Below are 104034 nucleotides of genomic sequence, written 5' to 3'. Positions count from 1 at the left end.
GCTCGCCAGCCCAGTCTCCCTGCACCCGCAACAGTCTGGCCCCACGCGAAAGCACGTGGGGCCAGAACCTGAAAGATCTTCAGCGATCTCCTAGGCCCGGCCCAGGACGGTCGCGGTTCGGCCGTCCGGGTGCAGTCGGCGGGCGGTCCGCCGTGTCGGCCCGGGCCCGGGCGCCCGGACGGCGTTCCATGGCCGCCATGCGCGTCCGCCAGCTCACCTCCGCAGCCGTCGCGCTGCTGCTCGCCGCCGGCCTCGGCGGTTGCTCCGACGGCCCGGATCCGGCCCGTACCCCCGACCCCGCGCCGGCCTCGGCCGACCGCACCTCCGGCACCGGGGACGTCCGGGTCGCCGACCGCACCGCGGTGCGGGGCGGCGGCAGGCTGCGCTGGGCCGTGGACGGCGTCCCGGCCACGCTCAACGTCTACCAGGGCGACGCGACCGCCGACTCGGCGCTGCTCGCGCACGCCCTCTACCCCTCGCTGTTCCGGCCCGACGGGCACGGCCGGCTCGTCCCCGACCCGGACTACCTGGCCGGCGCCGAGTCCACCCCGCCCGGACAGCAGCCGCAGGTCGTCACCTACCGGCTCAACCCGCGCGCGGTCTGGAGCGACGGCACCCCGATCACGGCCGCCGACCTGACCGCCCAGCGGGCCGCCCTCTCCGGCCTCGACCCGGCCTACCAGGGCGGCCACCCGGCCGGGTACGACGCCATCGACGCGATCGCCCAGGGCGCCGACCCGCACGAAGTCCGGGTGACCTTCCGGCGCCCGTACGCCGAATGGCGCTCGCTGTTCGGCCCGCTCTACCCGGCGGCCGAGACGGCCACCCCGGCCGCGTTCAACCGGCCGCTGACCGGCGGAGAGCACCTGAGCGCCGGGCCGTACACCGTCTCCGGGTACGACGCCGCGGGCGGGCAGGTCGTCCTCGCCCGCAACCCGCGGTGGTGGGGGGACCAGCCGAAGACCGACCGGATCGAGTTCATCGCCGCGCCGCCGGAGGGCCGGATGGACGCGCTCGACCAGAACCGGCTGGACATCGCCCCGCTCACCGCGGCGGTGGACCAGGCGGTGCCCGCGCCCGCTCCGGCCGCCTCCGCCACGCCGACCTCCTCCCCGGGCACCTCGGATACGCCGACCGCCGAGGCGGCGCCCCCGCCCGCCGCGCCCGAGGCCGCGGCGTTGGCCCTGCGGCGGGCCGAGGGACTGCACGGCGTCATCGTGCACCGGGCCGTCGGCGCCTCGCTCACCCAGCTCACCCTCAACTCCGCCCACGGCCCGCTCGCCGACCCGGCCCTGCGGCTCGCCCTGACCCGCGCCGTCGACCGGCGGCGGATCGCCGACGCCGCGCTCACCCCGCTCGGCCTGCCCGGCGCCCCGCTGGGCAGCCACCTGCTCGCCGGCGACCAGGACGGCTACCGCGACAACAGTGCGGCCGCCGGCCCGGCCGACGCCGCCCGGCTGTTCGACGAGGCGGGCTGGAAGCGGCCCGACACCGGCGGCACCCGCACCAAGGACGACAAGGAGCTCACCCTCACCCTGCTCGTCCCGGCCGGTTCCGCGACCGCCAAGCGCACCGCCGACGCGCTCACCGCCGACCTCGGCGAGTCCGGGGTCGAGGTGAAGGCCGTGACCGCGTCCGCCGACGCCTTCGTCCAGGAGCAGCTGGCCGCCGGGGAGTACGACCTCGCCCTGTTCTCCTGGCCCGCCGGCACCAGCCCGGCGAGCGAGCAGCGGCCCGTCTACGCCAAGCCCCGGCCCGACGCCGACGGCACCCTCGACGCCGGCAGCAACTACGCCCGCAGCGGAACCGAGGAGATCGACCGGCTCTTCGACCGCGCCACCGCCGAGCTCGACCCGGCCGCCCGGCTCGGCCTGCTCCAGGAGGCGGACGTGCGGATCTGGCAGCTCGGCCACTCGGTGCCGCTCTACCAGCGGCCCGAGCTGGTCGGCGTCCGGGCGGGCGTCGCGGGCGCCGGGGTCTGGGGGTACGGCTGGCCGCGCTTCCAGGACGTGGGCTGGAGCGTGTGAGCCCGTTCCCCGGGCCCGCCGGAACCGGTCGGGAAGCGAACACCGGGTGACGAACGGGTGGCCTGGCTGTGATCTTGATCCCGCCCGACCTGCCCGTTTCTGCTCACCTGGGCGCTTCCCCGTACGATAGGAGGAAGCCGAGGCATGTCCGTTGCCACGGCGGGTGGACCGGTAGTAGCAGGCGGAACGGGCGGCGGCGATCCAGAGGGATCGCTGGTCGGCGTCTCGCGGCCGGGCGCCGTAACCCACGATTCCAGGAGAATCCGCTAGGCATGCCCACGCGCAACGACATCCGCAACGTCGCTATCGTCGCCCACGTCGACCACGGCAAGACCACTCTGGTCGACGCCATGCTGAAGCAGGCCGGCGCCTTCGCCGCCCACCAGCACCTGGACGACCGGATGATGGACTCCAACGACCTGGAGCGCGAGAAGGGCATCACCATTCTCGCGAAGAACACCGCCGTCAAGTACCACCCGAAGGATGGTGGCGCGCCCATCACCATCAACATCATCGACACCCCGGGCCACGCCGACTTCGGTGGCGAGGTCGAGCGCGGTCTGTCGATGGTGGACGCGGTCGTCCTGCTGGTCGACGCCTCCGAGGGTCCGCTGCCGCAGACGCGCTTCGTGCTCCGCAAGGCGCTCACCGCCCGGCTGCCCGTCATCCTCTGCATCAACAAGACGGACCGCCCGGACTCCCGGATCGACGAGGTCATCAACGAGACCTACGACCTGTTCCTGGACCTGGACGCGGACGAGGACCAGATCGAGTTCCCGATCGTCTACGCCTGTGCCCGTGACGGCGTCGCCTCGCTGACCAAGCCGGAGAACGGCACCGTCCCGGCCGACAGCACCAGCCTGGAGCCGTTCTTCTCCACCCTGCTGGAGCACGTCCCGGCCCCGACGTACGAGGCCGACGCGCCGCTCCAGGCCCACGTCACCAACCTCGACGCCGACAACTTCCTCGGCCGCATCGCGCTGCTGCGCGTCGAGCAGGGCGAGCTGCGCAAGGGCCAGACCGTGGCCTGGATCAAGCGCGACGGCACCATCTCCAGCGTCCGCATCTCCGAGCTGCTGATGACCGAGGCGCTCACCCGCAAGCCGGCCGAGGTGGCGGGCCCGGGTGACATCTGCGCCGTCGCCGGCATCTCCGAGATCATGATCGGCGAGACCCTTGCCGACCCGGAGAACCCGATCGCGCTGCCGCTGATCACGGTGGACGAGCCGGCCATCTCGATGACCATCGGCACCAACACCTCGCCGCTGGTCGGCCGTGGCGGCAGCGGCAAGGGCGCGGACGCGAAGTCCAGCGGCAAGGTGGACCGCAAGGTCACCGCCCGCCAGGTGAAGGACCGCCTGGACCGCGAGCTGATCGGTAACGTCTCGCTGCGCGTGCTGGAGACCGAGCGCCCGGACGCCTGGGAGGTGCAGGGCCGCGGTGAGCTGGCGCTGGCCATCCTGATCGAGACCATGCGCCGCGAGGGCTTCGAGCTGACCGTCGGCAAGCCGCAGGTCGTCACCAAGGAGGTCAACGGCAAGACCCACGAGCCGGTCGAGCGCCTCACGGTGGACGTGCCGGAGGAGCACATGGGCGCGGTCACGCAGCTCATGGGCGTCCGCAAGGGCCGGATGGACAACATGTCCAACCACGGCTCGGGCTGGGTCCGGATGGAGTTCGTCGTCCCGTCCCGCGGTCTGATCGGCTTCCGGACCGAGTTCCTCACCAGCACCCGCGGCACCGGCATCGCGCACTCGATCCACGAGGGCCACGAGCCGTGGTTCGGCACCCTGACGACCCGCAACAACGGTTCGCTGGTCGCCGACCGGTCCGGCGTGGTCACCGCCTTCGCGATGACCAACCTCCAGGAGCGCGGCGTGCTCTTCTGCGAGCCGGGCACCGAGGTGTACGAGGGCATGATCGTCGGCGAGAACTCGCGCGCCGACGACATGGACGTCAACATCACCAAGGAGAAGAAGCTCACCAACATGCGTTCCTCGAACGCAGACGTGGCCGAGTCGATCGTCCCGCCGCGCAAGCTCTCGCTGGAGCAGTCGCTGGAGTTCTGCCGCGAGGACGAGTGCATCGAGGTGACCCCGGAGACGGTTCGCATCCGTAAGGTCGTCCTCGACGCGAAGGACCGCGGCCGCACCGCCTCGCGCGCCAAGAAGGCGTGATCCGGACGGCTTGACCGGCCTTTGGCCGGAATGCTTCGCCCCCCTTTCCGATGGAGAGGGGGGCGAACTTTTTCAACTACTCCAAGTTGTCGACGAGCGTATTAACGGAATAGCGCTCATCACTCCCAGGTGTCCGCTGAGCGAACGTGACAGTTCGTCATTCATGACGACTGTCCGTTTGGTGCCTGTCTGGCTATGTCTCTTATGTCCGGTTTTCGAAACTTACCGACTGTTCATGTGACCTAATTGAGATCGTCACTGGTCACTTTCGTGTCCGTGCGTGACGGATAGTGGGTGCAGTCAGGCTCGGGTCAAGGGTGACGCGCAGGGGTGCGCGCCGAAACCACGAGCGCGGACGGCACAGCGGGCCAGGTAACACCCGTCCGCAGTGCCCTCCTCGTTGCAACGTCGAATTCAGGAGGCACACCGATGCGTGGTGGGAGCCAGGCCAAGTGGGTTGTCGCAGCTGTTGCGGTCGCCCTCGCCGCGACTGCTTGTAGCAGTGGCGGTTCCACCGGTGGGAGCAGCTCCGATGGCGCTGCGGTCAACGCCCAGGGCGTGTTCAGCTACCAGAGCGGCGAGCCGCAGCGTCCGCTGCAGCCGGCCAACGCCATGGAGAACCAGGGCGGCCGCATCGTCAAGCAGCTCTTCCAGGGCCTCGTCGACTACGACCCCGCCACCGGCGCCCTGCGTAACCAGGTGGCCGACAAGATCGATACCACTGACGCCAAGAACTACACCGTCACGCTGAAGTCCGGTTGGACCTTCCACGACGGCACCCCGGTGACGGCCAAGTCCTTCGTGGACTCCTGGAACTGGTCGGCGAACACCAAGAACAACCAGATCAACTCGGACTGGTTCTCCGACATCGTCGGCTACGAGGCCGTTCACCCCGAGAAGGGTGACCCGACCGCCGACACCATGTCCGGTCTGAAGGTCGTCGACGACACGCACTTCACCATCGAGCTGACCAGCCCGGTCTCGTACTTCACGTACAAGCTCGGCTACTCGGCCTTCTACCCGCTGCCGACCGGGTTCTTCTCCGACCCGGCGGGCTACGGCCAGAAGCCGGTCGGCAACGGCCCGTACAAGTTCGTGTCGTGGGAGCACAACAAGGCCATCACCCTGGCCGCCTTCGACAAGTACGCGGGCACGAACAAGGCCAAGAACGGCGGCATCGTCTTCCGGAACTACACCGCCGGTGAGGCCGCGTACAAGGACCTGATGTCGGACACCCTCGACGTCCTGGACCAGGTCGACTCGACCGACCTGCCCAAGTACAAGGACGACCTGGGCAAGCGCGCGGTCGACCAGCCGCAGGGCGCCATCCAGAACATCTCCTTCGCGCTGTACAACGCCGACTGGAGCGCTCCGGAGAAGGCCAAGGTCCGCCAGGGCCTGTCGATGGCCATCGACCGTGACACCATCACCAAGACCGTGCTGAACGGCACGCGTCAGCCCGCCGACGCGTTCGTGGCGCCCGGCGTCATGGGCTTCAAGGCCGGCAGCTGCGGCGACGCCTGCAAGTACGACCCGGCGAAGGCCAAGCAGCTGATCGCCGAGGGCAACGGTGTCCCCGGTAACAAGATCACCATCCTGTACAACTCCGATGGCGGTCACAAGGAGTGGGTCGACGCGGTCTGCAACTCGATCCGCCAGGCCACCGGCGTCGAGTGCCTCGGTGACCCGAAGCCGGACTTCAAGACCTCGCGCGACCTGGTGACCAAGCGTCAGGTGTCGAGCATGATGCGTACCGGCTGGGTGCAGGACTACCCGCTGAACGCCAACTTCCTGCGCGACGTCTACGGCACCGGTGCGGCGGCGAACGACGCCGGCTACTCCAGCCCGGAGTTCGACAAGCTCTCGAAGGAGGCCGACGCGGCCACCACGGTGGAGAAGACCACCGAGCTCTACCAGCAGGCCGAGGCCGTCCTGGCCAAGGACATGCCGGCCATCCCGCTCTGGTACTACAAGACCAGCTCCGGCTGGTCCAACAACGTCCAGAACGTGAAGTTCGACTCCTTCGGCAACCCGGTCTACACCGACGTCGAGGTCAAGAAGAAGTAATCGGTCGGCACCGCCTGACCCGGTGACAACGGCCGGTGCCCGTCCCATCCCCACAAGGGCGAGGACTGGCACCGGCCGTTGGCACGCCGACTTATCTCTGGCCGGGATGACGGGCCCGGCAGAGTCATACATGGAGGCACGATGGGGCGCTTTGTCGCAAGGCGACTGCTCCAGATGATCCCGGTCTTCCTCGGAACGACCGCGCTCATCTTTTTCATGGTGCACGCGCTGCCGGGTGACCCGGTGGCCGCGATGTGGGGCGACAAGGCGCCGGACCCGGCCCAGCTCGCCGCTCTGAGGCACCAGATGGGCTTCGACAAGCCGCTGGTCCAGCAGTACCTCGACTACATGGGGAAGCTGCTCACCGGTGACTTCGGAACCACCCTGGACCAGCGGCCGGTGCTCGACGTGATCACCGATGCGCTGCCGGTCACCACCCGGCTGGCGCTGTTCGCGTTCGCCATCGAGATCGTGCTCGGCGTCACCATCGGCCTCTTCGCCGGTCTGCGCCGCGGCAAGGCGTTCGACAAGAGCACCCTGGTCCTGACCCTGCTGCTGATCTCGATCCCGGTTCCGGTGCTGGGCTTCATCTTCCAGACGATCTTCGGGCAGAACCTGAAGTGGGTCACGCCGACCGTCCAGGACAGCAACGACATCACCCAGCTGGTGTTGCCGGCGTTCGTGCTCGGCTCGCTGTCGCTGGCGTACGTGGCGCGTCTCACCCGTACCTCCATAGCCGAGAACATCAAGGCCGACTACGTCCGCACCGCGGTGGCCAAGGGCCTGCCCCGGCGCAAGGTGATCGGCACCCACCTGCTCCGCAACTCGATGATCCCGGTGGTCACCTTCCTCGGCACCGACCTGGGCGCCCTGATGGGTGGCGCGATCGTGACCGAGGGCATCTTCAACGTCAAGGGCATCGGCAACGCGCTCTACGCGGCGATCAACCACAAGGAGGGCCCGACGGTCGCCGGCTTCGTGGCCTTCCTGGTGCTCGTATACCTGGCCGCCGGCCTGATCGTCGACCTGCTTTACGCGGTCCTGGACCCGAGGATCCGTTATGCCTGACCTGACCGAGAAGAAGACGGCCGAGGAGATCCCGGCCCAGCGTGGCGCCGACACCCCGGCGGCCAAGCCCGAGAAGGCCCGCAGCCTCGGCTCCGACGCCTGGCACGACCTGCGCCGCAAGCCGATCTTCGTGATCTCCGCGCTGCTGATCCTGCTGCTGATCGTCATCGCGATCGCCCCCGGGCTGTTCACCTCGGCGGACCCGCGCGCTGGCGACCTGCGTCTGCACTACCTGACCAAGCCGAACTACAGCCACTTCTTCCAGGCGGACTGGTTCGGCTACGACCTCCAGGGCCGCAGTATCTACGCCCGGGTGATCTACGGCGCCCGCGCCTCGGTCGTCGTCGGCATCTGCGTCACGGCGGGTGTGACCATCCTCGGTGGCATCACCGGCATGCTGGCCGGCTACTTCGGTGGCTGGGTCGACACGATCATCTCCCGGGTCACCGACATCTTCTTCGGCATCCCGCTGCTGCTCGGCGCCCTGGTCATCCTCAACGCCTTCACCTCGCGCACCATCTGGAGCGTGGTCTTCGCGCTGGTCTCCCTGGGCTGGACCCAGATGACCCGTGTCATGCGCGGTTCGGTCATCACGGTCAAGCAGGCCGACTTCGTGACGGCCGCCAAGGCGCTCGGCGCCGGCACCAGTCGGATCCTGTGGAAGCACATCCTGCCGAACGCGGTCGCCCCGGTGATCGTCGTCGCCACCATCGCGCTCGGCGGCTACATCGCCACCGAGGCGACGCTGAGCTTCCTCGGCATCGGTCTGCAGGACCCGACCATCTCCTGGGGCATCGACATCAACACCGCCCAGAAGGTGATCCGGACCGCCCCGTTCGCCCTGTTCTTCCCCGCCGGAATGCTGAGCCTCACGGTTCTGGCCTTCATCATGCTCGGCGACGCGGTGCGCGACGCCCTCGACCCGAAGCTCCGCTGAGAGAAGAGGTGACGACCCGATGACCACCGTGATCGAGAACAACAACCAGAAGAGCGACCGACTCGAAGTTGGCACCCCGCTGCTGGAGGTCAAGAACCTCCACGTGGAGTTCCACACCCGGGACGGCATCGCGAAGGCCGTGAACGGCGTCAACTACTCCGTCGCGGCCGGCGAGACGCTCGCCGTGCTCGGAGAGTCCGGCTCCGGCAAGTCCGTGACCGCCCAGACCATCATGGGCATCCTGGACATGCCGCCCGGCAAGGTGACGCAGGGCGAGATCCTGTACCGCGGCCAGGACATGCTCACGATGGGCAACGAGGAGCGGCGCAGGATCCGCGGCCAGAAGATCGCGATGATCTTCCAGGACGCGCTGTCCTCGCTCAACCCCGTGCTCAGCGTGGGCTACCAGCTCGGCGAGATGTTCCGGGTGCACCAGGGCGCCTCCAAGAAGGACGCCAAGGAGAAGGCCATCGAGCTGATGGACCGGGTGCGCATCCCGGCCGCCAGGCAGCGCGTCGGCGACTACCCGCACCAGTTCTCCGGCGGCATGCGCCAGCGCATCATGATCGCCATGGCGCTCTCGATGCAGCCCGACCTGATCATCGCGGACGAGCCCACCACCGCCCTGGACGTCACCGTCCAGGCCCAGGTGATGGACCTGCTCGCGGAGCTCCAGGCCGAGTACAACATGGGCCTGATCCTGATCACCCACGACCTCGGCGTCGTCGCCGACGTCGCGGACAAGATCGCCGTGATGTACGCCGGCCGGATCGTCGAGACCGCCCCGGTGCACGACCTGTACGCCAACCCGGCGCACCCGTACACCAAGGGCCTGCTCCGCTCGATCCCGCGCCTGGACCAGAAGGGTCAGGAGCTCTACGCGATCCAGGGCCTGCCCCCGAACCTGCTGAAGGTCCCGGCCGGCTGCGCGTTCAACCCCCGCTGTGACGTCGCCACCGACCTGTGCCGCACGGAGATCCCGGCGCTGCACCAGGTGACCGACAAGGACGGCAAGGAGCTCACCGGCCGCCGCAGCGCGTGCCACCTCTGGAAGGAGACCCTCCATGGCTGAGCCCATCCTGGAGGTCAAGGACCTGGTCAAGCACTACCCGCTGAGCCAGGGCATCCTCTTCAAGAAGCAGGTCGGCGCGGTCAAGGCGGTCGACGGCATCTCCTTCGAGCTGGCGAAGGGCGAGACGCTCGGCATCGTCGGCGAGTCCGGCTGTGGCAAGTCCACGCTGGCCAAGGTGCTGATGAACCTGGAGCGGGCCACCTCCGGCCAGGTGCTGTTCAAGGGCGAGGACATCTCCAAGCTGTCCGGCCAGGCCCTCAAGGCCGTCCGCCGCAACATCCAGATGGTGTTCCAGGACCCGTACACCTCGCTGAACCCGCGCATGACGGTCGGCGACATCATCGGGGAGCCGTTCGAGATCCACCCCGAGGTGGCGCCGAAGGGCGACCGCCGCAAGGCCGTCCAGGACCTGCTGGACGTCGTGGGTCTGAACCCGGAGTACATCAACCGGTACCCGCACCAGTTCTCCGGCGGTCAGCGCCAGCGCATCGGCATCGCCCGCGGTCTCGCGCTCAAGCCCGAGATCATGATCTGCGACGAGCCGGTCTCCGCCCTGGACGTGTCCGTCCAGGCGCAGGTGATCAACCTGCTGGAGAAGCTGCAGGGCGACTTCGGCCTGTCGTACATGTTCATCGCGCACGACCTCTCCATCGTCCGGCACATCTCCGACCGCGTCGGCGTGATGTACCTCGGCAAGATGGTCGAGATCGGCACCGACGAGCAGATCTACGACAACGCCACCCACCCGTACACCCAGGCGCTGCTCTCCGCGGTGCCGGTGCCGGACCCGACGGCGCGCGAGAACCGCGACCGGATCATCCTGACCGGTGACATCCCCTCGCCGGCCAACCCGCCGTCCGGCTGCCGCTTCCGCACCCGCTGCTGGAAGGCGGAGGACCGCTGCGCCGAGGAGATCCCGCTGCTCGCGGTGCCCTCGGTGCTGAAGGGTCCGGCCGCGCACGAGTCGGCCTGTCACTTCGCCGAGGTCCGGGAGCCGGCCGCCGCCTGACTCCCCGTGGCATCCCCGGAAGGGCCCGTGGCTTCGTGCCGCGGGCCCTTCCGTCGTTCCGTCAACTCACGGGGCGGTCGGTGCACCCGTCCGGGTGCACCTGACTCGCGCCGTCAGCCGGGCGCGCTTCTCATGGGGTGTGATGCGACACACACCACGAGGAGGGACCACCATGCCCGTAGCCGCCCGTGCTCGCTGGGTCCTCGCCGCTGCGACATCCGTGGCCCTGGTGGCCACCGGGTGCAGCGGCGGCGGCGCAAGCAGCAACAGCTCGCCGGACAGCAGCAAGAGCTTCAGCTACCAGAGCAGTGAGCCGCAGAACCCGCTGCAGCCCGCCAACGCGAACGAGGTCGGCGGTGGTCGCATCATCCAGAACCTCTTCAAGGGGCTGGTCGACTACGACCCCGCCACCGCCAAGATCCGGATGCAGGTCGCCGACAAGATCGACACCAGTGACTCCCAGACCTTCGACGTCACGCTGAAGGACGGCTGGAAGTTCCACGACGGCACGCCGGTGCACGCCAAGAACTTCGTGGACTCCTGGAACTGGAGCGCGACCACCAGCAACAACCAGATCAACAGCTCCTGGTTCTCCGACATCGAGGGCTACCAGGACGTCCACCCCGCCGGCGGCCAGCCGACCGCGACCAAGATGTCCGGCCTGACCGTGGTCGACGACCTGCACTTCACCGTCAAGCTCAGCAACAAGGTCTCGTACTTCGAGTACAAGCTCGGCTACATCGCCTTCTCCCCGCTGCCGGACGCCTTCTTCAACGACCCGACCGGGTACGGGCAGAAGCCGGTGGGCAACGGCCCCTACCAGTTCGTCAGCTGGAACCACAACACCGAGGTCGTCACCAAGGCCTTCCCGGACTACCAGGGCGTCGACAAGCCGAAGAACGGCGGCATCGTCTTCAAGATGTACACCACGTCCGAGGCCGCCTACGCCGACCTGCAGTCCAGCAACCTGGACGTGATGGACCAGGTGCCGCCGTCCGCGCTGGCGACGTACAAGAGCGACCTCGGCGACCGGGCGATCGACGCCCCGCAGGGTGCCATCCAGAACATCGGCTTCACCCTCTACCAAGCCGACTGGGCCGCGCCCGACAAGGCCAAGGTGCGCCAGGGCCTGTCGATGGCGATCGACCGCGACACCATCACCAAGACGGTGCTGCAGAACTCCCGCAAGCCGGCCACCGCCTGGGTGGCCGAGGGCGTCGAGGGCTACAAGGACGGCGCCTGCGGCGACTTCTGCAAGTTCGACCCCGCCAAGGCCAAGCAGCTGATCAGCGACGGCGGCGGAGTCCCCGGCAACAAGCTGCTGATCACCTACAACTCCGACGGCGGCCACAAGGAGTGGGTCGACGCGGTCTGCAACTCGATCCGGCAGAGCACCGGCGTCGAGTGCCTCGGCGACCCGAAGCCCGACTTCAAGACCGCCCGCGCCGCGATCACCTCCCACCAGCTCAACGGCGCCTTCCGCACCGGCTGGGTGCAGGACTACCCGCTGAACGCCAACTTCCTGTCCGACGTGTACCGCACCGGCGCCGCGTCCAACGACTTCGGCTACAGCAACCCGCAGTTCGACCAGGCGGCCACCAAGGCCGACGAGGCCGCCAGCGTCGCCGACACGGTGACCGGCTACCAGCAGGCCGAGGCGGTGCTGCCGAGCGGGATGCCGGCGATCCCGCTCTGGTACTACCGCACCAACTCGGGTTACTCGACCAAGGTGCAGAACGTGAAGTTCGACTCCTTCGGCAACCCGGCCTGGACCCAGGTCGAGGTCAAGGGCTGATCCCCCGACCCCTCGCGCCGGCCCCGCCCTTCCCGCACGGAGGGCGGGGCCCGGCCCTCCCGGCCGACCGTCCCCGGCCGGCCGTGCACCCAGGGCACGTCTAGGAAGGAGGCTCGGATGGGCAGTTACGTGTTGCGGCGGGTGCTGCAGATGATCCCGGTGTTCTTCGGCACCACGCTGCTGATCTTCCTGATGGTCTACACGCTGCCGGGCGACCCGGTGTCGGCGCTGTTCGGCGAGAAGGCCGCCGACCCGGCCATCGTGGCCAGCATCAAGCACAAGTACTTCCTGGACCAGCCGGTCTGGAAGCAGTACCTGCACTACATGGGGAACCTCTTCCAGGGGGACTTCGGGACGAGCTTCACCGGCCGCCCCGTCTCCGAGATCATGGCGACCGCCTTCCCGGTCACCATCCGGCTCGCGCTGATGGCCTTCGTCTTCGAAGTGGTCCTCGGCCTCGCCCTGGGCATGGCCTCCGGCCTCCGGCGCGGCAGCATCCAGGACACCCTGGTGCTGATCCTCACCCTGGTGGTGATCTCGATCCCGGTCTTCGTGCTGGCCTACATCGCGCAGACGATCTTCGCCACCAACCTCGGCTGGGTCACCCCGACGGTGCAGGACTCCACCGACCTCTCCCAGCTGATCCTGCCCGCGATCGTGCTGGGCTCGCTCTCGCTCGCGTACGTCGCCCGGCTCACCCGGACGTCCATCGGCGAGAACCTGCGGGCCGACTACATCCGCACGGCGGTCGCCAAGGGGCTGCCCCGGCGGACCGTCATCTCCCGCCACCTGCTGCGCAACTCGCTGATCCCGGTGGTCACCTTCCTCGGCACCGACCTCGGCGCCCTGATGGGCGGGGCCATCGTCACCGAGGGCATCTTCAACGTGCAGGGCGTCGGCAACGTCCTGTACCGGGCGATCAACCAGAAGGAAGGCCCCACCGTGGTCGGCATCGTGACCGTCCTGGTGATCGTCTACCTGGTCGCCAGCCTGCTCGTCGACCTGCTCTACGCGGTCCTGGACCCGAGGATCCGCTATGCCTGACGTCCACGACGAGAACTCGTACGAGCCGCGCCCCAAGCCCGGGGTCTCGCGCCTCGACTACGCCGGGGAGCAGGGAATGGCGGTCGAGCAGGAGACCCTGGTCGAGCCCGACCCGGCCAAGCGGGAGGAGGCCCGCAGCCTCTGGGGCGACGCCTGGCGGGACCTGCGCCGGCGGCCGATCTTCCTGATCTCCGCCGTGCTGATCCTGCTGCTGGTCGTCATGGCGATCTTCCCCTGGGCGTTCACCGACGCCGACCCGCGCAAGGCCGACCTGATCCACGACTACCTCAGGCGGCCGAACTGGACGGACTTCTTCGGCGCCGGCTGGTTCGGCTACGACGGGCAGGGCCGGTCGATCTACGCCCGGGTGGTGTACGGCGCCCGCGCCTCGATCACCGTCGGAATCTGCGTGACCCTGTCGGTCACCGTGCTCGGCGGGCTGGCCGGCATGGTCGCCGGCTACTTCGGCGGCGCCGTCGACGCGGTGATCTCCCGGATCACCGACATCTTCTTCGGCCTTCCGCTGCTGCTCGGCGCCCTGGTGCTGCTGAACGCCTTCACCACCCGCACGGTGTGGAGCGTGGTCATCGCGCTGGCCTTCCTCGGTTGGACCCAGATCGCCCGCGTCATGCGCGGCGCCGTGCTGACCGTCAAACAGTCCGACTACGTGGTGGCCGGCCGGGCGCTCGGCGCCGGGACGGGGCGGCTGATGTTCCGGCACATCCTGCCGAACGCGATCGCCCCCGTGATCGTCGTCGCCACCATCGCGCTCGGCGGCTACATCGCCACCGAGGCGACGCTGAGCTTCCTCGGCATCGGACTGCAGGACCCGACCATCTCCTGGGGCATCGACATCTCCTCCGCCCAGAAGGTGATCCGGACGGCGCCGTACGTGCTGTTCTTCCCGGCCGTGGCGCTCTCCGTCACCGTGCTGGCCTTCATCATGCTGGGCGACGCGGTGCGCGACGCCCTCGACCCGAAGCTTCGCTGAGCGAGGGGAGCGCAACGTGAGTACAGCTGTGGACGCCGGCAGGTCCGAGCGGGCCGCCTCGTACGAGGGGCCGCTGCTCGACGTCCGCGACCTGCACGTCGAGTTCGTCACCCGGGACGGCGTGGCCAAGGCGGTCAACGGGGTCGACTACAGCGTCCGGGCGGGGGAGACGCTCGCGGTGCTCGGCGAGTCCGGTTCGGGCAAGTCGGTGACCGCGCAGGCGATCATGGGCATCCTGGACATGCCGCCGGCCCGGATCCCGCGCGGGGAGATCCGCTTCCGCGGCCGGGACATGCTGAAGATGGGCAACGAGGAGCGGCGCAGGATCCGCGGCCAGAAGATCGCGATGATCTTCCAGGACGCGCTGTCCTCGCTCAATCCGGTGCTCAGCGTGGGCTTCCAGCTCGGCGAGATGTTCCGCGCCCACCGGGGGGCGTCCCGCAAGGAGGCCAAGGACAGGGCCGTCGAACTGATGGACCGGGTGCGGATCCCGGCGGCCAAGCAGCGGGTGAACGACTACCCGCACCAGTTCTCCGGCGGCATGCGCCAGCGCATCATGATCGCCATGGCGCTGGCCCTGGAACCGGACCTGATCATCGCGGACGAGCCCACCACCGCACTGGACGTCACCGTCCAGGCGCAGGTGATGGACCTGCTCGCGGAGCTCCAGGCCGAGTACAACATGGGCCTGATCCTGATCACCCACGACCTCGGCGTGGTCGCCGACGTCGCCGACAAGATCGCCGTGATGTACGCCGGCCGGATCGTCGAGACCGCCCCGGTGCACGACCTGTACGCGCGCCCCGCCCACCCGTACACCCGCGGCCTGCTGGACTCCATCCCGCGGCTGGACCAGAAGGGCCAGGAGCTCTACGCCATCAAGGGCCTGCCGCCCAACCTGCTGCGGATCCCCCAGGGCTGCGCCTTCAACCCGCGCTGCCCGCGGGCGCAGGACCGCTGCCGGGCCGAGGTGCCGGAGCTGTACCCGGTCGCCGAGGACGACGGCGCCCCGCTGGCCGGGCGGGGCAGCGCCTGCTTCTTCTGGAAGGAGACCCTCCATGGCCGGTAACGGGTCCAGCGCACTGGGCGCCGCGGTGCCGGAGGAGGTCGCCTTCGCCCAGGAGGTGCCGCGCGGCGAGCCGATCCTCGAAGTCCGGGACCTGGTCAAGCACTTCCCGCTGACCAGGGGCGTGCTGTTCAGGAAGCAGGTCGGCGCCGTGAAGGCCGTCGACGGGGTCTCCTTCGACCTGAGGCAGGGCGAGACGCTGGGCGTCGTCGGCGAGTCCGGCTGCGGGAAGTCCACGCTGGCCAAGGTGCTGATGAACCTGGAGCCGGCCACCGGGGGATCGGTCCGCTACAAGGGCGAGGAGATCTCCAGGCTGTCCGGGTCGGCGCTGAAGGCCGTCCGCCGCAACATCCAGATGGTGTTCCAGGACCCGTACACCTCGCTGAACCCGCGCATGACGGTCGGCGACATCATCGGGGAGCCCTTCGAGATCCACCCCGAGGTGGCGCCCAAGGGGGACCGCCGCAAGGCCGTCCAGGACCTTCTGGACGTGGTCGGGCTCAACCCCGAGTACATCAACCGCTATCCGCACCAGTTCTCCGGCGGGCAGCGCCAACGCATCGGCATCGCAAGGGGATTGGCGCTCAGGCCGGAGATCATCATCTGCGACGAGCCGGTCTCCGCGCTGGACGTGTCGGTGCAGGCGCAGGTGATCAACCTGCTGGACAAGCTGCAGGGGGAGTTCAACCTCTCGTACATGTTCATCGCGCACGACCTCTCCATCGTCCGGCACATCTCCGACCGCGTCGGCGTGATGTACCTCGGCAAGATGGTCGAGATCGGCAGCGACGCCGAGATCTACGACCACGCCACCCACCCGTACACCCAGGCGCTGCTCTCCGCCGTCCCCGTGCCGGACCCGACGGCCCGGGAGTCGCGGGACCGGATCGTGCTCACCGGGGACGTGCCCTCGCCGGCCAACCCGCCGTCCGGCTGCCGCTTCCGCACCCGCTGCTGGAAGGCGGAGGACCGCTGCGCGGCCGAGATCCCGCTGCTCGCCTCGCCGTCCTGGCTGAGCGGGGCGGCTCGGCACGAGTCGGCGTGTCACTTCGCTGCGGAGCGCGAGGTCGGACGGAGTGCTGCGGAGCGCGAGGTCGGACGGAGTACTGCGGAGCGCGAGGTCGGGCAGGGCGGCACCGAGCCCGGCTAGCGGCTCGCGGGACCCAGGGCGCGCCCCCGCACCGGGGGTGCGCCCTTTCTCGTGATGGAAAAGAGACGTGCCGCGCGATTCCGCAAGTGGGGTCGGGTCGTTGATAGTTGCTCTGCGCGTACAGGTGCTCGTGGCTGTGCTGGGGGAGGGCTGCTCGGATGGACATGGTGGAGGTGATCGGCGGCGGTCGGGAGAACCTGGTGCCCGGAACCCCGCTGCTGGAGGTCGACGACCTGCACGTCGAGTTCCGTACCCGGGACGGCGTGGCCAGGGCCGTCAACGGGGTGAGCTACTCGGTGTCGGCCGGGGAGACGCTGGCGGTGCTGGGCGAGTCCGGTTCGGGCAAGTCGGTGACCGCGCAGGCGATCATGGGCATCCTGGACACGCCGCCCGGGCGGATCACCGGCGGGCGGATCCTCTACCGCGGCGAGGACCTGCTGGCCATGGGCTCCAGGGCCCGGCGGTTCGTCCGGGGCCAGAAGATCGCGATGATCTTCCAGGACGCCCTGTCCTCGCTCAACCCGGTGCTCAGCGTGGGCTACCAGCTCGGCGAGATGTTCCAGGTGCACCGCGGCGCCAGCCGCAAGGAGGCCAGGGAGCGGGCCATCGAGCTGATGGACCGGGTGCGCATCCCGGCGGCCAGGCAGCGCGTCGGCGACTACCCGCACCAGTTCTCCGGCGGCATGCGCCAGCGCATCATGATCGCCATGGCGCTCTCCATGGAGCCGGACCTGATCATCGCGGACGAGCCCACCACCGCGCTGGACGTCACCGTCCAGGCCCAGGTGATGGACCTGCTGGCCGAGTTGCAGCACGAGTTCCACATGGGGCTGATCCTGATCACCCACGACCTCGGCGTGGTCGCCGACGTCGCGGACACGATCGCGGTGATGTACGCGGGCCGGATCGTCGAGACGGCCCCGGTGCGCGACCTGTACGCGCGCCCCGCCCACCCGTACACCCGGGGCCTGCTGGACTCGATCCCCCGGTTGGACCAGAAGGGGCAGAACCTCCACGCCATCAGGGGCCTGCCGCCCAGCCTCCTGAAGATCCCGCAGGGCTGCGCCTTCAACCCGCGCTGCGACCGGGTGCAGGACCGCTGCCTGACCGAACTCCCGCCGCTGGTGCCGATGGTGGACGCCGAGGGGGCCGAGCTGCCCGGCCGTCGCAGCGCCTGCCACTTCTGGCGGGAGACCCTGCACGGCTGAGGGCGTCGGGGCGCAGCCGTCGCCTACCGCTCGAAGCCGACGTTCTCCCAGACGATGTCGGACAGCCCCTGGGCGCCGATGTTGGCGAGGTCGGCGCGGGCGCCGTACAGCTGCGGGCGCTGGTAGAGCGGCAGCACGCCGGCCACCTTCCACAGCTCGCCGTCGGCCTGGTTGATCGCCTCGGAGGCGGTGGCCGCGTCGGGTGCGGCGGCGGCCCGGTCGAGGGCGGCGTCCACGGCCGGGCTGCCCGCGCCGACGTGGTTGGTGCCGCCGTTCTGGACGAAGTCGGCGCGGTTGCCGCTGGCCGGGAAGGGCGTGCCGAGCAGCGAGTAGGCGGTGATGTCGAAGTCGCCGCGGTTGACGTACTTGTCGAAGAACTCGTTGGCGGCGGCGGTGACCGTGGTGACCTTGACGCCGATGTCCTTGAGCGTCCTGGTGGCGCTGTCGGCCTCGCTCTGCGCCTGGGTGACGCCGGCCGGGATGACCATCCGCAGGTTCAGCTCGCGGCCGTTGCGCTTGCGGACGTCGCCGTCGAGCCGCCAGCCGGCCGCGTCCAGCTTGCGGGCGGCCTCGGCGGGGTCGTAGCGGCTGAGCCCGAGGGAGTTGTCCCGGTAGGCGTTCTGGTTGGCGACCAGCAGGTGGTTGTTGAGCGGGGCGGCGGGCCAGTCCAGGCCGTTCAGGTCGGAGCGGATGACGGCGTCCCGGTTGATGGCCTGGAAGACGGCCTGGCGGACGGTCGCGTCGCTGAGCGCCGGGGTGCGGGCGTTGAGGGTGAGCTGGCGGAAGTCGGGCCCGCCGGCCCGGCGGACGGCCGCGCCCTTGGTGCTCTTGATGATCTGGTAGCCGGCGACGTCCGGGCCGTTGTTGAAGAGGTCGATCTCGCCCCTGGCGAAGGCGGGGGCCATGGCGTTGGGCAGCATGGCGTGGAAGACGATCCGGTCCAGCAGCGGCTTGTCGCCCCACCAGGCGGGGTCGGCGACCAGGGTGATGGTCTGGGCGGCGCGGTCCAGCCGTTCGACCTTGAACGGGCCGGCGGTGACCGGGATCGCGTCCAGGTAGGCGGAGTTGAACAGCTCCGGGGTGGCGAGCCGGCTCGCGGGCAGCAGCGGGGCGTTGGCGGCGCCGTTGAACATCGACTGCCACTCGGAGAACGGCCGGTCGAAGGTCATCACCGCCTGGAAGTCGTCCTTGCCCCGCTCGACCGAGGAGACCTGTTCGAAGCCGGTGTTGCTGGCGGGCCGGTAGGCCGGGTCCTTCCCGTTCAGGGCGCGCCAGTTGGCTTCGAGGTCGCGCCAGGTGATCGGGGTGCCGTCGGACCAGTGGGCCTTCGGGTTGAGCGTCCAGACGACGACCTGCCGGCCGTCCCGCAGCTCCGCGTGGGCGTCCTGCAGGTAGGCCGGGTTGACGGTCTGGGTGCCGGCCGCGTCGGAGCGGAAGAAGGTCGGCAGCAGCGGCTTGCTGACGCTGATCGTCGAGGACTCGCTGCCGTCGGTCTGGATCGGCGACCACTGGCGGGAGAACTGGGCGATCGCCAGGTGCAGGGTGCCGCCCTGGCGCAGCTGGGAGCGCTCGCGCGGGTTGACGTCGATCGAGGTGAGCTTGGGGGCCCCGGTGGCGGACGGCCCGTCCGCGGCGGCGCCGCCTTGGCCGGAGGCGCACGAACAGAGCGTCAGCGAGAGCGACAGGGCGGTGAGACCGGCGAGCAGGGCCGTCCGGTACTGGAGGCGGCGGCTCATCGGCGTGCTCCCCGAGGTGGCTGTGGCGGAAGGTGTGGCGTCACATCTTGCTGACCGGGAGGGGGAGTTGTCGAGGGGCGGGCCGGATGCCGGCCCGCCCCCGATCGGTGCGGTCGTTGCTCAGGCGACGGTGAACTTGAAGGTGCGGTCCTTCTCGCCGGTCTTGTCGAGCAGCGAGGTGACGGCGTCCGCGACGTCCTGCGGGGTGATCGCGGCGGTCTGGCCGTTCTTCTTGACCTTCACCTTGTCGAACACGCTGCCCAGCTGGCCGTTCAGCGCGTCGAGGTCCCACTTGGGCACGATCTTGCCGGAGGCGTCCGGGACGAGGGTGAGCGTCTTGGCGGCGACCTGCTTGCCGAAGATCCACTTCTTGGCGCCGGCCACGACGTACACGTTGCCGTTGAGCGCGGACTTGCCGAGGCTGTCCGCGGCGGCCTGCAGGGCCTGCGGGGAGACCTTGGGCTGGGCGGCCGTGACGGCGAGCGCGATCGGCTGCTCGGGCTTTCCGGCGGCGCGGTCGCGGTAGGCCTGCTCGACCACGTCGAGGGCGCTCGCCGAGTCGATGGCCTGGCCGGCCCGGCCGGGCACCACGAGCGGGTCGCCGTTGTCGGCGAACTTGACGTAGCCCTCCTGGAGGCCCTGGCCCGAGCCGGAGGCCAGGGTGTCCAGGGCTGCCTTGAGCTTGGCCCGGTCCACCTTGACGTCCGGTGCGACCGCCTTGGTGCCGCCCTTCAGCGACTTGATGACGTCGACCGGGCTGTAGCTGTGCTGGGCGAGGCCGTCCACGGTGCCCGTGGTGTCGAAGCTCAGCCCGGCGACGGTCGGGTCGAGGTTCAGCGCCTGGTCGCCGACCTTCAGCTTGAGCGGCTGCTGGCCGGTCTTGCCGACGGTCTCGTCCAGCTGGTGGATCGCCTGGTCACGGCTGTTGCCGCCGATGTCGGTGCCGAGCACCACGGTGCCCTTGGGGATGTCGGACTGGTTGAGCATCAGGCCGGTGCCGTACGCGGCGGCGCCGAGGAACAGCACGAAGCCGACGCCGTACACGCCCAGCTTGACCAGCTTCTTGCCGGCGCTGGCCTTCGGCTTGGCCTTGCCCTTGCCCTTGCCCTTGCCCTTGGCGGGCGCGGGCGCGGACTCGGTCCTGGCCGGCTGCGGTGCGGGCCGGGGGCCGGGGGCGGGCGTCGGCAGCGGGGTGAGCTCGGTGGCCTCCGGGTCCGGTCCGGGCTGCTGCGGGTGCCCGGGGGCGGTACCGGGGGCGCCGGGGAAGAGCCCGCCGGGGGCCGGGTGGGTGAAGGCGTCCTGGCCCGGCGCGGCGGGGCGCTGGGCGGCGAACGGGTCGGCACCGGCCGGGGCCGAGGCGAACAGGCCGGGCTGCGGGCGGGCTTCGCCGTTGTGCGCGGCGCCGTTCTGCGGCAGGCCCGGTATGGCGGCGGGCGGCAGGGTGCCCTCGCGGATCGGCTCGAAGCCGTCGACCGAGGTGTCCTCCGGATCCGTCGCACCGGCCGCCGGGCCCTGCGGGCGGGCACCCGGGTGCGGGCCCTGCTGCGGCCGTCCGTCGGACTGCCGGCCGTTGCGCCGGCCGCCGTTCCGCTGGGCGTCCTGCTGCGGGCGGTCGTCGCGCCGGCCGCGGGCTCCGGCGGTGGGCGCCATCGGGGCGAACGGGTCGGCGGTGGGCGGCGCGAAGGGGGAGGCGGCCTCGTACACGCCGGGCTCCTCCGCCGGGGTCTGCGCACCGGGGCCGGCGGGGAACGGCGCACCGTTCGGGTTCGAGGCCGGGTTCGGGGCCTGGGCCTGGGCGGGCACCGGTCGGCCGTTCGGACCGGCCGCGCCCTGGGCGGGGCGGGCACCGTTCGGGTGGGCGCCGGGGGCCGGGGCGGCCGTCGGCCGGGGCTCGGCGGCGGCGGGCGCGGCCGGGGCCTCCGGCGCGCTCGGGGCGCCGGCCGGTACGGCGGTCGGCGCCGGCTCGGCCTTCTTCTGCCGGGGCCTGAACCAGGCGCCGGTGGACTCGGCCTCGGACGTCGCCGGCGGGATCGGCGGGACCTGCCACTCCGGCGGCAGCTCCGGCGGGGTGGCCGTGCGGGCGCCGCCCTCCATCACCCCGAGGACGGGGGAGGAGGGCGCGGACCGGTGCCGCGGGCCGCCCGGCTCGGGGGAGGCCGCCGGGGCCTCCTCGCCCGGGCCGTCCTCGTTCTTGACGGTGCTGCGGACCACGACCGGCGGGATCGGACGCGACCCGGGGATGTTGATCCGGACCCGGGTCGTCAGGGTGGTCTCGGTCTTCGGGCCGTCGTCCTCGCCGCCCGACGCGGCGCCCTGGGCGGCACCGGCCCGGTCGCCGCCCGGGAGCCCCGGTGTGCCGTAGGGCGGGGTGCCCGACGGGTAGGCGTCCGGACCCGTACGCCGGGGCGTCGGGTGGGCGTTGTCAGATTCGCGGCTGCTCAATGCTGCTCTGCTCCGGGTTCGCGGGCGGGCCGTGCGGCGCGACCGCGGTTCGTGGTCGCCGGGCCTGGGCGGGCGGCGGTCGGGTACGGCGTTCTGCGGGACCACCATACTGGGAAGAACAGAGCGGCGAACGGCTTCGGACAGATCCTGATACGTCCGGTTCCTCCGGTATGAGAGTACGGCCGCGCGCTCCTGACTGCGCGTCGTGCGCGGTGCCGTACGTGCCCCGCGGGCGGGTTCAGCGCGGCGGGCCGGGCACGCCCGGGAACCAGCTGCCGCGGGTCGGCAGGGTGGCGCAGATCACGCCCAGGACCGAGCCGCCGAACAGCCAGCCGAGCGAGGTGGCGTTGGACCACAGCACGTTGTCGCCCTCCGGCCGGGGCACGATCACCAGCAGCATCGCCATGAACCAGCCGGCCGCGGGCAGTGCCGCGCCCAGCCGGGTGCCGGTGACCCGCAGTCCGCCGTAGAAGGTGGCGCCGGTCGCGGCGAGCGCCAGCAGGACCCCCACGGGCGGCCACAAGGCCTGCACAAAGGATCCGCAGACCGACACCGCGACACCCAGCAGGAAGAACAGTGCGTAGGCCGCGATCCGGGCGGCGCGCGGGGGCTGAGGCTCGGCCAGCCGCTCCTCCCGGGTGCCGAGGACGGCCGCCGGGAACGAGCGGCGCGGCGGCCGGGCGGCGGCGGGCTCGGTCATCGGACGCTCTCCTCGGCGGTGGCGGTGGTGGCGGTGGTGGCGGTGGTGGCGGTGGTGGCAGCGGTGGCGGCAGCGGTGGTGGGCAGCGGGTCGGCGGCGGGCGACAGGCCCGCGAACAGGTCGTCCTCGGGCCGCTCCGGCCCGGCCTGGCCGCGTACCAGCTGGTAGTACTCGGTGGCGACCAGCGGCTGGCCGAGGTCGTTGGAGAGCGCGAAGAAGACGCCGTCCACGGTGATCTGAGTGGCGTGCGCGGCCATCGCGGCGGCCTTGCGCCCGGCGTACGCGGAGCCGTCCAGCACGGTGGTGACCACCTCGTCGGCCACCACCCCGGGAACGTCGGCCGGCCGGGCCGTCCCGGGGAAGGGCGCCCGGGCGGCGGTCTCGGCGAGCCCGGCCTCGATCACCGAGCGGGGCATCCGGTTCCAGTACACCTTGGCGATCCGCCAGGCCGGGCCCAGCTCCGGGCGGTGCGCCGGATCGGCCGCCAGCTCGTACGCGCGCATCGCGACCCGGTGCGCCTGGATGTGGTCCGGGTGCCCGTAGCCGCCGTTCTCGTCGTAGGTGACCAGGACCTGCGGCCGGACCTCGCGGACCACCGCGACCAGGTGGCCGGCCGCCTCGTCGACGTCGGCCCGCCAGAAGCAGCCGGGCACGTCGTTGTCGGGCAGGCCCATCATCCCGGAGTCGCGGTAGCGGCCCGGGCCGCCGAGGAAGCGGAGGTCGGTGACGCCGAGCGCGCGCATCGCCGCGGTCAGCTCGCCGATCCGGTACGCGCCGAGGGTGCCGTCCCGATCGGCCGTCAGATGGGCCAGCCCGGGCGGGATCACCTCGCCGCCCTCGCCGAGGGTGCAGGTCACCAGGGTGACCTGGGCGCCCTCGGCGGCGTACCGGGCCATGGTGGCGCCGTTGCCGATCGACTCGTCGTCGGGGTGGGCGTGCACCAGGAGCAGGCGGCGGCCGGTAGTCGCGGTCATGGGAGGAAGCCTAACGACCGCCGTGTCGGGGTCAGAGCTTCAGGCCGTTGATCATCCCGGCGAGGTTGCTGGTGACCTGGCTGATCGACGGCGCGATCGAGCTGGACGCCAGGTAGAAGCCGAGCAGCGCGCAGATGATCGCGTGCGCGAGCTTCAGCCCGGAGCGGCGGATCAGCACCACCACGATGACCAGCATCAGCATGGCTGCGGAGACGGACAAAGCCATGTCGGCTCACACCCCTTCTCGGGTGCGCCACCCCCTGGGGAGGGCGACGGTGGGACCGTACGGGACTTGCGGTCGGGCGACCGGGGCCGGGACGGGCCCGACGATCACTCGCCCGACCAGTCATACCCGATGGGTAAGGGGAGCATTACATTCGGTGAGTCTCCACGCGCCGGGGTACGGAGGCAGTCGTGGGGCGCATGGGCCGGTCGGAGGGGGTATGGGCGCCTTTGGGGCGTACTCGGGAACGATGCTCCGAACGAGTGATCACCAGGCGCCCGGCAGCGGGAGTACGGCGTCGTAGGGTCTGGTGCCATGACCTCCCACACCCCTGCGGACACCTTCCCCCGGCAGTACGCGCGGACCCTGCGCTACACCGTCGGCGCGCCCCGCTCCTTCTCCGTCGCACCGGACGGCTCGCGGGTCGTCTTCCTGCGCTCCCGGTCGGGCGGCGACCGGGCCAACCTGCTCTGGACCCTCGACACCGCCACCGGCGAGGAGCGGATCGCCGCCGACCCGGCCGTGCTGCTCGGCGGCGGCGAGGAGGACCTCTCGCCCGCCGAGAAGGCCCGCCGCGAGCGCAGCCGCGAAGGCTCGGCCGGCATCGTCGGCTACGCCCTGGACGCGGCCGGCCGGCTGGCCGCCTTCGCCCTCTCCGGCCGGCTGTTCACCGCCGACCTGGCCACCGGCGCCACCACCGAACTGCCCGCCCAGGGACCGCTGCTGGACCCGCGGGTCTCCCCGGACGGCAGCCACGTCGCCTACGCCAACACCGCCGGCGAACTGCGCCTCACCCGCACCGACGGCACCGCCGACCGGGTGCTCGCCGAGCCCGACGGCCCGAACGTCACCTGGGGGCAGGCCGAGTTCATCGCCCAGGAGGAGATGAGCCGCGACCGGGGCTTCTGGTGGTCCCCCGACGGCGACCGGCTGCTGGTCGAGCGCGCCGACGACACCCCGGTGCGCCGCTGGTGGATCGCCGACCCGGCCAACCCGCAGCGCGAGCCCGCCGAGGTCGCCTACCCGGCCGCCGGCACCGCCGACGCCGAGGTCGGCCTCTGGGTGCTCGACCTGGACGGCGGCCGCACCGAGGTGGTCTGGGACCGTACGGCCCACCCGTACCTCGCCCGGGTGCACTGGTCCGCGGGCGGTGTGCCGCTGCTGCTCGTCCAGGCCCGCGACCAGCGCAGCCAGCTGATCCTCGGCCTCGACGTGGCCACCGGCGCCACCGAGGTGCTGTTCGAGGAGCGCGACGACGTCTGGCTGGAGCTGTTCCAGGGCGTCCCGGCCTGGACCCCGGACGGCAAGCTGGTCCGGATCTCCGACGAGGACGGCGTGCGGGCGCTGGTGATCGGCGACCAGGCCGTCACCGGCGCCGACCTGCACCTGCGCTCGGTGGTCGCCGTCACCGACGCCGAGGTGCTGTTCACCGCCTCCGGCGGCGCCGCGGAGACCGACCCCGAGCCCGGCTGGATCGCCGTCGGCCGGATCAGCCACGACGGCAAGCGGCTCGGCTGGGAGTCCGCCAACGGCCGTCCGTTCACCTCCGTCACCAGCGCCGTGCACGCGGGCGGGATCACCGTGCGCGCCACCGCCGAGCCCGACCTGCCCGGCACCCTCGTCCAGGTCGCCCGCGACCTGCCCGAAGGCGTGGTCGTCGACGACGTCGCCACCATCGCCTCCTACGCCGAGACCCCGGTCATCACCGCCCACCCGGTGTTCCGCTTCGCCGGCGAGCGCCGCATCCCGGCCGCCGTCTTCCTGCCCACCGGCTACGACCGCGAGCGGGACGGCCTGCTGCCCGTCCTGATGGACCCGTACGGCGGCCCGCACGGCCAGCGCGTCGTCCAGGCGCACAACCCGCACCTCAACTCGCAGTGGTTCGCCGACCAGGGCTTCGCCGTGGTCGTCGCCGACGGGCGCGGCACCCCCGGGCGCAACCCGGCCTGGGAGAAGTCCATCGCCTTCGACTTCGCCGGGGCCACCCTCGACGACCAGGCCGACGCGTTGCGGGCGCTCGCCGAGGAGTTCCCGCTGGACCTCGGCCGGGTCGCCATCCGCGGCTGGTCGTACGGCGGCTACCTCTCCGCGCTCGCCGTGCTGCGCCGCCCCGACGTCTTCCACGCGGCCGTCGCCGGCGCCCCGGTGACCGACTGGGAGCTGTACGACACCCACTACACCGAGCGCTACCTCGGCCACCCGGCCGAGCGGCCCGAGGTGTACGCGGCCAACTCGCTGACCGGCTACGCCGCCGGGCTGGAGCGGCCGCTGATGATCATCCACGGCCTGGCGGACGACAACGTGGTCGCCGCGCACACCCTGCGACTGTCCTCCGCGCTGCTCGCGGCCGGCCGCCCGCACACCGTGCTGCCGCTGTCCGGCGTCACGCACATGACGCCGCAGGAGGAGGTCGCGGAGAACCTGCTGCTGCTCCAGGTCGACTTCGTGAAGCGCGCGCTGGGCCTCTGACACCCAGCCTGACCTGCGGTTGCGCGGCCGGTACCCCTGACCCGGGTACCGGCCGCAGCCATGACATCCGTCATACCGAAGGCACGACGGCGGACACTGCCGCCGCACCCCGCCCGCACGGGACTCTGAGGTGGTGCGAACGAAACCGATCGCGACCGCGGGCGCGATACCACCAAAGGAGAAGAGCAGCACGATGAGCACCGAAGTGGCCGCCTTCCGCGGCGTCGGCAAGAGCTACGGACGGGTGCGCGCCGTGGACGACCTCAACCTCGTGCTGCGCCCGGGCGAGACCGTCGCCCTGCTCGGTCCGAACGGCGCCGGCAAGTCCAGCAGCCTCGACCTGTTGCTCGGCCTGCGCCAGCCCGACCAGGGCAGCGTCACGCTGTTCGGCGGCACGCCGCGGGAGGCGATCGTGGCGGGCCGGGTCGGCGCGATGCTGCAGAGCGGCGGGCTGATGGCCGACGCCAAGGTCCGCGAGCTGGTCGAGCTCGCCCGCGACGTGCACCCGCGCGGCCGGCCGGTCCAGGAGGTGCTGGCCGACGCCGGGATCACCGAACTGGCCGAGCGCCGGGCCGACAAGCTGTCCGGCGGCCAGGAGCAGCGGGTCCGCTTCGCGCTCGCGATAGCGGGCGACAGCGACCTGATCGTGCTGGACGAGCCCACCACCGGCATGGACGTCACCGTCCGGCAGGCGTTCTGGGCGAGCATGCGGGCGCAGGCCGACGCCGGGCGCACGGTGCTGTTCGCCACCCACTACCTGGAGGAGGCGGACTCGATCGCCGACCGCGTCCTCGTCCTGCACCGGGGCCGGCTGATCGCCGACGGCAGCTCCGCCGAGATCAAGGCGCGCGCCGGAGCCCGTCGGGTCGCCTTCGAACTCCACGACGTGGACGGGGAGTTCGACGAAGGCGTGCTGCGCCTGCTGCCGGGCGTGCAGTCCCTGGACGTCACCGCCCGGGTGCCGGGCGTGCGGACCGTCCGGATCCGCACCGCGGACGCCGACGCCAGCGTCGCCGGGCTCTACCGGGCGGGCCTGTACCCGCGCGGGCTGGAAGTCACCGGCCTCGGCCTGGAACAGGCCTTCCTGACCATCACCGGCGCGCAGGACCAGCACGAGGACGCGCAGGACCAGCACGAGGACGCGAAGGAGACCGTGCGATGACCACCCTGATCCGGCTGGAGATCCTGCGGACCTTCCGCAACCGGCGCTACCTGGTCTTCACCATCGCCTTCCCGGCGCTGATGTACTTCTTCTTCACCCACGCCTACGGCTCCTCCCCACTGGCCGGCGGCCTGTCGGTGAAGACCTACTTCATGGTCTCGATGGCCACCTTCGGCGCGGTCGGCGCGGTGCTCACCGGCAGCGCGCAGCGGATCTCGCTGGAGCGCAAGAGCGGCTGGGTGCGCCAGCTGCGGCTCACCGCGCTGCCCGGCCGGGCGTACACCCTCGGCAAGATCGCGGCGAGCTCGGTGACCACGCTGCCGGCGATCCTGGTGGTCTTCGCGCTCGGCGCGGTCCAGGGCGTGTCGCTCGGTGCCGCGCAGTGGGCCGGTCTGGCGGCGGCGCTGTGGCTGGGCAGCTTCGTGTTCGCGGCGCTCGGGGTCGCGCTCGGGTACGCGGCGGCGCCGGACTCGGTGCAGACCATCGTGATGATCACGTACATGGTGATGGCGCTGTTCGGCGGGACGTGGTTCCCGGTGAGCGGCTCGCTGGAGAAGTTCGCCCGGTTCAACCCGGTGTACCTGTACAACCAGCTGGCCGCGTTCACCCAGCCCGGGCACTCCCTGGACACCGGCGCGGTCGCCGGGCTGGCCGCCTTCCTCGCGGTGTTCGTCGTCGCCGCGGCGGCGCTGTACCGCCGCGACACCCGCCAGGCATGATGACCGACATGACCGAGCCGCGCCAGACCCGCCGATCCGACGAGCAGCCGGAGGCGGGTCCGGCGCGCAGGTCGTTCGTGATCATCCCGGGCTCGCCGATCGAGACCAGGCGGCAGCTGCTGGTCAAGGTCAGCTGGATGCTGCTGTGGATGATCTACCTGGCCTACCCGGTGGGGAACCTGCTGCACGGCGGACACACGGTGGCCGCCCGGGTGTTCGGCTGGTCCTGCCTGGCGGTCTTCATCGGCGGCTACATCCTGCTGGTGATCTTCCGCTCGACGGTCGGGATGCGGGCCCGGGCCTGTCGGCTGATCGTCGTGATGATGGTCGTGCTCGCGACCGCCTCCGCCTTCGTCCTCGGCGAGGCCTTCCTGACCCTCTTCACCTACGCCTCGGTGTGTGCCGCCGTGGTCCTGCCGGTGCGCTACGCGCTGCCCGGCGTCGCCGGCATGGCCGCGGTCACCGCCACCGTCGGCGTGCTGAGCCACGCCGGCGGCGACACCGTCCTCACCCTGACCCTCACCTCCTTCCTCGCCGGCGCCGCGATGACCGGCATGCAGCGGTTGATCACCACCATGAAGGAACTGCGCGAGGCCCGCGCCGCCGTCGCCCACCTGGCCGCGTCCGAGGAACGGCTGCGCCTCTCCCGCGACCTGCACGACCTGCTCGGGCACTCGCTGTCGCTGATCACGCTGAAGAGCGAACTGGCCGGGCGGTTCATGGACGCCGGCAAGGGCGAGGCGGCTCGGGCGCAGGTCGCCGACATCGAGCAGGTCGCCCGGCAGTCGCTGATCGATGTCCGGGAGGCGGTGACCGGCTTCCGCCGCCCCACCCTGCCGGTCGAACTCGCCGCCGCCCGTACCGCGCTGGCCGCCGCACAGGTCCGGCTGGAGGCCGCGCCGGAACTGGCCGACACCTGGCCGGGGCTCGCGGACGAGGAGGCGGGCGCGCTGGCCTGGGCGCTGCGCGAGGCCGTCACCAACATCGTCCGGCACGCCGAGGGCGCCACCGTCTGCACCGTCACGGCCGACGAGAGCTGGGAGGGCGGCGGCGAGCGCTACGCCGTCCTGGAGATCGCCGACAACGGGCACGGACCGGGCAAGGCCCAGCCGGGCAACGGGCTTTCGGGCCTGGAGGAGCGGCTGGCCCTGGTCGGCGGGCGGCTGGAGGCCGGGCCGGGCGGGCGGGGCCGGGGCTTCCGGCTCCGGGCCCTCGTCCCGCTGCGGACGGTCACCGCGTCGGCCGGCGCGGAACCCGGTCGGTCGGGTTGACCGTCCTGTCCGGCATGGCTACCGCACTCGTCCTCGGCTTCGACCCGCACACCGTCCCCGGCATGGACGGCGACGGCCTGCGGGCCGCCATCGCCTTCGACACCAGTGGCTCCACCAGCGTCGAGGCCGCCCAGCGCTGGCTCTGACCCGCGCCGGTCTCCTACGCCGACGGCCGGCCGCCGGTGAGGGCGCGGCCGAACCGGAGCGCGGGGCGGTCGTCGAGGGTGAGTTCGGCGACGACCGCGAAGCCGTTGCGGGTGAGGACGGTCTGCGAGGCGAGGTTGTCGAGGGTGGTGACGGCGGTCAGCGACGTGAGGGCGTAGTCCGCGGCGGCCAGTCGGCAGAGGTGGGCGACGGCGGTGGTGGCGACGCCCCGGCCGGTCGCGTGCTCGCCGACGCGGTAGCCGAGTTCGGCGGTGCCGTCGGCGATGTCGACGAGGTTGACGCGGCCGAGGATGGCGCCGGACGCGTCGAGGACGAGGTGGAACCGGCAGGCGCCGGCGTCCTGTTCGGCGAGCAGGGCGGCGTGGCGGGCCGGGAACTCGGAGAAGTAGGCGTCGCCGCGGTCCGAAATGGTCCGCGCGAACCAGGCGCGGTTGGCGAGCTCGAAGGCCAGCAGGGCGTCGGCGTGGTCCGGGCGGAGGCGTTCCAGGTTCAGCATGCCGCCAGTCTGGCCCGCAGGACTTCGACGAGTCAGGCGAATTCCTTCCGCGGCCTCGCCCGCGCCCTAAGGTCGTGGCCATGAGTGACATTCAGAGCGGGGCCCCGATCCGCGTCCTCCTCGCCGAGGACCAGGGGATGGTCCGGGAGGCGCTGGCGGCGCTGCTCGGGCTGGAGGGGGACATCGACGTCGTCGCGCAGGTGGGGCGCGGGGACGAGGTGGTGGCGGCGGTGCTGGCGCACGAGGTGCAGGTGGCCGTGCTGGACATCGAGATGCCGGGGATGACGGGCATCGAGGCGGCCGCCGAGCTGCGCCGGAACGCGCCGGGGACGAGGGTGGTGATCGCGACGACCTTCGGCCGGCCGGGGTACCTGCGGCGGGCGATGGAGTCGGGGGCGGACGCGTTCCTGGTGAAGGACGCGCCGGCCTCGGAGCTGGCGGAGGCGATCCGCCGGGTGCTGCGCGGGGAACGGGTGATCGATCCGGTGCTGGCGGCGGCCGCGCTGGCGGAGGGGGCGAACCCGCTGACGGCGCGCGAGCGGGACGTGCTGGGCGCGGCGGCGGGCGGGGCGGTGAACGCGGACATCGCGCGGCGGCTGCACCTGTCGGAGGGGACGGTCCGCAACTACCTGTCGATGGCGATCCAGAAGACCGAGGCCCGCAACCGCACCGAGGCGGTGCGGATCGCCCGGGAGAAGGGCTGGCTCTGAGCGCGTTCCCGGCCGGCTCCGGGCGCGCCCCTGGCCGGCTCCGAGCGCACCCCCGACCAGCTCCGGGCGCGCTCCCGGACGGTCGTCAGTTGAGCCGGTGCCGGGCGGCCCGGGCCTCCTGGCGGACCTTGGCGGCGGTGTCGGGGTCGAAGGTGTCGAGGATCTGCGCGAAGGCGTCCATCTCGGCCGAGCCGCCGAGGAAGTCGCCGGTGCGGACGAGGAGTTCGGCGCGTTCGAGGCGGAGCTGGGCGGGGTGGCGGGGCAGCAGGAGGGCGAGTTCGGTGGCCCAGAGCTGGGTGCGGGCGTGTTCGGGGCGGTCGGCGGCCCAGGCGCGGATGTTGCCGAGCACGCGCAGCACGAGGTCGAGCGGCTGGGCGGGGGTGAGCAGGTCGGGGCTGAACTCCTGCCCGGCGCCGCGGACCAGGCGTTCGGCGTCGTCCGGGTCGAGCAGCCGCCCGCCGTGGAAGGGGTCGGCGAGCACGTACTCGTCGCCTCCGCCCGGCCCGCCGACGGCGACGATGACGTGGCCGGGCAGCGCGATGCCGTGGACGGCGAGCCCGGCCCGCCGCCCGACCGCCATCCACACCAGGGACAGCATGATCGGCAGTCCGCGCCGCCGCCGCAGCACGTCGGGCAGCAGCGAGGATTCGAGCCGCCGGTAGTCGGACTGCCGTCCGTGGAAGCGTTCCCGCCCGCCGAGGACGGCGGCGAGCAGGGCGGCGGTCTCCTCCGGGCCGGCGGGGGCGCGTTCGGCGACGGCGAGCCGGACGGCGCTCGCGTGCCGGTCGAGGGCGGCCTCGCAGGCGGCGAGCAGGGCGTCCACGCTGGGCGGTTCCCCGGGGTCGTCCGGGTCGAGGACCGGGCCGTGTTCGGCGGCGGCGAGCAGGCAGAGCAGCACCGGGTCGGGATGCTCGGCGCGGGCGGCGGTCCGGAAGCGGTCTCTGCTCTGCTCGGTCACGGTGACGGCGACGGCTTTCGTACGGCGGGCGGGTGAACGGCGGGCGAGGAGTGGCGGGCGAGGAGCGGCGGGCGGGGCGGCGGCGGTGCGGGCGGGCGGTGCTACCCCTGGGGGAGAAGGGCGTAGTGGTAAGTGTGACTGGTCGTGAAGCCGAGTCCGTCATAGAGCGCGATCGCCCCGGTGTTGTCCGCCTCGACCTGGAGGTATCCGCCGGTCGCGCCCTCCTCGGCGGCCCGGGCGGCGAGCACCGCCATGACGGCCGTGGCCAGCCCGGCCCGCCGGGCGTACGGCGCGACCTCGATCGCGCCGAAGCAGGCCCAGGGCCCGTCGATGACGCAGCGTCCGATCGCCAAGGGCGGCTGTCCGGGGGCGCCCGGCACGGTCGCGAACCAGACCGACGGCCCGCCGTGCAGCACCTGTCGGGCGGCCTGCTCCAGCGCCTCGTCCTCGCCGACCCGGCGGTAGAGCGAGAGCCAGGCCGGGTCGGCGGTCCGGGCGAGCCGGACCCGCTCGGGCCCGGAGCCGGCCCGGGCGAGCCCGGCCAGCGGGGCGGTGCGCACCAGGGTGGGCGCGTAAGGGGCGCCCAGCCGGTCGAGCTCGGTCCGCAGCTCGTCCGGTGAGCCCGGGGTGATCACCTCGACGTACGCGGGAAGGCCGCGCGCCGCGTACCAGCGGCGGACGGCGGCGAGCGCGTCGGGCAGCGGCAGTTCGGGGTCGCCGAGCGCCTGGGCGGAGTTGGCGCGCCGGGTGAACCCGGCCGAGGCGCGCAGCGTCCACGCGCCGAGCGGCTCCTGTTCGACGGCGGGCCAGCCGCGGGCCGCGATCCGCTGGAGTTCGACGGGCGTGGCGGTGGGCAGCGGTGCGCGCCGGGCCGGGAAGAGCGGCACGACCTTGCCCGCGACCAGCAGCTTCTCGGGGAAGGAGACGGGGTCGCCGGTCCGCGGGGCGACCGTCAGTCCATGATCGTCCCACGATGTGAGCACGCCGATCGAATCCCGGAACACCGGCCGGTCGTCCACGAACCCCGAGAGGCGCCGGACGGACACGCGTCGTCCCACGTCAGAGCGATCTATCCGGACCTCCGGACGGTCCTGGGCCGGGCCGCCTGCCGTCATCTGGGCACCTCCTGTGCATTTGCGGTCTCCGACCCGCGATACTAGGGGCGGGCATCGACGACGCCGCGCTCACCGCGCACGCGAGCAGAACAGAACGGGCCGCCACGGCCCTTCCGAGGAGGAACGACAGCGTGACCTACGTCATCGCGCAGCCTTGTGTCGACGTGAAGGACAAGGCGTGCATCGAAGAGTGCCCGGTTGACTGCATCTACGAGGGCGAGCGATCGCTCTACATCCACCCGGATGAGTGTGTCGACTGCGGCGCTTGCGAGCCGGTCTGCCCGGTCGAGGCGATCTTCTACGAGGACGACACCCCGGAGGAGTGGAAGGACTACTACAAGGCGAACGTCGAGTTCTTCGACGACCTGGGTTCGCCCGGTGGCGCCTCGAAGCTGGGCCTGATCGAGCGCGACCACCCCTTCATCGCCGCTCTGCCGCCGCAGAACGCCGACCACTGACGATCGGTGGCATCTGAGCTGTGAACACCAACAGCACGCGCGCGCCGTTCCCGGGTCACCCGGGGGCGGCGCGCCGCCCATCTGGCCGAGGAAGGCTGTCCGACCTCCTGCCGGTCTTCCCCTGGGACAAGCTGGAGCCGTACAAGGCGACCGCGCTGGCCCACCCGGGCGGTCTCTGCGACTTCTCGGTGGGCACCCCGGTGGACCCGGTCCCCGAGGTGATCCAGAAGGCGCTGGCCGCCGCCACCGACACGCCGGGCTACCCGACGGTGTGGGGCCCGGTGGAGCTGCGCGAGGCGATCGCCGGCTGGCTGCACCGCCGCTGCGGCGCCGAGATCGGCCCGCAGGCCGTGCTGCCGACCGTCGGCTCCAAGGAGCTGGTGGCCTGGCTGCCGACCCAGCTCGGCCTCGGCCCGGGCGACCAGGTCGCCTACCCGCGGCTGGCCTACCCGACGTACGAGGTGGGCGCGCGGTTGTGCGGCGCGGAGCCGGTCGAGTACGACTCGGTGGACGAGCTGGACGGTTCGCGGGTCCGCCTGCTCTGGGTGAACTCGCCGTCCAACCCGACCGGCCGGGTGCTCGGCGGGGACGAGCTGCGCCGGGCGGTCGCCTGGGCCCGGGAGCACGGGGCGCTGCTGGTCAGCGACGAGTGCTACCTGGAGCTGGGCTGGTCCGCCGAGCCGGTCTCGGTCCTGCACCCGGACGTCTGCGGCGCGGACCACGAGGGCCTGCTGGCCGTCCACTCGCTCTCCAAGCGCTCCAACCTGGCCGGCTACCGCGCCTCCTTCGTGGCGGGCGACCCGGTGGTGGTCAGGGAGCTGCTGGAGGTGCGCAAGCACGGCGGCATGATCGTGCCGGCGCCGGTCCAGGCGGCGACGATCGCGGCACTGTCGGACGACGCGCACGTGGCGGAGCAGCGGGAGCGGTACGCGGCCCGGCGCTCGGCGCTGCGGGCGGCGCTGGAGGCGTACGGCTTCCGGGTCGAGCACTCGGAGGCGAGCCTCTACCTGTGGGTGACGCAGGACCGCCCGTGCTGGGAGACCGTGGCCGAACTGGCCGCACTGGGCATCCTGGTGGCGCCCGGTGACTTCTACGGGCCGGCCGGCGAGCGCTTCGTCCGGGTCGCGTTCACCGCGACCGACGAGCGGGTGGCCGCGGCCGTGGAGCGGCTGAACGCGGCCCGCTGACCGACGCCGAAGGGGCCGGTGTTCCGAGAGCGGAACACCGGCCCCTTCGCCGTACCCGGGGCGGGTTACAGCGGCAGGCCGCTGATGCTGCCGCCGTTCACGCCGCCCAGCAGGCCGCCGATCGGGCCGAGCGCGCCGGTGAGGCCGGACAGCGGGTTGTTCGGGCCGAGGTCGGCGCCGCCGAGGCGGTTGGCCGAGCCGTGCTCGGCCAGGCCCAGGACGTCGGTGCCGGGCAGGGCTGGCAGCGCGCGCGCGACGGAGCCGAGCGGCAGCGCGTCGGTGACGGCGTTGGTGCCGGGGACGGCGCCGGCGAGCTTGTCGGCGCCGGGCAGGCCCTTGGCGATGGCACCGCTCTGGGCGAGCCCGCCGACCGGGCTGGCCGCGGCGCTGCGGGTGCCGGCGCCCTTGCCGGTGACGGCCTCGCCGAGCTTGCCGGCCAGTGCGGAGGCGACCTTCGGGGTGACGGCGGAGAGCTGGCCGGTGGTGGCGGCGGTCTGGTCGACCGGGGCGGTCAGCGAGCTGGCCTTCTCGTTCGCCTCGGGGAGCTGGTGGGCGACGATGTTGCCGGCGGCGTCGGCGGAGGCCGGTACGCCCGCGGCGACGGTGGCGGCGCCGGTGCTGCCGGCGGCCTGGCCCAGCTGGTGGGTGGTGTGCTGGAGGGTGGAACCGGTGTCGGTGTTGGTCAGCTGGCCCAGCGGCGCGGCCAGGTCGCTCTTGGGCAGCAGGGCGTCGCCGCCCAGGGCGGACGCGGAGCCGGCCGCGACCAGCGGGGTCGCGCCGGCCGCCACGAGCAGCGCGGCGCTGGCGATCCGTCGCGTGAGGGGGTGAGACATGGGGCTCCTCGGAGGGTCTGGGTCCGTCACGTCCGCCGGGCGGACTGACGGTGTTACCGCTTGAGAAGCCAGATGGTTTCGGCCTGGACCAGGAAAGTGTCTGACCGACCATCGGATCGTAGGACCGCCGTGACGGCGCCTGACGGGGTCCGTACGGCCCCGTGGGCCCGGCACGGGGCAAGGGGAGTGACGGTTCTCCGGCGGGGCCGCCACGGCGGGCTCCCGGTCCACCGGAGTTGACCGGATTCACCCGTCCGGCGGCCACCCGAACGTCAGTGCGTCAGCCCTTGTCGGACGTGGCGAGGGTGACCTGAACGAGCTTGGTCGACGTCCCGGAGGTCTGCGGCTGCCAGCCGTCCTCCGACTTGGTCTTGCGCCAGATCTTCCCGTCGTAGGCGACCGTCGCGATGCCCAGCTGCTGGGCCTGGGCGACCGCCCAGTGGGCGACCTCCCAGCCGCTCGCCCGCTCGGCGGTGATCCCGCCGTCGGTTCCGTCGGCCGAGGAGGTCAGTGCGGCGGCGGACGGGTCCGGGGTGAGCGAGACCGCGTTCTCGGCGCCCTTGATGGTCGAGGTGTACCCGGTGGCCGGGGTCACGGTGCGGCCGAACTCGCGGCGCACCCGGTCGGACAGCACCTGGGCCCGGTCCGCGGCGGTGGGCTGGACGGCGGCCGGGGAGACGGTGGAGCCCGCCGTCGGGGAGGGCGAGTCGACCGGATCCGGCTTGGCGTAGTCGTGCACCACGCAGGAGAACGAACCGGGCTCCCGGCCGGCCAGCGCCGAGGTGAGCAGCGTCGCCTTGGTCTCGTGCTTGGCGTACGCCTGCGGGTAGCCGCTCTTCTGCACGGCCTGGGCCGCGTCGGTCAGCGGCAGCCGGGTGTAGCCGGGCACCTTGACCAGGCCGTCCAGGAACTTGTTGGTCGCGTAGACCGGGTCCCCGATCTGCTGCGCCGTGCCCCAGCCCATCGAGGGCCGCTGCTGGAACAGGCCGATCGAGTCCCGGTCGCCGCCCGCGAGGTTGCGCAGCTTGGACTCCTGCATCGCGGTGGCCAGCGAGATCGTCGTCGCCCGGTCCGGCAGTCCGCGCGAGCGCGCCACCGCGGCGATCGTCGCGGCGTTGGCCGCCTGCGGGAGCTCCAGCGTGCCGTTGCCGGCCGCGGTCTTCACCGAGCAGCCCTCGGGCTCGCCCTGCTTGAAGCCGAACCACCAGATGCCGACCACGGCCAGTCCCGCGACCAGCGCGAGGCCGAGCAGGCCGACGATCACGAGCAACAGCGCGCGCAGTGGACCGCGGCGGGGGGGCGCCAACTCCTCGCCCAGCTCCTCGCCGCTCTTTCTCCTGGCCACCGTCGCCCCTCTCGCGCCTTGCTTCTTGATCCGACACCGTACCCACTCGGACGGGTGTGCGGCGCCACCCGGTTGCGGTTGCCGGTCCGCTCGCTCCGTGGCGGGCCGCCGTGCGCCGCGTCACGGAAGCACCACACGGGGTGCCCGCCACGCGGACTAGGCTGGCGCCATGAGCAGCCCGAACCCGACGCACCTGGACCTCACCCTCGACGGCGGCGCGCTGACCGCCCGGCTCGTCGACTTCCCGTCGGTGAGCGGCGACGAGCAGGCGCTCGCCGACGCCGTGGAGACCGCGCTGCGCGGCTACCCGCACCTGACCGTGGACCGGTACGGCAACAACGTGGTCGCCCGCACCACCCTCGGCCGCCCCGAGCGCGTCCTGCTCGCCGGCCACCTGGACACCGTGCCGATCGCCGACAACGTGCCCTCCCACGTCGAGGGGGACCTGCTCTACGGCTGCGGCACCTCGGACATGAAGTCCGGCGTCGCCGTCCAGCTGCGGCTCGCCGCCACCCTGCCCGAGCCCAACCGCGACCTCACCTTCGTGTTCTACGACTGCGAGGAGGTGGAGGCCCACCGCAACGGCCTCGGCCACCTCGCCAGGGAGCGCCCGGACTGGCTGGCCGCCGACTTCGCGGTGCTGATGGAGCCGAGCGGCGCGGTCGTCGAGGGCGGCTGCCAGGGCACCCTGCGGGCGCAGATCCGGCTCACCGGCGTGCGCGCGCACTCGGCCCGCAGCTGGCTCGGCGACAACGCCATCCACCACGCCGCCGAGGTGCTCACCCGGCTCGCGCACTACCGGCCGCGCCGGGTGGAGATCGACGGCCTGGAGTACCGGGAGGGCCTGAACGCCGTCCGGATCGACGGCGGCGTGGCCGGCAACGTCATCCCGGACGAGTGCGTCGTGACGGTCAACTTCCGCTACGCGCCGGACCGCAGCGAGGCGGAGGCGGAGAAGCACGTGCGCGAGGTCTTCGACGGCTTCGAGCTGACCGTCACCGACTTCGCCCCGGGCGCGCTGCCCGGGCTCGCCCAGCCGGCCGCCCAGGCCTTCCTGGAGGCCACCGGCGGCCAGGCCCGGGCCAAGTTCGGCTGGACCGACGTCGCCCGGTTCAGCGCGCTGGGCGTCCCGGCGGTCAACTACGGCCCCGGTGACCCGAACCTCGCGCACAAGCGGGAGGAGCACTGCTCGCTGAGCGCCATCGCGGAGACCGAGGAGCGGCTGCGGGCCTGGCTGACCAGCTGAGGTGCCGTTCCGATGATCGGCCGGTCCGACCGGCCGATCATCGGCTGAGCGCCATCTTCCGGTCGCCCAACCGACCTTCCCCTGTTGCCTGAAAACCGGGATCACCGGACGTAGGGTTTCGTCATGACAGGCACAGGAGACGAGAAGCACTACGGACACGGCCCCGAGCAGGTCGGCGCGCCGCGGAAGAAGAAGGCCTGGCCCGAGAAGCAGAAGGGCCCGGTGCTGGTGCGCCGGGACCAGGTCGGCACGAGCACCACGGACCAGCGGCTGCTGGACACCACGGGCCCGACCGACTGGCTGCACACCGATCCGTGGCGGGTGCTGCGGATCACCTCCGAGTTCGTCGAGGGCTTCGGCGCCCTCGCCGAACTCCCGCCCGCGATCAGCGTCTTCGGCTCCGCCCGGACCCCGGCCGACTCGCCCGAGTACGAGGCCGGCGTGGCCATCGGCCGGGCCCTCGCCGAGGCCGGCTACGCGGTGATCACCGGGGGCGGCCCGGGCGCCATGGAGGCGGCCAACCGCGGCGCCTCCGAGGCCGGCGGCCTCAGCGTCGGCCTCGGCATCGAGCTGCCCTTCGAGCAGGGCCTCAACGAATTCGTCGACCTCGGGCTGAACTTCCGTTACTTCTTCGTCCGCAAGACGATGTTCGTGAAGTACTCCCAGGGCTTTGTGGTCCTGCCCGGCGGGCTCGGCACGCTGGACGAGCTGTTCGAGGCGCTCACCCTGGTGCAGACGAAGAAGGTCACCCGCTTCCCGGTGATCCTCTTCGGCAGCGCGTACTGGGGCGGCCTCTACGAGTGGCTGAAGAACACCCTGGTCGCGCAGGGCAAGGCGGCCCCGCACGACCTGGAGCTGTTCCACATCACCGACGAGATCGACGAGGTCATGAAGATCCTCGCCGACACCCGCCGGCCGACCAACCAGATCTAGGCCTCCGGGCCGCCTACGCCAGCCCCCGGCGGGCGACCGCCGGGGGGCGGGTGCCCCGGATCGAGGCGACCATGTCCAGCACCTGGCGGGTCTCCGCGACCTGGTGGACCCGGTAGACCTGCGCGCCCAGCCAGGCCGAGACCGCGGTGGTGGCCAGGGTGCCGAGCAGCCGCTCGTTCACCGGCCGGTCCAGCGTCTCGCCGACGAAGTCCTTGTTGGACAGCGAGACCAGCACCGGGAAGCCGGTCGCGGTCATCTCCGGCAGCCGCCGGGTGGCCTCCAGCGAGTGCCGGGTGTTCTTGCCGAAGTCGTGCCCCGGGTCGATGATCACCGCGTCCCGCCGCACACCCAGCCCCACCGCCCGCTCGGCCAGCCCGACGGTCACCCGCAGGATGTCCGCCATCACGTCCTGGTAGCCGACCCGGTGCGGCCGGGTGCGCGGCTCGGCGCCGCCCGCGTGCGTGCAGACCAGCCCGACGTCGTGGCGCGCGGCCACCTCGGCGAGCTTCGGGTCCACCCCGCCCCAGGCGTCGTTCAGCAGGTCGGCACCCACCTCGCAGACCGCCTCGCCGACCTCGTGCCGCCAGGTGTCGACGCTGATCACGGCCTCCGGGTGGCGCTTGCGCAGCTCGGCCACGAAGGGCACGGTGCGCCGCAGCTCCTCCTCCACCGTGACCTCGTCACCGGGCCCGGCCTTCACCCCGCCGATGTCCAGGATCGCCGCTCCCTCGGCCATCGCGCGGTCGGCGGCGGCGAACGCGGCCTCGTCCGCGAAGGTCGATCCCTTGTCGAAGAACGAGTCCGGCGTCCGGTTGACGATCGCCATGATCACCAGCTCGTCGTCACCGAATTCCCGCGGTCCCAGGCGCAGTGCCACCGATGTCTCCTCCACAGCTGCTGCGGGTGCGATGATGGCCCCCGGCCTCACAGGGACCATGCTGTCATGATCAGTTTGGTCGGGGGCACTTCGCAGCAGGCCGGCCGGGAGTTCGGGAGGACAGCTCGTGTTCTGGGTGATCGTGGTCGCCATGGCCGTGGTGGTCGGCGGCGCCGCGCTGGTGGCGCTCGGCGGGGGCGGCTCGATGCCGGAGGCGGTGCAGGACCGCCTCGCGGCCCGGCTGCCGCAGGACCGTCCGCTGAGCAAGGCGGACGTGGACGACCTGCGGCTGCCGATGGCCGTCCGCGGCTACCGGATGGACGAGGTCGACGACGTCCTGGACCGCCTCGGCGCCGAACTCGCCTACCGCGACTCGCGGATCGCCGAACTGGAGGCCGCCGGCCACCTGCGCGGCGCGGTCGAGGCGACCGACGGCCCGGACGCCGGCGCCGAACCGCTGCCCGGCCTGGAGGAGTTCGCGAAGGTGGTCGAACCGGCCGTCGCGCTCACCAAGGAGCGGCCCGAGTCGGAGCGTCCCGAGGACGCGAAGCCGGTGAACGACCGGTGACCGCCCTCGCCGAGGGCGCGGTGCTCGGCGCGGACGGCCTGCTCCGCTGCGCCTGGGGCGAGTCGACCGACGACTACCGGGCCTACCACGACACCGAGTGGGGCCGTCCGGTGCACGGCGACGACGCCCTGTTCGAGCGGGTCTGCCTGGAGGCGTTCCAGTCCGGGCTGTCCTGGCTGACCATCCTGCGCCGCCGGGAGGGCTTCCGGTCCGCGTTCGCCGGCTTCGGGATCGCCGAGGTCGCCGAGTTCGGCGAGGCGGACGTGGAGCGGCTGCTCGCCGACACCGGCATCATCCGCAACCGGGCCAAGATCCAGGCCGCCATCGCCAACGCCCGGGTCGCCCGCGACCTGGACGGCGGGCTGGACGCGCTGATCTGGCAGTTCGCCGGAGCCCCGGACCGGCCGGCCCCCCGCACGATGGGGGAGGTGCCGGCCGTCACGCCCGAGTCGACCGCGCTCGCGAAGGCCCTGAAGAAGGAGGGCTTCCGCTTCGTCGGCCCGACCACCGCCTACGCCCTGATGCAGGCCTGCGGCCTGGTCGACGACCACCTGGCGGACTGCCACGTCCGCACCGCGCGCCCGGTCTGACCGGGCGGGCGGGGCCTGGGGCCTAGCGGCCCAGGTACCGCGGCTTCTCCTTGGCGATGAAGGCGCGGACCGCGATCCGGTGGTCCTCGCTCTCCCCGGCCAGGGTCTGCAGCTCGTCCTCCTTGTCGAGCAGTTCGTCCAGCGAGTGCGAGGCGCCGTACGCCAGCGACTCCTTGATGGCGCCGTAGGCCACCGTGGGGCCCGCGGCCAGCTCCTGGGCGAAGGCCCGCGCGGTGGCGGCGAGCTCCCCGGCCGGGACCACCCTGGTGGCCAGGCCCAGCTCCAGCGCCTCGGCGGCCTTGACCGTCCGGGGCAGCATCAGCAGCTCGGTGGCCCTGGCGTGCCCGACCAGCCGGGGCAGCGTCCAGGAGGCGCCCGAGTCGGCGGTCAGGGCGATCCCGGCGAAGGCGGTGTTGAAGCCGGCCCGGTCGGAGAGGACCCGGAAGTCGCAGGCGAAGGCCAGCGAGGCGCCCGCGCCGGCCGCCACCCCGCCGACCGCGGCGACGGTCGGCTTGCGCATCCCGGCCAGCGCCCGCACCAGCGGGTTGTAGTGCTCGGCGACGGTGCGCAGCGCGCCCTCGCCGGTCTCGTCGGCCCGCTTCAGCGTCGTCAGGTGCTCGTTCAGGTCCTGCCCGACGCAGAACGCGCGCTCGCCGGCCCCGGTCAGCAGCACCGCCCGCACCGCCGGGTCCGCGGCCGCGGCGGCCACGGCGTCCCGCAGCGCGACCTTGGTCGCGACGTCCAGGGCGTTCATCGCCTCCGGGCGGTTGATGGTGATGACGGCCAGGCCGCCGTCCAGCTCGTACAGCACGGAATCGGACATGGGCGAGGGCTCCCTGTGGTCGGCTCGGTGTCGGTCGTGTGCCAGGATGCCGGAGCGGACGGCCGGGTGGGGAGTGTGAGGTATCGCACCTTTCGACGGCCCGCGCACCGCCGCCACGCCGGGGCTTATGACGGCAATTGCGGCGCTTGGGGGCGGTCCGGCCGATGTTGCACCGAGAGTGATGTTGGTCATCAGCCCGTGGCATGCGGGATAATGGCTTCCGATCAATGCGTTCGATACCGGCGGTGGACGGACTGCCGGTGCGTAGCTGAGCGGTTGCAGGAAGGGGAACGAGCATGGCGGCCATGAAGCCGCGGACGGGTGACGGCCCGCTCGAAGTCACCAAAGAGGGACGGGGCATCATCATGCGCGTTCCGCTCGAAGGCGGCGGACGCCTTGTGGTGGAGCTCACACCTGACGAGGCCGACGCCCTCGGCGAGGCCCTGAAGAAGGCCTGCGGCTGACCGCAGCGGGTGCTCGTCATCTCCTGGAGATGTGCTGCCGGGCCCGGGTACGACGTCATGTCGGCCCGGGCCCCGCGACGTTCCGGGGCCGTGCGCGCCCGGTGGCCGCGGCCCGGGCCTGCGGGGCCTCCCGCCTGACGGTCCGGTTGCCCGAGGGCCCTGCCGCTCGATGGTCCTGCCGCTTGCCGGCCCTACCGTTTGATGGCGCAGAGCAGCCCGTCCGAGACCGGCAGCAGCGCCGGCAGCAGCGCCTCGCTCTCCCGGACGTCCCGGACCAGGTCGCGCACCGCGCCCGTCTGGGGGTCCTGCAGCTCCGGCTCGGCCAGCCGGCCCTCCTGGAACACCCCCTCGAAGCAGACCATCCCGCCCGGCCGCAGCAGCCGCATCGCCTCCAGCAGGTACTCCCGGGACTCGGCCGGGTCGCCGTCGCAGAACACCAGGTCGTACTGGCCGTCGGCGAGCCGGGGCAGCACCTCCAGCGCCCGGCCCGGTATGAACCGCGAGCGGTTGGCCGCGAATCCGGCCGCGTGGTACGCCTCGCGGGCCAGCTGCTGGCGCACCGGTTCGGAGTCCACCGTGGTGAGCACGCCGTCCGGCCGCATGCCGCGCAGCAGGTAGACCCCGGAGACGCCCGTCCCGGTGCCGATCTCGGCCACCGCCTTGGCGTCCAGTGCCGCGGCCAGCAGCCGCAGGCAAGCCCCGCCGCTGGGCCCGATCGCCCGTATCCCGGTGCGCGCGGACTGCGCCCGGGCGTAGGTCAGCACCGCGTCCTCGCCGACGTAGGTGTCGGCGAGGGCCACACGCGCGGGCCCGAACTCGCTGATGGCTGCCTCTTTCGGAGCCCCGGGTTACGGCCCGGTGCCGGGGGAAGTCGATATTTCCTGGCACAGATTACTGGCCGACCGGGAACCGCGTACGGCGGCGGGCCGTTGTCACGAAGGACCGGGTACGGGAGACCTCCCGGGCACTTTTATCCGGGCTTGACGGGTGAGGTGGATATGGTGGTGGCCCTGCTGGGCAGAAGAGCCGACCGAGGAGGTGTGGCCGAGGGCGACGTCCCCGTGCGGCGGCACTCCCGCGGCACCGCGTCGGCCCGTACGCCGAAGCCCGTGATGAACCAGCCTGCGCACTCCGACCTGGACCAGCCCGCCGCCGCAACGCCGGCCGCCGGTACCACCGAGGCCCCCGCCCTCGCGACCTTCACCGAGGGCCCCGACGCGCAGACCTGGACTCCGCCCTCCTGGGAGGAGATCGTCGAGGCGCACAGCGCCCGGGTCTACCGCCTCGCGTACCGCCTGACGGGCAACCAGCACGACGCCGAGGACCTCACCCAGGAGGTCTTCGTCCGGGTGTTCCGTTCGCTGTCCACCTACACCCCCGGCACGTTCGAGGGCTGGCTGCACCGGATCACCACCAACCTGTTCCTGGACATGGTCCGCCGCCGCCAGCGCATCCGCTTCGACGCGCTCGGCGAGGACGCGGCCGAGCGGCTCGCCTCCCGCGAGCCCAGCCCGGCCCAGCACTTCAGTGACACGCACTTCGACGCCGACGTGCAGCACGCCCTGGACACCCTCGCCCCGGAGTTCCGCGCCGCCGTGGTGCTTTGCGACATCGAGGGACTGTCCTACGAGGAGATCGCCGCCACGCTGGGCGTCAAGCTCGGCACCGTCCGCAGCCGCATCCACCGCGGCCGCTCGCACCTGCGCGCCGCGCTCAAGCACCGTGCCCCCGGCTCGGCCCCCGGGCGCGAGCGCCGCGGCGGCTCGGAGGAGCCGGTGCCGGTCGGCGCCGCCGTCGAGGGCGCGCTCGCGCCGGGTGCGCGCGGACGGAGGCGATCGTGAGCGGAACCGGCCGGTCCGGGCCGGGCCAGTCGGACCCGTCCGGCCGGTCCGCGGCCAGGCGGGGCTGGGCCCTGCCCGGCCGCCGTGGCGGCGACGAACCGGGCGAGCCCGTCCTGCCCGCGCTGCCGCTGCCGGGCGAGACGGCGCTGCGCGCGGTGCCGGTGCGCCCCGCCGAGCCGGCCGCCGAGGAGCACCACCTCGGTGAGCGCCTCTCCGCGTTCCTGGACGGCGAGCTCGGCCACGACTCGCGCGATCGCGTCCAGGCCCACCTGGCGACCTGCCCGCAGTGCCTCGCCGAGGTCGACGCGGGCCGGGCCGTCAAGCACCTGCTGACCCGCACCGGCACCCCCGGCCCGTCCTCCGGCCTGATGGCCCGGCTGATGGCCGTCGGAGGCCTTCCCGAGGACGATCCGGCGGACGCCGACTGGCCCGTCCGCCGCGGCAGCCGCGGTGACGACGACGACCTGCCCGGCGGCGGGGTCGCGGCCGGCGGCACGCTCGGCGGCAGCCGGCTCACCGGCGGCTCCTTCGGCCGCGGCGCCGGCGCCTCCTTCGGCGCGGGCGCGCTCGGCGCCGACACCCCGGTGCCCGGGGTCGACCCGCGGGCGTTCGGGCGCGGCGGCGCGGTGCTGCGGCCCCTGATGGGTCGGCGCAACGACCGCCCCGAGGCCGCGGCCCGCCCCGAGGCCGCGGCCCGCCCCGAGAGCACCGTCCGGCCCCGCCCGGCCGCCGCCGTACGCTCCGCCGCGCCGCGCGGGCGCCGCTTCGTGTTCGCCGCCGCGGGCGCCTTCTCGGTCGCCGCGGTCACGCTCGGCGGGGTCGGCGGCCTCAGCGCGCAGAGCGAGGACCAGCACGGCAACCCGGTCAGCACGGTCGGCAACAGCGGCGGCACGGGCCGCAACGGGGGCCTGGTCCCGATGACCGCGCAGATCCCGGTGGACTTCCCGGCCCACCCCGTCGCCGCGACCCGCGACGCGACGCCGCCGCCGGCCGCGGAGCGCAACTCGGACGGCCTGCCCGCACTGCGCCAGCAGACCCGCTAGGCCCTGTCCCGTTCCCAGAGCGCCGCTCGCGCCCCGGTCGCGACGACCTCGGCCATCGGCAGGTCTTTACCACGGCTTCATCGCAGCGTGGACCATGGACCCGCCGATGGCCATTACCCTGTAGGGACCGTCGTCCGGCGAGCTAGGGAGCTTAGGTGTTCAGCGATGTAGGCGGGCTGGAGATCCTGACCCTGGCCGTGATGGCGATCATCATCTTCGGCCCGGACAAGCTGCCGAAGCTGATCCAGGACACCATGGGCTTCATCCGGAAGATCCGTTCCTTCGCCGACAACGCGAAGGAGGACATCCGCAGCGAGCTGGGCCCCGAGTTCAAGGACTTCGAGTTCGAGGACCTGAACCCCAAGACCTTCGTCCGCAAGCAGCTCATGGGCGGCGAAGAGGACCCGCTGGGCCTCAAGGAGATGAAGGACTCGCTCGACATCCGCTCCGTCCTGGACGACAAGCCGGCGGCGCCGGTGAACGGCCGCAGCGGCAGCGTGAGCTTCGAGAAGGCCGCCACCCCGGTGGCGGCCTCCACCGGGGCGCCGTTGCAGCCCGGCGAGCGGCCCCCGTTCGACCCCGACGCGACCTGACCGACCCCCGGTCACGCCCCGTACGACCACGCCACCGCCCCGCCCGGCCGCCCGGCTGAGCGGGGCGGCGGCGTGTGCGCCGCTATTGTGCTGATTGTTCCCGCTGAGCCGTCCGTCACATTCCGCGCTGTCGCGGACCAGGAACGGCTCCCGGGAACGCCGCGGTACGCCACGATGGGAGCGCGCCACGGCAGGCAAACGTGTGTTTGAGGAGGCCCGGGGATGGACGCGACGAGTCAGGCGGTGGGGACGACGGCCACGGCCGGCGGCCCGGTGGTCGGCGGGCAGGCCGGCCCGGCGGACCCGCTGGTGCCCTACCTGTCCGCCGACTTCCCCTGGTACGGCCTGGACGACGGCTGGACCGGCCGCCGCTACCTGATGCAGGCCGGCGCCGGAGGCCCCCGTGCCGGGGCGCCCGGCAGCGTCGACTACGGCAGCCTCGGCCACGGCGAGGAGCCGGCCAGGCAGTACGAGCCGCGCGACATGCGCAGGTTCGCGGTCGTGGTCACGGTGGCCCGCCGGGACAGCCGCCGCAGCGCCGACAACACCGGCACCCTGGAGGCGACCTCCGCCTCCTCCGCCGCCTGGCTGGCCGGTTCGGGCCTGCTCGCCTCGACCTGGCCCGGCCAGCTCGACCGCGCGCTGCGCCAGGACTGGCTGGACCAGCAGAGCACCCTCGCGTGGGACCTCGCCGACGACCTGGCCGGCCCCGGCTGGTCCACCCTCAGCCTCCCGGTGAACGGCCTGCCGCAGCCCTTCCGCTACCGCGAGTCCGAGTACGGCTGGGTGCTCGCCGGCGAGGCCCCCGGCGTCCTGCTCGGCGCCTACGGCCGCGGCGTCAGCGCCTACGGCGCCGGCTTCGCCACCGCCCCCGACCTGACCGCCTACACCCGCCCGTAGGGCGCGAGGGCGGGCGCGACGGCGCCGGGTACGCCGAAGGGGCCGGGTGGTCGAACCACCCGGCCCCTTCGGCGAGGCGTCGTCAGAACTTGTTCTTCGGGGTCAGCCCGAGGGAGAGCCCGGAGAGGCCGCGCTGGCGGCCGCCGAGCTTGCCGGCGACGGCGCGCAGGGCGGCGCCGGCCGGGGAGTCGGGAGCGGCGAGCACGACCGGGCGGCCGTCGTCGCCGCCCTCGCGCAGGCGCACGTCGATCGGGATCGAGCCGAGCACCGGGACGGTCGCGCCGACGGTGCGGGTGAGCGCGTCCGCGACGGTCTGGCCGCCGCCGGTGCCGAAGACGTCGATCATCTCGTCGCAGTGCGGGCACGGCATGCCGGACATGTTCTCGATCACGCCGACGATCTTCTGGTGGGTCTGCACCGCGATGGTGCCGGCCCGCTCGGCCACCTCGGCGGCGGCCATCTGCGGGGTGGTGACGATCAGGATCTCCGCGTTGGGGACCAGCTGGGCCACCGAGATCGCGATGTCGCCGGTGCCGGGCGGCAGGTCCAGCAGCAGGACGTCCAGGTCGCCCCAGTAGACGTCGGCGAGGAACTGCTGGAGCGCGCGGTGCAGCATCGGGCCGCGCCAGACCACCGGGGCGTTGCCCGGGGTGAACATGCCGATCGAGATGACCTTCACGCCGTGCGACTGCGGCGGCATGATCATGTCCTGGACCTGGGTGGGCCGGCCCTCGACGCCGAGCATGCGGGGCACGCTGTGGCCGTAGATGTCGGCGTCCACGACGGCGACCTTCAGGCCGTCGGCGGCCATCGCGGCGGCCAGGTTGACCGTGACCGAGGACTTGCCGACGCCGCCCTTGCCGGAGGCGACGGCGTAGACCCGGGTCAGCGTGCCCGGCTTGGCGAACGGGATCTCCCGCTCGGGGGCGCCGCCGCGCAGCAGCTGGGAGAGCTCCTTGCGCTGCTCGTCGCTCATCACGTCGAGCTCGACCTCGACGCCGGTCACACCGGGCACGCGGCCGACCGCTTCGCTGACCCGGGTGACGATGGTGTCGCGCATCGGGCAGCCGGAGACGGTCAGGTAGACCGCGACGCGCACCGCGCCGCCCTCGGCGATCTCGACCGATTTCACCATGCCGATCTCGGTGATCGGGCGGTTGATCTCCGGGTCGTTGACGGTCGCCAGCGCCTGGCGTACGGACTCCTCCGTGACGCCGGCCGCGACCTCTGTCTCGTTGGCCATGCCTTGATGGTACGGCGCTCAGGGGATCCCCTAACCCGCCGGTAGCGTGCCGCCGGTCACAGGGTCTCGGAGGGCTCCCGGCGGTCCTCGATCTCCTTGAGGAGGGACTGGAGTTCGGAGCGGATGAAGTCCCGGGTGGCGACCTCGCCGAGCCCGTGCCGCAGTGCCGCGACCTCGCGGGTCAGGTACTCGGTGTCCGCGATGTTGCGGTCGCTGCGGGCCCGGTCCTGCTCCATGTTGACCCGGTCCCGGTTGTCCTGGCGGTTCTGCGCGAGCAGGATCAGCGGGGCCGCGTAGGAGGCCTGGAGCGACAGCACCAGGGTGAGGAAGATGAAGGGGTAGCTGTCGAAGCGCACGTTCTCCGGCAGCAGGGTGTTCCAGGCCACCCAGATGATGATCACCACCGTCATCCAGACGATGAAGCGGCCGGTGCCCAGGAACCGCGCGATCCGTTCGGAGAGCTTGCCGAACGCCTCCGGGTCGTAGGCGGGCAGCGAGATCAGCCCGGGCCGGGCGGTGCGGGGCTGGTCGAGCCGGGTGCGGGCCGGGCCGGCCACGGAGATCTCGGCGCGCCGCTCCCGGCCGCCCTCGCGGCCGCGCAGTTCGCGCAGCTGGCGCAGTTCCCGCAGTTCGCTCTGGAGGCGTTGGCGGGGGGACTCGTCCCGCCGCCCCTTGCGGTCAGCGTCCACCGTGCACCTCTTCCCTCGTGCCGTCCGTGTCGTCGTGGCCGTGCAGGGCGGACTCGCGCCAGTCCTCCGGCAGCAGGTGGTCGAGCACGTCGTCGACGGTCACCGCGCCGAGCAGGTGGTCGGCCTCGTCGACGACCGGCGCGGACACCAGGTTGTAGGTCGCCAGGTAGCTGGTGATCAGCGACAGCGGGGTGTCCGGCGGCAGCGGGTCCAGGTCGTCGTCGACCAGCGAGCCGACCAGCACGTACGGCGGCTCGCGCAGCAGCCGCTGGAAGTGCACGGTGCCCAGGTACTTGCCGGTCGGGGTCTCGTTCGGCGGGCGGCAGACGTACACCTGCGCGGCGAGCGCGGGCTTGTGGTCGGAGACCCGGATGCGGGCGAGCGCCTCGGCCACGGTCGCGTCCGGCTCCAGTACGACCGGCTCGGTGGTCATCAGACCGCCGGCGGTGTTCTCCTCGTACGACAGCAGGCGGCGGACGGGCTCGGCCTCGTCCGGCTCCATCAGCTGGAGCAGCCGCTCGGCCTCGTCGCCGGGCAGTTCGGAGAGCAGGTCGGCGGCGTCGTCCGGGTCCATCGCCTCCAGGACGTCGGCGGCGCGTTCGTCCTTGAGCTTGCCGATGATCTCGACCTGGTCGTCCTCGGGCAGCTCCTCCAGGACGTCGGCGAGCCGCTCGTCGTCGAGCGCGGCGGCCACCTCGGCGCGGCGCTTGGCGGACAGGTGGTGCATGACGCTGGCGAGGTCGGCGGCGCGCAGCTGGTCGAAGGTGGCGAGCAGGTTGGCGGCGCCCTGGTCCTGCTCGGGCAGCGTGAAGCCGGTGACGTCCTGCCAGTCCAGCGTGAGCCGCTCGCCCTTGCCCTTGCGCAGCCGGCCGGCCCGGCCGATCTGGACGAAGACCTTGCTGATCTCCCACTCGCGCAACCGGGTCTGCACCATCCCGACGTCCAGCACGGTGACGTCCTCACCGGTCTTGGACCAGGTGACGGTGCGGTCCAGCAGTTCGGCGAGCACCAGGGTCTCGGACGGGCGCTGCTCGAAGCGCCGCAGGTTGATCACGCCGGTGGCGAGCACCTGGCCGGACTCCAGGCTGGTCACCCGGGTCATCGGCAGGAAGATCCGGCGCCGGCCGACCACCTCGACCACCAGGCCCAGGACCCGCGGCGGGCGGCCGCTCAGCCGCAGCGAGACGACGACGTCACGGACCCGGCCGACCTGGTCGCCGTTCGGATCGAAGACGGCGAGGGCGGAGAGGTGGGAGATGAAGACCCGGGTGCCTGGCCCTGCCATGAACTCCCTCGACTCGTTCGATGCCGTGCCGGGTACGCCGGGGCGCACCTGCGGGCAAGGCTACCCGCGTGTCGCGAGCCCAGCCCGACGAGGCACGGTACACAGCCGAGGAGTCCCGGGCGTGAATCTTTAGCGGCGCTTGAACAGCAGTTTGGGCAGGCCGGCCGGGACGGGGCGGCGGGTGGTGGCCGCGGTGGGCATCGGCTGGGCGGCGTGCGAGGCGTCCGGCATCGCGCCCGGACGCTCGGTCAGCGCACCGGCGGGCTCCAGGCGCAGCACCCGGCACTCGCGGGCCCAGCGGTCGGTGATGGTGTCGGTGTCGGGCGCGTTCAGCCGCTTGCCCTTGAGCTCCTCGACGGCGCCCAGCCAGGCCTCGCCGCCGGGGGCCAGCTCGGAGACCCGGGCGCTCCAGCCGGTCAGCCGGCCGCCCTTGTCCTTGCTGCGGACGGTCACCACCGCGCCGGATCCGGCGGTCAGGCCGTGCAGCGGCTGCTCGCCGCCCTCGCCGACCACCACCACGGCGCCGTCGTGCCAGGCGTGCCAGAGCGGGCGGGCCTGTTCCTGGCCGTCCGCGCGGACCCAGAGGAGGCCGGACTTCTTCGCGGCCTCCTCCAGCAGGGCCTGGTCGAGGAAGTCGTCGGCGGTCGCGGCGGCGGGCGTACGGTCCATGGCGCCCAGCGTACGACCTCCGCCGTCCACGAGTTGTCTCAGCCGTCGGGCGACAGTTCCATCGGCTTTCCACGGGCCTTACCGTAGGAGCGCCCAGCCCAGCCCAGCCCCAGCCCAGCCCAGCCCCAGCCCAGCCCCGGCCCGGTTCAGCCCGGCCCCCGCCCTGCCTCACCCCCCCGCCTCGCCCCAGCCCACGTGACCAGCAGAGGAGCGCCGTGCCCGCCGCCCGGCCCGCGACCGCCCCCGCACCAGCCGCCACCGCCACCGAGCCGGCGCACCCGCTCCCCACCGCCGACCTGCTGCTGCTCGCCGTCTCCATCGCCGGCATCTCGCTGTCCGGCCCGCTGATCAGCGCCACCGCCGCGCCCGCGCTGGCGATCGCGTTCTGGCGCAACGTCATGTCGGTCGGCGTCCTCGGCCCGTACGCGCTGCTGCGCCACCGCGCCGAACTGCGCGGGATCGGCCGGCGGGCGCTGCTGCTCGCGATCGCGGCGGGCGCGCTGCTCGCCGTGCACTTCGCGCTCTGGATGCCCAGCCTGCGGATGACCTCGGTGGCCTCGGCGACCGCCCTGGTCACCACCACCCCGCTGTGGACCATCCTGCTGATGCGCCTGCTCGGCGTGCGCGCCCCCCGGATGGTCTGGCTCGGCACGGGCGTCGCCTTCGCCGGCGTGCTGGTGCTGACCGGCGTCGACCTCTCGCTCTCCCCGCGCGCGCTGCTCGGCGACGCGCTCGCCCTCGGCGCGGGCCTGGCCGCCGCCGGGTACGTGCTGCTGGGTGCGGAGGTCCGCAAGACCGTCAGCACCACCGCGTACACGTTGGTCTGCTACGCCACCACGGCGGCGGGCCTGCTGGCGATCTGCCTGGTCGCCGGGACGCCGCTGGCCGGCTGGCCGGCCGGGGTGTGGTGGCAGATCGTGCTGCTGATGGTCGCCGCCCAGCTGCTCGGCCACTCGCTGAGCAACCGCGTGGTGCGCACCCTCGGCCCGTCGATCACCTCCACCGCGATCCTGCTGGAGACCCCGGGCGCGGCCCTGATCGCCGCCCTCTGGCTCGGCCAGTGGCCCCCGGCGGCGGCGTATCCGGCGGTGGTGCTGATCCTGGTGGGCCTGGTCCTGGTCGCCCGCGGCGGTCGGCGGTAGCGGCCGGCGGGCGCCGCGGGCGACTACAGCCAGCCGTTGCGGCGGAAGCCCCGGTACATCCCGACGCAGATCAGCATGATGGCGCCGAGCACCATCGGGTAGCCGTACTTGTGGTGCAGTTCGGGCATGTACTCGAAGTTCATGCCGTACACGCCGGTGATCATGGTGGGCACGGCGAAGATCGCCGCCCAGGCGGTGATCTTGCGCATGTCCTCGTTCTGCGCCACCGAGACCTGCGCCAGATTGGCCTGGAGCAGCGAGTTCAGCAGTTCGTCGAAGCCGTGCACCTGCTCGGTGACCCGGGCCAGGTGGTCGGCGACATCCCGGAAGTACTTCTGGATGTCCGGGTCGACGAGGCGCTGCAGCGGCTCGGACAGCTGCTGCATCGGGCGCAGCAGCGGCACCACGGCTCGCTTGAACTCCAGGACCTCGCGCTTGAGTTGGTACACCCGGCCGACGTCGGCGCTGCGCCCGCCCTTGGCCGAGAAGACGCCGTACTCGATCTCGTCCACGTCGTTCTGCAACCGCTCGGAGACCAGCAGGTAGTTGTCCACGACGTGGTCGGCGATCGCGTGCAGCACCGCGGACGGGCCCTTGGCGAGCAGCCCGGACTCGTCCGCGTCGGCCTCCAGCCGGTGCCGCAGCTCCTGCAGCGAGCCGTGGCCGCCGTGCCGGACGGTGATCACGAAGTCGCGACCGGCGAAGACCATCAACTCGCCGGTCTCCACCACCTCGCTGGTCGGGGTGAGCTGGTCGTGCTCGACGTAGCGGATGGTCTTGAAGACGGCGAACAGCACGTCGTCGTAGCGCTCGACCTTGGGCCGCTGGTGCGCGTGCACCGCGTCCTCGACCGCGAGCGGGTGCAGGCCGAAGCGCTGGGCGATGCCCTCGAACTCGGCCTCGGTCGGCTCGTGCAGCCCGATCCAGCTGAACGAGCCGTCCCCGTCCGGGAGTTGGTGTGCGGCCTTGATTCGGCGGGCGGCCTCGCGGGGGCTGCAGGTCTCGCCGTGGCGCTTGCCGTGCTGGTACACCGCGCAGTCGACGACCGCCGAGCCGGCGCCCGCCGGGACGGCGTCGTACGCGCCGACCGCGGAGCGGCGGCGGTTGGTGCGGACGGCGGCGCGCAGGCTGTTGATCATCGACATGGCAGGCTCCCTGGAACAGGAGCCGCCGCACAGCGGCGTCAGGGCCCCCCGGTCGGAAGGCGGGGGAGGAGCGGGCGGCCGTGGTGCGACGGCGAAGAACACCGGTGAAGGGGGGTGAGGGTGCTCTCCCGGCCGGTTCGTCCGCGTCCGGCCTGCCCGGGCTACCTCGGCTGGATCAGCCGGTTCAGCCTGCGTGGCGAGGGGTGCGGGGAAGTCGGGGCCGGGTAGAGCTGCCGGTACTGCATGGTCGGCCGGTATCCACCGCAACCACCTCCTTCGTGCCGCTGCCCCGGGAACCTGAGGATTCCCGGTGGCCAGTCGCTCACCCTAACATCTGACCGACCATCGGCGCCCCGGGCTTTCCCGAGGCTTTGCCCGGGCCTCCCGCACACGGCCGGCCCGCCCCCGGGGGTTACGCTCACCGGCATGGCGCACGACTTCCCGCTCTTCGGCGAACCCCACGGCGGCAGCTCCCCGGCGCTCTCCCGGGAGGCGGTGCTGGCCGCCGTCGAGGCCCGGCTGATCACCACCTTCGGCGAGCCGAGCGGACGCGCCGCGGTCACCTTCCTCGGCACCGACCGGATCGAGGTGCTGCGCTTCGGCCCGGACGCCGACGGCCTGGTCCGGTACGCGACGCTCGGCATGTCCGCCGCGCCGATGGCCGACCCGACCGCGCCGGTGGCCGACCAACTGCGCGGCCCGCGCGCCGAACTGGTGCTGACCGTCCGCGGCGGGCGCGACAGCGTGCTGCGCAGCCTGGCCACCCTGGCCGCGACCCCGCAGGTCGAGGGACTGGTGGTGGCCCCCGGCGGCTCGCTGGACCTCGGCGCCCCGCTGTGGGACGGCGCGCCGTTCACCTCGGTGCTGGCCGCCGAGCCGGGCGGTCTGGTGCCGGACCTGGAGCTGGACGAGCCGGCCGACCCGGTCCGTTTCCTGCCGCTGCTGCCGATGACGCCCAACGAGGCCGGCTGGAAGCGGGTGCACGGCGCGGCCGCGCTCCAGGAGCGCTGGCTGGACCAGGGCGCCGACCTGCGCGACCCGGACCGCCGTGGCGTCCGGCTGGACTGACCGGGGCTCAGGTCACGGGCCTCCGTCCTGGCCCCGCGCTCCCGCCGCGCCCCCGCACCCCGGCGCGGCCCTCAGCCGCCGATCGGCTTCGCGCCGGTGGCCTGCGCCAGCAGCGCCTCGTACACCGCGGGATCGGTCGTGTGCTCGCCGAGCCGGACGGTCTTGCGGCTGCCGTGGTAGTCGCTGGAGCCGGTGACCAGCAGCCCCAGCTCGCCGGCCAGGCCGCGCAGCCGCACCCTGGTCTCCTCGTCGTGGTCGGTGTGGTCGACCTCCAGCGCCGCCAGCCCGGCCGTCGCGAGGTCGGCGATCACCTGGTCCGGGACGGTCCGCCCGCGCTTGACCGCGCCGGGGTGGGCGAACACCGGCACCCCGCCGGCCGCCCGGACCAGCCGGACCGCCTCGATCGGGTCGGTCTCGTGCTTGCGGACGTCCGCCCGGGCGCCGTTGGCCAGCCACTCGGCGGTGAAGGCGTCCGAGACGGTGGCCACGACGCCCGCCTCGACCAGCGCGCTGGCGATGTGCGGGCGACCGACCGAGCCGGCCCCGGCGATCCGCTGCACCTGCTCCCAGCTGATGTCCGCGCCGAGTTCGCGGCAGCGCTCGACGATCGCCCGCCCGCGCCGGAACCGGTCGGTGCGCACCAGCTCCCGCTCGCGCGCGAACTCCGGCTCCTCCGGGTCGAACAGGTACGCCAGCAGGTGCATGCTGACGCCGCCCACCACGCAGGACAGCTCGGCGCCCGGGACGACGGTCAGCCGGCTGCCGTCCGGCAGCGCGCGCACCGCCCGGGCGGCCTCGGCGTGGCCCGCGACGGTGTCGTGGTCGGTGAGCGCCACGACGTCAAGGCCCGCGGCCACGGCCGCCGCGACCAGCTCGGCCGGGCTGTCGGTGCCGTCGGAGGCGTTGCTGTGGGCGTGCAGGTCGATGCGCACGGGGCGGACTCCTGGGGGCTCGGGGTGCCGCCCAGGATAGGACAGGGCGCCGGGCCCCGGCCGGACAGGACCTATCCCAGCAGGCGGGGGGAGAGGGCCCCGCAGGGGAGCAGGTCCAGTTCGGCGCCGGCCTCGCGCAGGTCGGTGAGGACGAGTTCGTCGTACATCACCAGGGCCGACTGCTCGGGCCAGGCGACCGCCCAGAGCCAGAGACCGCGGGCCTCGCCGACGAACACCGCGCGGTCGGCCGGGGCGTCCGGGACGTGGAACATCGGGGTGGGCCGGCCGGCGGCCAGCAGTTTGGCGTCGGCGGGCTTGTAGAGGCCGACGGAGTCGCCCGGATCGGGCCCGGGCATCCCGGCGTAGCGGGCGCCGAGACCGACCCCCAGCTCCTCGGCGACGAGCACCAGCTCGCCGAAGCCGCCGAGCGGGGCCGGCCCGGAGCAGGCGACGGCGGTGGCCCGGGCGCCGGAGACGTCGTCGCCGACGTGGGCGATGCCGGTGTAGAGCCAGCCGACCGGGAGCGGCCAGGGCAGCCAGACGGGGACCTGCGAGCGGGCGACGGCTACGCCCAGGGCTTCGACGCTCGGTGGCAGCACGGGCTGCATCGGGTGCACGGCTCCGTGCCGGTCGCACTGCCAGGTGTCTGAGAACAGACCGGGGGCGCGGACCCGACCGGCGCACCTCGGGCAGCTTGGCTCGCCCCTCATAGGCGACAACGCTCCTCCCTCCGGACCGCCGCGTCAAGGACGATCACCCGTACGGAGGGCTCGGCGGCACCTGTCGGTGGCGGGGCCCGTTCTGCGCGGGGTGGGGCGGCGCGGCACGGGCGGTTCCCGTTGGGGGATGTCCCGTCGCGGGCGGCGGCAAACGTCTACGGGCGCAGGGCCCGGACGCACTGACGCCCCGTCATCGGCGATCGCGGTGACAGGGCGTCAGTCGGGTATCGGAACGTCCGGATCGGACGCTCCCGGCTCGTCGGCGGCGGGTGAGGGCTCCCGGTCGGAGGCGCCGCGCGTGGTCAGACGGTCGGGCACGGGCGGATGAGCAGGCGCTCACCGGTGCGGGCGGCGGCCTGGACGAACTCGCGGACGGTCTCGGCGTCGGCTATCAGGCGGTCGGCGGCGGAGCCGTTGGCGTCGTCCAGTCGGACGATCTCGAAGCGCATGGTCTTCGTCATGGGCGTCTCCTCTTCTTGCCCCGTCGGTCGGGGCGATTGCGGCTGAGTGGGTACCAGCCCTTTCGGGGTCCTGCGGGTCCGGCGGTGCGGCCGGATCGATCGGGTCGTACGTGCGGCGGTCTGCTGCGGCAAGGGCTCCCCCTGCTTGCCTGGTGCGTCTGGTGCCTCGTGAACCACGGTGACGTGGTGGTGCTTCCGGGCCGTTGCCCGACCGTGAAGTCCAGGTTTCGGCTGATTCGCGCCGACGCGGGGGCCGGCGATGATTCCCGGACAGAATCAAAGATTACCGTAACTAACGACTTTTGTCCTGTGTTGAGGACGGTCGAACTTCGGGAAGTGGTTCAGACCACTCTCCGGGACCGGTCCGGTTCAGGCCCAGAACGCGGCCAGTGCCTCGGCCGTGGCGGCCGGGCGTTCGGCGTTGGGGGAGTGGCCGGCGTCCTCGACGACCACCCGGCGGGCCCCCAGGCGCTCCGCCATCCCGGTCTGCTCCGGCACCGGCCAGGCGTAGTCCCGCACCCCGGACAGCACCAGCACCGGCAGGTCGGCGGTGGCGGTGGCCAGCTCCGCCACCCGGTCCGGCGCGGCGACCAGATGGCCACCGGTGACGCCCAGCGACAGCGGCACGTTGGCCAGCCAGCGGCGGTGCAGGAACTCCGCGACGGCCGGCTCCGGGCGCTGCTTCTGGTCCCCGCTGCCCTCCTCCATCTGCCGCATGACCTGCCAGATCTCCTCCAGGCTCATGACCGGCAGCACGTCCAGCAGCAACTGGGTACGGGCCGCCTCGGCCGGGTCGATCGCGCCCGGGCCGGTGGACATCAGGGTCAGCGAGCGCCACGGCGACGGGCCGTCCGAGGCCGCGGCCAGCACGGCCTCCCGGACCACCTGGCCGCCGAAGGAGTGCCCCAGCAGGTGCGGCGGCCCGCCGCCGTCGGCGGCCACGGCCTCGGTGAGCGCCCGGACGTCCGCGCCCAGCGCCTCGACGGCGTACGCGGCCGGGTCGTCCGGGCCGCCGGTCTCGTACTGGCCGCGCTGGTCGACGGCGGTCACCCGGTAGCCGGCCGCCGCCAGCGGCTCCAGCAGGGCGATGAAGTCCTCCTTGCTGCCGGTGAAGCCCGGCACCAGCAGCGCCGAGCCGCGCGCCGGCCCGTCCGGCTCGGCCCGCAGCGCGGCGAACCCGCCGCGGCTGGTCGACAGCCGCAGCGCGCGGGCGCAGCGGGGAAGGGTGAGGAACGGCGGCGTGCTCATGGGCTGCTCTCCTGCGGGCGACTGGCCGGTAACCCCGACCCTATCCAGCCTGCGCCGGAACGCCGGAACGCCGGAACGCCGGAACGCCGGAACGCCGGAGGGGGCGGGCCGGACCGCGAGGGGCCCGGCCCGCCCCCTCCGGGGCGGGGTGCGTCAGCTCTCCGGGGTGGCCTCCGGCGCGGCGGCGGCCTTGCGGGCCCGGGTGCGCTTGCGCGGGGCCGGGACCTCGGTCGCGGCGTCGGCGGCCGCAGCCTCCGCAGCCTCCGGAGCCGCCGGGGCGGTCGCGGCCTCGGCCTTGGGCTTGCGGGTGCGCGTCCGGGTGGCGGGCTTCTCCGCGACGGCGGCCTCGGTGGCCGGGGCCTCGGCGACGGCCTCCGCCTTCGGCTTGCGGGTGCGGGTCCGGGTGGCTGGCTTCTTCGCGACGACGGCCTCGGCGGCCGGGGCCTCGACGGCCTCGACTGCCGGGGCCTCGACGGCCTCCGCCTTCGGCTTGCGGGCGGCGCGCTTCCGGGTGCGGGCGGCCGGCTTCTCCTCGACGGCGGCCTCGATGACGGCCTCGGCGGCGGCCACGACGGCCACCGCGGCCGGAGCCTCGGTGACCGGAGCCGCCACGGCAGCCTCGGTCACCGCGACGGCCTCGGCCACCACGGCGGCCTCGCCGGCGGCGGCGCCGCGCGAACGGCGGCGACGGCGGCGCGGGGCCGCCTCGCCCTCGGTGCCTTCGACGGCCGGGGCCGCGGGGGCCTCGACGACGCTCCCGGCCTCGCCCTCGGCGACCGCGGAGCCCCCGCGGGTGCGGCGGCGCTCACGGGTGCGGCGCGGCTTCTCCTCGGTCGCCACGGCGGCCTCGGGGGCGCCGGTGCGGCCGGAGCCGCTGCGCGGGCCCTTGGCCCGGGGGGTGCGCGCACCGCGCCCGCCGGTCTCGCCGAGGTCCTCGACCTCCTCCGCGCCGAGCCCGGCCCGGGTCCGCTCCGAACGCGGCAGCACACCCTTGGTGCCCGGCGCGATCTTCAGCAGCTCGTACAGGTGCGGCGAGGTGGAGTAGGTCTCCTCCGGGTCGTTGAAGGTCAGCTCCAGCGCCTTGTTGATCAGCTGCCAGCGCGGGATGTCGTCCCAGTCGACCAGGGTGACGGCGGTGCCCGAGGCGCCGGCCCGGCCGGTGCGGCCGATCCGGTGCAGGTAGGTCTTCTCGTCCTCGGGGCACTGGTAGTTGACCACGTGCGTGACGCCCTCGACGTCGATGCCGCGGGCGGCGACGTCGGTGCAGACCAGCACGTCGACCTTGCCGTTGCGGAACGCGCGCAGCGCCTGCTCGCGGGCGCCCTGGCCGAGGTCGCCGTGGACGGCGCCGGCCGCGAAGCCGCGCTGGGTCAGCTGGTCGGCGACGTCGGCGGCGGTGCGCTTGGTCCGGCAGAAGATCATCGCCAGCCCGCGGCCGTCGGCCTGGAGGATGCGCGAGACGAGCTCGACCTTGTCCAGCGAGTGCGCGCGGAAGATGTGCTGCTCGATGTTGGCGACGGTGGTGCCGGTGTCGTCCGGGGCGGCGGCCCGGATGTGGGTGGGCTGGCTCATGTACCGGCGGGCGAGGCTGATGACCTGGCCCGGCATGGTGGCCGAGAACAGCAGGGTCTGCCGCTTGGCCGGCAGCATGGTGATGATCTTCTCGACGTCCGGCAGGAAGCCGAGGTCGAGCATCTCGTCGGCCTCGTCCAGGACCAGCGAGCGGACCTTGGACAGGTTCAGCTTCTTCTGCCCGGCCAGGTCCAGCAGGCGGCCCGGGGTGCCGACCACGATGTCGACGCCCTTGGCGAGCGCCTCGACCTGCGGCTCGTACGCGCGGCCGCCGTAGACGGCCAGGACGCGCACGTCGCGGACCTTGCCGGCGGTCTGCAGGTCGTTGGTGACCTGGGTGCAGAGCTCACGCGTCGGGACGACGATGAGCGCCTGCGGGCCGTCGGAGAGCTGCTCCTCGGTCGCCCGGCCGGCGTCCACGTCGGCGCGCACGACGCACCGCTCGATCAGCGGGAGGCCGAAACCGAGGGTCTTGCCGGTACCGGTCTTGGCCTGGCCGATGACGTCGTGGCCGGTCAGCGCGACCGGGAGGGTCATCTCCTGGATGGGGAAGGGGTGGACGATGCCGACGGACTCGAGCGCCTCGGCGGTCTCCGGGAGGATTCCCAGATCCCGGAACGTGGTCTTGATGGGTTCAGCGGTGGTGGACAGGGTGCTGCCTCTTCCGTGTGAAAGGGGCCGAGAGCGAGCGGCGGGCGGGCAGCCGCACGGCTGCGTACGGGCCTGGCGGCCCTGATGCAGCTGAGCGGACGCACAACCGCGCCGGTCCCTGCGGCCGGCCGGTGCGTGCTGCCCCGTGCGGGGCGCGTCGCCGGCGGCGTCGGGGAGGATTCCCATGAGGGACCTGCGCGGGACCTTCGCCAGGGGGCGCGGTCTCGGCGGCCCTCGCTCGGCCACTGATGCGGTGCCAAGGCTTGAAGTCCAAGCCATGGTCGGAGCCGATCGGCTCTCCGACCGGGCATCCGCGTACGTGAGTACCCGTGGCTCCGGTGCGGACACGTCCGGATGGACGGTGCCGCTTCGGAGCGGGCTTGCGCGGGACACCGAGACGGCGGTGACACCGTGCGAACACGACGGGGCTCCGTACCACCATACAGTCAGGCGACGACTCGAACACGTGACGCGTCTGACATTGCCCCTTCCGACCCGGGCCGGAAGGAGTGTTCCGGCCGGTCACCCGGGCGACCGGCCGGCGGCCGGTCAGGGTGGGTCCCCCGGGCCGGCGGGACTAAGGTGGCGGGTCATGGAGACCCATGGTGAGACGCAGGACGCCGCGGCCGGCTCGATCGGGGACTGGGCCGCGTGCTCGGCCGACCCCGGCTACCGGGCGGCGGTACTGGATCTGCTCGGCGCACTCGCCTACGGCGAGCTGAGCGCCTTCGAGCGGCTCGCCGAGGACGCCAAGCTGGCGCCGGACCTCGCCGACAAGGCGGCGCTGGCCCGGATGGCCTCCGCCGAGTTCCAGCACTACCAGCGCCTGCACGACCGGCTCGCCGAGATCGGCGCCGACCCGCAGGAGGCGATGCGCCCGTTCGTCGAGCCGCTGGAGCTGTTCCACCGGATGACCGCGCCCTCGGACTGGCTGGAGGGCCTGGTCAAGGCCTACGTCGGCGACGCCATCGCGACCGACTTCTACCGCGAGGTCGCCGTCCGGCTCGACGACGACACCCGCGACCTGGTGCTCGGCGTCATGTCCGACACCGGGCACGCCCAGTTCGCGGTGGACAAGGTGCGCCAGGCGATCGAGGCCGACCCGCGCTCCGGCGGCCGGCTCGCGCTGTGGGGCCGGAGGCTGATGGGCGAGGCGCTCAGCCAGGCCCAGCGGGTGGTCGCCGAGCGGGACGCGCTGTCCAACCTGCTGGTCGGCGGCGTCCAGGTGCAGGGCTTCGACCTGGTCGAGGTCGGCAAGATGTTCAACCGGATCACCGAGGCGCACACCCGGCGGATGGCCGCCCTGGGCCTGGCCAGCTGAGCCTTGTCCGGCCCCGGGAACCAGGGGTCAGGCCGGCCGGTGGCGCCGCGTGCGGTGGACACCGGCCCGGTGCGGGTGGTGCCGGTGCGCCGGGGCCCGCCCGGCGGCGAGGTCCGGTCGGGCCAGCGTCGTGGTCAGCACCGCCGAGGCCAGCGCCGAGGCCGCGATCGACGCCGCCGGGAAGCGCCCGTCCAGGCAGAAGTGCGCCACCGTCCCGCCGAGCAGCGCCGCCGCCAGGGCGGTGCCCACGGTCAGGGTGCGGGCCGCCCGGAAGTACGCGGGCCGCGCCAGCAGTGCGGCCAGGCCCGCGGCCAGGCCGACGAGGGCGAAGGCGATCGACTCGACCAGCAAAACTGCCTCCCCGGGGACGGGCGCGCGGCGCCGGCGGCCGCACTTGTCGCCGTACCCCGGCCGACCCGGCCGTACACGCAACGGTGCCCCGCTCCCTGGGGGAGCGGGGCACCGGGTGAGCAGCTCGGACGACGCCTCAGGCGGTGCCGAAGCCGACCTTGCGGGCGGCCTGCTCGCCGATCTCCACGTACGCCAGGCGCTCGGCCGGGACGATGACGCGGCGGCCGTGCTCGTCGGTCAGCGCGAAGAGCTTCTCCGAACCCTCCAGCGCCTTGGCGATCGCGCTCTGGATCTCATCGGCACTCTGCGTGCTCTCGATCACGATCTCGCGCGGCGTGTTCTGCACGCCGATCTTGACCTCCACGGCTTCCGTCCCTCCGGGGTTGCAGCCTCCACGCGCGGACACCCCGACCGCCTGGGACAAGCGTTCGCGACGACCGCGCCGTACGGCTTCACCATAGAGCACGGGATCACCGCGGCGGCGAAGCTCGGTGGATCATCCCTGCTAGAGGGCTTCCCCGCCCTCCGAGGTGGGGTGCATCGGGAAGCCCTTCAGCCCGCGCCAGGCCAGGCTGGCGACCAGTCGCGCCGCCTCGTCGCGGGGGATGTCCAGGCCCTGCGACAGCCAGTACCGGGCGGTGATCTGGGCCAGGCCGCAGACCCCGGCGGCGAGCAGCTTGGACTCCGCCTCGGGCAGGTCGGTGTCCTCCTGGATCACCTTGCTGACCAGCGTCGCGCTCGCCTCGGAGGCCCGCTCGACCCGCTCGCGCACGGCCGGCTCGTTGGTCAGGTCCGACTCGAAGACCAGGCGGAACGCGCCGGACTCGCCGGAGACGTAGTTGAAGTACGCCTCCATCGTCGCGGCGACCCGGAGCTTGTTGTCGGTGGTCGTCGACAGTGCGTCGCGGGTCGACTCGACCAGGGCGTCGCAGTGCTTGTCCAGCAGCGCCAGGTACAGCTCCAGCTTCCCGGGGAAGTGCTGGTACAGCACCGGCTTGCTGACCCCGGCGCGGTCGGCGATGTCGTCCATGGCGGCCGCGTGGTAACCCTGCGCGACGAACACCTCCTGGGCGGCACCGAGCAGTTGTTCACGGCGGGCGCTTCGCGGCAGGCGGGCACCGCGCGGGCGCTCCTGCGCCTCCTGGATGGCCGTCACGGCGCTCCTCACTTCGGTTGTTCGGGGCTGGCAAGAGGGCCGATTCTACTTTTCGGTAACCGCTTCCGCGTTCGGCGGGAGTGAGAAAAGGACCTCGGCCTCCTTGTCAGGAGCCCACAATACGGCGCTGACCTCGGCGTCGGCAGGGGTGTGACAGGGGCCGGAACGGCCGTCCGGGCCGTCGGAATCCGGACTTCGTGACGCACCGCACCGGCGGCGTCACCAAGCGCGGAGCGCGGGCCGGCATCGTGGACCCGGGGCCCCTCGCGGCGGCGAACAAGGTCACTCCCATCGTCCGCCATGAGCGGGGAGGCCGGCGACCGGCGCCCGGCCGCGCGGACCGCCCGGTAACGGCCCGGTTCGGGGCGAGGTCACGCCCGTTCACTCGTTCAGGTGGCAACCAGGCATGTGACCGATGGATTGCCCGGGCCCGGTCCTACCTTTCTGCTGTCGGACCGAACAGGTGTGGGGGAGGCCGCGGACGCCGGGGAAATCCGGAGGGCGGCCGCACCAGGGGGCCCGGCGGGTCGGGCCCGGCCCGCCGGAACGGGCGTGCGCCCGGGGGAACGGATCGCGGAGGGGCGCGGCCGGACCGTCGGGCCGGACGGCCGCACCACCGCTCGGTGGTGCCCCGCCCCGGGGGAGCGTCGCGGTGTCGTACCCGGCCGACCGGACTCCTCGCCCCCGGACCGTCCCCGCCGCCGTGCGGGGCCGCCCCGGTGGCCACCTGAGCCGCTCAAGCCGTCCGTCGATCCCGCCCGCCCGTGATCCGCCCGCCCGTGATCCGCTCTGCCCTGGAGGTCTCCCGTGCGCATCGCCCTGCTCACCGAGGGTGCCGGCCCACATTCCCGGCGCGGCGCCGGAGGCTGGTGCGACCGGCTGGCCGCGGGCCTGCCGGAGCACGAGTTCGGGCTGTACCTGCTCACCGGTCAGGGAAGCCAGGGCGGCCAGGGCGCCGCCGAGCGGCTGTCCCCCGCCTGGCGCGGGGCGCGCGAGCTGGCGCTGTGGGGGCGTCGGCCGGGCGGCCGGGTGCCCGGCACGCTGCGCGGACGCCAGTACGCCCGGGCGTACGAGGACCTGGTCAGAGCCCTGGTGCTGCCGGGAGAGCGGGCCGGCTTCGGGGCCGGGCTGTACCGGCTGGCCGTCCTCGCCCGGGAGGACGGCACGCTGCCCGCCTTCCTCGCCTCCGCGCACGCCCGGCGCACCCTGGAGCGGGTCTGGCGGCTGCCGGGCGCGGAGACCTCGGCCGGGCAGCCGCTGGTCCGCGACGTGCTGGTCGCGGCGGACCTGCTGGAGCAGTGCCTGCGGCCGCTGTCCGCGCCCTGGTACGGCACCGGGCCCGACGGCCTCGGCGGCGCCGACCTGTGCCACGTGGTCGGCGGCGGCCCCGCGGCGCTGCCCGCACTGGTCGCCCGGTACCTGCACGGGGTGCCGTTCGTGGTCACCGAGCACGGCCTGCACCTGCGCGAGCAGTACCTCGGCCACCGCGAGACGCCGTACCGGTGGCCGGTCCGGGCGCTGCTGCTGGCGTACTTCCGGGCGCTCACCGAGGAGACCTACCGGCAGGCGGCCGTCCTGACCCCCGGCAGCGCCCACGACCAGCAGTGGCAGCGCCGCTGCGGGGCCGACCCGGCGCGCACCCGGGTGGTGTACGAGGGGACGCCCGCGGTGGTCCGCCCGGCGGCCGGGCCCGAGCCCGCCGCGCCGACCCTGGTGTGGGCGGGCGCGCTGGAGCCGGGGCGGGACACCGAGCTGATGCTGCACGCCTTCGCGCAGGTGCGCGCCGACCTGCCGCGGACCCGGCTGGTGATCCACGGCGAGGAGGCCGCGCCCGGCTACCGGGCGCACTGCGCGGCGCTGGCCGAGCGGCTCGGACTGGCCGCGGCGGTGCACTTCGCCGGGCGGCCCGGCTCGCTCGCCGAGGCCTGGGAGGGCGGCACGCTGGCCGTGTTCTCCGCGCTGTCCCAGCACAGCCCCCGGCTGCTCGCGGACGCGATGCTCAGCGGCCGGGCCGTGGTGTCCACCGACGTCGGGGTGGCCCGCGAGGTGGTCGGGCCGACCGGGCTGCTGGTGCCCGCCCGGGACCCGCGCGCGCTGGCCGGCGCCTGCCTGGCACTGTTGCGCGACGAGGAGCGGCGCGCCCGGCTCGGGCTGGCCGGGCGGCTGCGGGCACAGGAACGCTTCGCCGTGGAGCCGGTGATCGGCGCCTTCCGGGAGATCTACCTGGAACTGGTCTCGCAGTACCCGGCCTTCCCCGGCGGCGGGGCCGGCGGCGCGGCCGGGGAGTCGCCGCGCCCGTTCGCCCGGCCCGCCGAGTACTGGCTCGCCGACGGCCGCCGCGCGCCGGACGGCCCGGGCGGCCAGGGCGCCCCGGACCCGGCGGACGGCTCCGAGGGCCGCCACGGCGCCGGGCCGGCCGGGTCCGAGCGGCCGGAGGACGGGGGCGGCGACGCCGGCGCGCAAGAGCGCCCCGGCGCCCTCGCGGAGGCCGTCTGATGGCGGGCGGCGCGGCGCCGGGCGGCCCCGGGAGCCCGGTGGGGGACCCGGTGCGCGAGGTGATGGCCGAGCACCGGGCGCTGTGCGAGCGGGCCGTCGACCCACTGGAGATCGCCGCCGGACTGGAGGAGGCCGGGCTCGGCCCGCAGGCCGCCGCGCGCTGCCGGCACGCCGACCTGTTCTCGCTCGCCGAGGAGCTGTACGCACGGGTGCCCCGCCGCCCGCCCGCGCCGGAGCCGCCGAGCGGGCGGGAGTGCGCCGCCGCCACCCGGGCGACGCTGACCGCCGCCGCGCTGGCCGCGCTGCCCTGTGCGGCCGTGGTCGCGCTCGGCGCCCGCTGGCTGGTGTTGCTGCCGGCCGCCGTCCCGCTGGTGCTGGTGCCCGCGCTGGCCGCGGACCGTGCGGCCGAGCCCGGCCCGCCGGACACCGGCCCCTGCCGGGCGGTGGACGGGCTGGGCCCGGCGCGGGCGCCGCGGCGGGCCGGCGCCCGGTGGCGTCCGGCGGCGCTGGGGCACGGGCTGGGTCTGGCCGCGCTGCTGCTGCTCCCGCTGGCCGCGGCGGACGGGGACCGGCGGCTGACCGCCGCGCTGGTGCTGGCCGGGGCGGTGTCGGCCGGGTCGGCCGAGCGGGCGGCCCGCTGGTACCGGCAGGTCGGCCGCGGCCATCTCGGCGCGGCGGCCACGCTGGCCGAGTTCCGGTCCCGGATGCGGCCGGTGCTCCCGGTGGCGGTCGCCCTGCACCTGGCGGTGCTCGCGGTGCTGACCTTCGCCGCGATGGCGGTGCTGACCGTCCTCGCGCCGCGCCCCGGGCCGGGCCACGGCGGGGGCCTGCTGCACCTGGCGGCCGAACGGGCCGGCGCCGCGCAGTGGGCGGCGCAGGGCGTGCTGGGCCTGCTGCTGGTGCTGCCCGCGCTGCTGGCCCGCTGCGGCCGGACGGCGGCCGCCGCGGCGGGTGCGCTGGCCGGGCCCGCCGCGGCGCTCGGGCTGCTCGCCCTGGGCCGCTCCGGGCCGGCGGCCGGGCTGCTCGGCGGCGGCGCGGTCGCCGCGGTGCTGCTGGCGTACGCCTGGGCGGTGCTCGGCCGGGCCGGTTCGCACCGCTGAGCCCCGCCCGCCGGTGCGGCCCCGGGTGCCGCCCCCTTCTCGTTGCTCTCACTTCAGTCCGCTCTTGATTTCAGTCCGCCAGGTCGTCCCCGACCTCGCTTCGTGGAAGGACGCCCCCGATGAGGGTGCTGCTGCTGGGCGCCGACGGTTTCATCGGCCGCCGGGTCACCGATCGTCTGCTCATGGACCAGGAGTTGCAGGTGACGGTGCTCGGCCGGCGCGACTCGGCCGACATCCGCTTCGACCTGACCACCGGAAGCCCGGGCGCGCTGGCCCGGTTCCTGGACGCGGTCGCGCCGCAGGTGGTGATCAACTGCGCGGGCGCCACCTACGGCAGCTCGCGCACCCTGATCCGGTCGAACACGCTGGCCGTCGCCACCGTCTGCGAGGCGATCCGGCGCAGCCGGGAGCCGGCCCGGCTGGTGCACGTCGGCTCGGCCGCCGAGTACGGCCCGGTGCCGGGCGGCGTGCCGGTGTCGGAGCAGGCCGAGCCGCGGCCGGTCGGCCCGTACGGGGTGTCCAAGCTGGCCGGGACGGAGCTGGTGCTGGCGTCGGGCCTGGACGCGGCGGTGCTGCGGGTGTTCGACGTGGTGGGACCGGGGGCGCCGACCGCCTCGCTGTTCGGGCGGCTCGCGGAGGGGCTGCGGCGGGCCCTGGAGCGGGACGAGGCCCAGGTGCGGATGCCGGACCTGTCCGGATACCGGGATTTCGTGGACGTGCGGGACGTCGCCCGGGCGATCCAGGCGGCGGCGGTGTCGGCCGCCACCGGGGTGGTCAACATCGGCAGCGGGCATGCCGTCCGGGCCCGGGACGCGGCCCAGCTGCTGGTCCGGGCGTCCGGCTTCGAGGGCGCGATCGTCGAGGAGAACCGGCAGGTCCTGCTGCCCGTGCCGGCCGGCGGCCCGGTCGGCGACCACCTGCCCGGCCACCACCTGCCGGGCCACCACCTGCCGGGCCACCGGCCGGAGGGCCGGGTTGCGGCGGGGGAGCCGGTGCCGTGGCGGCAGGCGGACGTGCGCACCGCCCGGGACCGTCTCGGCTGGCGGACACAGGTGCCGCTGGAGGAGTCGCTCGGGGACGTCTGGCTGGAGACGGCCTGCCGGGTCTGAGCGGCCACCGGGAGCGCCCCCGGCCTGTCGGCGCAGGCCCGGGGCGCTTTTCCGGGCTCCGGCGGGCGGTCCCACGATCCGACGCCGGCCGTCTCGCCCATCGGACGAGCTGTCTCGGAATACCGGAGGGGCGTGACACTGTTGGCCTAGGAGCCACCCGCGTGGCGGCGCAGCAACCACCATGAGGCTGGCCCAGGCCACCTGAACCAGACACCCATCGGAGTCCCCGTGTCGTTGCCACCCCTGGTCGAGCCGGCCGACGAGCTCACCGTTGACGAGGTCCGCAGGTACTCCCGCCACCTGATCATCCCCGACGTGGGCATGGCCGGGCAGAAGCGGCTGAAGAACGCCAAGGTGCTGTGCGTCGGCGCCGGCGGCCTGGGCTCGCCCGCGCTGATGTACCTGGCCGCGGCCGGTGTCGGCACGCTGGGCATCGTCGAGTTCGACGTGGTCGACGAGTCGAACCTGCAGCGCCAGATCATCCACGGCCAGTCGGACGTGGGCCGCTCCAAGGCGGAGTCGGCGCGGGACTCGGTCAAGGAGATCAACCCCTACGTCGACGTGATCCTCCACGAGGAGCGCCTCGACAACTCCAACGTCATGGAGATCTTCTCCGGCTACGACCTGATCGTGGACGGCACCGACAACTTCGCCACCCGCTACCTGGTGAACGACGCCGCGGTGCTGCTCGGCAAGCCGTACGTGTGGGGCTCGATCTACCGCTTCGACGGCCAGGCCAGCGTGTTCTGGGCCGAGCACGGCCCCTGCTACCGCTGCCTCTACCCGGAGGCCCCGCCGGCGGGCATGGTCCCCTCCTGCGCCGAGGGCGGCGTGCTGGGCGTGCTGTGCGCGTCCATCGGCTCGATCCAGGTCACCGAGGCGATCAAGCTGCTGGCCGGCGTGGGCGACCCGCTGGTCGGCCGGCTGATGATCTACGACGCCCTGGAGATGAACTACCGCCAGGTGAAGGTCCGCAAGGACCCGGACTGCGCCGTCTGCTCCGAGCACCCGACGGTCACCGAGCTGATCGACTACGAGGCCTTCTGCGGCGTCGTGTCGGAGGAGGCGCAGGCCGCCGCCGCCGGCTCGACCGTCACCTCGGCGCAGCTCAAGCAGTGGCAGGACGACGAGGAGGACATCTTCCTGATCGACGTCCGAGAGCCCGGCGAGTACGAGATCGTCAACATCCCCGGCGCGGTGCTGATCCCGAAGAACGAGTTCCTCATGGGCGACGCCCTGGAGAAGCTGCCGCAGGACCGCAAGATCGTGCTGCACTGCAAGTCGGGCGTGCGCTCGGCCGAGGTGCTGGCCGTGGTCAAGGCGGCCGGTTTCGCCAACGCCGTCCACCTGGGCGGCGGCGTGCTCGGCTGGGTCAGCCAGATCGAGCCGCACAAGCCGGTCTACTAGGACCTGTCCGGCCGGCCTAGGACGCCGGAACGCAGACGCCGGAACGTATCGGAAGGGCCCGCCTCGGCGGGCCCTTCCGCGTGTCCGGTGGACGTCAGAGCGCGCCGCGGCGCTGCAGCATGTTGTAGGAGATCCAGCCCGGCAGCACCGGCAGCCAGAAGGTGAGCGCCCGGTAGAGGAAGACCGCCGGGGTGGCGACCGCCGGCGACACGTCCGCGACCGTCAGGGCGCCGATCAGGGCGACCTCGACCGGGCCGATGCCGCCCGGGGTGGGGATCGCCGAGCCGGCCGCGTTGGCGGTCAGGAAGACCACCGCGACCGCCGAGAAGCTGACGTCGCCGCCGAAGGCCTGCACCGAGGCGTCCAGGCAGGCGGTGAAGGAGAGGGTCAGCAGCAGGATGCCGCCGAAGCCGGTGACCAGCTTGCTGGGCGTCTGCATCAGGTCGAGCATCCGCGGCACCACGCCGAAGAACAGCGAGCGCAGCCGGCCCAGCACGAACCGGCGCAGCGGCGCGACCGCCGCCACCACCAGGGCGAGCACGGCGGCGGTCAGCACGCCGATGATCACCGCGCGGGAGGCGGACAGGTCGCCGTTGGTCTGGCTGCCGGTGATCAGGCCGAAGCTGAACAGCAGCAGCAAGTGCCCGGCCAGGCCGGCCAGCTGGGAGGCGCCGACCGAGGCCACCGCCTGGCCGGAGCGGATCCCGGCCTTCTGCAGGTAGCGGGTGTTGAGCGCGATGCCGCCGATCGCGGCGGGGGCGACCAGTTTGACGAAGGAGCCGGCCAGCTGGGCCGCGACGGTGCGCCGGAACGGCAGCTTCTCCGGGACGAAGCCGGTCAGGCTCATCGCGGCGGCGACGTAGCTGGCGGCGGCCGCCAGCAGGGCCGCCGCCGCCCAGACCCAGTCCATCTGGGAGAGCTTGAGCTGGGCCGGCTTGATGGTGGTCAGCGCCAGGTAGGCGGCGAAGGTGAGCGCGATCACCATGATCAGGCTCTTCGGCTTCAGCCGCTCCAGCTTGGCCGGCTCCATCGGGGCCTCGGGGGCGATCTGGAGGATCTGGCCGCGGATGCGGCTGAGCAGGTCCTCGCCGGCCACCGCGATGTCCTCCTCGGCCTGCTGCTGGGTGCGCTCGCCGGCCGCGACCTGCTCCAGCGCCCTGGCCCGGGCGACGGTCTTGCGCTCCTTGGTGAGCCGTGCGAGGTCGACCCTGGTGGAGCGGCTCATCCCGACCGGCTGGAGCAGCGGCAGCGCCTGGGCGACCCGGTCGGCGCCGAGCACCGCGTTGGCGGTGGCGACGGCCCGCTCCGGGCCGATCCGCAGCGCGAAGGTGGTGACCAGCTGGGCGACGTCGATGCGCAGCGTCAGGTCGGTGGCGGCGATGTCGCCGCCGGAGAGGTTGACCAGGCAGGCCGTCTTCTCGTCCACCACCAGCAGCGACTCGCCGGTCAGCCGGCGGTGGGCGATCCGGCGCTCGTGCAGGGCCGCCACCGACTCCCAGAGCGAGGCCATCACCTGGTCGGTGACCTCCTCGTCGGAGAGCTCGTCCAGGATGCGGCCCTCGACCTTGCCGTAGACCAGGATCGCGGCGTCCGGGCCCAGCTCGGAGGTGGCGACCAGCTGCGGCGCGCGGGCGCCCGAGGCGGCCGCCGCATAGGCGATCAGGGCCTCCTGCTCCAGCGCCTGGCGCAGCGACTGCGGGCTGCGGCGCACCGCCACCGAGCGCAGCCGCAGCCGACGCCAGGCCCGGTAGAAGAAGCCGGAGGCCTGCTGCTCGCGGTCGATGATGTGGACGTCCAGCGGCGGGCCGCTCTGCTGGGTGACGTAGTAGCGGCGGGTGCCGCCGGGCGCGTCCGGGGCGCGGTGGGCGCTCTCCGGGGTGAAGCCGACCTTGCGCAGGCCGATCATCAGGTGCTGGCCGGTGGGCCGGATGTTCGGGGAGCCGATCGCGTACAGCGTGCCGTACGCGACGGACCAGCCGATCAGGACGGTGAGCAGCAGCGACAGCGGGGTGGTGTAGCCGCCGAGCAGTTCGGTGATCCCGCTGAAGACCACCACCACCCACAGGGCGACCCGCCACCGGGGGCGGCTCGACATGCCGACCGCGGTCATGTAGGCGATCACCGGGGCGAGGTAGCCGTGCACCGGGTCGGTGAGGGTGCCGTTGCTGTCCATCGGCAGCCTGGTCAGCGCGTCCCGGATGTGGTCGGAGGCGCCTTCGGCCACCCACCAGTCGATGCCCAGCGAGACGCCGTAGGCGAGCACCGAGGCGAGCACGCCGTCGGCGACCCGCAGGCCGTCGCGTTTGATCAGCCGCTCGACCGCGAAGGCCAGCGGCACGGCGAGCACCGCGACGCTGGAGAGCAGGCCGGTGATGGTGGAGAGCACCGCGGAGAAGTGCGGCGCGTTGGTGGCGATGTCCTGTTCGATGCCGGTGGTGGTCGAGGTGGCGATGCCCGCCAGCACGAAGACGGCGACTATGCCGAATACGCCGGCCAGGAAGCGGATCAGGTCGGACGGGCGGTGCGCCCGGGCGGCGAGCAGGGGCTCGTCGACGTCCAGGTGCGGGGTGCCGTCCAGCGGGTCGTGGTAGTCGGGCAGCGGGCGCCGGGCCGGCGGTGCGGCGGCGGCCGGTCCCCCGGGGTCCTCGGCGGCCTCGGCGGCTTCAAAGGGTTCGGCGGGTTCTTCGGAGGCCTCGGCGGGCGCGGGGGTCTTGATCGTCAGGTCCTTGATCAGGGAGACTTCCGGAGTCGGCCCGGTCGCGGGCCCACCACCGGGAGCCGAGGGCACGGCGGCGGCGGACTCGTCGGAGTCCTCGTCCACACCCACGTCAGCCGTCCCGGTCATCTGGTCTTGTCCTCGTATCACCACTCACCGCCCCGAAGATGGTGGCATGCCTCGGCGCCCCGTGCTGGACAGGGGCCGGATCGGGCGCGGCGGATCGTACGTGCGGGGCCACGGGTGCGCCCCCGTGAGGAAGAATGCCCCAGGTGACGGACGTAACAGACGACGGCCTCCCGGACACCCTGCCGCCCTTCGCCGAACTGGTGCTCGACCTGACCGAGCGGATTCCACCCGGCAGGGTGATGACCTACGGGGACGTTGCCGAGTACCTCGGCCAGGGCGGCCCCCGGCAGGTCGGCCGGGTGATGGCCCTGTACGGCGGCTCCGTCCCCTGGTGGCGGGTCATCCGCGCCGACGGCCGCTTCCTGCCCGGGCACGAGCACCGCGCCCTCGCCCACTACGGCGAGGAGGGCACCCCGCTGCGCGAACTCGCCGACCCGCCCCGGGTCGACCTGCGACGGGCCCGCTGGGACGGGCAGGAGCCGGACGCCGCGCACTGAGGCAGCCGCGGAACGCGGAATGCGGACCGGGCCGCCGCGGACTGTCGCCGCGGACCGGGGATGCCGCGAAACCGCCGCGCCGACGGGAATGACGGGGCAGGATCGTAGGCTCGATACGGGCGGGCCCCGGCGGGCCCGCCCGGCCACGCCTCCAGCACAACCCCAGGATCCGCCTCCGTGAGTTCCCCGTACCGGCTCGTGCGCAGCCCGCTCGTCCAGCCCGCCCCACCCGTGCTGGACGAGTACCAGCGCGCCGTGGTCGAGCACGGCGGCGGGCCGCTGCTGGTGCTCGCCGGCCCCGGGACGGGCAAGACCACCACCCTGGTCGAGGCCGTCGCCCGGCGGATCGAGAACGGCACCGACCCCGAGCGCATCCTCGTCCTCACCTTCAGCCGCAAGGCCGCGACGGAACTGCGCGACCGGATGTCCGCCCGGCTCGGCTCCTCCTCGGCCGCCCCCCAGGCCACCACCTTCCACTCCTTCAGCTACGCCCTGCTGCGCGCCCACCAGGACCCGCAGGACTACGCCGAACCGCTGCGGCTGCTCTCCGGCCCCGAGCAGGACGTCATGGTCCGCGAACTGCTGGCCGGCGGCGCCGAGGACGCGAAACTCGGCAGCTCCCGGATCCACTGGCCGCTCGACCTGCGGGCCTGCCTGACCACCCGGGGCTTCGCCGACGAGGTCCGCGCCGTCCTCGCCCGCAGCCGCGAGCTGGGCCTGGGCGAAGCCGAACTGGAGCGCTTCGCCCAGGGCGTCCAGCGCCCCGACTGGGCCGCCGCCGCGCACTTCCTCGCCGACTACCTCGACGTGCTCGACCTGCGCGGCGTCCTCGACTACGCCGAACTCGTCCACCGGGCCGTCCTGCTCGCCGAACGCCCCGAGGTCGCCGAACAACTGCGCCGGCGCTACGAGGTGGTGTTCGTCGACGAGTACCAGGACACCGACCCCTCCCAGGTCCGGCTGCTGCGCCAGCTGGCCGGCGGCGGCCGCGAACTCGTCGCGGTCGGCGACCCCGACCAGTCGATCTACGCCTTCCGCGGCGCCGACATCAACGGCATCCTCGACTTCCCGCAGACCTTCCGCCGGGCCGACGGCGAACCCGCCGACGTCAAGGTGCTGCGCGTCTCCCGCCGCTCCGGCGCCGTCCTGCTCGCCGCCTCCCGGGAGCTCGCCCGGCGGATGCCGATGGGCCGGCTGCCCGCCGACAAGCTCGCCCAGCACCGCGCGCTGCTGCCCTCCCGCGAGGGCGGCCGGGCCGAGGTCTACACCTACCCCACCCCCGGCGCCGAACTCGACTCGATCGCCGACCTGCTGCGCCGCGCCCACCTGGAGGACGGCGTTCCCTGGGGCGAGATGGCCGTCCTGGTCCGGGCCGGCGCCCGCTCCATCCCCGGCGTGCGGCGGGCGCTCAGCGCGGCCGGCGTCCCGCTGGAGATCGACGGCGACGACCTGCCGCTGCGCGAGGAGCCGGCCGTCGCCCACCTGCTGCTCGCCCTGCGGGTCTGCGCCGAGCAGGCCGCCCGCGACCGCAACGGCGACCCCGACACACCCGACCCGCTCACCACCGACCTGGCCCACGCCCTGCTCACCGGCCCGCTCGGCGGCCTCGACGGCTCCGACCTGCGCCGCCTCGGCCGCGCCCTGCGCGAGGAGGAACGCGCCGCCCTGCGCGCCGACGGGGACCCGGCCGCTCCCCGCCCGGCCGGCGACCTGCTGCGCGAGGCCCTCGCCGAACCCGAGCGGCTGATCGCCCTCGACCCCGCCCACGCCCGCCGGGCCCGCGACCTCGGGACCCTGCTGCGCAAGGTCCGCGAACGCCTCGCCGGCGGCTGCACCGCCGAGGAGGCGCTCTGGGAGCTGTGGGACGGCAGCCGCCGTTGGCGCGAGCGCCTGGAACGGGCCGCCCTGCGCGGCGGCGGCGCCGGCCGCAACGCCGACCGCGACCTCGACGCGCTGTGCGCCCTGTTCGAGACCGCCGCCCGCGCCGAGCAGCAGGTCACCGGCCACCGCGGCGCCCTCGACCTGCTCGCCGAGCTCGACGCCCAGGACATCGCCGCCGACACCCTCACCGTCCGGGCCGTGCGCCCCGAGGCCGTCCGGCTGATGACCGCCCACCGCTCCAAGGGCCTGGAGTGGCGCCTGGTCGTCGTCGCCGGCGTCCAGGACGGCCTCTGGCCCGACCTGCGCCGCCGCGGCTCCCTGCTGGAGGCCGACCGGATCGGCCGCGACGGCCTCGCCGAACCGCTCTCCCCGGGTGCCCTGCTCGGCGAGGAGCGCCGGCTCTTCTACGTCGCCGCGACCCGCGCCCGGGAACGGCTGATCGTCACCGCCGTCAAGGCCCCCGCCGACGACGGCGACGAGCCCTCCCGCTTCCTGCGCGAGCTCTACCGCGAGGACGTCGACCCGCGGACCGGCAGGGTCGTGCGCCGCACCCCGCCGGTCGTCGTCGAGGACGTCACCCACCGCCCGCGCCGCCCGCTGTCCGTCGCCGCGCTGGTCGCCGAACTGCGGGCCGTCACCGTCGACCCGGCCCGGTCGCCCGAACTGCGCCGGGCCGCCGCCGAACGGCTCGCCCTGCTCGCCGCCGCCACCGACGACGAGGGCCTGCCGCTGGTGCCCGCCGCCCGCCCCGACCGCTGGTGGGGCCTGGCCGACGCCACCGCCGCCCCCGACCCGCTGCGCAGCGCCGACCTGCCGGTGCGGCTGTCCGGCAGCGGCCTGGAGCAACTGGAGAACTGCTCGCTGCAGTGGTTCCTGGACAAGGAGGTCAAGGCCCGCGCACCCGGCTCCGCCGCCCAGGGCTTCGGCAACGTCGTGCACGCGCTCGCCGACGAGGTCGGCTCCGGGCGCACCCCCGCCGACCTCGCCGTCCTGATGGAACGCCTGGACACCGTCTGGGACGCGCTGGCCTTCGACGCGCCCTGGAAGTCCCAGCAGGAGAAGACCCAGGCCCGTGCCGCCCTGGAGCGCTTCCTCAACTGGCACGTGCTGGAACGCGGCCGCGACCTCGTCGCCACCGAGCACGGCTTCGACGTCACCCTCGACGCCGGCGGCGTCTCGGTGCGCATCCGCGGCTCGATGGACCGGGTCGAGAAGGACGCGGCCGGGCGCGCCTACGTCGTCGACTTCAAGACCGGCAAGCAGATCCCCACCGACAGGTCGCTGCCCGAGCACAAGCAGCTGGCCGTCTACCAGCTCGCCGTCCGCGCCGGGGCGCTCAACGAGCTGCCCGGCTTCGCCGACCGCCCCCCGGCCACCGGCGGCGCCGAACTCGTCCACCTGCGCGAGCCCGCCGCCAAGGCCGCCCAGGACGCCCCCAAGGTGCAGCGGCAGGACCCGCCGGAGGGCGAGCCGTGGATCGAGAACCTGCTCGCCGACGCGGCCGGCCGGGTCCTCGCCGAGCGCTTCGTCCCGCAGACCGGCGGCGGCTGCGACCGCTGCACCTTCCGCCGCAGCTGCTCCGCCCAGCGGGACGGGGCGCAACTCGTCGAGTGAAGGTTGTCCGCCGCTCCGGTTAACGTTGCGGGGTGACCGCCGTGCTCAGCCATCCCGACCAGCTCAAGGAGCTGCTGGGCATCCCGTTCAACCGGGAGCAGATGGCGGCCATCGGCGCCCCCCTGGAACCGGCCGTGATCGTGGCCGGCGCCGGCTCCGGCAAGACCACGGTGATGGCCGCCCGGGTGGTCTGGCTGGTCGGCTCCGGCGCCGTCCGGCCCGAGGAGGTGCTCGGCCTCACCTTCACCAACAAGGCCGCCGGCGAACTCGCCGAGCGCGTGCGCACCGCCCTGCTGCGGGCCGGCGTCACCGGGGAGGACGCCGTCGAGCCGCTCGGCGAACCGGAGATCTCCACCTACCACGCCTTCGCCGGCCGGCTGCTCAAGGAGCACGGCCTGCGGATCGGCATCGAACCCGACGTGCGGCTGCTCGCCGACGCCACCCGCTTCCAGCTCGCCGCCAAGGTGCTGCGCACCGCCCGCGGCCCGTTCCCCGCGCTCACCGGCACCTTCGCCAACCTGGTCGCCGACCTGATCGCCCTGGACGGCGAACTCGCCGAGCACCTGGTCGAGCCGGACACCCTGCGCGCCCACGACGAGGACCTGCTGGACACCCTCGCCACCGTCAAGCTCACCAACGACGACCTGCGGGCCGTCCCCGCCACCGCCCGGGCCCGGCTGGAGCTGCTGCGCCTGGTCGAGGACTACCGGCGCCGCAAGCACGCCGCCGGGCTGATGGACTTCGGCGACCAGATAGCCGCCGCCGCCCGGCTCGCCCAGCAGCGGCCCGAGGTCGGCGCGCTGCTCCGCGGCCAGTTCCGGGTCGTGCTGCTCGACGAGTACCAGGACACCTCGGTCGCCCAGCGGCTGATGCTGGCCGGCCTGTTCGGCGCCGGCCCCGCAGGACCGGGCGGCCCCGTCGACGGCCACCCCGTCACCGCCGTCGGCGACCCCTGCCAGGCGATCTACGGCTGGCGCGGCGCCTCCGTCGCCAACCTCGACGAGTTCCCCCGGCACTTCCCGAAGGCCGACGGCCGCCCCGCCGCCCGCTACGCGCTCAGCGAGAACCGCCGCAGCGGCGGGCGGCTGCTCGCCTTCGCCAACGAACTCGCCGCGCCGCTGCGGGCCATGCACGAGGGCGTCGAGGCGCTGCGCGCGGCCCCCGGCGCCGAGCAGGACGGCTACGCGCGGGCGGCGCTGCTGCCCACCCACGCCGAGGAGATCGACTGGCTCGCCGACTCGATCGCCCATCTGGTGCGCACCGGCACCGCGCCCGGCCGGATCGCCGTGCTGTGCCGCGGCGGCGCGGCCTTCCCGGACATCCACGCCGCCCTGGTCGCCCGCGATCTGCCGGTCGAGGTGGTGGGCCTGGGCGGGCTGCTGCAACTGCCCGAGGTGGCCGACCTGGTGGCGGTCTGCGAGGTGCTCCAGGACCCGACCGCCAACGCCGCGCTGGTGCGCCTGCTGATCGGCCCGCGCTGGCGGATCGGCCCGCGCGACCTCGCCCTGCTCGGCCGCCGGGCCGCCGACCTGGTGCGCACCGACCGGCCCGAGGGCGTGGAGGCGCTGACGGCGGCCGTCGCCGAGGCCGACCCCACCGAGGTGGTCTCGCTCGCCGACGCGGTGGAGACCTTCCTCGACGCGGAGCAGCCCGACGAACTGCCCTTCTCCGCCGAGGCCAGGATCCGCCTGGCCCGCCTCGGCCAGGAGCTGCGCGACCTGCGCCGCTCGCTCGCCGACCCGCTGATGGACGTGCTGCACCGGGTACTGGCCGTCACCGGCCTGGAGGTCGAACTCGCCGCCTCCCCGCAGGCACTGGCCGCCCGGCGGCGCGAGACCCTGCACGCCTTCCTGGACGTCGCCGCCTCCTTCGCCGACCTCGACGGCGACCCCGGCCTGGCCGCCTTCCTCGGCTTCCTGCGCGCCGCCCAGGAGTACGAGCGAGGCCTGGACAGCAGCCTGCCCGGCGGCGAGGACACCGTGAAGGTGCTCACCGCGCACAAGTCCAAGGGCCTGGAGTGGGACGTCGTCGCCGTCCCCGGCCTGGTCAAGGGCTCTTTCCCGTCCACCACCTCACGCGAGCGCTGGACCAGCAGCAAGCGGGTCCTCCCGCACGCCCTGCGCGGCGACGCGGACACCCTGCCCGACGTGCGCGGCGGGTGGGACGGCAAGGCCATGACCGCGTTCAAACGGCAGCTGGCCGAGCACTCCGGCACCGAGGAACTGCGCCTGGGCTACGTCGCGTTCACCCGCCCGCGCACGCTGCTGCTGGCCTCCGGGCACTGGTGGGGGCCCAGCCAGAAGACCGTCCGCGGCCCGTCCGCCTTCCTGGAGCAGCTGCGCGAGCACTGCGAGCGGCCCGGCGCCGGGGAGGTCGAGCACTGGGCCGAGCAGCCGGAGAAGGGCGCCGAGAACCCGGCGCTGGCCGCCCCCGTCGAGCACCCCTGGCCGCTGCCGCTGGACCCGGCCGCCCAGCTGGCCCGCCGCCGGGTCGCCGAGGTGGTGCACGCCCGGCTGGCCGGCGCGCCCGCCCCCGAGCCCGAGCCGATGGCCGTCGAGGACCAGCGCCAGGCGGCCTCCTGGGACCGCGACCTCACCGCGCTGCTGGGCGAGTTGGAGCGCTCCCGGCGCACCGCCCGCGACGTGCCGCTGCCCGCCTCGCTGTCCGCCACCCAACTGCTGCGCCTGGCCGCCGACCCGGACGGCTTCGCGCGCGACCTGGCCCGGCCGATGCCGCGCCCGCCGCAGCCGGCCGCCCGGCGGGGCACCCGCTTCCACGCCTGGGTGCAGTCCCGGATCGAACCGCTGCTGCTGATCGAGCCGGGCGCGCTGCCCGGTGCGGACGACGACGGCATCGAGGACGAGCAGGACCTGGAGCAGCTCAAGGAGGCGTTCCTGCGCACCCCGTGCGCCCAGCGTCGGCCGCACCGGGTGGAGGCGCCGTTCCAGCTGGTGCTCGGGGGGCGGGTGGTGCGCGGCCGGATCGACGCGGTCTACCGGGACGGTGACGTGACGTCAGTAACCGGTGGCGCGTCACGCTACGAAGTGGTGGACTGGAAGACCCACCGCGAGGAGACCGCCGACCCGTTGCAGCTCGCGGTCTACCGGATCGCCTGGGCCGAGCAGGCGGGCGTTCCGCCGGAGCAGGTCACGGCTTCCTTCCTGTACGTCCGCAGCGGGCGGATCGTCCGTCCGGCAGGACTTCCCGACCGAAAAGAGTTGGAACGGCTCCTGATCGGGAACAGTGAAGAATGAGTCACGCAGAGCATTCAAGTCATCACGGCAGCGCCCGAAACCTGTGCGTCATGCACGTTTCGTGCCTATTGTGGGGTCGGTAACCGGTCAACCCCCGTGCTCCGGCCGCCAGCGAGGCCCGCATTCCCTAACCCTCAGTCATCACCGCAGGTGCCCCAGGGCATCGGCGTCTTCTGCTGGAGTAACCGACGTTGAGCGCGACCGGATGGATCAGAGAGCGGTTCACCGGGCCGACCCCGGGACCCGCTCCGGGCACGACCGGCACCTGGCCGAGGACGGCGCTCGCGCTGCCCTTCATCGGCATGGCGCTGATCGTCGCCCTCGACTTCGTCAGCAACACCGAGGTGACGGTCGAACCGGCCCTCACCGCCGTCCCCGCGCTGGCCGCCGTGGTCAGCCACCGAACCTGGTACCCGCTCGCCATCGGCCTCTTCACCGAGGCGGTGGCCTTCCTGATGGCCTTCCGCAGCGACGCGCTCGACCAGTCCGTGCACGCCGCCAGCGTCTTCGCGATCCTGCTGGTCGCCCTGATCGGCTGGGTCAGCGCCACCCTGCGGCTGCGCCAGGAGCGGGCGCTGGCCGACGCCCAGCTCGTCGCCTCGATCGCCCGCAGGGTGCTGCTGCGGCCCGTCCCCGAGCGGGTCGGCACCGTCCAGGCGGCCGTCCACTACGAGGCCGCCGCCGCGCACGCCAGGATCGGCGGCGACCTGTACGAGGTGGTCAACACCCGGCACGGGGTGCGGGCCGTGGTCGGCGACGTCCGCGGCAAGGGCCTCGGCGCGGTCGAGACCGCCGCCGCCGTCCTCGGCGCCTTCCGCGAGGCCGCGCACCAGGAGCCCGCACTCGACCGGGTCGCCGGCTGGCTGGCCGTCAGCCTCGACCGGGCCCTGCACGAGAACGACCACCCGGGCGTGGAGGAGGAGTTCGTCACCCTGGTGCTGATCGGCGTCGGGGCGGACGGCACCGCGGAACTGGTCAACTGCGGCCACCCCTCGCCGCTGCTGCTGCGCGGCGGGGACGTCCGGCCGCTCGAACTCGCCGAGACCGTCCCGCCGCTGGGCGTCCTCGACCCGGCCGACGTCCGGCCCCCGGTGCACCGGGTGGCGCTGCGGCCCGGCGACCGGGTCCTGCTGTTCACCGACGGGGTGATCGAGGCCCGCGACCGCTCCGGCGCCTTCTACCCGCTCGCCGAACGCCTCCCGCGCTGCGCCGACGGCCGCCCGGCGGACGTCCTGCAGCGCCTGCACGAGGACGTGGTGCGCCACGTCGGCCGCCAACTCGGCGACGACGCGGCCATGCTGCTCCTCCAGTACGCGCCGGCCCCCGCCGCCGGCACCCAACTACCGCACCAGCACGGCATCCTGACCCGGCATTAGACCCGAACCGGGCCCGAACCAGGCCCGAACCGGGCCCGCACTAGAGCGAGACCTCCACCAGCAGCGGCCGGTGGTCCGACACCGCCGCGCGCGGCGCCGCCGCCGGGCCGACCGCGGAGCGCGGCACGCCGACCGCCAGCACGTGGTCGAACTGCACCGCCGGGCGGTGCGAGGGGTACGTCGGGGTGCGGGCCAGGTCGTACCAGCCCTGCAGGCGGGGGCGGGGCTCGCGCACCCGGCGCCGGCGCGGCTCGGCCAGGGCCGGCCGGGCCCGCCGGGCCGCCCGCAGCTCCCGGACCCGCGCCCGGGGCGCGGTGCGCTCCAGCGCCGTCGCCCCGCCGAGGACGGTGCGCGGCACCGCGCCGACCAGGTTGAAGTCGCCGAGCACCAGGTGCGGCTGCGGCAGGTCCGCGATCCACCGCCGGATGCCGGCCAGCTGCGCCATGTTCCACCCGGGGACGAAGGACAGGTGCGCCGCCACCACGGTGAACGGGCCGTCGTCGCCCTCCAGCACGGCCGCCAGCGCAGCCCGCGGCTCGTCCGGCACCGGGGTGAGCCCGCGCCGGCCGGCCACCCGCAGCGGCAGTCCGAACGGGGCCGGGGCGAACCGGCGGGCCCGCCAGTGCCGCACCGGCAGCCGGGTCAGCAGCGCGGTGCCGTACGAGGGCGGGGCGCCGTCGCCGACGTCGCCGGGCCCGTACACCCGCAGGCCGTCGGGCACGGAGGGCTCCGGCACCCAGCCCGCGACCGGCGCCGGTCGCCCGTGCAGGGCGGCGGCGAACCGCCAGTCGGCGGCCCCCATGGCCTTGGCGGCCACCGCGGCCTGGTCGGTGCCGCCGGAGCGGGACTGGTGGCGGTCCACCTCCTGGAGGGCCAGGACGTCGGCGTCCAGCGCGGCCACCGCCTCCGCCAGCGGCCCGCCGGCGTCGGCGGGGTAGGGCCGCGGGGCGCCGTCCGGCGCGAGCGGCTGACCGTGCAGCAGGTTGAAGGTGGCGATGCGCAACTGGCTCACACCGCACGACGGTACCCGCTCGCCGGGGGAGGGGGCGCGGCTTGAGCCCGCGGGGCATACCGGGTATACATACTGAGTATGTCCATCCGACACGGTCTGCTCGCCCTGCTCGACCAGGGCCCGCGCTACGGCTACCAACTGCGCACCGAGTTCGAGGCGCGTACCGGCGCCACCTGGCCGCTCAACGTCGGGCAGGTCTACACCACGCTGTCCCGACTGGAACGGGACGGCCTGGTCGAGCCCGCCGGAGAGGACGACGAGGGCCACCAGTTCTACGCCGTCACCGAAGAGGGACGCACCGAGCTGCGGGCCTGGTTCGACACCCCGGTGCCCCGGACCAACCCCCCGCGCGACGAACTGGCCATCAAGCTCGCCATGGCCGTCACCGTCCCCGGGGTGGACGTCTCCGCCGTCGTCCAGGGCCAGCGCCGCCACAGCATCAAGGCGCTCCAGGACTACACCCGGCTCAAGGGCCGCGCGCTGGCCGGGGAGTCACGGCCCGGCACCGCGCCCTCCGCGAGCAACGACCTGGCCTGGCTGCTCGTCCTCGACCAGCTGATCTTCCAGACCGAGGCCGAGATCCGCTGGCTCGACCACTGCGAGACCCGGCTCCAGCAGCACGCGGAGACCGAACAGGCCCGCGCCGCCGAAGCCGCCCGCGACGGCGGCGCCACGGCCGCCCGGCCCGCCCGCCGCCGCTCGCGCACCTGACCCCGCCCGCCGTCGCGCGCGTCCGACCCCGCGACGGCCGCCGCTCGCGCACCTGACCGCGACGGCCCGCCCGAACCACCGGCCCGGACCCGACGCCGAGCCCACCACCAGCACAAGGGGGGAACCATGTCCCACACCGACCCGGCCCGGCAGACGCCGGTACTGCACCTGGAGAACGTCACCCGAGTCCACGGCCAAGGCGCCGCGGAGGTCCAGGCCCTGCGCGGCATCGACCTCAAGGTCCACCCCGGCGAGTTCGTCGCCGTCATGGGCCCGTCCGGCTCCGGCAAGTCGACGCTCCTCACCCTCGCCGGCGGACTGGACACCCCGACCACCGGCCAGGTCCTCGTCGAGGGCGTCGCCCTCGGCGGGCTCAACCGCAAGCGGCTCGCCCAGGTCCGCCGCCGCTCCATCGGCTACGTCTTCCAGGACTACAACCTGATACCGGCCCTCACCGCCGGCGAGAACATCTCGCTGCCGCGCGAACTCGACGGCCTCTCCGCCCGCGCCGCCCGCCGCGAGGCGCTCACCGCCCTGGAGGAACTCGGCATCCCCGAGCTCGCCGACCGCTTCCCCGACGACATGTCCGGCGGCCAGCAGCAGCGCGTCGCCATCGCCCGCGCCCTCATCGGCGACCGCCGCCTCGTCCTCGCCGACGAGCCCACCGGCGCCCTCGACTCCACCACCGGCGAGGCCGTCCTCGCCGTCCTGCGCGCCCGCTGCGACGCCGGCGCCGCCGCCATGATGGTCACCCACGAGGCCCGGCACGCCGCCTGGGCCGACCGCGTGGTCTTCCTGCGCGACGGCCGCATGGTCGACGAGAGCGTCAGCCAGGACGCCGCCAGCCTGCTCGTCAGCGCCGCCACCAACAGCATGAAGGTGGACGAGTGAAGCTCAGCGCCTGGCGGGTCGCCCTGCGCATCGCCCGCCGCGACGCCCTGCGCGCCAAGGGCCGCAGCGCCCTGGTGATCGCCATGGTCGCACTGCCCGTCCTCGGCGTCACCGGCGCCGACGTGGTCTTCCGCAGCGCCGACCTCGAACCCGCCGAACACGTCGTGCGCGTCATGGGCCAGGCCGACGGCGAACTGCAGATGCTCGAACGCGGCGCCACCGTCCTCCAGGCGCCCGACCCCGAGAAGGGAATGTCCACCAAGAGCGCCAAGGACGAGGCGAAGAACGGCGCCGCCCCCCGGTACACCCCCGCCCAGCAGCGCAGCCTCGACACCGACCCCGCCGAACTGGCGAAGCAGCTGCTCCCGCCCGGCACCGTCCTCGTGCCCGAGCGGCAGGGCCCCTACACCGCCGCCGGCAGCTCCCAGGGCCTGCTCAGCACCCGCACCACCGAACTCGATCTCACCGACCCGATCTGGAAGGGCCGGGTCAACCTGGTCAAGGGCCGCGCCCCCGCCACCGACGGCGAAGCCGCCGTCACCCGGGACTTCCTCACCCGCTCCGGCCTCAAGATCGGCGACCAGACCGCCGTCCGCGGCCTGGAGGGCACCCCCTTCACCATCACCGGCGTCGTCGAGTACCCCAGTGAACTGACGGCCTCCGAGATCATCGCCCGGCCCGGCACCCTGATCGGCAAGCTCGCCAAGCTCCCCGGCGCCGACCGCAGCCGCAACGCCGGCACCGACGCGCCCACCCGCTGGCTCGTCAAGCTCCCCTCCGGCACCCTCGACTGGCCCAAGGTCACCGAACTGGGCGGCTACGGCTTCACCCTCGCCTCCCGCGCCGTCCTGCTCGACCCGCCGGCCCGCGCCGACGTCCCCTACTACGTCGAGGCCGACAAGCACGGCGGCCCCACCCCCGGCTACCTCGACCGCACCTCCGTCGTCATCCTCGCCACCGTCGTCGGCATGGCCCTGCTGGAGATCGTCCTCCTCGCGGGCCCCGCCTTCGCCGTCGGGGCCAGGCGCTCCCGGCGGCAGCTCGGACTGCTCGCCGCCGGCGGCGGTGAACGCGCCAACATCCGCGCCGTCGTCCTCGGCGGCGGCATCGTCCTCGGCATCACCGGCGCCGTCGTCGGCCTCGGACTCGGCATCGGCCTGGTCGCCCTGCTGCGCACCCGGGCCGAGGAGTACGCCGGCCAGCGCTTCGGCCACTTCAACCTCCAGCCGCTCGACCTGCTCGGCGTGCTCCTGGTCGGCCTGGTCACCGGCCTGCTCGCCGCCGTCGTGCCCGCCGTCCAGGCCTCCCGCCAGGACGTCGTCGCCGCGCTCACCGGCCGCGACTCGCTCAAGCCCCCGAGCCGCAAGCTCGCCCTGCTCGGCCTGCTGATGCTCGGCGGCGGCTCCGCGCTCGCCCTGCTTGGCGCCACCAGCGGCTTCGGCAACCGCAGCCTGTCCGTCCTCGGCGGCTCGGCCGTCGCCGAACTCGGCATGGTCGCCCTGACGCCCTACCTGGTCGGCCTGTTCGGCCGGCTCGGCCGCTGGCTCTCGCTCGGCCCCCGGCTCGCCCTGCGCGACTCGGTGCGCCACCGCGGCCGCACCGCGCCCGCCGTCGCCGCCGTGATGGCCGCCGTCGCCGGCACCGTCGCGGTCAGCGTCTACCTCGCCAGCTACGACGAGGGGAACCGCCGCGAGTACACCGCCGCCGCCCCCTCCGGCGCCGTCATGCTCGGCAGCGGCTGGCTACCCGCCGCCGAGGGCAAGCTGCTGCCGCAGATGCGCGACGCGGTGGAACGCAACATCCCCGCCCTCGGACCGCGCGCCGACATCCAGCGCGTCGACTACAAGGGCGACTGCGCCGACGGCGGCAGCAACTGCGGCTACATCCAGGTCGAACTGCCCATGGAACTGCGCTGCCCCGCCCTCGACGACACCGAGCGCAGCACCGACGAGACGGAACGCATCCTCGGCACCGACCCGCGCTGCCAGGGCATCGGCCACCGCGGCAACCACTTCAGCAACCTCTCCGCGGGCGACGCCACCCTGCTGCACAACCTCTACGGCGTCACCGACCCGGCCGCCGGGCAGGCCCTCGCCGCCGGCAAGGCCGTGGTCTTCGACGCGAAGTACCTCAAGGACGGCAAGCTCGCGATCGGGCTGAACGATCCGATGGAGGACACCGACGGCGTGGCCGCTCCCAAGAAGCGCGGCCACACCGAGATCTCCGTCGACGCCGTCCTCGCGTCCGCGGTGGTGCCGGCCAGCGCCCAGGCCGTGATCAGCCCCGACACCGCCACCCGGCTCGGCCTCACCACCTCCCCGGCCGGCTCGGTCTGGCTGCCCGACGGCTCGCCCTCCGACGGCGCCCAGCAGAAGGCCAACGGGGCGCTGGCCAAGCTCACCGACCAGGACGTCCTCGTGATCGAGCGCGGCTACCAGTCCAGGGCCGACCTGATCGGCCTCGGCCTGTCGATCTTCGCCGGCATCGTCGCCCTCGGCGCGGCCGGCATCGCCACCGGACTCGCCGCCGCCGACTCCCAGCGCGACCTGACCACCCTCGCGGCGGTCGGCGCCGAGCCCCGGATCCGGCGCACGCTCTCCGGCTTCCAGTGCGGGGTGATCGCCGCCATGGGCACCCTCCTCGGCACCGTCTGCGGGATCGTGCCGGCGGTGGCCCTGCGCAAGGTCCAGGGCGCGGCGGCCTCCGTTCCCGGGATGAGCGCCGAGACGATCGCCAACAACTCGGTCGTGGTCCTCCCGTGGCTCACCATCGCGGTCACCGTGGTGGCGCTGCCGCTGCTCGCGGCGGGTCTGGCCGCGCTGCTCACCCGCTCGCGGATCTCCCTGCTGCGCCGCTCCGGCTGAGGTTCGCGCCCCCTCCCGTCACCCCCGTCCGCGCCCCCTCCACTCCGGGGGCGGGGGCGGGGGTGACGGAGGTTACAGCCCCGACGGCGCCCGGCAGCCGGACGGCCGGGGCGGGCACCCGCACGGGCGAACTAAAGTCGTCCGTATGACGAGAACTCCGGACAGCGTCGTCCGCTCCTTCATCGACCAGCACCAGGCCGGCTTCCTCGCCGACCTCTCCGAGTGGCTGGCCATTCCCTCGGTCTCCGCCGACCCGGCCCGTGCCGGCGACGTGCGGCGCTCCGCCGAGTGGCTGGCCGCCAAGCTGCGCGACACCGGCTTCCCGGTGGCCGAGGTGTGGGAGACCGACGGCCTGCCGGCGGTGTTCGCCGAGTGGCCCTCCGGGGACTCGTCCGCGCCGACCGTCCTGGTCTACGGGCACCACGACGTGCAGCCCGCCGCCAAGGAGGACGGCTGGGACACCGAGCCGTTCACCCCGACCGTGGTCGGCGGGCGGCTGTTCGCCCGGGGCGCGGCCGACGACAAGGGCCAGGTGTTTTTCCACACCCTGGGCGTGCGCGCCCACCTGGCCGCGACCGGCCGCACCGCGCCGGCCGTCAACCTCAAGCTGCTGATCGAGGGCGAGGAGGAGTCCGGCTCGCCGCACTTCGCCGACCTGGTCCGGCGCGAGGCCGGGCGGCTGGCCGCCGACGTGGTGGTCATCTCGGACACCGGCATGTGGTCCGAGACCACGCCGACCGTCTGCACCGGCATGCGGGGCCTGGCCGACGCCCAGATCGACCTGTACGGCCCGGACACCGACATCCACTCCGGCTCCTTCGGCGGCGCCGTCCCCAACCCGGCGCAGGTCGCCGCCGAGCTGGCGGCCGGGCTGCACGACGCCGACCGCCGGGTGGACATCCCGGGCTTCTACGACGGCGTGATCGAGCTGACCGACCGCGAGCGCGAGCTGTTCGCCGAACTGCCCTTCGACGAGGCGCAGTGGCTCAGGGTCGCCAAGTCGTACGGCACCCGGGGCGAGGCCGGCTACTCCACCCTGGAGCGGGTCTGGGCCCGCCCGACCGCCGAGGTCAACGGCCTCTGGGGCGGCTACACCGGCCCCGGCGGCAAGACCATCGTGCCGTCCTCGGCGCACCTCAAGCTGTCCTTCCGGCTGGTCGCCGGGCAGGAGGTGGAGAAGGTGCGCGAGGCCGTCCGGGAGTGGGTGGCCGCGCGGGTGCCCGAGGGCGTCCGCCACGAGCTGACCTTCCCGGGCGCGACCCGGCCCTGCCTGACCCCGCTGGACCACCCGGCGCTGCAGTCCACCGTCCGCGCCATGGGCCGGGCCTTCGGGCAGAAGATCCTCTTCACCCGCGAGGGCGGCTCCGGCCCGGCCGCCGACCTCCAGGACGTGCTCGGCGCGCCGGTGCTGTTCCTCGGCATCTCGGTGCCCTCGGACGGCTGGCACTCGGTCAACGAGAAGGTCGAACTGGACCTGCTGGCCAAGGGCGTGGAGACGGCCGCGTACCTGTGGGGGGACCTGGCCGAGAACTTCCGGCCCGGCGCGTGAGCCCGCGCGGGCACACCATGGCAGTCAGATCACTCATCCGGATGATTCATCACGTGGGGATGGAACGAAGTGAGCACCGTGCCTGAGACCGAACGCCCACTGAACCTGGCACTGGCCCGGGCCGGGGTGGACCGGGCGGCCGAGCACCGGCTCGACGAGCCCTGGCTGGCCGCCGCCTGGAGCCACCCGGCCACCCGGGTGCTGCCGATCGCCGGCGGCGAGGCGTTCGTCGTCGACACCGCGCAGGGCACCGAACTCGTGCTGATGCCCTCCTTCGAGGCGCCGCAGACCGGGGACCGGTACTTCCTCGGCACCGACGAGGACGGCGTCTCGTACTTCGCGCTGGCCGGTGAGAGCCTGCCCGGGAGGCTGGACGGCGACGCCCGCCCGGCCGGGCTGCGCGAGGTCGGCGCGCTGCTGTCGGACCGGGACGCCGGGCTGCTGGTGCACGCCGTCGCGCTGGAGCACTGGCACCGGCTGCACAGCTTCTGCTCGCGCTGCGGGCACCCGACCGAGAAGGCCGGCGCCGGGCACGTGCGGCGCTGCACCTCCTGCGCGGCCGAGCACTACCCGCGCACCGACCCGGCGGTGATCATGGTGATCACCGACGAGCAGGACCGCTGCCTGCTCGGCCGCCAGGCGCTGTGGCCGGAGGGCCGCTGGTCCACCCTGGCCGGCTTCGTCGAGCCGGGGGAGTCGATCGAGCAGGCGGTGGTGCGCGAGGTGCACGAGGAGGCCGGCGTGCGGGTCGGCGAGGTGCGTTACGTCGCCAGCCAGCCCTGGCCCTTCCCGTCGAGCCTGATGCTCGGCTTCACGGGCCGGGCGCTGCCGGGCGGCACGGCGATCACCGTGGACGGCGAGGAGCTGGCCGAAGCGCGCTGGTTCTCCCGCGAGGAGCTGCGGGCCGGGATGGAGGCGGGGGAGATCCTGCCGCCCTCCGGGATCTCGATCGCGCGCCACCTGGTCGAGCTCTGGTACGGCGGACCGCTGCCGTCGGCGGCGCGCTGGTAATCCCCGACGAATGGGGGGCGTGCGGGTTATCCCGTGCGCCCCCGTTTTTCTTTTCCCTTCCTTCCCGATTCCGCCACGATCAGATGTTCGTGGCCGGACGGGCCAGTTCTGCTACCGCCGATCGCCACCCTGCAACCGCCGTCAACCCGCGCGGACGACATTGCCGGAAACGGCTGAAACCCCGCCATCGTGCTCGCTACATTCACTCGGGTGACAATCCCCCGGGGCACCGCCCAATCCCCCAAATACCAGCGTCTCGCCGCCGACCTGCGCCGCCGGATCGCCGAGGGCGAGTTCACCGCCGACGCCGCACTCCCGGTCGAGAGCGAACTGGAACGCCAGTACGGAGTCGCCCGCAACACCGTCCGGCTCGCCGTCGACGTCCTGGTCAACGAAGGCCGCCTGGTCCGCCTCCAGGGCAAGGGCACCTACCTGCGGGAACACCCCGTCCTGGACCACCGCGCCTACGGCCCCACCCTGGCCCCCGCCCCCCGGGACTGCCTGGCCGTGCCCTCCGCCGTCTACCTCGGCGAGGCCGCCGAGGCCGGCCGCGAACTCACCACCGACTTCGAGATGATGATCGTCCGGGCCCGGGTCGACATCGCCGAACGGCTCGGACTGCGCCCCGGCGAGGCCATCGTGGTCCGCCGCCAACTGCGCCTGCTCGACCGCGAGCCGTACTCCATCGAGGAGAGCCACTACCGGGCCGGACTCGCCGCCGGCACCCCGCTGATGGAACCCGACCCGGTCGAGGGCGGCGACGAGGCCGTCCTCGACGAACTCGGCCGCACCGAGATCGGCGCCGTCGACCACCTGGTCGCCCGGATGCCCGGCCCCGAGGAGGCCCAGTGGTTCCAGGGCGGCCCCGGCGTGCCGCTGGTGGTCCAGACCCGCGTCACCTACGACCGGCGCGGGCCCGTCCGGGTCATCGAGACCCGCTACTCGGCCGACCGCAGCCGGCTCGTCTACGGCATCGGCGACCTCGGCGCGCGCGCCACCCTGCCCGCGCCCGCCGCACCCGTCGACCCCGCCAGGGCCGACGCGCAGTGACGCGCGCCGGCCCGGACCCCGGGCCGGCCCGGCCCGTTCGAGCCCGCTCGGGCCGTTCGGACCACTCAGACCACTCAGACCCCGAGGGCCTTCTTCACCTGGAGCAGGCTCGGGTTGGTCATCACGACCCGCTCGCCGCCGGCGTTCGGCGTCACCAGCACCGTCGGCACGGTCTGGTTGCCGCCGTTGACCGACTCGACGAACGACGCCGACGCCGGGTCCTCCTCGATGTTGACCTCCGTGTAGCCGATCCCCTCCCGCTCCAGCTGGCTCTTGAGTCGGTTGCAGTACCCGCACCAGGTCGTGCTGTACATCGTCACGCTGCCGGACATCGAGGAGGCTCCTTCAGGAAGAGGGCGTACGGTCTCAGGGCAGGAACGCCCACCGCGCGACGGTCATTCCGCACGGCAACGCTCCGTCGCACCACGACGGCGCCCGAATGGCCCCGCGCGCCCCGGTGCGCAGCGATCATCCTGCGATCACACCGGGCCTGTGGACAACCCCGCCCCCGTTGTCCCAGCGGGCTGAGAGGATGGAAAGCATGCAGGAAGACCTCTTGAGCGGCAGCCCGTCCGACGGCCCCCACGGCTCCCTCTGGGCCGACCCCACCGCCGCCACGGGCCCCGACGCCGTGCTCGCCGGGCTCGACCCCGAACAGCGCGCCGTCGCCACCGCCCTGCACGGGCCCGTCTGCGTCCTCGCCGGCGCCGGCACCGGCAAGACCCGCGCCATCACCCACCGGATCGCCTACGGCGTGCGCAGCGGCGTGTACCAGCCCCAGCAGGTCCTCGCCGTCACCTTCACCGCCCGCGCCGCCGGCGAGATGCGCGGCCGGCTGCGCCAACTCGGCGCCGACGGCGTCCAGGCCCGCACCTTCCACGCCGCCGCCCTGCGTCAGCTCCAGTACTTCTGGCCGCGCGCCGTCGGCGGCCCCGTGCCCCAGCTGCTCGAACGCAAGGTCCAGCTCGTCGCCGAATCCGCCGGCCGCTGCGGCCTGCGCGTCCAGCGCACCGAACTGCGCGACCTCACCGCCGAGATCGAATGGGCCAAGGTCACCCAGCTCGGCCCCGACGACTACCCCGCCGCCGTCCAGAAGTCCGGCCGCGACGCCCCCCGCGACCCGGCCGAGACCGCCCAGGTCTACCGCGTCTACGAGGAGACCAAGAGCCGCCGCGGCGTCATCGACTTCGAGGACGTCCTGCTGCTCACCGCCGCCATCCTGGAGGACCGCCCCGACATCGCGGACCAGGTCCGCTCCCAGTACCGGCACTTCACCGTCGACGAGTACCAGGACGTCTCCCCGCTCCAGCAGCGGCTGCTCGACCAGTGGACCGGCCCCGGCGGCGGCGCCAGCCTCTGCGTCGTCGGCGACGCCAGCCAGACCATCTACTCCTTCACCGGCGCCACCCCCGACTACCTGCTCAACTTCCGCACCCGCCACCCCGAGGCCACGGTCGTCAAGCTGGTCCGCGACTACCGCTCCACCCCGCAGGTCGTCCACCTCGCCAACGGACTGCTCAGCCAGGCCCGCGGCGAGGCCGCCCGCCACCGCCTCGAACTCGTCTCCCAGCGCGAGGCCGGCCCCGAACCCGTCTACACCGAGTACGAGGACGAACCCACCGAGGCCGAGACCACCGCCCGCCGGATCAAGGACCTGCTCGCCACCGGCGTGCGCGCCAGCGAGATCGCCGTCCTGTTCCGCACCAACGGCCAGTCCGAGGTCTACGAGCAGGCCCTCGCCGACCTCGGCGTCCCCTACCAGCTCAAGGGCGCCGAGCGGTTCTTCGAACGCCCCGAGGTCCGCGACGCCGGCGTCCTGCTGCGCGGCGCCGCCCGGGCCGGCGCCGACCCGCTCACCGCCGACGCCCCCGACCTCGCCGGCCAGGTCCGCGCCGTCCTCGCCGCCCGCGGCTTCACCGCCGAACCGCCCGCCGGCTCCGGCGCCGTCCGCGACCGCTGGGAGTCCCTCGCCGCCCTCGTCCGGCTCGCCGAGGAGTTCGAGCGCACCCGCACCGCCGCCGGCCACAGCGCCGACCTCGCCGCCTACGTCGCCGAACTCGACGCCCGCGCCGCCGCCCAGCACGCCCCCGCCGTCGAAGGCGTCACCCTCGCCTCGCTGCACGCCGCCAAGGGCCTCGAATGGGACGCCGTCTTCCTCGTCGGCCTCACCGAGGGCACCCTGCCGATCATCTACGCCAAGACCGACGAGCAGATCGAGGAGGAGCGCCGACTCCTCTACGTCGGCGTCACCCGCGCCCGCAAGCACCTCTCCCTCTCCTGGGCGCTCAGCCGCTCCCCGGGCGGCCGGGCCAGCCGCAAGCCCAGCCGCTTCCTGGACGGGCTGCGCCCCGGTTCCAGCGCCCCCGGCGCACGCACCGGCGGGCGGGGCGGGCGCGGGGGCGTGGAGCCCGGCGAGCGCTCCGCCGGACGGCGGGTCCGCGGACCGGTCAAGTGCCGGGTCTGCGAGAAGGTGCTCACCGAGGCGGTCGAGCGCAAGCTGCGCCGCTGCGAGAGCTGCCCGTCCACCATGGACGAGGCGCTGTACGAGCGGCTGCGCGAGTGGCGGGCCCGGCAGGCCAAGAAGCAGGGGGCGCCGGCCTACGTGGTGTTCACCGACGCCACGCTGATGGCCATCGCCGAGGACGTGCCGGCCAGCCGCCAGGAGCTGGCCGTGATCTCCGGGGTCGGCGCGATGAAGCTGGACAAGTACGGGGCGGCCGTGCTCTCGTTGTGTGCGGGGGAGGAGCCCGAGGAGGATCCGGACGGCGTCGAGGACGGCGAGCCGGTCGATCCGGCGTGAGCCGGTCCGGGCGCGGTCCAGGGAAGTCTCCCGGGGGCCGCTCGGGGGACATCCGAACCCGCCGTGAAAAATAGTTTGCGCGGCATACCGGGAGCGCAATAGCCTGCCGGAGCGGTCAAGGGGACGAGATCGCACAGGGTGACACCTGTGCCGAATCCCCTGCACCCAACAGCTTCACCGAGACAGACATCCGAACATTCGGAGCCGGGGCGACCTGGCTCCGCGAGACGCCGAGAGGAGGCGATGACAGTGGGAAACATCATGATCACCAAAATGACTGGCCAGACCGTTGTTGCTGCCTCCCTGCGTGCCGCCCGTCTGCGGGCGCTCGCCGAGCTCGGTGGAACCGGTCTGGGTCTCGACACCACCGGTGTCTCCGTCGTCCCCGTTGTCAGTGGCCTTGGACACACTGATGTCTGCGCCGCGGGCGGCAGGAACGTCGAAGGCACCTCCGTCGAGACCGGTCTGTCCGGCGACTGGGCGTCGTTCGGCACGTCGCGCTCCCTGCGCGATGAGCGACCGACCCAGGCACCGAAGGCAGTCGTAGCAGCCGCCATGCATGGCGACTATGCGCAGGTCATCGGTGCCGGAAGCACCCAGAAGCAGAACGAGCAGCAGATTAACCAGGCCATGGCCGCTTTTGCGGGCGCCACGGCCATCCGGATGCGGGCCTTCCGCGGGCCTGAACCCTGGAGAGAACGAACCTGAGTAAGCCTCAGGTCGGCACCTCCAGGGCCGCGGAACCCGTCACACCGGGATCCGCGGCCCTTCTGTTTTGTCCGGTACGCAAGACCACCCAGGCCCCCCGGGGCCTCCGGCCCAGACCCACCAGCCATCTGGTCCGGAACCACTGAGAAGACGAGGAAGACGCCACAGTGTCCACGGTCATCACGCCGCCCATCCCGTCCGTACCGCCGACAAACCAGATCACCAAGGCCGACCAGGCCGACCCCCCGGAGGTTCCTTCCATGCAGATCAGCTCCATCGAGCAGGCCGAGGCGCTCGGGCTCCCCATCCCCTGCCGCGCCTTCGACCCCGAGGTCTTCTTCGCCGAGACGCCCGCCGACGTCGAGTACGCGAAGTCCCTCTGCGGCACCTGCCCGGTCAAGGACGCCTGTCTGACCGGTGCGCTGGAGCGGCGCGAGCCGTGGGGCGTCTGGGGTGGCGAGCTCTTCGTCCAGGGTGTCGTCGTGGCCCGCAAGCGGCCGCGTGGCCGTCCGCGCAAGACCGAGGTCATGGCGTGAACCCCGCCCACGGCGCCAGGGCCGTCCGCCGGGGAGAGCAGCCCCTGCTGGACAGCTCCCTCCGCCGTTCCGTCCGGATCGCCGCCGCCAAGGCCGACGCATCCCGGCCAGCCCCCTTCCCGAGCACGCACCACGAGCAGGACCACCACATGACCGCCGCCGCCATCGATCCGACCGTCCGCGCTGAGCAGACCACCGAACTTCAGATCCAGAACAGGACCCTCGAAATGCAACTCCTCCACGAATCCCTGGCCCGGGCCCATATGCAAGAGCGCCTGCACGAGGCCGAGCACCAACGCCTCGTCACCCGGGTCGCCAGGGCCCGCCGGCTCAAGCAGCGGGCCGAGCGCGCCTCGCTGCGGGCCCGCAAGGCGATCGCCGTCGCCCTGATGTAGCCGCGGCTGTCGTTGCGGCGCGGGGCCTCCCCGCGTTCCACCCCCGTCGTGCCGCAGGCCGCCCCCCGTCACGGGGAGCGGCCTGCGGTCGTCGGGGCGGCGTTCCGGTCAGCTCTTGCGGGTGCGGTTGGCGGGCTTCGCCGTCCCCGCCGGCCCTGCTGGGTCGGTCGGCTTCGCCGGCTCCTGACCGGCGAACTGGGGCAGCCACGCCAGCATCTCCGCCCGGAACGGCGCCTGGGCGCCCAGCTGGCAGAGCACCCCGATGGTGCTCAGCGTCACCCGGTGGATCAGCAGGTACGCGGGCGGCAGGTTCAGCTGCTTGCCCAGGTTGTAGGCGGGCGAGCGCGGATCGGCGATCCGGGCCGCCTGCGCGCGCATCCAGGCCCGGGTGAAGTGGAAGCTGTCCACGGCGGCCGGCTCGATGATCGGCCGCAGGTAGTCCAGCACCGCGTCCGGGTCCAGCTCGATCGAGGGCTTCACGAAGCCCTCCTCGCGCAGCATCTTCAGCACGCCCGCCGCGTCGCCGTCCAGGGCCATCCGCAGCGACGCACCGATCGGCGCGGGCAGCCCGCCCGGCAGCCGGTCCACCGTGCCGAAGTCCAGCACCCCCAGCCGCCAGCCCGACGCCGGGCCGTCGTCCTTCAGCAGCCGGAAGTTGCCCGGGTGCGGGTCCGCGTGCAGCAGGCCGGTCCGGGACGGGCCCGCGAACAGGAACCGGGCCAGCAACTGCCCGGCACGGTCGCGCTCCTCCTGAGTGCCGCCCGTGATCACCTCGGCCAGCGGGGTGCCGTCCATCCACTCGGTGACGAGCACCTGGTCGGCCTGCGCCACCACGCCGGGCACCACGATGTCCGGGTCGCCGGCGAACTCCTCGGCGTGCCGGCGCTGGGCCTGCGCCTCCAGCTCGTAGTCCAGCTCCTCCGACACCCGTTCGCGCAGCTCGGCGATCAGCGGCTTGATGTCCAGCCCCGGGATCAGCGGGCCCAACAGCCAGGCCACCCGGCTCAGTTGCGTCAGGTCGGCGAGCAGCGCGTCACCCGCGCCCGGGTACTGCACCTTGACCGCGACCCGACGCCCGTCGTGCCAGACGGCCCGGTGCACCTGCCCGATCGAGGCGGCCGCCGCCGGCCGGTCGTCGAACTCCCGGAACAGCTCGCGCCAGCCCTCGCCGAGCCGCTGGGCGAGCGCGGTGTGCACCTTGGCGGCGGGCATCGGGGGAGCGGCGTCCTGCAGCTTGGTGAGCGCGGCCCGGTACGGACCGGCGACCTCCTCGGGCAGCGCGGCCTCGAAGACGGACAGCACCTGCCCGAACTTCATGGCCCCGCCCTTGAGTTCACCCAGGACCTTGAACAACTGGTCGGCGGTGGCCTGCTGGAGCTCGGCCGTCACCACCTCGGCGGAGCGGCCGCCGATGCGCTTGCCCAGACCGAGCGTGGCGCGTCCGGCTATCCCCAGGGGCAGGGCGGCGAGCCGTGCCGTGCGGGTCACTGCCTTGCGCGGAAGATCGCTCACCCGGGCCTCCATTCCCTGGCCCCCCGACACCGGACGGCCCACCATCACTAGGCCATTGTGCCCGCTCCCCACCCCGCGACCGCCGGTATTTCGCCAGGCGGGGAGGGGGCGCCCGCACGTGGGACGCGACCACTGTCCCTTTGTGGGGGAGTTGGACGGCTTGGTCCGGTCGGCCCGGCGTGGTGGGCGGACGGCGGCTGCGAGCCGAAGGCCCGGTATCCCTTGAACCCAAGCCTGGGGCACCGGGCCTTCGGTGCGGTGGGGCGGTGGGGTGTTGCGGGGGAAGTCGGACGGGCCGACTTCCCCCGCCTGGTTCTTTTTGCCTGATCCCTGGGGCCCCCTCCCCCCCCGCCCCCCACCCTCCCCACCTCCCGCCCACCACCTGCCGCTGGCAACAGCGGATCCCGGCCTTGCATGGCCCGCGCCCTGCCCCAGGCAGGGCGCGGGCCATGGGCTCGCTGGGCCGGGCGCCGGCCCGGTCCGCCGTGGCGTGGGGCCGGACGGCTGCCGAGCCTCGCAGCCGCCGGGCCCGCGCCCGATCGGTTCCTCTCCTTGGCCGGGCCCTCGCCCGGCAGGTTCCTCTCCTCCTTACCTCGGTGGCGCCGGCTGCCAGAGGCACCCGCAGTCCGGGTGTCCGCGCAGTCGCAGACGTCGTGGCATCCCTTCGCCGGCCGACACCTCGCACCACCCGTCCACGCTCGGCGGCCGCCCGCCGTCCAGGTGGATCTGGACGTGCAGCGCCGCCAGGCCGGCCACCATCGTGGCCAGGGCCGTGTCGCAGGCCGGGGTGCGGGCCCGGCCGGGCCCGCCGTCCGCCAGCTGGGCGAGGATCCGGGGCCAGGCGGCGTCCTGGTCCTCCCGGCGCAGGACCAGGCAGTGCCCGCAGGCCGACACCCCCGGCAGCACCAGGGGCCCGACCACCCCGAACTCCTCGACCACTCCGACGTACAGGTGCGGCACCCCGGCCCGGAGCAGCAGTCGGGCCTCGTACGTCCCGCCGGCGAACGCCCCGCTCCCGTCCCGGGACGCGAGCACCACCAGGTCGGGCGGCGGCCCGTCGGGCTTTCGCCGGGGCACGGGCACCAGTGGTCGGCCCGCCGCCCGTTGCACGGCCTCCCGGGCGGCCGTCAGCCGCAGCCGTCCGACGTCCCCCGGCGGCAGTCCTGCCGGGGAACAGTCCCCGGGGCGCACCCGGCCGCCGTCCACCACGGTGACCGTGCCCGCCCCGCCGGCCGAGAGCACGGCCGCCACGGCGGCGCCCACCCGGCCCGCGCCGCGGACCTCGATCCGGGCGCCGGCCCGCCGGGCCAGGACGGCCGGTGCGGCGCCGGGGCCGGAGTGGACCAGGGACAGCGAGGCGAGGTCCGGTCCGAGCAGGTCCCGGTGGGGCTGGGGGAAGCGGGCCAGCGCGGTGCCGGTCGCCTCCGCGTCGTCCAGTAACCCGGTCTCCTCCAGGTCGGTCAGCAGTGCGTCGGCGGGCTCCCTGCCGAGGCCGAGCTGCTCGCCGGCCTCCAGCAGTTCGGGGCGGTCCCTGGTCCCGTCGACCAGGCCGAGGAAGTCGCAGAGGGTCTTGTCGGCTTGGCCGAGCACCCCGGCGTAGCGGGTGATGGTCCCGAACTGCAGGGTGTCGGAGTCCCGCCAGCTGCGGGACAGGGCGGGCTTCAGTACGAGGCGCACGGCGATCTCCCTTCCGATCGTTTCCGGACGGCTGACTGTGACCGGACACGTTAGTCCGCGAAGCGAGCGCCGATCTCTGCCTGTGGATAACTCGTTGGACGCATCGGTTTGCGAGTTCGAGCCTCACTAGTTTGCGAGTGTCGACACGCAAATCTCACGGACGGTGACTGATCGCCTGCTCGCAGGACGTGATCAGGCCGTGGGCATGCTGCTCCAAGGCGGGCAGGATGGTGCGGTAGGGGGAGCGGGGCGGAGCTTGTTCGATCCGCCGTGCGAGGCGGATCTCGACGGTTGTGGCGTCGGCTCTTCGACTGGTGGGGGAGAACGGGGGACGGAAGCAGGGTGCCAGGCAGTATTCGCTGCCTGTGACGCGTCGCCAGATGATGGCGGAGAGGGCGTCGTGCAGGCGGGCTGGGGGCGTCGGGAGCCGTAGTCCGTTGGTGGCGGCGACGAGCAGGCGGTGGAGCTCTTCGAAGGCGTCGTTGCTGAGGTGCCAGGTCGCGAGGTGCTGCCTGCGGAGCCGGTAGTCGATTCGGTGGTGGTGCGGCTGTGAGGCCAGGTGTTCGGCCAGCCGGGTAAGGCCCTCGCGAAGTTCGGCGGTGCCGTCGGTGGCGACCTGCTCGTCGGTCTGCGTGCGTTCGCCGTCCAGGAGATCCGTGCCGGGCGGGACCCCGAGGTAGTCGGCCGCTTGCTGGGCGTCCATGCCGGAGGCGGCCTGGACGAGCTGGATCGCGAGCGTGCGGCGGAACCTGCGGGCCACCGCGGTGGTGGTGAGGTCGGGGCCGTTGTGGAAGACGCGGACCCAGGGTTCGGGAAGTTCCTGTGGGATCTCCTCTGGACCGAAGCTGTGGTGCTGGTCGAGGTGGACCGGTAGGAGCGAGGGGATGACCCGGTGGCGCGTCCAGACGTTCACGGGAAGCACTCGGCGGCGGGGTGACGGGAACAGCGCGGGAACGGCCTGCGTGATGTGAGCGCGGACCTCGGGCGACGCGTCGTCTTGGAAGACCCTCCAGGTCTTTTCCCAGCGCTTGTGGTCGCGGCCGGGGATCTGCCCGGTGATTCGGCCGAGTTCGGACAGCAACTCCGCGCTGGGCAGCCGCAGGAGGCGGTCCGCCGCGAACAGCACCGCGGCGGTCCCGAGAGGCGAGGACGGGAGGAAGGACCAGGCCAGGCCCCTGTCCCAGCGGATCCAATGGGAGCTGGAGCCCGCCAGACGTGCCTCCTGGCGGGCGATGTGCTCGTCGACGGCCGCAGTCTGCGAGGAGGGCATCACGGGGGCCGAACGGGGCCAGGCCGCGAGTCCAGCACCGGCACCGACCCCAGATCACGCACCGGCCAGACGACCTCGCCGCCTCCCAGCAGCCAGGCCGTCGACCAGCGGCGCGTCCAGGACCTGCCCAGCACCAGCCGCCCGCGCAGAGCCTCGTCACCTGTGAACGAGCCGATCAGCGCATCCAGACCGCACTCATCCGACCTGATCACCGGCCCGGTCCGCGTACTCATGCGCCAACGACACCACCCCCAGCCACCCCACCGACCACAGCCGGACAAATCCCACCCGTCCGAGTGACAGCAGGGGGCAGCGAACCATGAAAGGTCCGCCTGGGCCTGGGACACCCGGCGACCCCGCCGAGCAAGACGCGCTTTCCCAGCCCGGACCTGCTGCTACTTCGTGTTCCAGCTGAATTCGAGGATGGTGTCGTTGTAGTCGGAGTCGTCGCCGTTCTCGGCGACGACGACCAGCATGTTGTACCTGCCGATCTCGTAGGGCCCGCCGCTGTTCAGCTTGCTCGGCTGGAAGACGCCGTCGTCCCCGGCGAACTCGAAGACCGCGTGGAGCAGGAAACTCTCACCCGTGGTGATCGTCGTCTCTCCGAGCTGGGCGTTCTTTTCCCCGGTGCCGGAGAACACCGTGTCCACCGAGCCGTCCTTGCTCTTGAGCGTCACCTTCTGCGTGAGCTTCGAGTTGGACTTCGCCTTGACCTGAACTGTCACACCGGCCGGCAGGGAGATCTCTGCCGTGTTGACCTTGGTGTACGTGTACGCCTGCTCGCTCATTGCCGCTCCTTGACCTCTGTTGGACTCCGCGCTCGGCGACCGTGCTCGGACTCCCGGAATGCCCTACAAGGGGATCTGGCCGACGCGACCCACCTGATGTGGCGTCACGCCGAGACGATCATGCCGAGGGCGCAGCGACTGCGAGCCAGAAGCAACTCGGAATACCTCGAACGAGCGAACCAGCCTCGCGTCGGAGAGTGGGTGTGCCGCCATCACTCACAGTGTTCACCCTGCCGCCTTCGCAAACTGTGGTGTCCATTCGCAGACTGTGCTGTCCGGTCACACTGACCGCAGCATGCCCCATCGCGCCGACGTCGTGCGCAAAGTTATCCACAGGCTCGGGCTCATGATCACATCATCTGTTCGCAAACCCTGTGGATAACCGCCCATCCGCTCCGGCGCCGGTTTCCGGACACTCTCCGTCGACTTTTCGTTCCCGATCACTCCATGAAAGATTTCGGCCACGGCACCGGACTTCTGTCCGTGGTAGCGGGTAACGTCGTGTGCCATGGCAGCCGAGCGGGACTCCCATCCACCGGCGTCGCGTCGGCGTGCCCGTGCAGCGTCCGGGTCGCAAGTGGCGGCGCCCAGCACGCGTGGGCGTCGGGACCAGGATCAGCAGGCGAGGCCCGCGTCGCCGCAGCACCCACCCGCCGCCGTGCCACCGGAGCCGCACGACCGCGGCCGGGTGGAGGTGCGCCGCAGCGCCCGCCGCAGCCGCACCGTCTCGGCCTACCGCGAGGGTGACCGCACGATCGTGCTGATCCCGGCCCGGATGTCGCACGCCGAGGAGCAGCGCTGGGTCGCGCAGATGCTGGAGAAGCTCGCCGCGCAGGAGAGTCGCCGGATCCTCGGCGACGACGCGCTGATGGACCGGGCCCGCGGGCTGTCGGCCGCCTACCTGGGCGATCGCGCCAGGCCCGCCCAGGTCCGCTGGGTCACCAACCAGAACTCGCGCTGGGGCTCGTGCACCCCCAGCGAGGGGACGATCCGCCTCTCCCACCGTCTGCAGGGCATGCCGGAGTACGTCCTGGACTACGTGCTGCTGCACGAGCTGGCCCACCTGCTGGTACCGGACCACGGCCCGGCGTTCTGGGCCCTGTTGGAGGCCTACCCCCGGACGGAACGGGCTCGCGGCTACCTGGAGGGCGTGGTCTCGGCGGCCCGGCTGCCGCACATCCCCGGCGCCCGGCACGCCGACCGGGATGCCGATCCGGCCTGCTCCTGCGGCTGACGGCTCGACGCCCGGCCGGGAGGCGGCAGGGAGGAACGCGGCGAGGAGAACGACGCGGGGAGCAAAAAGAGGGGGCGCGGGCCGTATCGGCCCGCGCCCCCTCTTCGGGTTTCACCTCAGCTGGTCAGCAGGCGGGCCCGTGCCACCAGGTCCCGCACCGAGTGGTCGGTCAGCTCCGGCAGCCGGTCGTAGTCGAACCAGCGCAGGTCCAGCGACTCCTCACTGATCAGCGCCTGCGCACCGGCCGGTGCCACCGCGATGTACTGGACGTCCAGGTGGGTGTTCTCCGGACGGTCCTTGCCGGTGCAGCGGACCAGGTGCCGATCCAGCTTGGCCGGCACCGGGACGCCGTCCGCCTCCAGCAGGGCCAGGTCGGGGATGCCGGACTCCTCGACGGCCTCCCGCAACGCCGCCGACGCGAGGTCCCGGTCGTCGGGCTCGCAGTGCCCGCCCATCTGCAGCCAGATGCCGACCTTGGGGTGCAGGGTGAGCAGCACCCGCCCGGCCGCCGGATCGACGACCGCCGCGCTCGCGGTGATGTGCGCGGGCAGGCACGACCGGTACAGGCCCTCGGGCTGCTCGGCCAGGTGCGTCAGGTAGTCGAGCCGCAGCCGGTCCTGCTCCTCGTCGGCGGGGCGCCACCCGGTCAGGGTGCGCACGGCGTCCGCGTGCAGGGACGTCGCCCCGGTGTCGGTGGCCGTCATGCGGTGGGCTCGCCCTTTCCGTCGGTGCCGTCGCCGTCCTGCTTCGGCTCGTCGCTCGTCGCCGGCCCGTCGTTCTTGGTGAGGTCCGGCTTGGCGGCGGTGCCGCCCGCGGCGGCCTCGCCGAGCAGCTTGTCGATCGCGTCGAAGTCGAGGCCGCCCTCCAGGTCGCCGGTGCCCCGGTGCACGAAGGCGTCCGGGTCGTCCAGGTCGGCGGCGGTGGGCAGCATGTCCGGGTGCTGCCAGAGCGCGTCGCGGCCCTCGATGCCGCGCGCGTCGGCGAGCAGCGCCCACAGCCGGGCGGCGTCGCGCAGTCGGCGCGGGCGCAGCTCCAGGCCGACCAGGGTGGCGAAGGTCTGCTCGGCGGGCCCGCCGGCGGCGCGGCGGCGGCGGACGGTCTCGCGCAGCGCGCCGGCCTGCGGCAGGTGCGGTTCGGCGGCGGCGTGCACGACCGCGTCGACCCAGCCTTCGAGCAGCGCGAGCGCGGTCTCCAGGCGGGCGAGCGCGGCCTTCTGCTCGGGGGTGTCCTCGGGCTGGAGCAGCCCGCCGGCCAGCGCCTCCTGGAGCGCCTCCGGGTTGTTCGGGTCGAGCTGGCCGACGAGCTCCTCCATCCGGGAGGTGTCCACCTTGATGCCGCGGGCGTAGGCCTCGACGGCGCCGAGCAGGTGGGCCCGCAGCCACGGCACGTGGGCGAAGAGCCGCTGGTGGGCGGCCTCGCGCAGGGCGAGGTAGAGCCGGACTTCGTCGGCGGGCACGTTCAGGCCCTCGCCGAACTCGGCGACGTTCTGCGGCAGCAGCGCGGCCTTGCCGGCCGGGGCGAGCGGCAGGCCGACGTCGGCGGAGCCGACCACCTCGGCGGCGAGGGCGCCGAGCGCCTGGCCGATCTGGGTGCCGAACATGGCGCCGCCCATGGAGCGCATCATGCCCATCAGCGGGCCGGCCATGGCCTGCATCTCCTCGGGCAGGACGCCGCCCATGGCGTTGCCGACCCGCTCGGCGACCGGGTCGACGAGGTCCTTCCAGACCGGGAGGGTGGCCTCGATCCACTCGGCGCGGCTCCAGGCGACGGCGGTGCCGGCGCCGGAGGGGAACTCGGTGACGCCGTCGAGCCACAGGTCGGCGAGCCGGACGGCCTCGGCGACGGCGGAGTGCTCGGCGGCGCTGACCGAGCGGTCCTTGCTCTTGCCCTCGGCGGGTTCGGCGACGACGCTCTGGCGGGCGATGTTCTTGGCGAGGTCCCAGTTCACCGGGCCGCCCTCGAACGAGAGCATCTGTCCGAGCTGCTGGAACGCGCTGCCGAGGTCGTTGGGGTTGAGACCGCCGAACATCGCGGCGAACGGGTTGTCGGCCCCGCCGGGGCCGCCCGGGGCTCCGCCGGGCATGCCGGGCATGCCGAACAGCGCGCCGAACGGGTTGCCGGCGCCGAAGCCGAACGGCTGCGCGCCGCTCTGGTCGGAGCCTGCGGAGCCCTGGTCCTTCTTCTGCTGCTCGTTGTCGGGCTTGGCCTTGCCGTCCTCGGGCTCCTCGGGCGGAACGCCGAATCCGAAGGGAAGGTCGCTCACGGGGTCCTCGATCCGGTCGGCCGTCATACGGGTGGGGCGGGAAGTGCTGCCCGCCCGGGGCACCAGCGGAGTGGGGGACTCGTGGGCGGCTCCAGTGCGGCAGGCCCGCGCCGGGTGCACCGCCGGGCCTTCGCCTCGGGCAGGATGGACGTACGTGACACACGTCCGTACGCACATAAGCTAACCGTGGAGGATGGTCGGTGAGTTCCCCGCCTTCGGACGTTCGCTCTGGGCTGACCGGAGACGAGGACGCCCCGGACATCACGGCGTCGCCGCCTCCAGCCTACGGCGGACGGCCGCTGACCGTGGCCGTCACCGGTGCCGCCGGCGTGATCGGCGAACGGGTCGCGGCCCGTCTGGTCGCCTCGCCGCACGTGCGCAGGGTGCTGGCGGTGGACGACCGGCGCGGCGAGGTGCCGGGTGTGCAGTGGCGGGTGCTGGACGTGCGCGACCCCGCGGTGGCCGAGCGGTTGTCCGGCGTGGACGTGGTGGTGCACCTGGCGATGGACTTCGGTATGGAGTCGGATCCGCGCGCCCGCAGCGCCTACAACGTGCGCGGCGCGCAGACCGTGCTGACGGCGGCCGCGGCCGCCGGGGTGCACCGGGTGGTGCTCTGCACCTCCGCGATGGTCTACGGCGCGCTGGCCGACAACGAGGTGCCGCTGGCCGAGGACTCCGAGCTGCGGGCGACCGAGGAGGCCTCGCTGGTCGGGGACCTGCTGGAGATCGAGCGCCTGGCCCGCCGGGCGCCGCGCGCCCACCCGGGGCTGCAGGTGACGGTGCTGCGTCCGGCGGTGGTGGTCGGCCCCGGCGTGGACACCGTGCTGACCCGGCACTTCGAGGCGCCGCGGCTGCTGGTGGTGGCCGGTTCCCGCCCGTGCTGGCAGTTCTGCCACGTGGACGACCTGGCGGCGGCGCTGGAGTACGCGGCGCTGGGCCTGGTGGAGGGCGAGGTGACGGTCGGCTGCGACGGCTGGCTGGAGCAGGAGGACGTGGAGCGACTGTCGGGGATCCGGCGGATGGAGCTGCCGGCCTCGCTGGCGCTGGGCACCGCGGCCCGGCTGCACCGGCTGGGCCTGACCCCGGCCCCGGCGGGGGACCTGGCGTACACGATGTACCCGTGGGTGGTGTCCGGCAGCCGGCTGCACGAGGCGGGCTGGCGGCCGGAGCACAGCAACGAGCAGGTGCTGGCCGAGCTGCTGGGCCAGGTCGCCGGGAAGCACGCGGTGGCCGGGCGCCGGCTGGGCGGCAAGGAGGCCGCGACCAGCCTGGGGGCGGCCGGGGCGACGGTGGCGCTGGTCGGTACGGCCGCGCTGGTGCGCCGGGCCCGCAAGCGGCGCCGCTTCTGAGGCCGGTGGCCCCGAGGGACGGGCAGGTTTTCTCACGATGCGGAATTCCGTCATCGTGATGCGGAACCTGCTTGCCTCAAACCACCCGGGATGGGGAATCATGGGGGCATGTCCGAGAACCACGACCCCATCCGCCTGCTCGCCATCCGCGACACCCCGCTCTCGCTGGACGAGGTGTACGAGGCGGTCGGCGACGACGCGGCCGGCGGGACGACCGTCTTCGTCGGGACGGTCCGCGACCACGACGGCGGCAAGTCGGTCACCGCGCTGGAATACAGCTGCCACCCCACCGCCGAGCAGGAGATGCGCCGGATCGCCGAGAAGGTCGTCGCCGACTTCCCGGTGCGGGCGCTGGCCGCGGTGCACCGGGTCGGCCGGCTGGAGATCACCGACAAGGCGGTGATCGTCGCGGTGTCCTGTGCCCACCGGGGCGAGGCCTTCGCGGCCGCCCGGCGGCTGATCGACGACCTCAAGCACGAGGTGCCGATCTGGAAGCACCAGGTCTTCACCGACGGCGAGGAGGAGTGGGTCGGCGCCGGCAGCTGCTGACCCGGGCGCCCCGGTGGACCGGGCCGGGCCGGACCGGACTGGACCGGGGCGGACCGGGAAGGGGCGAATCGCTGCGGAGAGTCGCCACTTGTGCACAGAACGCGACGAACATGCCGGGCGGGCCGGGCTCTCACTCGAACGGGTCCGGGTCAGTGGGCCGAATACTCCCTGGCAGTGAGCCG

General features: G+C 73.4%; 90 protein-coding genes. 54 read left to right on the top strand and 36 right to left on the bottom strand.

Annotated elements, in window-relative coordinates:
- The first annotated feature begins 197 nt into the window (after nt 1-197).
- The 13 genes from ACIQVZ_RS24805 (at nt 198) to ACIQVZ_RS24745 (ending at nt 17611) form a co-directional block, all read left to right on the top strand.
- Nucleotides 198-2027: an ABC transporter family substrate-binding protein gene (locus tag ACIQVZ_RS24805; RefSeq protein WP_402452855.1), complete on the top strand. Its 1830-nt coding sequence runs from the start codon at nt 198-200 to the stop codon at nt 2025-2027.
- A gap of 272 nt (nt 2028-2299) precedes the next feature.
- The gene (typA, locus tag ACIQVZ_RS24800; protein ID WP_350879930.1) at nt 2300-4204 is read left to right on the top strand and encodes a translational GTPase TypA; all 1905 of its coding nucleotides are present in this window, start codon (nt 2300-2302) and stop codon (nt 4202-4204) included.
- A gap of 429 nt (nt 4205-4633) precedes the next feature.
- Nucleotides 4634-6271, top strand: a complete 1638-nt coding sequence (locus tag ACIQVZ_RS24795; protein ID WP_402452852.1) for an ABC transporter substrate-binding protein — start codon at nt 4634-4636, stop codon at nt 6269-6271.
- 141 nt (nt 6272-6412) lie between these two features.
- Nucleotides 6413-7339: an ABC transporter permease gene (locus ACIQVZ_RS24790; RefSeq protein ID WP_402452850.1), complete on the top strand. Its 927-nt coding sequence runs from the start codon at nt 6413-6415 to the stop codon at nt 7337-7339.
- Nucleotides 7332-8276, top strand: a complete 945-nt coding sequence (locus ACIQVZ_RS24785) for an ABC transporter permease (protein WP_363621417.1) — start codon at nt 7332-7334, stop codon at nt 8274-8276. Before ACIQVZ_RS24790 ends, ACIQVZ_RS24785 begins: the two co-directional genes overlap by 8 nt.
- Before the next feature lie 19 nt (nt 8277-8295).
- On the top strand, nt 8296-9348 hold the full coding sequence (locus tag ACIQVZ_RS24780; RefSeq protein ID WP_402452848.1) for an ABC transporter ATP-binding protein: 1053 nt from the start codon (nt 8296-8298) through the stop codon (nt 9346-9348).
- Entirely contained in the window at nt 9341-10357 is a 1017-nt protein-coding gene (locus tag ACIQVZ_RS24775) for an ABC transporter ATP-binding protein (protein ID WP_402452846.1), read from the top strand. Before ACIQVZ_RS24780 ends, ACIQVZ_RS24775 begins: the two co-directional genes overlap by 8 nt.
- A 172-nt stretch (nt 10358-10529) precedes the next feature.
- Entirely contained in the window at nt 10530-12152 is a 1623-nt protein-coding gene (locus ACIQVZ_RS24770; protein WP_402452844.1) for an ABC transporter substrate-binding protein, read from the top strand.
- A 117-nt stretch (nt 12153-12269) separates the two neighbouring features.
- Nucleotides 12270-13196, top strand: coding sequence for an ABC transporter permease (locus ACIQVZ_RS24765; protein ID WP_063347955.1), 927 nt, complete (start codon nt 12270-12272; stop codon nt 13194-13196).
- Nucleotides 13197-13272: 76 nt separating this feature from the next.
- On the top strand, nt 13273-14187 hold the full coding sequence (locus ACIQVZ_RS24760) for an ABC transporter permease (protein WP_350880038.1): 915 nt from the start codon (nt 13273-13275) through the stop codon (nt 14185-14187).
- Between the two features lie 16 nt (nt 14188-14203).
- Nucleotides 14204-15256 (top strand): ABC transporter ATP-binding protein, encoded by a 1053-nt coding sequence (locus tag ACIQVZ_RS24755; RefSeq protein ID WP_402452842.1) that lies wholly within the window; start codon nt 14204-14206, stop codon nt 15254-15256.
- A complete protein-coding gene (locus ACIQVZ_RS24750; protein WP_402452840.1) occupies nt 15246-16403 on the top strand; it encodes an ABC transporter ATP-binding protein in 1158 nt (385 codons plus the stop codon). Before ACIQVZ_RS24755 ends, ACIQVZ_RS24750 begins: the two co-directional genes overlap by 11 nt.
- A gap of 158 nt (nt 16404-16561) precedes the next feature.
- Nucleotides 16562-17611 (top strand): ABC transporter ATP-binding protein, encoded by a 1050-nt coding sequence (locus ACIQVZ_RS24745; RefSeq protein ID WP_402452838.1) that lies wholly within the window; start codon nt 16562-16564, stop codon nt 17609-17611.
- A 23-nt stretch (nt 17612-17634) separates the two neighbouring features.
- Here the strand turns inward: ACIQVZ_RS24745 and ACIQVZ_RS24740 are convergent, their stop codons facing one another.
- The 5 genes from ACIQVZ_RS24740 to ACIQVZ_RS24720 form a co-directional block, all read right to left on the bottom strand.
- A complete protein-coding gene (locus ACIQVZ_RS24740; RefSeq protein ID WP_402452836.1) occupies nt 17635-19347 on the bottom strand; it encodes an ABC transporter family substrate-binding protein in 1713 nt (570 codons plus the stop codon).
- Between the two features lie 120 nt (nt 19348-19467).
- Nucleotides 19468-21789 carry a hypothetical protein gene (locus ACIQVZ_RS24735; RefSeq protein ID WP_402452834.1) on the bottom strand — a complete coding sequence of 774 codons (2322 nt, stop codon included), beginning with the start codon at nt 21787-21789 and terminating at the stop codon, nt 19468-19470.
- A gap of 238 nt (nt 21790-22027) precedes the next feature.
- Nucleotides 22028-22489, bottom strand: a complete 462-nt coding sequence (locus ACIQVZ_RS24730; protein WP_350879918.1) for a DUF6113 family protein — start codon at nt 22487-22489, stop codon at nt 22028-22030.
- Complete coding sequence (gene mshB, locus ACIQVZ_RS24725) at nt 22486-23463, bottom strand: N-acetyl-1-D-myo-inositol-2-amino-2-deoxy-alpha-D-glucopyranoside deacetylase (protein WP_402452831.1); 978 nt, start codon at nt 23461-23463, stop codon at nt 22486-22488. Before mshB ends, ACIQVZ_RS24730 begins: the two co-directional genes overlap by 4 nt.
- Nucleotides 23464-23494: 31 nt before the next feature.
- Nucleotides 23495-23689, bottom strand: coding sequence for a DUF2304 family protein (locus tag ACIQVZ_RS24720; protein WP_063347949.1), 195 nt, complete (start codon nt 23687-23689; stop codon nt 23495-23497).
- 312 nt (nt 23690-24001) lie between these two features.
- Between ACIQVZ_RS24720 and ACIQVZ_RS24715 the strand changes: the two genes are divergently transcribed.
- The 5 genes from ACIQVZ_RS24715 to ACIQVZ_RS24695 all read left to right on the top strand — a co-directional run bounded on the left by ACIQVZ_RS24715 (nt 24002) and on the right by ACIQVZ_RS24695 (nt 29453).
- Nucleotides 24002-26155 (top strand): prolyl oligopeptidase family serine peptidase, encoded by a 2154-nt coding sequence (locus ACIQVZ_RS24715; RefSeq protein ID WP_402452829.1) that lies wholly within the window; start codon nt 24002-24004, stop codon nt 26153-26155.
- Between the two features lie 193 nt (nt 26156-26348).
- Nucleotides 26349-27317 carry an ABC transporter ATP-binding protein gene (locus ACIQVZ_RS24710; protein ID WP_350879915.1) on the top strand — a complete coding sequence of 323 codons (969 nt, stop codon included), beginning with the start codon at nt 26349-26351 and terminating at the stop codon, nt 27315-27317.
- Nucleotides 27314-28036, top strand: coding sequence for an ABC transporter permease (locus ACIQVZ_RS24705; protein ID WP_350879914.1), 723 nt, complete (start codon nt 27314-27316; stop codon nt 28034-28036). Before ACIQVZ_RS24710 ends, ACIQVZ_RS24705 begins: the two co-directional genes overlap by 4 nt.
- An 8-nt stretch (nt 28037-28044) precedes the next feature.
- Entirely contained in the window at nt 28045-29307 is a 1263-nt protein-coding gene (locus ACIQVZ_RS24700; protein WP_402452826.1) for a sensor histidine kinase, read from the top strand.
- 14 nt (nt 29308-29321) lie between these two features.
- On the top strand, nt 29322-29453 hold the full coding sequence (locus tag ACIQVZ_RS24695; RefSeq protein ID WP_350879912.1) for a hypothetical protein: 132 nt from the start codon (nt 29322-29324) through the stop codon (nt 29451-29453).
- 14 nt (nt 29454-29467) lie between these two features.
- Here the strand turns inward: ACIQVZ_RS24695 and ACIQVZ_RS24690 are convergent, their stop codons facing one another.
- The gene (locus ACIQVZ_RS24690) at nt 29468-29968 is read right to left on the bottom strand and encodes a GNAT family N-acetyltransferase (RefSeq protein ID WP_402452824.1); all 501 of its coding nucleotides are present in this window, start codon (nt 29966-29968) and stop codon (nt 29468-29470) included.
- Between the two features lie 80 nt (nt 29969-30048).
- On the opposite strand from ACIQVZ_RS24690, the gene ACIQVZ_RS24685 reads away from it, so the two are divergent.
- Nucleotides 30049-30678 carry a response regulator transcription factor gene (locus ACIQVZ_RS24685; protein ID WP_350879910.1) on the top strand — a complete coding sequence of 210 codons (630 nt, stop codon included), beginning with the start codon at nt 30049-30051 and terminating at the stop codon, nt 30676-30678.
- 85 nt (nt 30679-30763) lie between these two features.
- On the opposite strand, the gene ACIQVZ_RS24680 is transcribed toward ACIQVZ_RS24685, so the two are convergent.
- A complete protein-coding gene (locus ACIQVZ_RS24680; RefSeq protein WP_350879909.1) occupies nt 30764-31636 on the bottom strand; it encodes a transglutaminase-like domain-containing protein in 873 nt (290 codons plus the stop codon).
- Nucleotides 31637-31737: 101 nt separating this feature from the next.
- Nucleotides 31738-32751, bottom strand: coding sequence for a GNAT family N-acetyltransferase (locus ACIQVZ_RS24675; protein WP_402452822.1), 1014 nt, complete (start codon nt 32749-32751; stop codon nt 31738-31740).
- Nucleotides 32752-32882: 131 nt separating this feature from the next.
- On the opposite strand from ACIQVZ_RS24675, the gene fdxA reads away from it, so the two are divergent.
- Nucleotides 32883-33209: a ferredoxin gene (gene fdxA / locus ACIQVZ_RS24670; protein WP_030061559.1), complete on the top strand. Its 327-nt coding sequence runs from the start codon at nt 32883-32885 to the stop codon at nt 33207-33209.
- A 95-nt stretch (nt 33210-33304) separates the two neighbouring features.
- Nucleotides 33305-34396, top strand: a complete 1092-nt coding sequence (gene dapC, locus ACIQVZ_RS24665; protein ID WP_350880036.1) for a succinyldiaminopimelate transaminase — start codon at nt 33305-33307, stop codon at nt 34394-34396.
- 65 nt (nt 34397-34461) lie between these two features.
- On the opposite strand, the gene ACIQVZ_RS24660 is transcribed toward dapC, so the two are convergent.
- Both ACIQVZ_RS24660 and ACIQVZ_RS24655 read right to left on the bottom strand, forming a co-directional pair.
- Nucleotides 34462-35229 (bottom strand): hypothetical protein, encoded by a 768-nt coding sequence (locus tag ACIQVZ_RS24660; RefSeq protein ID WP_402452820.1) that lies wholly within the window; start codon nt 35227-35229, stop codon nt 34462-34464.
- A 280-nt stretch (nt 35230-35509) separates the two neighbouring features.
- Nucleotides 35510-36574: a hypothetical protein gene (locus ACIQVZ_RS24655; RefSeq protein WP_402452818.1), complete on the bottom strand. Its 1065-nt coding sequence runs from the start codon at nt 36572-36574 to the stop codon at nt 35510-35512.
- A 169-nt stretch (nt 36575-36743) separates the two neighbouring features.
- On the opposite strand from ACIQVZ_RS24655, the gene dapE reads away from it, so the two are divergent.
- Nucleotides 36744-37820 (top strand): succinyl-diaminopimelate desuccinylase, encoded by a 1077-nt coding sequence (gene dapE / locus ACIQVZ_RS24650; RefSeq protein WP_402452816.1) that lies wholly within the window; start codon nt 36744-36746, stop codon nt 37818-37820.
- A 123-nt stretch (nt 37821-37943) separates the two neighbouring features.
- Complete coding sequence (locus ACIQVZ_RS24645) at nt 37944-38753, top strand: TIGR00730 family Rossman fold protein (RefSeq protein ID WP_350879904.1); 810 nt, start codon at nt 37944-37946, stop codon at nt 38751-38753.
- A 13-nt stretch (nt 38754-38766) separates the two neighbouring features.
- Here ACIQVZ_RS24645 and folP read toward each other — a convergent pair whose 3' ends face one another.
- Nucleotides 38767-39579 carry a dihydropteroate synthase gene (gene folP / locus ACIQVZ_RS24640; RefSeq protein ID WP_350880034.1) on the bottom strand — a complete coding sequence of 271 codons (813 nt, stop codon included), beginning with the start codon at nt 39577-39579 and terminating at the stop codon, nt 38767-38769.
- Nucleotides 39580-39757: 178 nt separating this feature from the next.
- Here folP and ACIQVZ_RS24635 point away from each other — a divergent pair, with 178 nt between their 5' ends.
- Together ACIQVZ_RS24635 and ACIQVZ_RS24630 are read left to right on the top strand one after the other, a co-directional pair.
- Complete coding sequence (locus tag ACIQVZ_RS24635; RefSeq protein WP_402452814.1) at nt 39758-40198, top strand: DivIVA domain-containing protein; 441 nt, start codon at nt 39758-39760, stop codon at nt 40196-40198.
- Nucleotides 40195-40788 carry a DNA-3-methyladenine glycosylase I gene (locus ACIQVZ_RS24630; RefSeq protein ID WP_402452812.1) on the top strand — a complete coding sequence of 198 codons (594 nt, stop codon included), beginning with the start codon at nt 40195-40197 and terminating at the stop codon, nt 40786-40788. The genes ACIQVZ_RS24635 and ACIQVZ_RS24630 overlap by 4 nt, the downstream gene beginning before the upstream one ends.
- 22 nt (nt 40789-40810) lie before the next feature.
- Here ACIQVZ_RS24630 and ACIQVZ_RS24625 read toward each other — a convergent pair whose 3' ends face one another.
- Nucleotides 40811-41611, bottom strand: coding sequence for an enoyl-CoA hydratase-related protein (locus tag ACIQVZ_RS24625; protein ID WP_350879901.1), 801 nt, complete (start codon nt 41609-41611; stop codon nt 40811-40813).
- 296 nt (nt 41612-41907) lie between these two features.
- Here ACIQVZ_RS24625 and ACIQVZ_RS24620 point away from each other — a divergent pair, with 296 nt between their 5' ends.
- Nucleotides 41908-42075 (top strand): DUF3117 domain-containing protein, encoded by a 168-nt coding sequence (locus tag ACIQVZ_RS24620; RefSeq protein WP_014137929.1) that lies wholly within the window; start codon nt 41908-41910, stop codon nt 42073-42075.
- A 191-nt stretch (nt 42076-42266) separates the two neighbouring features.
- Here the strand turns inward: ACIQVZ_RS24620 and ACIQVZ_RS24615 are convergent, their stop codons facing one another.
- On the bottom strand, nt 42267-42875 hold the full coding sequence (locus ACIQVZ_RS24615; protein WP_350879900.1) for a class I SAM-dependent methyltransferase: 609 nt from the start codon (nt 42873-42875) through the stop codon (nt 42267-42269).
- 312 nt (nt 42876-43187) lie between these two features.
- Here ACIQVZ_RS24615 and sigE point away from each other — a divergent pair, with 312 nt between their 5' ends.
- The 4 genes from sigE to ACIQVZ_RS24595 all read left to right on the top strand — a co-directional run bounded on the left by sigE (nt 43188) and on the right by ACIQVZ_RS24595 (nt 46452).
- Nucleotides 43188-43916 carry an RNA polymerase sigma factor SigE gene (sigE, locus tag ACIQVZ_RS24610; protein ID WP_371522687.1) on the top strand — a complete coding sequence of 243 codons (729 nt, stop codon included), beginning with the start codon at nt 43188-43190 and terminating at the stop codon, nt 43914-43916.
- Complete coding sequence (locus ACIQVZ_RS24605; RefSeq protein WP_402452809.1) at nt 43913-44959, top strand: zf-HC2 domain-containing protein; 1047 nt, start codon at nt 43913-43915, stop codon at nt 44957-44959. Before sigE ends, ACIQVZ_RS24605 begins: the two co-directional genes overlap by 4 nt.
- A gap of 155 nt (nt 44960-45114) precedes the next feature.
- Nucleotides 45115-45552 carry a sec-independent translocase gene (locus tag ACIQVZ_RS24600; protein WP_350879897.1) on the top strand — a complete coding sequence of 146 codons (438 nt, stop codon included), beginning with the start codon at nt 45115-45117 and terminating at the stop codon, nt 45550-45552.
- A gap of 222 nt (nt 45553-45774) precedes the next feature.
- Complete coding sequence (locus ACIQVZ_RS24595; RefSeq protein ID WP_063347930.1) at nt 45775-46452, top strand: hypothetical protein; 678 nt, start codon at nt 45775-45777, stop codon at nt 46450-46452.
- Between the two features lie 82 nt (nt 46453-46534).
- Here the strand turns inward: ACIQVZ_RS24595 and ACIQVZ_RS24590 are convergent, their stop codons facing one another.
- The 4 genes from ACIQVZ_RS24590 to ACIQVZ_RS24575 form a co-directional block, all read right to left on the bottom strand.
- Nucleotides 46535-47695, bottom strand: a complete 1161-nt coding sequence (locus tag ACIQVZ_RS24590; protein WP_350879896.1) for an Mrp/NBP35 family ATP-binding protein — start codon at nt 47693-47695, stop codon at nt 46535-46537.
- Between the two features lie 56 nt (nt 47696-47751).
- Entirely contained in the window at nt 47752-48324 is a 573-nt protein-coding gene (locus ACIQVZ_RS24585) for a DUF1003 domain-containing protein (RefSeq protein ID WP_402452862.1), read from the bottom strand.
- A 49-nt stretch (nt 48325-48373) separates the two neighbouring features.
- Entirely contained in the window at nt 48374-49669 is a 1296-nt protein-coding gene (locus ACIQVZ_RS24580; protein ID WP_402452807.1) for a magnesium transporter MgtE N-terminal domain-containing protein, read from the bottom strand.
- A gap of 129 nt (nt 49670-49798) precedes the next feature.
- Nucleotides 49799-50338 carry a hypothetical protein gene (locus ACIQVZ_RS24575; protein ID WP_350879894.1) on the bottom strand — a complete coding sequence of 180 codons (540 nt, stop codon included), beginning with the start codon at nt 50336-50338 and terminating at the stop codon, nt 49799-49801.
- A 215-nt stretch (nt 50339-50553) separates the two neighbouring features.
- Between ACIQVZ_RS24575 and ACIQVZ_RS24570 the strand changes: the two genes are divergently transcribed.
- On the top strand, nt 50554-51480 hold the full coding sequence (locus ACIQVZ_RS24570; protein ID WP_402452804.1) for a DMT family transporter: 927 nt from the start codon (nt 50554-50556) through the stop codon (nt 51478-51480).
- A gap of 23 nt (nt 51481-51503) precedes the next feature.
- Here the strand turns inward: ACIQVZ_RS24570 and corA are convergent, their stop codons facing one another.
- Complete coding sequence (corA, locus tag ACIQVZ_RS24565; protein ID WP_350879893.1) at nt 51504-52625, bottom strand: magnesium/cobalt transporter CorA; 1122 nt, start codon at nt 52623-52625, stop codon at nt 51504-51506.
- A gap of 426 nt (nt 52626-53051) precedes the next feature.
- Between corA and ACIQVZ_RS24560 the strand changes: the two genes are divergently transcribed.
- The gene (locus ACIQVZ_RS24560; protein ID WP_350879892.1) at nt 53052-53693 is read left to right on the top strand and encodes a suppressor of fused domain protein; all 642 of its coding nucleotides are present in this window, start codon (nt 53052-53054) and stop codon (nt 53691-53693) included.
- Nucleotides 53694-53764: 71 nt separating this feature from the next.
- On the opposite strand, the gene ACIQVZ_RS24555 is transcribed toward ACIQVZ_RS24560, so the two are convergent.
- The 5 genes from ACIQVZ_RS24555 to ACIQVZ_RS24535 all read right to left on the bottom strand — a co-directional run bounded on the left by ACIQVZ_RS24555 (nt 53765) and on the right by ACIQVZ_RS24535 (nt 59162).
- Entirely contained in the window at nt 53765-54625 is an 861-nt protein-coding gene (locus ACIQVZ_RS24555; RefSeq protein WP_402452802.1) for a PHP domain-containing protein, read from the bottom strand.
- Nucleotides 54626-54696: 71 nt separating this feature from the next.
- Nucleotides 54697-55335 (bottom strand): DUF6758 family protein, encoded by a 639-nt coding sequence (locus tag ACIQVZ_RS24550; protein ID WP_350879890.1) that lies wholly within the window; start codon nt 55333-55335, stop codon nt 54697-54699.
- Between the two features lie 311 nt (nt 55336-55646).
- Complete coding sequence (locus tag ACIQVZ_RS24545) at nt 55647-55805, bottom strand: hypothetical protein (RefSeq protein ID WP_159398440.1); 159 nt, start codon at nt 55803-55805, stop codon at nt 55647-55649.
- A gap of 369 nt (nt 55806-56174) precedes the next feature.
- Nucleotides 56175-57053 carry an alpha/beta fold hydrolase gene (locus ACIQVZ_RS24540; RefSeq protein WP_402452799.1) on the bottom strand — a complete coding sequence of 293 codons (879 nt, stop codon included), beginning with the start codon at nt 57051-57053 and terminating at the stop codon, nt 56175-56177.
- A gap of 153 nt (nt 57054-57206) precedes the next feature.
- Nucleotides 57207-59162, bottom strand: coding sequence for a DEAD/DEAH box helicase (locus ACIQVZ_RS24535; RefSeq protein WP_402452797.1), 1956 nt, complete (start codon nt 59160-59162; stop codon nt 57207-57209).
- A 706-nt stretch (nt 59163-59868) separates the two neighbouring features.
- Between ACIQVZ_RS24535 and ACIQVZ_RS24530 the strand changes: the two genes are divergently transcribed.
- Nucleotides 59869-60597, top strand: a complete 729-nt coding sequence (locus ACIQVZ_RS24530) for a ferritin-like fold-containing protein (RefSeq protein ID WP_063347921.1) — start codon at nt 59869-59871, stop codon at nt 60595-60597.
- 27 nt (nt 60598-60624) lie between these two features.
- On the opposite strand, the gene ACIQVZ_RS24525 is transcribed toward ACIQVZ_RS24530, so the two are convergent.
- The 3 genes from ACIQVZ_RS24525 to ACIQVZ_RS24515 all read right to left on the bottom strand — a co-directional run bounded on the left by ACIQVZ_RS24525 (nt 60625) and on the right by ACIQVZ_RS24515 (nt 62104).
- Nucleotides 60625-60948, bottom strand: coding sequence for a hypothetical protein (locus ACIQVZ_RS24525; RefSeq protein ID WP_350879888.1), 324 nt, complete (start codon nt 60946-60948; stop codon nt 60625-60627).
- A 136-nt stretch (nt 60949-61084) separates the two neighbouring features.
- Nucleotides 61085-61312, bottom strand: a complete 228-nt coding sequence (locus ACIQVZ_RS24520) for a DUF3107 domain-containing protein (RefSeq protein ID WP_063347919.1) — start codon at nt 61310-61312, stop codon at nt 61085-61087.
- Between the two features lie 141 nt (nt 61313-61453).
- The gene (locus ACIQVZ_RS24515) at nt 61454-62104 is read right to left on the bottom strand and encodes a TetR/AcrR family transcriptional regulator (protein WP_350879887.1); all 651 of its coding nucleotides are present in this window, start codon (nt 62102-62104) and stop codon (nt 61454-61456) included.
- 807 nt (nt 62105-62911) lie between these two features.
- On the opposite strand from ACIQVZ_RS24515, the gene ACIQVZ_RS24510 reads away from it, so the two are divergent.
- The 4 genes from ACIQVZ_RS24510 (at nt 62912) to moeZ (ending at nt 68216) form a co-directional block, all read left to right on the top strand.
- Complete coding sequence (locus ACIQVZ_RS24510) at nt 62912-64600, top strand: DUF3492 domain-containing protein (protein WP_402452794.1); 1689 nt, start codon at nt 62912-62914, stop codon at nt 64598-64600.
- Nucleotides 64600-65700, top strand: coding sequence for a hypothetical protein (locus ACIQVZ_RS24505; protein ID WP_402452792.1), 1101 nt, complete (start codon nt 64600-64602; stop codon nt 65698-65700). The genes ACIQVZ_RS24510 and ACIQVZ_RS24505 overlap by 1 nt, the downstream gene beginning before the upstream one ends.
- A 119-nt stretch (nt 65701-65819) precedes the next feature.
- Nucleotides 65820-66809 (top strand): NAD-dependent epimerase/dehydratase family protein, encoded by a 990-nt coding sequence (locus tag ACIQVZ_RS24500; RefSeq protein ID WP_402452790.1) that lies wholly within the window; start codon nt 65820-65822, stop codon nt 66807-66809.
- 228 nt (nt 66810-67037) lie between these two features.
- Nucleotides 67038-68216 (top strand): adenylyltransferase/sulfurtransferase MoeZ, encoded by a 1179-nt coding sequence (moeZ, locus tag ACIQVZ_RS24495; RefSeq protein WP_350879883.1) that lies wholly within the window; start codon nt 67038-67040, stop codon nt 68214-68216.
- A 94-nt stretch (nt 68217-68310) separates the two neighbouring features.
- Here moeZ and ACIQVZ_RS24490 read toward each other — a convergent pair whose 3' ends face one another.
- Nucleotides 68311-71061, bottom strand: a complete 2751-nt coding sequence (locus ACIQVZ_RS24490; protein WP_402452788.1) for a flippase-like domain-containing protein — start codon at nt 71059-71061, stop codon at nt 68311-68313.
- Nucleotides 71062-71195: 134 nt separating this feature from the next.
- Here ACIQVZ_RS24490 and ACIQVZ_RS24485 point away from each other — a divergent pair, with 134 nt between their 5' ends.
- The 4 genes from ACIQVZ_RS24485 to ACIQVZ_RS24470 all read left to right on the top strand — a co-directional run bounded on the left by ACIQVZ_RS24485 (nt 71196) and on the right by ACIQVZ_RS24470 (nt 79683).
- Nucleotides 71196-71558, top strand: coding sequence for an MGMT family protein (locus ACIQVZ_RS24485; RefSeq protein ID WP_402452786.1), 363 nt, complete (start codon nt 71196-71198; stop codon nt 71556-71558).
- A gap of 177 nt (nt 71559-71735) precedes the next feature.
- Nucleotides 71736-75053 (top strand): ATP-dependent DNA helicase, encoded by a 3318-nt coding sequence (locus ACIQVZ_RS24480; protein ID WP_350879880.1) that lies wholly within the window; start codon nt 71736-71738, stop codon nt 75051-75053.
- A 32-nt stretch (nt 75054-75085) separates the two neighbouring features.
- Nucleotides 75086-78307 (top strand): UvrD-helicase domain-containing protein, encoded by a 3222-nt coding sequence (locus ACIQVZ_RS24475; protein ID WP_402452783.1) that lies wholly within the window; start codon nt 75086-75088, stop codon nt 78305-78307.
- 191 nt (nt 78308-78498) lie between these two features.
- On the top strand, nt 78499-79683 hold the full coding sequence (locus tag ACIQVZ_RS24470; protein WP_402452781.1) for a PP2C family protein-serine/threonine phosphatase: 1185 nt from the start codon (nt 78499-78501) through the stop codon (nt 79681-79683).
- Nucleotides 79684-79723: 40 nt separating this feature from the next.
- On the opposite strand, the gene ACIQVZ_RS24465 is transcribed toward ACIQVZ_RS24470, so the two are convergent.
- Complete coding sequence (locus ACIQVZ_RS24465) at nt 79724-80695, bottom strand: endonuclease/exonuclease/phosphatase family protein (protein ID WP_402452779.1); 972 nt, start codon at nt 80693-80695, stop codon at nt 79724-79726.
- 78 nt (nt 80696-80773) lie between these two features.
- Here ACIQVZ_RS24465 and ACIQVZ_RS24460 point away from each other — a divergent pair, with 78 nt between their 5' ends.
- The 6 genes from ACIQVZ_RS24460 to ACIQVZ_RS24435 all read left to right on the top strand — a co-directional run bounded on the left by ACIQVZ_RS24460 (nt 80774) and on the right by ACIQVZ_RS24435 (nt 88771).
- Nucleotides 80774-81406, top strand: a complete 633-nt coding sequence (locus ACIQVZ_RS24460; RefSeq protein ID WP_402452777.1) for a PadR family transcriptional regulator — start codon at nt 80774-80776, stop codon at nt 81404-81406.
- Nucleotides 81407-81532: 126 nt separating this feature from the next.
- Nucleotides 81533-82297 (top strand): ABC transporter ATP-binding protein, encoded by a 765-nt coding sequence (locus ACIQVZ_RS24455; protein ID WP_350879875.1) that lies wholly within the window; start codon nt 81533-81535, stop codon nt 82295-82297.
- Complete coding sequence (locus tag ACIQVZ_RS24450) at nt 82294-85161, top strand: FtsX-like permease family protein (protein WP_402452775.1); 2868 nt, start codon at nt 82294-82296, stop codon at nt 85159-85161. Before ACIQVZ_RS24455 ends, ACIQVZ_RS24450 begins: the two co-directional genes overlap by 4 nt.
- Nucleotides 85162-85306: 145 nt before the next feature.
- On the top strand, nt 85307-86710 hold the full coding sequence (locus ACIQVZ_RS24445) for a dipeptidase (protein ID WP_350879873.1): 1404 nt from the start codon (nt 85307-85309) through the stop codon (nt 86708-86710).
- A gap of 69 nt (nt 86711-86779) precedes the next feature.
- Nucleotides 86780-87721, top strand: a complete 942-nt coding sequence (nudC, locus tag ACIQVZ_RS24440) for an NAD(+) diphosphatase (RefSeq protein WP_350879872.1) — start codon at nt 86780-86782, stop codon at nt 87719-87721.
- Between the two features lie 210 nt (nt 87722-87931).
- Complete coding sequence (locus ACIQVZ_RS24435; RefSeq protein WP_350879871.1) at nt 87932-88771, top strand: GntR family transcriptional regulator; 840 nt, start codon at nt 87932-87934, stop codon at nt 88769-88771.
- Between the two features lie 74 nt (nt 88772-88845).
- Here ACIQVZ_RS24435 and ACIQVZ_RS24430 read toward each other — a convergent pair whose 3' ends face one another.
- The gene (locus ACIQVZ_RS24430) at nt 88846-89103 is read right to left on the bottom strand and encodes a mycoredoxin (RefSeq protein ID WP_350879870.1); all 258 of its coding nucleotides are present in this window, start codon (nt 89101-89103) and stop codon (nt 88846-88848) included.
- A gap of 200 nt (nt 89104-89303) precedes the next feature.
- On the opposite strand from ACIQVZ_RS24430, the gene ACIQVZ_RS24425 reads away from it, so the two are divergent.
- From ACIQVZ_RS24425 to ACIQVZ_RS24410, 4 genes are all read left to right on the top strand, one after another.
- Nucleotides 89304-91571 carry an ATP-dependent DNA helicase UvrD2 gene (locus tag ACIQVZ_RS24425; RefSeq protein ID WP_371517213.1) on the top strand — a complete coding sequence of 756 codons (2268 nt, stop codon included), beginning with the start codon at nt 89304-89306 and terminating at the stop codon, nt 91569-91571.
- A 261-nt stretch (nt 91572-91832) separates the two neighbouring features.
- Nucleotides 91833-92279 (top strand): hypothetical protein, encoded by a 447-nt coding sequence (locus ACIQVZ_RS24420; RefSeq protein ID WP_350879869.1) that lies wholly within the window; start codon nt 91833-91835, stop codon nt 92277-92279.
- A gap of 167 nt (nt 92280-92446) precedes the next feature.
- On the top strand, nt 92447-92815 hold the full coding sequence (locus ACIQVZ_RS24415; protein WP_402452771.1) for a WhiB family transcriptional regulator: 369 nt from the start codon (nt 92447-92449) through the stop codon (nt 92813-92815).
- 149 nt (nt 92816-92964) lie between these two features.
- Complete coding sequence (locus ACIQVZ_RS24410; protein WP_079136258.1) at nt 92965-93210, top strand: hypothetical protein; 246 nt, start codon at nt 92965-92967, stop codon at nt 93208-93210.
- Nucleotides 93211-93318: 108 nt separating this feature from the next.
- On the opposite strand, the gene ACIQVZ_RS24405 is transcribed toward ACIQVZ_RS24410, so the two are convergent.
- From ACIQVZ_RS24405 to ACIQVZ_RS24385, 5 genes are all read right to left on the bottom strand, one after another.
- On the bottom strand, nt 93319-94722 hold the full coding sequence (locus ACIQVZ_RS24405; RefSeq protein ID WP_402452769.1) for an ABC1 kinase family protein: 1404 nt from the start codon (nt 94720-94722) through the stop codon (nt 93319-93321).
- 588 nt (nt 94723-95310) lie between these two features.
- Nucleotides 95311-96399 (bottom strand): ThiF family adenylyltransferase, encoded by a 1089-nt coding sequence (locus tag ACIQVZ_RS24400; RefSeq protein ID WP_402452767.1) that lies wholly within the window; start codon nt 96397-96399, stop codon nt 95311-95313.
- Between the two features lie 154 nt (nt 96400-96553).
- Nucleotides 96554-97669: a hypothetical protein gene (locus tag ACIQVZ_RS24395; RefSeq protein WP_402452765.1), complete on the bottom strand. Its 1116-nt coding sequence runs from the start codon at nt 97667-97669 to the stop codon at nt 96554-96556.
- Nucleotides 97669-97902, bottom strand: coding sequence for a hypothetical protein (locus ACIQVZ_RS24390; protein ID WP_402452763.1), 234 nt, complete (start codon nt 97900-97902; stop codon nt 97669-97671). Before ACIQVZ_RS24390 ends, ACIQVZ_RS24395 begins: the two co-directional genes overlap by 1 nt.
- Before the next feature lie 162 nt (nt 97903-98064).
- Nucleotides 98065-98457: a fucose-binding lectin II gene (locus ACIQVZ_RS24385; protein ID WP_402452761.1), complete on the bottom strand. Its 393-nt coding sequence runs from the start codon at nt 98455-98457 to the stop codon at nt 98065-98067.
- Nucleotides 98458-99115: 658 nt separating this feature from the next.
- Here ACIQVZ_RS24385 and ACIQVZ_RS24380 point away from each other — a divergent pair.
- Nucleotides 99116-99691, top strand: coding sequence for a YgjP-like metallopeptidase domain-containing protein (locus tag ACIQVZ_RS24380; RefSeq protein ID WP_350879707.1), 576 nt, complete (start codon nt 99116-99118; stop codon nt 99689-99691).
- 116 nt (nt 99692-99807) lie between these two features.
- Here ACIQVZ_RS24380 and ACIQVZ_RS24375 read toward each other — a convergent pair whose 3' ends face one another.
- Together ACIQVZ_RS24375 and ACIQVZ_RS24370 are read right to left on the bottom strand one after the other, a co-directional pair.
- The gene (locus ACIQVZ_RS24375; RefSeq protein WP_350879706.1) at nt 99808-100395 is read right to left on the bottom strand and encodes an NUDIX domain-containing protein; all 588 of its coding nucleotides are present in this window, start codon (nt 100393-100395) and stop codon (nt 99808-99810) included.
- On the bottom strand, nt 100392-101954 hold the full coding sequence (locus ACIQVZ_RS24370) for a zinc-dependent metalloprotease (RefSeq protein WP_402452758.1): 1563 nt from the start codon (nt 101952-101954) through the stop codon (nt 100392-100394). The genes ACIQVZ_RS24375 and ACIQVZ_RS24370 overlap by 4 nt, the downstream gene beginning before the upstream one ends.
- A 200-nt stretch (nt 101955-102154) precedes the next feature.
- On the opposite strand from ACIQVZ_RS24370, the gene ACIQVZ_RS24365 reads away from it, so the two are divergent.
- Together ACIQVZ_RS24365 and ACIQVZ_RS24360 are read left to right on the top strand one after the other, a co-directional pair.
- Complete coding sequence (locus ACIQVZ_RS24365; protein WP_107452871.1) at nt 102155-103303, top strand: NAD-dependent epimerase/dehydratase family protein; 1149 nt, start codon at nt 102155-102157, stop codon at nt 103301-103303.
- 108 nt (nt 103304-103411) lie between these two features.
- The gene (locus ACIQVZ_RS24360; protein ID WP_350879704.1) at nt 103412-103852 is read left to right on the top strand and encodes a molybdenum cofactor biosynthesis protein MoaE; all 441 of its coding nucleotides are present in this window, start codon (nt 103412-103414) and stop codon (nt 103850-103852) included.
- The last annotated feature ends 182 nt before the right edge of the window (nt 103853-104034 follow it).

The organism is Kitasatospora sp. NPDC098663 (assembly GCF_044760075.1).
GTDB lineage: Bacteria > Actinomycetota > Actinomycetes > Streptomycetales > Streptomycetaceae > Kitasatospora.
Note: the sequence above shows the minus strand (reverse complement) of the source record. Positions and strands in the feature narration are given on the sequence as shown.

What these genes read in the sequence shown, in the direction of transcription:
- ACIQVZ_RS24805 (WP_402452855.1), top strand. Translation starts at nt 198, where the DNA reads ATGCGCGTCCGCCAGCTCACCTCCGCAGCCGTCGCGCTGCTGCTCGCC.
- typA (WP_350879930.1), top strand. Translation starts at nt 2,300, where the DNA reads ATGCCCACGCGCAACGACATCCGCAACGTCGCTATCGTCGCCCACGTC.
- ACIQVZ_RS24795 (WP_402452852.1), top strand. Translation starts at nt 4,634, where the DNA reads ATGCGTGGTGGGAGCCAGGCCAAGTGGGTTGTCGCAGCTGTTGCGGTC.
- ACIQVZ_RS24790 (WP_402452850.1), top strand. Translation starts at nt 6,413, where the DNA reads ATGGGGCGCTTTGTCGCAAGGCGACTGCTCCAGATGATCCCGGTCTTC.
- ACIQVZ_RS24785 (WP_363621417.1), top strand. Translation starts at nt 7,332, where the DNA reads ATGCCTGACCTGACCGAGAAGAAGACGGCCGAGGAGATCCCGGCCCAG.
- ACIQVZ_RS24780 (WP_402452848.1), top strand. Translation starts at nt 8,296, where the DNA reads ATGACCACCGTGATCGAGAACAACAACCAGAAGAGCGACCGACTCGAA.
- ACIQVZ_RS24775 (WP_402452846.1), top strand. Translation starts at nt 9,341, where the DNA reads ATGGCTGAGCCCATCCTGGAGGTCAAGGACCTGGTCAAGCACTACCCG.
- ACIQVZ_RS24770 (WP_402452844.1), top strand. Translation starts at nt 10,530, where the DNA reads ATGCCCGTAGCCGCCCGTGCTCGCTGGGTCCTCGCCGCTGCGACATCC.
- ACIQVZ_RS24765 (WP_063347955.1), top strand. Translation starts at nt 12,270, where the DNA reads ATGGGCAGTTACGTGTTGCGGCGGGTGCTGCAGATGATCCCGGTGTTC.
- ACIQVZ_RS24760 (WP_350880038.1), top strand. Translation starts at nt 13,273, where the DNA reads ATGGCGGTCGAGCAGGAGACCCTGGTCGAGCCCGACCCGGCCAAGCGG.
- ACIQVZ_RS24750 (WP_402452840.1), top strand. Translation starts at nt 15,246, where the DNA reads ATGGCCGGTAACGGGTCCAGCGCACTGGGCGCCGCGGTGCCGGAGGAG.
- ACIQVZ_RS24745 (WP_402452838.1), top strand. Translation starts at nt 16,562, where the DNA reads ATGGACATGGTGGAGGTGATCGGCGGCGGTCGGGAGAACCTGGTGCCC.
- ACIQVZ_RS24740 (WP_402452836.1), bottom strand. Translation starts at nt 19,347, where the DNA reads ATGAGCCGCCGCCTCCAGTACCGGACGGCCCTGCTCGCCGGTCTCACC.
- ACIQVZ_RS24730 (WP_350879918.1), bottom strand. Translation starts at nt 22,489, where the DNA reads ATGACCGAGCCCGCCGCCGCCCGGCCGCCGCGCCGCTCGTTCCCGGCG.
- mshB (WP_402452831.1), bottom strand. Translation starts at nt 23,463, where the DNA reads ATGACCGCGACTACCGGCCGCCGCCTGCTCCTGGTGCACGCCCACCCC.
- ACIQVZ_RS24720 (WP_063347949.1), bottom strand. Translation starts at nt 23,689, where the DNA reads ATGGCTTTGTCCGTCTCCGCAGCCATGCTGATGCTGGTCATCGTGGTG.
- ACIQVZ_RS24715 (WP_402452829.1), top strand. Translation starts at nt 24,002, where the DNA reads ATGACCTCCCACACCCCTGCGGACACCTTCCCCCGGCAGTACGCGCGG.
- ACIQVZ_RS24710 (WP_350879915.1), top strand. Translation starts at nt 26,349, where the DNA reads ATGAGCACCGAAGTGGCCGCCTTCCGCGGCGTCGGCAAGAGCTACGGA.
- ACIQVZ_RS24705 (WP_350879914.1), top strand. Translation starts at nt 27,314, where the DNA reads ATGACCACCCTGATCCGGCTGGAGATCCTGCGGACCTTCCGCAACCGG.
- ACIQVZ_RS24700 (WP_402452826.1), top strand. Translation starts at nt 28,045, where the DNA reads ATGACCGAGCCGCGCCAGACCCGCCGATCCGACGAGCAGCCGGAGGCG.
- ACIQVZ_RS24695 (WP_350879912.1), top strand. Translation starts at nt 29,322, where the DNA reads ATGGCTACCGCACTCGTCCTCGGCTTCGACCCGCACACCGTCCCCGGC.
- ACIQVZ_RS24690 (WP_402452824.1), bottom strand. Translation starts at nt 29,968, where the DNA reads ATGCTGAACCTGGAACGCCTCCGCCCGGACCACGCCGACGCCCTGCTG.
- ACIQVZ_RS24685 (WP_350879910.1), top strand. Translation starts at nt 30,049, where the DNA reads ATGAGTGACATTCAGAGCGGGGCCCCGATCCGCGTCCTCCTCGCCGAG.
- ACIQVZ_RS24675 (WP_402452822.1), bottom strand. Translation starts at nt 32,751, where the DNA reads ATGACGGCAGGCGGCCCGGCCCAGGACCGTCCGGAGGTCCGGATAGAT.
- ACIQVZ_RS24660 (WP_402452820.1), bottom strand. Translation starts at nt 35,229, where the DNA reads ATGTCTCACCCCCTCACGCGACGGATCGCCAGCGCCGCGCTGCTCGTG.
- dapE (WP_402452816.1), top strand. Translation starts at nt 36,744, where the DNA reads ATGAGCAGCCCGAACCCGACGCACCTGGACCTCACCCTCGACGGCGGC.
- ACIQVZ_RS24645 (WP_350879904.1), top strand. Translation starts at nt 37,944, where the DNA reads ATGACAGGCACAGGAGACGAGAAGCACTACGGACACGGCCCCGAGCAG.
- folP (WP_350880034.1), bottom strand. Translation starts at nt 39,579, where the DNA reads ATGGCGATCGTCAACCGGACGCCGGACTCGTTCTTCGACAAGGGATCG.
- ACIQVZ_RS24625 (WP_350879901.1), bottom strand. Translation starts at nt 41,611, where the DNA reads ATGTCCGATTCCGTGCTGTACGAGCTGGACGGCGGCCTGGCCGTCATC.
- ACIQVZ_RS24620 (WP_014137929.1), top strand. Translation starts at nt 41,908, where the DNA reads ATGGCGGCCATGAAGCCGCGGACGGGTGACGGCCCGCTCGAAGTCACC.
- sigE (WP_371522687.1), top strand. Translation starts at nt 43,188, where the DNA reads ATGAACCAGCCTGCGCACTCCGACCTGGACCAGCCCGCCGCCGCAACG.
- ACIQVZ_RS24595 (WP_063347930.1), top strand. Translation starts at nt 45,775, where the DNA reads ATGGACGCGACGAGTCAGGCGGTGGGGACGACGGCCACGGCCGGCGGC.
- ACIQVZ_RS24590 (WP_350879896.1), bottom strand. Translation starts at nt 47,695, where the DNA reads ATGGCCAACGAGACAGAGGTCGCGGCCGGCGTCACGGAGGAGTCCGTA.
- ACIQVZ_RS24580 (WP_402452807.1), bottom strand. Translation starts at nt 49,669, where the DNA reads ATGGCAGGGCCAGGCACCCGGGTCTTCATCTCCCACCTCTCCGCCCTC.
- ACIQVZ_RS24575 (WP_350879894.1), bottom strand. Translation starts at nt 50,338, where the DNA reads ATGGACCGTACGCCCGCCGCCGCGACCGCCGACGACTTCCTCGACCAG.
- corA (WP_350879893.1), bottom strand. Translation starts at nt 52,625, where the DNA reads ATGTCGATGATCAACAGCCTGCGCGCCGCCGTCCGCACCAACCGCCGC.
- ACIQVZ_RS24560 (WP_350879892.1), top strand. Translation starts at nt 53,052, where the DNA reads ATGGCGCACGACTTCCCGCTCTTCGGCGAACCCCACGGCGGCAGCTCC.
- ACIQVZ_RS24550 (WP_350879890.1), bottom strand. Translation starts at nt 55,335, where the DNA reads ATGAGGGGCGAGCCAAGCTGCCCGAGGTGCGCCGGTCGGGTCCGCGCC.
- ACIQVZ_RS24545 (WP_159398440.1), bottom strand. Translation starts at nt 55,805, where the DNA reads ATGACGAAGACCATGCGCTTCGAGATCGTCCGACTGGACGACGCCAAC.
- ACIQVZ_RS24540 (WP_402452799.1), bottom strand. Translation starts at nt 57,053, where the DNA reads ATGAGCACGCCGCCGTTCCTCACCCTTCCCCGCTGCGCCCGCGCGCTG.
- ACIQVZ_RS24535 (WP_402452797.1), bottom strand. Translation starts at nt 59,162, where the DNA reads ATGACCCTCCCGGTCGCGCTGACCGGCCACGACGTCATCGGCCAGGCC.
- ACIQVZ_RS24530 (WP_063347921.1), top strand. Translation starts at nt 59,869, where the DNA reads ATGGAGACCCATGGTGAGACGCAGGACGCCGCGGCCGGCTCGATCGGG.
- ACIQVZ_RS24505 (WP_402452792.1), top strand. Translation starts at nt 64,600, where the DNA reads ATGGCGGGCGGCGCGGCGCCGGGCGGCCCCGGGAGCCCGGTGGGGGAC.
- ACIQVZ_RS24500 (WP_402452790.1), top strand. Translation starts at nt 65,820, where the DNA reads ATGAGGGTGCTGCTGCTGGGCGCCGACGGTTTCATCGGCCGCCGGGTC.
- ACIQVZ_RS24490 (WP_402452788.1), bottom strand. Translation starts at nt 71,061, where the DNA reads ATGACCGGGACGGCTGACGTGGGTGTGGACGAGGACTCCGACGAGTCC.
- ACIQVZ_RS24485 (WP_402452786.1), top strand. Translation starts at nt 71,196, where the DNA reads ATGCCCCAGGTGACGGACGTAACAGACGACGGCCTCCCGGACACCCTG.
- ACIQVZ_RS24460 (WP_402452777.1), top strand. Translation starts at nt 80,774, where the DNA reads ATGTCCATCCGACACGGTCTGCTCGCCCTGCTCGACCAGGGCCCGCGC.
- ACIQVZ_RS24455 (WP_350879875.1), top strand. Translation starts at nt 81,533, where the DNA reads ATGTCCCACACCGACCCGGCCCGGCAGACGCCGGTACTGCACCTGGAG.
- ACIQVZ_RS24445 (WP_350879873.1), top strand. Translation starts at nt 85,307, where the DNA reads ATGACGAGAACTCCGGACAGCGTCGTCCGCTCCTTCATCGACCAGCAC.
- ACIQVZ_RS24430 (WP_350879870.1), bottom strand. Translation starts at nt 89,103, where the DNA reads ATGTCCGGCAGCGTGACGATGTACAGCACGACCTGGTGCGGGTACTGC.
- ACIQVZ_RS24425 (WP_371517213.1), top strand. Translation starts at nt 89,304, where the DNA reads ATGGAAAGCATGCAGGAAGACCTCTTGAGCGGCAGCCCGTCCGACGGC.
- ACIQVZ_RS24420 (WP_350879869.1), top strand. Translation starts at nt 91,833, where the DNA reads ATGATCACCAAAATGACTGGCCAGACCGTTGTTGCTGCCTCCCTGCGT.
- ACIQVZ_RS24410 (WP_079136258.1), top strand. Translation starts at nt 92,965, where the DNA reads ATGACCGCCGCCGCCATCGATCCGACCGTCCGCGCTGAGCAGACCACC.
- ACIQVZ_RS24395 (WP_402452765.1), bottom strand. Translation starts at nt 97,669, where the DNA reads ATGCCCTCCTCGCAGACTGCGGCCGTCGACGAGCACATCGCCCGCCAG.
- ACIQVZ_RS24390 (WP_402452763.1), bottom strand. Translation starts at nt 97,902, where the DNA reads ATGAGTACGCGGACCGGGCCGGTGATCAGGTCGGATGAGTGCGGTCTG.
- ACIQVZ_RS24385 (WP_402452761.1), bottom strand. Translation starts at nt 98,457, where the DNA reads ATGAGCGAGCAGGCGTACACGTACACCAAGGTCAACACGGCAGAGATC.
- ACIQVZ_RS24375 (WP_350879706.1), bottom strand. Translation starts at nt 100,395, where the DNA reads ATGACGGCCACCGACACCGGGGCGACGTCCCTGCACGCGGACGCCGTG.
- ACIQVZ_RS24360 (WP_350879704.1), top strand. Translation starts at nt 103,412, where the DNA reads ATGTCCGAGAACCACGACCCCATCCGCCTGCTCGCCATCCGCGACACC.